This is a genomic window from Streptococcus sp. SS-4456, from assembly GCF_036680365.1.
GTDB lineage: Bacteria > Bacillota > Bacilli > Lactobacillales > Streptococcaceae > Streptococcus.
Genome location: NZ_JAVIHI010000003.1, coordinates 1 through 115,343, shown reverse-complemented (window position 1 = coordinate 115,343; position 115,343 = coordinate 1). Strand labels below are relative to the sequence as shown.

At 41.4% G+C, this 115,343-nt stretch carries 108 protein-coding genes and 4 pseudogenes; 91 read left to right on the top strand and 21 right to left on the bottom strand.

Features of this window, described 5'->3' with window-relative positions:
- Nucleotides 1-32 precede the first annotated feature (32 nt).
- A complete protein-coding gene (locus RFK25_RS01825; protein WP_443035545.1) occupies nucleotides 33-2,501 on the top strand; it encodes a bifunctional DnaQ family exonuclease/ATP-dependent helicase in 2,469 nt (822 codons plus the stop codon).
- 323 nt (nucleotides 2,502-2,824) lie between these two features.
- Here RFK25_RS01825 and RFK25_RS01820 read toward each other — a convergent pair whose 3' ends face one another.
- On the bottom strand, nucleotides 2,825-4,027 hold the full coding sequence (locus tag RFK25_RS01820) for an IS110 family transposase (RefSeq protein ID WP_332411019.1): 1,203 nt from the start codon (nucleotides 4,025-4,027) through the stop codon (nucleotides 2,825-2,827).
- Nucleotides 4,028-4,450: 423 nt separating this feature from the next.
- Here RFK25_RS01820 and proB point away from each other — a divergent pair, with 423 nt between their 5' ends.
- From proB to proC, 3 genes are all read left to right on the top strand, one after another.
- The gene (proB, locus tag RFK25_RS01815) at nucleotides 4,451-5,527 is read left to right on the top strand and encodes a glutamate 5-kinase (protein ID WP_332411017.1); all 1,077 of its coding nucleotides are present in this window, start codon (nucleotides 4,451-4,453) and stop codon (nucleotides 5,525-5,527) included.
- Nucleotides 5,528-5,591: 64 nt separating this feature from the next.
- The gene (locus tag RFK25_RS01810) at nucleotides 5,592-6,827 is read left to right on the top strand and encodes a glutamate-5-semialdehyde dehydrogenase (RefSeq protein WP_332411016.1); all 1,236 of its coding nucleotides are present in this window, start codon (nucleotides 5,592-5,594) and stop codon (nucleotides 6,825-6,827) included.
- A gap of 9 nt (nucleotides 6,828-6,836) precedes the next feature.
- On the top strand, nucleotides 6,837-7,622 hold the full coding sequence (gene proC / locus RFK25_RS01805; RefSeq protein ID WP_332411015.1) for a pyrroline-5-carboxylate reductase: 786 nt from the start codon (nucleotides 6,837-6,839) through the stop codon (nucleotides 7,620-7,622).
- Nucleotides 7,623-7,795: 173 nt separating this feature from the next.
- On the opposite strand, the gene RFK25_RS11740 is transcribed toward proC, so the two are convergent.
- The gene (locus tag RFK25_RS11740) at nucleotides 7,796-8,200 is read right to left on the bottom strand and encodes a TetR/AcrR family transcriptional regulator (protein ID WP_105113426.1); all 405 of its coding nucleotides are present in this window, start codon (nucleotides 8,198-8,200) and stop codon (nucleotides 7,796-7,798) included.
- Between the two features lie 126 nt (nucleotides 8,201-8,326).
- On the opposite strand from RFK25_RS11740, the gene RFK25_RS01795 reads away from it, so the two are divergent.
- Nucleotides 8,327-9,181, top strand: a complete 855-nt coding sequence (locus RFK25_RS01795) for a DegV family protein (protein WP_332411014.1) — start codon at nucleotides 8,327-8,329, stop codon at nucleotides 9,179-9,181.
- A 112-nt stretch (nucleotides 9,182-9,293) separates the two neighbouring features.
- Here the strand turns inward: RFK25_RS01795 and RFK25_RS01790 are convergent, their stop codons facing one another.
- On the bottom strand, nucleotides 9,294-10,553 hold the full coding sequence (locus tag RFK25_RS01790; protein ID WP_332411012.1) for an aminotransferase-like domain-containing protein: 1,260 nt from the start codon (nucleotides 10,551-10,553) through the stop codon (nucleotides 9,294-9,296).
- A gap of 119 nt (nucleotides 10,554-10,672) precedes the next feature.
- Here RFK25_RS01790 and yaaA point away from each other — a divergent pair, with 119 nt between their 5' ends.
- The 16 genes and pseudogenes from yaaA (at nucleotide 10,673) to glf (ending at nucleotide 26,840) form a co-directional block, all read left to right on the top strand.
- Nucleotides 10,673-11,401, top strand: coding sequence for a peroxide stress protein YaaA (gene yaaA / locus RFK25_RS01785; RefSeq protein WP_332411011.1), 729 nt, complete (start codon nucleotides 10,673-10,675; stop codon nucleotides 11,399-11,401).
- 120 nt (nucleotides 11,402-11,521) lie between these two features.
- Nucleotides 11,522-12,961 carry an LCP family glycopolymer transferase CpsA gene (gene cpsA, locus RFK25_RS01780; RefSeq protein WP_332411009.1) on the top strand — a complete coding sequence of 480 codons (1,440 nt, stop codon included), beginning with the start codon at nucleotides 11,522-11,524 and terminating at the stop codon, nucleotides 12,959-12,961.
- A 20-nt stretch (nucleotides 12,962-12,981) separates the two neighbouring features.
- Nucleotides 12,982-13,671 carry a YveK family protein gene (locus RFK25_RS01775; protein ID WP_332411007.1) on the top strand — a complete coding sequence of 230 codons (690 nt, stop codon included), beginning with the start codon at nucleotides 12,982-12,984 and terminating at the stop codon, nucleotides 13,669-13,671.
- 9 nt (nucleotides 13,672-13,680) lie between these two features.
- Complete coding sequence (locus RFK25_RS01770) at nucleotides 13,681-14,367, top strand: tyrosine-protein kinase (RefSeq protein ID WP_332411005.1); 687 nt, start codon at nucleotides 13,681-13,683, stop codon at nucleotides 14,365-14,367.
- Between the two features lie 38 nt (nucleotides 14,368-14,405).
- Nucleotides 14,406-15,137, top strand: coding sequence for a capsular polysaccharide biosynthesis protein Cps4B (cps4B, locus tag RFK25_RS01765; RefSeq protein ID WP_332411003.1), 732 nt, complete (start codon nucleotides 14,406-14,408; stop codon nucleotides 15,135-15,137).
- A gap of 29 nt (nucleotides 15,138-15,166) precedes the next feature.
- A complete protein-coding gene (locus RFK25_RS01760; RefSeq protein ID WP_332411002.1) occupies nucleotides 15,167-16,993 on the top strand; it encodes a polysaccharide biosynthesis protein in 1,827 nt (608 codons plus the stop codon).
- A 172-nt stretch (nucleotides 16,994-17,165) separates the two neighbouring features.
- Nucleotides 17,166-17,768, top strand: a complete 603-nt coding sequence (locus RFK25_RS01755; protein ID WP_332411000.1) for a sugar transferase — start codon at nucleotides 17,166-17,168, stop codon at nucleotides 17,766-17,768.
- A gap of 5 nt (nucleotides 17,769-17,773) precedes the next feature.
- Nucleotides 17,774-18,625: an NAD-dependent epimerase/dehydratase family protein gene (locus tag RFK25_RS01750; RefSeq protein ID WP_332410998.1), complete on the top strand. Its 852-nt coding sequence runs from the start codon at nucleotides 17,774-17,776 to the stop codon at nucleotides 18,623-18,625.
- Between the two features lie 10 nt (nucleotides 18,626-18,635).
- Complete coding sequence (locus RFK25_RS01745) at nucleotides 18,636-19,454, top strand: glycosyltransferase (protein ID WP_238708473.1); 819 nt, start codon at nucleotides 18,636-18,638, stop codon at nucleotides 19,452-19,454.
- Nucleotides 19,455-19,467: 13 nt separating this feature from the next.
- A complete protein-coding gene (locus RFK25_RS01740) occupies nucleotides 19,468-20,241 on the top strand; it encodes a glycosyltransferase family 32 protein (protein WP_332410997.1) in 774 nt (257 codons plus the stop codon).
- A gap of 29 nt (nucleotides 20,242-20,270) precedes the next feature.
- Nucleotides 20,271-21,197: a glycosyltransferase family 2 protein gene (locus RFK25_RS01735; RefSeq protein WP_238708475.1), complete on the top strand. Its 927-nt coding sequence runs from the start codon at nucleotides 20,271-20,273 to the stop codon at nucleotides 21,195-21,197.
- Nucleotides 21,194-22,432, top strand: a complete 1,239-nt coding sequence (locus RFK25_RS01730; protein WP_332410994.1) for an O-antigen polymerase — start codon at nucleotides 21,194-21,196, stop codon at nucleotides 22,430-22,432. Before RFK25_RS01735 ends, RFK25_RS01730 begins: the two co-directional genes overlap by 4 nt.
- Nucleotides 22,425-23,819, top strand: coding sequence for a lipopolysaccharide biosynthesis protein (locus RFK25_RS01725; RefSeq protein WP_238708477.1), 1,395 nt, complete (start codon nucleotides 22,425-22,427; stop codon nucleotides 23,817-23,819). The genes RFK25_RS01730 and RFK25_RS01725 overlap by 8 nt, the downstream gene beginning before the upstream one ends.
- Entirely contained in the window at nucleotides 23,816-24,979 is a 1,164-nt protein-coding gene (locus RFK25_RS01720; RefSeq protein WP_238708478.1) for a polysaccharide pyruvyl transferase family protein, read from the top strand. The genes RFK25_RS01725 and RFK25_RS01720 overlap by 4 nt, the downstream gene beginning before the upstream one ends.
- A gap of 103 nt (nucleotides 24,980-25,082) precedes the next feature.
- Nucleotides 25,083-25,430: pseudogene (locus RFK25_RS01715) on the top strand (UDP binding domain-containing protein); the annotation flags it as partial.
- 291 nt (nucleotides 25,431-25,721) lie between these two features.
- Complete coding sequence (glf, locus tag RFK25_RS01710) at nucleotides 25,722-26,840, top strand: UDP-galactopyranose mutase (RefSeq protein WP_332410993.1); 1,119 nt, start codon at nucleotides 25,722-25,724, stop codon at nucleotides 26,838-26,840.
- Nucleotides 26,841-26,972: 132 nt separating this feature from the next.
- Here the strand turns inward: glf and RFK25_RS01705 are convergent, their stop codons facing one another.
- Nucleotides 26,973-27,413, bottom strand: coding sequence for a MarR family winged helix-turn-helix transcriptional regulator (locus RFK25_RS01705; protein ID WP_332410991.1), 441 nt, complete (start codon nucleotides 27,411-27,413; stop codon nucleotides 26,973-26,975).
- A 123-nt stretch (nucleotides 27,414-27,536) separates the two neighbouring features.
- On the opposite strand from RFK25_RS01705, the gene RFK25_RS01700 reads away from it, so the two are divergent.
- The 15 genes from RFK25_RS01700 to RFK25_RS01630 all read left to right on the top strand — a co-directional run bounded on the left by RFK25_RS01700 (nucleotide 27,537) and on the right by RFK25_RS01630 (nucleotide 42,354).
- Entirely contained in the window at nucleotides 27,537-28,034 is a 498-nt protein-coding gene (locus RFK25_RS01700; protein WP_248033869.1) for a cell wall elongation regulator TseB-like domain-containing protein, read from the top strand.
- Entirely contained in the window at nucleotides 28,031-29,212 is a 1,182-nt protein-coding gene (locus tag RFK25_RS01695; protein WP_332410988.1) for a pyridoxal phosphate-dependent aminotransferase, read from the top strand. The genes RFK25_RS01700 and RFK25_RS01695 overlap by 4 nt, the downstream gene beginning before the upstream one ends.
- Before the next feature lie 14 nt (nucleotides 29,213-29,226).
- On the top strand, nucleotides 29,227-30,573 hold the full coding sequence (asnS, locus tag RFK25_RS01690) for an asparagine--tRNA ligase (RefSeq protein WP_024408445.1): 1,347 nt from the start codon (nucleotides 29,227-29,229) through the stop codon (nucleotides 30,571-30,573).
- 232 nt (nucleotides 30,574-30,805) lie between these two features.
- Complete coding sequence (relB, locus tag RFK25_RS01685) at nucleotides 30,806-31,033, top strand: type II toxin-antitoxin system RelB family antitoxin (protein WP_105145136.1); 228 nt, start codon at nucleotides 30,806-30,808, stop codon at nucleotides 31,031-31,033.
- Complete coding sequence (locus tag RFK25_RS01680) at nucleotides 31,023-31,292, top strand: type II toxin-antitoxin system RelE family toxin (RefSeq protein ID WP_332410986.1); 270 nt, start codon at nucleotides 31,023-31,025, stop codon at nucleotides 31,290-31,292. The genes relB and RFK25_RS01680 overlap by 11 nt, the downstream gene beginning before the upstream one ends.
- A 178-nt stretch (nucleotides 31,293-31,470) precedes the next feature.
- The gene (locus RFK25_RS01675; RefSeq protein ID WP_332410983.1) at nucleotides 31,471-31,848 is read left to right on the top strand and encodes a RidA family protein; all 378 of its coding nucleotides are present in this window, start codon (nucleotides 31,471-31,473) and stop codon (nucleotides 31,846-31,848) included.
- Between the two features lie 21 nt (nucleotides 31,849-31,869).
- Complete coding sequence (gene rapZ / locus RFK25_RS01670) at nucleotides 31,870-32,757, top strand: RNase adapter RapZ (RefSeq protein ID WP_332410981.1); 888 nt, start codon at nucleotides 31,870-31,872, stop codon at nucleotides 32,755-32,757.
- On the top strand, nucleotides 32,754-33,728 hold the full coding sequence (locus tag RFK25_RS01665; protein ID WP_332410979.1) for a YvcK family protein: 975 nt from the start codon (nucleotides 32,754-32,756) through the stop codon (nucleotides 33,726-33,728). Before rapZ ends, RFK25_RS01665 begins: the two co-directional genes overlap by 4 nt.
- Nucleotides 33,725-34,636 (top strand): DNA-binding protein WhiA, encoded by a 912-nt coding sequence (whiA, locus tag RFK25_RS01660; protein ID WP_256779081.1) that lies wholly within the window; start codon nucleotides 33,725-33,727, stop codon nucleotides 34,634-34,636. Before RFK25_RS01665 ends, whiA begins: the two co-directional genes overlap by 4 nt.
- 226 nt (nucleotides 34,637-34,862) lie before the next feature.
- Nucleotides 34,863-35,558, top strand: coding sequence for a Crp/Fnr family transcriptional regulator (locus tag RFK25_RS01655; protein ID WP_332411034.1), 696 nt, complete (start codon nucleotides 34,863-34,865; stop codon nucleotides 35,556-35,558).
- Between the two features lie 254 nt (nucleotides 35,559-35,812).
- Nucleotides 35,813-37,045: an arginine deiminase gene (gene arcA, locus RFK25_RS01650; RefSeq protein WP_332411031.1), complete on the top strand. Its 1,233-nt coding sequence runs from the start codon at nucleotides 35,813-35,815 to the stop codon at nucleotides 37,043-37,045.
- A 39-nt stretch (nucleotides 37,046-37,084) separates the two neighbouring features.
- On the top strand, nucleotides 37,085-38,098 hold the full coding sequence (gene argF / locus RFK25_RS01645; RefSeq protein ID WP_105125559.1) for an ornithine carbamoyltransferase: 1,014 nt from the start codon (nucleotides 37,085-37,087) through the stop codon (nucleotides 38,096-38,098).
- Nucleotides 38,099-38,201: 103 nt separating this feature from the next.
- Nucleotides 38,202-39,149, top strand: coding sequence for a carbamate kinase (arcC, locus tag RFK25_RS01640; RefSeq protein ID WP_332410975.1), 948 nt, complete (start codon nucleotides 38,202-38,204; stop codon nucleotides 39,147-39,149).
- Nucleotides 39,150-39,395: 246 nt separating this feature from the next.
- Nucleotides 39,396-40,898 carry a YfcC family protein gene (locus tag RFK25_RS01635; protein ID WP_105118364.1) on the top strand — a complete coding sequence of 501 codons (1,503 nt, stop codon included), beginning with the start codon at nucleotides 39,396-39,398 and terminating at the stop codon, nucleotides 40,896-40,898.
- Nucleotides 40,899-41,013: 115 nt separating this feature from the next.
- Nucleotides 41,014-42,354: a dipeptidase gene (locus RFK25_RS01630; protein WP_332410972.1), complete on the top strand. Its 1,341-nt coding sequence runs from the start codon at nucleotides 41,014-41,016 to the stop codon at nucleotides 42,352-42,354.
- A 59-nt stretch (nucleotides 42,355-42,413) separates the two neighbouring features.
- Here RFK25_RS01630 and RFK25_RS01625 read toward each other — a convergent pair whose 3' ends face one another.
- Nucleotides 42,414-42,887, bottom strand: a complete 474-nt coding sequence (locus RFK25_RS01625; RefSeq protein ID WP_332410970.1) for an arginine repressor — start codon at nucleotides 42,885-42,887, stop codon at nucleotides 42,414-42,416.
- A gap of 83 nt (nucleotides 42,888-42,970) precedes the next feature.
- Complete coding sequence (gene queA, locus RFK25_RS01620; RefSeq protein WP_332410968.1) at nucleotides 42,971-43,999, bottom strand: tRNA preQ1(34) S-adenosylmethionine ribosyltransferase-isomerase QueA; 1,029 nt, start codon at nucleotides 43,997-43,999, stop codon at nucleotides 42,971-42,973.
- A gap of 358 nt (nucleotides 44,000-44,357) precedes the next feature.
- Between queA and RFK25_RS01615 the strand changes: the two genes are divergently transcribed.
- Nucleotides 44,358-45,062, top strand: coding sequence for a glucosamine-6-phosphate deaminase (locus tag RFK25_RS01615; protein ID WP_332410965.1), 705 nt, complete (start codon nucleotides 44,358-44,360; stop codon nucleotides 45,060-45,062).
- Between the two features lie 38 nt (nucleotides 45,063-45,100).
- Here RFK25_RS01615 and RFK25_RS01610 read toward each other — a convergent pair whose 3' ends face one another.
- Together RFK25_RS01610 and RFK25_RS01605 are read right to left on the bottom strand one after the other, a co-directional pair.
- Nucleotides 45,101-46,207 carry a low temperature requirement protein A gene (locus RFK25_RS01610; protein WP_332410962.1) on the bottom strand — a complete coding sequence of 369 codons (1,107 nt, stop codon included), beginning with the start codon at nucleotides 46,205-46,207 and terminating at the stop codon, nucleotides 45,101-45,103.
- Between the two features lie 72 nt (nucleotides 46,208-46,279).
- On the bottom strand, nucleotides 46,280-47,236 hold the full coding sequence (locus tag RFK25_RS01605) for a glutathione S-transferase family protein (protein ID WP_332410961.1): 957 nt from the start codon (nucleotides 47,234-47,236) through the stop codon (nucleotides 46,280-46,282).
- Between the two features lie 119 nt (nucleotides 47,237-47,355).
- Between RFK25_RS01605 and RFK25_RS01600 the strand changes: the two genes are divergently transcribed.
- Together RFK25_RS01600 and RFK25_RS01595 are read left to right on the top strand one after the other, a co-directional pair.
- On the top strand, nucleotides 47,356-48,072 hold the full coding sequence (locus tag RFK25_RS01600; protein WP_332410960.1) for a pseudouridine synthase: 717 nt from the start codon (nucleotides 47,356-47,358) through the stop codon (nucleotides 48,070-48,072).
- 13 nt (nucleotides 48,073-48,085) lie between these two features.
- A complete protein-coding gene (locus tag RFK25_RS01595) occupies nucleotides 48,086-48,568 on the top strand; it encodes a glutathione peroxidase (protein ID WP_332410958.1) in 483 nt (160 codons plus the stop codon).
- Between the two features lie 15 nt (nucleotides 48,569-48,583).
- On the opposite strand, the gene RFK25_RS01590 is transcribed toward RFK25_RS01595, so the two are convergent.
- From RFK25_RS01590 to RFK25_RS01570, 5 genes are all read right to left on the bottom strand, one after another.
- Nucleotides 48,584-49,561, bottom strand: a complete 978-nt coding sequence (locus tag RFK25_RS01590) for a FecCD family ABC transporter permease (RefSeq protein WP_332410957.1) — start codon at nucleotides 49,559-49,561, stop codon at nucleotides 48,584-48,586.
- Nucleotides 49,558-50,607 carry a FecCD family ABC transporter permease gene (locus RFK25_RS01585; protein ID WP_332410955.1) on the bottom strand — a complete coding sequence of 350 codons (1,050 nt, stop codon included), beginning with the start codon at nucleotides 50,605-50,607 and terminating at the stop codon, nucleotides 49,558-49,560. The genes RFK25_RS01590 and RFK25_RS01585 overlap by 4 nt, the downstream gene beginning before the upstream one ends.
- Before the next feature lie 13 nt (nucleotides 50,608-50,620).
- Entirely contained in the window at nucleotides 50,621-51,535 is a 915-nt protein-coding gene (locus RFK25_RS01580) for an iron-hydroxamate ABC transporter substrate-binding protein (protein WP_332410954.1), read from the bottom strand.
- Between the two features lie 9 nt (nucleotides 51,536-51,544).
- Nucleotides 51,545-52,345, bottom strand: a complete 801-nt coding sequence (locus RFK25_RS01575) for an ABC transporter ATP-binding protein (RefSeq protein WP_332410952.1) — start codon at nucleotides 52,343-52,345, stop codon at nucleotides 51,545-51,547.
- A 129-nt stretch (nucleotides 52,346-52,474) separates the two neighbouring features.
- A complete protein-coding gene (locus RFK25_RS01570) occupies nucleotides 52,475-53,920 on the bottom strand; it encodes a UDP-N-acetylmuramoyl-L-alanyl-D-glutamate--L-lysine ligase (RefSeq protein ID WP_332410951.1) in 1,446 nt (481 codons plus the stop codon).
- 124 nt (nucleotides 53,921-54,044) lie between these two features.
- On the opposite strand from RFK25_RS01570, the pseudogene RFK25_RS01565 reads away from it, so the two are divergent.
- Nucleotides 54,045-55,351: pseudogene (locus RFK25_RS01565) on the top strand (hypothetical protein).
- 90 nt (nucleotides 55,352-55,441) lie between these two features.
- Here RFK25_RS01565 and RFK25_RS01560 read toward each other — a convergent pair.
- Nucleotides 55,442-55,777, bottom strand: a complete 336-nt coding sequence (locus RFK25_RS01560; protein WP_024376627.1) for a helix-turn-helix domain-containing protein — start codon at nucleotides 55,775-55,777, stop codon at nucleotides 55,442-55,444.
- A gap of 165 nt (nucleotides 55,778-55,942) precedes the next feature.
- Here RFK25_RS01560 and RFK25_RS11735 point away from each other — a divergent pair.
- From RFK25_RS11735 to RFK25_RS01515, 9 genes and pseudogenes are all read left to right on the top strand, one after another.
- Nucleotides 55,943-56,719, top strand: a pseudogene (locus RFK25_RS11735) (ADP-ribosylglycohydrolase family protein); the annotation flags it as partial.
- A 1,039-nt stretch (nucleotides 56,720-57,758) separates the two neighbouring features.
- A complete protein-coding gene (locus RFK25_RS01550; protein ID WP_332410950.1) occupies nucleotides 57,759-59,138 on the top strand; it encodes a hypothetical protein in 1,380 nt (459 codons plus the stop codon).
- 95 nt (nucleotides 59,139-59,233) lie between these two features.
- Complete coding sequence (polA, locus tag RFK25_RS01545) at nucleotides 59,234-61,870, top strand: DNA polymerase I (protein ID WP_332410948.1); 2,637 nt, start codon at nucleotides 59,234-59,236, stop codon at nucleotides 61,868-61,870.
- 11 nt (nucleotides 61,871-61,881) lie between these two features.
- Nucleotides 61,882-62,631 (top strand): glucose-6-phosphate isomerase, encoded by a 750-nt coding sequence (locus tag RFK25_RS01540; RefSeq protein WP_332410947.1) that lies wholly within the window; start codon nucleotides 61,882-61,884, stop codon nucleotides 62,629-62,631.
- Between the two features lie 301 nt (nucleotides 62,632-62,932).
- Nucleotides 62,933-63,367: a CoA-binding protein gene (locus tag RFK25_RS01535; protein WP_332410945.1), complete on the top strand. Its 435-nt coding sequence runs from the start codon at nucleotides 62,933-62,935 to the stop codon at nucleotides 63,365-63,367.
- A gap of 54 nt (nucleotides 63,368-63,421) precedes the next feature.
- The gene (locus RFK25_RS01530) at nucleotides 63,422-64,201 is read left to right on the top strand and encodes a hypothetical protein (RefSeq protein ID WP_332410944.1); all 780 of its coding nucleotides are present in this window, start codon (nucleotides 63,422-63,424) and stop codon (nucleotides 64,199-64,201) included.
- A gap of 177 nt (nucleotides 64,202-64,378) precedes the next feature.
- Entirely contained in the window at nucleotides 64,379-64,864 is a 486-nt protein-coding gene (locus RFK25_RS01525; RefSeq protein ID WP_332410943.1) for an FMN-binding protein, read from the top strand.
- Nucleotides 64,861-65,616 (top strand): FAD:protein FMN transferase, encoded by a 756-nt coding sequence (locus RFK25_RS01520; protein ID WP_332410941.1) that lies wholly within the window; start codon nucleotides 64,861-64,863, stop codon nucleotides 65,614-65,616. Before RFK25_RS01525 ends, RFK25_RS01520 begins: the two co-directional genes overlap by 4 nt.
- Complete coding sequence (locus RFK25_RS01515; protein WP_332410940.1) at nucleotides 65,613-66,899, top strand: FAD-binding oxidoreductase; 1,287 nt, start codon at nucleotides 65,613-65,615, stop codon at nucleotides 66,897-66,899. The genes RFK25_RS01520 and RFK25_RS01515 overlap by 4 nt, the downstream gene beginning before the upstream one ends.
- 467 nt (nucleotides 66,900-67,366) lie before the next feature.
- Here the strand turns inward: RFK25_RS01515 and RFK25_RS01510 are convergent, their stop codons facing one another.
- Nucleotides 67,367-68,215, bottom strand: a complete 849-nt coding sequence (locus RFK25_RS01510; protein ID WP_332410939.1) for a DUF975 family protein — start codon at nucleotides 68,213-68,215, stop codon at nucleotides 67,367-67,369.
- A 167-nt stretch (nucleotides 68,216-68,382) separates the two neighbouring features.
- Here RFK25_RS01510 and tgt point away from each other — a divergent pair, with 167 nt between their 5' ends.
- Nucleotides 68,383-69,525, top strand: a complete 1,143-nt coding sequence (gene tgt, locus RFK25_RS01505) for a tRNA guanosine(34) transglycosylase Tgt (RefSeq protein ID WP_332410937.1) — start codon at nucleotides 68,383-68,385, stop codon at nucleotides 69,523-69,525.
- Between the two features lie 39 nt (nucleotides 69,526-69,564).
- Here the strand turns inward: tgt and RFK25_RS01500 are convergent, their stop codons facing one another.
- On the bottom strand, nucleotides 69,565-70,650 hold the full coding sequence (locus RFK25_RS01500) for a M24 family metallopeptidase (protein WP_332410935.1): 1,086 nt from the start codon (nucleotides 70,648-70,650) through the stop codon (nucleotides 69,565-69,567).
- 208 nt (nucleotides 70,651-70,858) lie between these two features.
- On the opposite strand from RFK25_RS01500, the gene ccpA reads away from it, so the two are divergent.
- The 6 genes from ccpA (at nucleotide 70,859) to thrS (ending at nucleotide 77,413) form a co-directional block, all read left to right on the top strand.
- Nucleotides 70,859-71,860: a catabolite control protein A gene (ccpA, locus tag RFK25_RS01495; RefSeq protein ID WP_248051560.1), complete on the top strand. Its 1,002-nt coding sequence runs from the start codon at nucleotides 70,859-70,861 to the stop codon at nucleotides 71,858-71,860.
- Nucleotides 71,861-71,985: 125 nt separating this feature from the next.
- Complete coding sequence (locus tag RFK25_RS01490; RefSeq protein WP_332410933.1) at nucleotides 71,986-72,984, top strand: glycosyltransferase family 4 protein; 999 nt, start codon at nucleotides 71,986-71,988, stop codon at nucleotides 72,982-72,984.
- On the top strand, nucleotides 72,985-74,298 hold the full coding sequence (locus RFK25_RS01485) for a glycosyltransferase family 4 protein (protein WP_332410932.1): 1,314 nt from the start codon (nucleotides 72,985-72,987) through the stop codon (nucleotides 74,296-74,298).
- 81 nt (nucleotides 74,299-74,379) lie between these two features.
- On the top strand, nucleotides 74,380-74,733 hold the full coding sequence (locus RFK25_RS01480) for a hypothetical protein (RefSeq protein ID WP_332410931.1): 354 nt from the start codon (nucleotides 74,380-74,382) through the stop codon (nucleotides 74,731-74,733).
- 258 nt (nucleotides 74,734-74,991) lie between these two features.
- A complete protein-coding gene (locus RFK25_RS01475; protein WP_332411025.1) occupies nucleotides 74,992-75,309 on the top strand; it encodes a MazG-like protein in 318 nt (105 codons plus the stop codon).
- A gap of 154 nt (nucleotides 75,310-75,463) precedes the next feature.
- Nucleotides 75,464-77,413, top strand: coding sequence for a threonine--tRNA ligase (gene thrS / locus RFK25_RS01470; protein WP_332410930.1), 1,950 nt, complete (start codon nucleotides 75,464-75,466; stop codon nucleotides 77,411-77,413).
- Between the two features lie 73 nt (nucleotides 77,414-77,486).
- On the opposite strand, the gene RFK25_RS01465 is transcribed toward thrS, so the two are convergent.
- From RFK25_RS01465 to RFK25_RS01450, 4 genes are read right to left on the bottom strand one after another with little or no spacing between them, the layout of a single operon-like run.
- On the bottom strand, nucleotides 77,487-78,146 hold the full coding sequence (locus tag RFK25_RS01465; RefSeq protein WP_172084206.1) for an amino acid ABC transporter permease: 660 nt from the start codon (nucleotides 78,144-78,146) through the stop codon (nucleotides 77,487-77,489).
- Between the two features lie 12 nt (nucleotides 78,147-78,158).
- Nucleotides 78,159-78,857 (bottom strand): amino acid ABC transporter permease, encoded by a 699-nt coding sequence (locus tag RFK25_RS01460; protein WP_332410928.1) that lies wholly within the window; start codon nucleotides 78,855-78,857, stop codon nucleotides 78,159-78,161.
- A gap of 14 nt (nucleotides 78,858-78,871) precedes the next feature.
- Entirely contained in the window at nucleotides 78,872-79,717 is an 846-nt protein-coding gene (locus tag RFK25_RS01455; RefSeq protein WP_172028702.1) for a transporter substrate-binding domain-containing protein, read from the bottom strand.
- 10 nt (nucleotides 79,718-79,727) lie between these two features.
- Nucleotides 79,728-80,489 (bottom strand): amino acid ABC transporter ATP-binding protein, encoded by a 762-nt coding sequence (locus RFK25_RS01450; protein ID WP_105114648.1) that lies wholly within the window; start codon nucleotides 80,487-80,489, stop codon nucleotides 79,728-79,730.
- 191 nt (nucleotides 80,490-80,680) lie between these two features.
- Here RFK25_RS01450 and yycF point away from each other — a divergent pair, with 191 nt between their 5' ends.
- The 26 genes and pseudogenes from yycF to RFK25_RS01320 all read left to right on the top strand — a co-directional run bounded on the left by yycF (nucleotide 80,681) and on the right by RFK25_RS01320 (nucleotide 107,600).
- Complete coding sequence (yycF, locus tag RFK25_RS01445) at nucleotides 80,681-81,385, top strand: response regulator YycF (RefSeq protein WP_332410924.1); 705 nt, start codon at nucleotides 80,681-80,683, stop codon at nucleotides 81,383-81,385.
- Nucleotides 81,378-82,727: a cell wall metabolism sensor histidine kinase VicK gene (vicK, locus tag RFK25_RS01440; protein ID WP_332410923.1), complete on the top strand. Its 1,350-nt coding sequence runs from the start codon at nucleotides 81,378-81,380 to the stop codon at nucleotides 82,725-82,727. Before yycF ends, vicK begins: the two co-directional genes overlap by 8 nt.
- 6 nt (nucleotides 82,728-82,733) lie before the next feature.
- Entirely contained in the window at nucleotides 82,734-83,537 is an 804-nt protein-coding gene (locus RFK25_RS01435) for an MBL fold metallo-hydrolase (RefSeq protein WP_332410920.1), read from the top strand.
- Nucleotides 83,538-84,063: 526 nt separating this feature from the next.
- Complete coding sequence (gene vga(F) / locus RFK25_RS01430) at nucleotides 84,064-85,443, top strand: ABC-F type ribosomal protection protein Vga(F) (RefSeq protein WP_332410918.1); 1,380 nt, start codon at nucleotides 84,064-84,066, stop codon at nucleotides 85,441-85,443.
- An 89-nt stretch (nucleotides 85,444-85,532) separates the two neighbouring features.
- Nucleotides 85,533-87,608, top strand: a complete 2,076-nt coding sequence (gene pbp2b, locus RFK25_RS01425) for a penicillin-binding protein PBP2B (RefSeq protein WP_332410917.1) — start codon at nucleotides 85,533-85,535, stop codon at nucleotides 87,606-87,608.
- Nucleotides 87,609-87,616: 8 nt separating this feature from the next.
- Nucleotides 87,617-88,213: a recombination mediator RecR gene (gene recR / locus RFK25_RS01420; RefSeq protein WP_024408566.1), complete on the top strand. Its 597-nt coding sequence runs from the start codon at nucleotides 87,617-87,619 to the stop codon at nucleotides 88,211-88,213.
- An 82-nt stretch (nucleotides 88,214-88,295) separates the two neighbouring features.
- Nucleotides 88,296-89,342, top strand: a complete 1,047-nt coding sequence (locus tag RFK25_RS01415) for a D-alanine--D-alanine ligase (protein ID WP_332410915.1) — start codon at nucleotides 88,296-88,298, stop codon at nucleotides 89,340-89,342.
- 89 nt (nucleotides 89,343-89,431) lie between these two features.
- Nucleotides 89,432-89,809 carry an OsmC family protein gene (locus RFK25_RS01410; RefSeq protein WP_332410913.1) on the top strand — a complete coding sequence of 126 codons (378 nt, stop codon included), beginning with the start codon at nucleotides 89,432-89,434 and terminating at the stop codon, nucleotides 89,807-89,809.
- A 2-nt stretch (nucleotides 89,810-89,811) separates the two neighbouring features.
- A complete protein-coding gene (locus tag RFK25_RS01405; protein WP_332410912.1) occupies nucleotides 89,812-90,888 on the top strand; it encodes an ABC transporter permease in 1,077 nt (358 codons plus the stop codon).
- 9 nt (nucleotides 90,889-90,897) lie between these two features.
- Entirely contained in the window at nucleotides 90,898-91,566 is a 669-nt protein-coding gene (locus RFK25_RS01400; RefSeq protein ID WP_024407021.1) for an ABC transporter ATP-binding protein, read from the top strand.
- 54 nt (nucleotides 91,567-91,620) lie between these two features.
- Nucleotides 91,621-93,024, top strand: coding sequence for a UDP-N-acetylmuramoyl-tripeptide--D-alanyl-D-alanine ligase (locus RFK25_RS01395; RefSeq protein ID WP_332410909.1), 1,404 nt, complete (start codon nucleotides 91,621-91,623; stop codon nucleotides 93,022-93,024).
- Nucleotides 93,025-93,223: 199 nt separating this feature from the next.
- Nucleotides 93,224-93,910: a YwaF family protein gene (locus RFK25_RS01390; RefSeq protein WP_332410906.1), complete on the top strand. Its 687-nt coding sequence runs from the start codon at nucleotides 93,224-93,226 to the stop codon at nucleotides 93,908-93,910.
- Nucleotides 93,911-94,054: 144 nt separating this feature from the next.
- The gene (locus RFK25_RS01385) at nucleotides 94,055-95,599 is read left to right on the top strand and encodes a peptide chain release factor 3 (RefSeq protein WP_332410905.1); all 1,545 of its coding nucleotides are present in this window, start codon (nucleotides 94,055-94,057) and stop codon (nucleotides 95,597-95,599) included.
- A 311-nt stretch (nucleotides 95,600-95,910) separates the two neighbouring features.
- A complete protein-coding gene (locus tag RFK25_RS01380; RefSeq protein ID WP_332410903.1) occupies nucleotides 95,911-97,506 on the top strand; it encodes an ABC transporter ATP-binding protein in 1,596 nt (531 codons plus the stop codon).
- A gap of 71 nt (nucleotides 97,507-97,577) precedes the next feature.
- A complete protein-coding gene (locus tag RFK25_RS01375; protein WP_332410902.1) occupies nucleotides 97,578-97,961 on the top strand; it encodes a PH domain-containing protein in 384 nt (127 codons plus the stop codon).
- 93 nt (nucleotides 97,962-98,054) lie between these two features.
- Nucleotides 98,055-98,633 (top strand): YitT family protein, encoded by a 579-nt coding sequence (locus tag RFK25_RS01370; RefSeq protein WP_332410900.1) that lies wholly within the window; start codon nucleotides 98,055-98,057, stop codon nucleotides 98,631-98,633.
- Nucleotides 98,634-98,793: 160 nt separating this feature from the next.
- Nucleotides 98,794-99,672, top strand: a pseudogene (locus tag RFK25_RS01365) (ATP-binding cassette domain-containing protein).
- A 13-nt stretch (nucleotides 99,673-99,685) separates the two neighbouring features.
- On the top strand, nucleotides 99,686-100,390 hold the full coding sequence (locus RFK25_RS01360) for a hypothetical protein (RefSeq protein WP_332410898.1): 705 nt from the start codon (nucleotides 99,686-99,688) through the stop codon (nucleotides 100,388-100,390).
- Between the two features lie 203 nt (nucleotides 100,391-100,593).
- Complete coding sequence (locus RFK25_RS01355; protein WP_332410895.1) at nucleotides 100,594-102,165, top strand: DEAD/DEAH box helicase; 1,572 nt, start codon at nucleotides 100,594-100,596, stop codon at nucleotides 102,163-102,165.
- Nucleotides 102,166-102,309: 144 nt separating this feature from the next.
- Nucleotides 102,310-102,588 carry an autorepressor SdpR family transcription factor gene (locus RFK25_RS01350; protein ID WP_002936205.1) on the top strand — a complete coding sequence of 93 codons (279 nt, stop codon included), beginning with the start codon at nucleotides 102,310-102,312 and terminating at the stop codon, nucleotides 102,586-102,588.
- Nucleotides 102,575-103,177, top strand: a complete 603-nt coding sequence (locus RFK25_RS01345) for a DUF1648 domain-containing protein (protein ID WP_332410892.1) — start codon at nucleotides 102,575-102,577, stop codon at nucleotides 103,175-103,177. The genes RFK25_RS01350 and RFK25_RS01345 overlap by 14 nt, the downstream gene beginning before the upstream one ends.
- 111 nt (nucleotides 103,178-103,288) lie before the next feature.
- Nucleotides 103,289-103,696, top strand: coding sequence for a GNAT family N-acetyltransferase (locus tag RFK25_RS01340; protein ID WP_332410890.1), 408 nt, complete (start codon nucleotides 103,289-103,291; stop codon nucleotides 103,694-103,696).
- Between the two features lie 123 nt (nucleotides 103,697-103,819).
- Nucleotides 103,820-104,431, top strand: a complete 612-nt coding sequence (locus tag RFK25_RS01335; RefSeq protein ID WP_332410889.1) for an FMN-dependent NADH-azoreductase — start codon at nucleotides 103,820-103,822, stop codon at nucleotides 104,429-104,431.
- A 318-nt stretch (nucleotides 104,432-104,749) separates the two neighbouring features.
- Nucleotides 104,750-105,406, top strand: coding sequence for a CBS domain-containing protein (locus RFK25_RS01330; protein WP_222328611.1), 657 nt, complete (start codon nucleotides 104,750-104,752; stop codon nucleotides 105,404-105,406).
- Nucleotides 105,407-105,505: 99 nt separating this feature from the next.
- On the top strand, nucleotides 105,506-106,327 hold the full coding sequence (locus RFK25_RS01325; RefSeq protein ID WP_332410887.1) for a hypothetical protein: 822 nt from the start codon (nucleotides 105,506-105,508) through the stop codon (nucleotides 106,325-106,327).
- Nucleotide 106,328: 1 nt separating this feature from the next.
- Nucleotides 106,329-107,600, top strand: a complete 1,272-nt coding sequence (locus tag RFK25_RS01320) for a toxic anion resistance protein (RefSeq protein WP_332410885.1) — start codon at nucleotides 106,329-106,331, stop codon at nucleotides 107,598-107,600.
- 110 nt (nucleotides 107,601-107,710) lie between these two features.
- Here RFK25_RS01320 and RFK25_RS01315 read toward each other — a convergent pair whose 3' ends face one another.
- Nucleotides 107,711-108,577, bottom strand: a complete 867-nt coding sequence (locus RFK25_RS01315) for a YitT family protein (protein WP_332410882.1) — start codon at nucleotides 108,575-108,577, stop codon at nucleotides 107,711-107,713.
- A gap of 128 nt (nucleotides 108,578-108,705) precedes the next feature.
- On the opposite strand from RFK25_RS01315, the gene tmk reads away from it, so the two are divergent.
- The 9 genes from tmk to RFK25_RS01270 all read left to right on the top strand — a co-directional run bounded on the left by tmk (nucleotide 108,706) and on the right by RFK25_RS01270 (nucleotide 115,295).
- Nucleotides 108,706-109,344, top strand: coding sequence for a dTMP kinase (tmk, locus tag RFK25_RS01310; RefSeq protein WP_332410879.1), 639 nt, complete (start codon nucleotides 108,706-108,708; stop codon nucleotides 109,342-109,344).
- Nucleotides 109,341-110,225, top strand: a complete 885-nt coding sequence (locus RFK25_RS01305) for a DNA polymerase III subunit delta' (RefSeq protein WP_332410877.1) — start codon at nucleotides 109,341-109,343, stop codon at nucleotides 110,223-110,225. The genes tmk and RFK25_RS01305 overlap by 4 nt, the downstream gene beginning before the upstream one ends.
- A 15-nt stretch (nucleotides 110,226-110,240) precedes the next feature.
- Nucleotides 110,241-110,558: a DNA replication initiation control protein YabA gene (yabA, locus tag RFK25_RS01300; RefSeq protein ID WP_044763240.1), complete on the top strand. Its 318-nt coding sequence runs from the start codon at nucleotides 110,241-110,243 to the stop codon at nucleotides 110,556-110,558.
- A gap of 1 nt (nucleotide 110,559) precedes the next feature.
- Complete coding sequence (gene rsmI / locus RFK25_RS01295) at nucleotides 110,560-111,423, top strand: 16S rRNA (cytidine(1402)-2'-O)-methyltransferase (protein ID WP_332410874.1); 864 nt, start codon at nucleotides 110,560-110,562, stop codon at nucleotides 111,421-111,423.
- Nucleotides 111,424-111,541: 118 nt separating this feature from the next.
- Nucleotides 111,542-112,633: a 3-phosphoserine/phosphohydroxythreonine transaminase gene (serC, locus tag RFK25_RS01290; RefSeq protein WP_332410872.1), complete on the top strand. Its 1,092-nt coding sequence runs from the start codon at nucleotides 111,542-111,544 to the stop codon at nucleotides 112,631-112,633.
- Nucleotides 112,633-113,190 (top strand): GNAT family N-acetyltransferase, encoded by a 558-nt coding sequence (locus RFK25_RS01285; protein ID WP_332410870.1) that lies wholly within the window; start codon nucleotides 112,633-112,635, stop codon nucleotides 113,188-113,190. The genes serC and RFK25_RS01285 overlap by 1 nt, the downstream gene beginning before the upstream one ends.
- A gap of 52 nt (nucleotides 113,191-113,242) precedes the next feature.
- Complete coding sequence (locus RFK25_RS01280; protein WP_332410866.1) at nucleotides 113,243-114,424, top strand: phosphoglycerate dehydrogenase; 1,182 nt, start codon at nucleotides 113,243-113,245, stop codon at nucleotides 114,422-114,424.
- 2 nt (nucleotides 114,425-114,426) lie between these two features.
- Nucleotides 114,427-114,921, top strand: coding sequence for a methylated-DNA--[protein]-cysteine S-methyltransferase (locus RFK25_RS01275; protein WP_332410864.1), 495 nt, complete (start codon nucleotides 114,427-114,429; stop codon nucleotides 114,919-114,921).
- A complete protein-coding gene (locus RFK25_RS01270) occupies nucleotides 114,918-115,295 on the top strand; it encodes an arsenate reductase family protein (RefSeq protein WP_332410862.1) in 378 nt (125 codons plus the stop codon). The genes RFK25_RS01275 and RFK25_RS01270 overlap by 4 nt, the downstream gene beginning before the upstream one ends.
- Nucleotides 115,296-115,343: the final 48 nt, after the last annotated feature.

Here is a 115,343-nt window from a genome sequence, read left to right as displayed (position 1 = left end):
GAGGCTTTTTCCTGACGGTCGATTGTGCTATAATGAACAGTATGAAAGATACGCGAACAAGCAATCGGTATGCCGTTGTCGATTTGGAAGCAACAGGTACAGGTGCCGATGCAAAAATTATTCAAATCGGAATTGTTCTGGTTGAAAACGGAGAAATTATTGATAGCTATGCGACGGACATCAATCCCTACGAGCTACTTGATGACCATATTAAAAATCTGACGGGCATCACAGACCAGCAGTTGGACCAGGCTCCCGATTTTGGTCAGGTAGCTGGAACAATTTATGACAAGATTGGAGATGCTATTTTTGTAGCCCATAATGTCAAGTTTGATGCCAATCTGTTGGCAGAAGCTCTTTTCTTTGAAGGATATGAACTGCTGACACCGCGCGTGGATACGGTGGAATTGGCACAATTATTTTTCCCGACATTTGATAAATACAGTCTGGGCAATCTAGCAGAGCATTTGGACTTGGGTCTGGACCAGGCCCACACGGCTATTTCAGATGCTCTGGCAACGGCTCGACTTCTTATCAAAATTCAAGAGAAAATCAAGAGTTTACCTCGAACTGTTGTTGAAAACATTCTTGATTTGGCGGACAATCTACTCTTCGAATCCCGTCTGGTCATTGATGAATTGCAGCCTTACCTGTCCGAAACGATTTCGACCAGTTTAGAAAGTGTTCACAGCTTGGTTTTGAGAAAGCCAGTCAAAGCCCAGCCAGCCTATCATCTGTCAGAAGATTTTGCGACCAATATTGCCCTTCTAGGTTTACACGAACGCAAAAAACAAACGGCCTTTGCTCAAGTGGTTGAAAAACGATTGGCTGATGTAGAACAAGTACATTTTATTCAGGCCCAGGCAGGCTTGGGCAAGACCTACGGTTATCTGCTGCCCTTGCTTGCCAAGTCAGAAAAGCCACTCTTGGTGACGGTGCCGACCAAGCTCCTTCAAGAGCAGATTATGGAAAAAGAGGGGAGTAAGCTGAGAGAGATTTTCCATATTTCCATGGCTTCCCTCAAGTCCCCCAAGCATTTTATCAAATTGGATAGTTTTTGGAAAACCTTGCAGCGACAAGATGACAATCGCTTGGTCAATCAATTTAAGATGCAGGTCCTTGTCTGGCTGACAGAAACTCGAACAGGTGATTTGGACGAACTCAAGCAGAAAAAACGCTACCAAGCCTACTTTGATGAGATTGCTCATGACGGAAACTTGGAGACTACTAGTCTTTTCTGGGGCTGGGATTTTTGGCAGCGTTTGAATCAGCAAGCTCTATCCAGCAAGGTGCTCATTACCAATCATGCCTATTTCCTAAGTCACCTCAAGGACCAAGATCCCCTGATGGACAATCGTTTGGTGGTCATCGACGAGGCCCAGAAATTCCTCTTGGCTGCCGAAAATCTGGCGACGGATTCTCAGGAACTTACAGCTCTATTACAAATATTGCAGAGTAAAAAAGATAGGGCGGATAAGGTTCTAGACCAACGCCTCTATGAGTCCTGTCAATTTGAGCTCAACCACCTCTTGAATCGTTTTCGCCAGTATGGTCAAAGGGAAATCGCAAACGAAGACCTAGGTCAACTCAAGCAGAATTTGGCTGAATTACAGGACATTGACCTGCAGGACCTGGCTCAACTCCTAGACTATTATGACAGTTTTTGGCTGGAAGAAAAGTATCTTGATGACAAGCGAATTACTTATTTGCGGGGCTCCAAGGACAGCCTCTTGAATGTGGCTAGTTACCTGCCAGATACTAAGATTTTCTGTATCAGCGCCACCTTGACCATCAGCAAAAAGGTCAGTCTGGCCGATCTATTGGGCTTTGAGCAGGTCACCATGGACTTGCTTCCCACACAAGCAGTGACCAATCAGCAACTCCTTTTTCCGACCAATCTCCCTGACATACTCTCTTGTTATAAGGAAGAGCACGCAGCCTATTTGGCTCATTCTTTAGGGAAAATAGCAGAGCTGGACAGACCGATTTTGGTCTTGTTTACCTCGATTTCTCTACTCTTGCAGGTGTCGGATTTGCTAGATGAAAGGGATATTCCCCACCTTGCCCAACACAAGCATGGCCAGGAAATGACTCTCAAACGCAAATTTGAAAGAGGGGAAAGTCAAATTTTACTGGGAACAGGAGTATTCTGGGAGGGTGTTGACTTTGCCAGTCAGAACCAATTGATTCAGGTCATTACACGCTTGCCATTCGATAATCCCAAGGACCGTTTTGTTCAGAAAATCAATCACCATCTGCGTGAACAAGGCAAGAATCCATTTTACGATTACAGCCTACCCATGATGATGATCAAATTAAAACAGGCCATCGGACGTACCAATCGGCATGACCAACAAGATTCTGTGGTCTTAGTACTAGACCCGCGCATCCATACCAAGCGTTATGGTCAGCAAATTCTCTCCTTTTTTGAGGAAGTATATACTGTTTTGAAACCAAAAGAGATAGAAATACTAAAAACGGTAGAAGAATTTTTTGAATAAGTATCGAGGCTGGGTAAAAAGTCTAAAGCCACTTCTCAGAGTTCGTGTCAACATCTCAGCGCAGTGGTTGATTGGCAGATTTGTTCGTGTTTCACGCTCCAAATCTGACCTAATCAACTGTGCGGGGGTGGGAAGACGAACTCTTTTTCTACCATTTGTCAAGCTTATCAAGGTATTTGATGAAAAATATTTTGAGTTCAGTAGTCAAAATAAGGAAATTATTTTATTTTAGACTAAATTTTAGTGTAAAAAGTGAATACAAAAGCAACACCTTATGTTGAAATTTTTTGATAAGGTGTTACAATAATATAGCATAAACAATCTTACTGATTTTGGGTAGAACGATAATCGTAAAGTTTGTTATGCGTTATGAGGTAATACATTGTCCGAATGAGACGATGTATGGAGGCAATCGTGTGTGGCTTCGTAGAAGTCGTTTGCGATTGTCTTTTTCGTTTCTCATAAAAGTCGGCGATATGGCAAGGATTGGTGTGACTGGCTGAAGCGATATTGTGAATACATTTGAACAGAATCTTTCTAGCGTAGGGATTGCCACGCTTGGTAATGTGTTCCTTAGCGAGGAAGTTACCAGATTCATAGTGTCTCAGGTCAATACCGATAAAGGCATTGATTTGATTGGCAGACTGAAAACGGCGAATATCTCCCAGTTCACCAATAATACTTGTTGCAGTAGTCTCAGCTATTCCAGGAATAGAGAGCAGAATGTCATATTCAGGTAATGGCTGAGCTAGTTCTACCATTTGGTCTAGGACAGTTTGTCTCTGTTCAGAAAGCCGAAGTAATTCTTTTCCATAGTAACGCACCTCTTCTAGTATTGGAGAGGTTTTCTTGACGGCACAATACGATTGATTAGCTAGTGCTATCAGCTTCTCAGCTAAGTACGCCACACGCTTGTCAGAAATACGTTTTGAGGTGGACTGACGAATGCTTTCTGAGAGTTCGTCCTTGCTTAAATCAAGCACGAAGTCCTTGCAAGGAAAAGCTATGACCAGGTTCCAGTATTGTTCGCCAGATGGTGTTGATAAGATATTTTCCAATTCAGGAAAAGTGACTTGTAAGACCTTGTGCAGACGGTTTTTAGCTCGAACAATGTCCTCGGTCAGATTCTGATAGAAACGGCTGAGAGCCCGCAAGTTTTGGTAGACTTCTTCTTGGACATAAGTGGGTTTACGATTCAGCACAAATTGAGATTGAGCCAGTTTTTCGGCGTCAATTTGATCTGTTTTCCGCACACGCAAGCTATCTAGTTGCTTCTTAGCTTCTAGGGGATTAAGCCGTGTATAAGCGTAGCCATGTTCATCCAGAAAAGCTTGAAGACGACGAGAATAGACACCTGTTGCTTCAAAGATGATTTCTGGCTTATGGACGGTTCTCAAATCGCCAAGTAGCCGAGCAAAGCCAAAGGCGTCATTGGACATGGTATAGCCATGAACTTTCTCACCATTGACTAGGATGGCCACTTCTGAACTTGCCTTACTCACATCAATCCCAAAAACTGCACGCATGATATTACCTCTTTGTCTTGAATGATTCCTTGTTTTAGTGATGTCATTTTCAATACTCGACGTCAGGCGTCCCACATACTTTGATAACATTCTTTCTAAAACAGGTGTCTTGCCAGTTTTTGATGTGACGTCTAGTGTCAAAAGAGTTCTCGACTTAATAAGACACCTCTACTTTATCATAAAGAAAAAATAGTGAGTACTCTCTCCCATCGGAGATTTCTTCACTACTAATCTTAGTATGTTTTTGACTAGTTGAGTTCTTTCCCACTCCCTTTCTTTTAGTGTTTGAAAATATTACATTTTGTCATGCTCCTCATCATTAGGAATGATTTCCTTTGCTTCATACTACTACATATCATTGATTTTCTTTATGATTAAAATATGGTATAATTTTCCAAATATTAGTTTTTGTGAGAAGAGATTATGACAGAAAAAACGATTGTATTTAAGGTGGGGACTAGTTCTCTGACGCAAGAAAATGGGAGTTTAGACCGGATTAAGATTGCTCGGATTACCAATCAGTTGGCTCAATTGCACCAGAAAGGCTACCAGATTGTACTGGTGACTTCAGGCTCGATTGCTGCTGGTTTTCGGAGATTGGGATTTGACAAGCGGCCGACTAAGATTGCGGAGAAACAGGCTTCTGCGGCGGTGGGTCAGGGACTCTTGATTGAGGAATACACGCAGAACCTGATGAAAGATGGCATTGTGTCAGCTCAGATCTTGTTGACCCAGGATGATTTTGCGGATGCCAGACGTTACCAGAATGCCTCTCAAGCCTTGCAGGTCTTACTCAAACAACGTGCTATTCCCATTATCAATGAAAATGATACCATTGCCATTGAGGAGATTAAGGTAGGGGACAATGATACTTTATCTGCCCAAGTGGCTTCTCTCTTGAAAGCAGATCTCTTGGTGCTCTTGACAGATGTGGATGGACTTTACACGGCCAATCCTAATAGCGATCCCAACGCCAAACATTTGCCAAAGATTAAGGAAATTACGGAAGATTTATTTGCCATGGCAGCAGGAGCAGGAACGTCCAACGGAACGGGTGGCATGACTACCAAATTACAGGCGGCGCAGATTGCGACCAAGTCAGGCGTACCAGTCTTTATCTGCTCTTCAAAAGAGGATACGGCCCTTTTACAAGCGGTCACTCAAGCCAATCGTGGCACCCTCTTTTTAGCAGATGACCATGCCATGAATCAACGCAAGCAGTGGATGGCCTTCTATGCTCGGACAGATGCAGCAGTTGAAGTGGATGCTGGTGCGGTTGAGGCCATGTTGCACCAGGGCCGCAGTTTGTTAGCTGCTGGTGTCAAAGCCCTGGAAGGCGACTTTGAAGTAGGACAGGTCGTGGAAGTTTACAGTCAAGCAGACCACCGTTTGATTGGCAAGGGCCGCGTCAAACTGTCCTCCAAGGACTTGCAGGACCAGTTGGAAAATGGCAGAGCGGAAGGCGTATTGATTCACCGCAACGATTGGGTGAGTTTATAGTCGTTCAGTTTGTCTTGATTATATTGACGAACGAGTAAACTGAAAGACTAAATAGGAGAAAGATATGACAACACAAGCATTATTAGACAGTTTATTGGCCCATAAGGCCTCTATCAACCTGGCAACAACCGAACAAAAAAACCAAGCCCTATCAGCCATGGCAGACCAGTTGGTTGCCCAAACTGAGGCAATCCTAGCTGGCAACGCCATCGATATGGAAAATGCCCAAGGTAAAATCAGCCAAGTTATGCAGGACCGATTGCTCCTGACAGCTGAGCGGATTGAAGCCATGGCAGACGGTATTCGTGCCTTGATTGGCTTGCCAGATCCAGTTGGTTTGACCTTGGAAGAATCCACTCGGGCAGATGGGTTACATATTCGCAAGAAATCAATACCCTTTGGATTGGTAGGAATGATTTACGAAAGCCGACCAAACGTGACTTCAGATGTTGCAGGATTGGCCATCAAGAGTGGCAACGCAGTCATTATGCGCGGAGGTAAGGATGCCTTTCATTCTTCTCAGGCCATTGTTTCAGCTTTAAAAGCTGGACTAGAAGTGGTCGGCTTGTCACCCAAGGTTATCGAACTAGTCCAAGATACTAGCCGTGCCTCTGCGACCGAATTGATGACTGCCAAAGGCAAGATTGACCTCTTGGTGCCACGTGGCGGTGCAGGGCTTATTCAAGCCGTAGTAGAAAATGCGACTGTGCCAGTTATCGAAACAGGTACAGGCATCTGCCATGTCTATGTGGACAAGGATGCGGACTTGGACAAGGCTTTACAAATTGCCGTCAATGCAAAAGTTAATCGTCCCTCAGCATGTAATGCGGCTGAAGTTTTATTGGTTCATGAAGAAATAGCCAGCCAGTTCTTGCCTCGTTTAGAGGAAGCTCTTTCTGATCAGGTGGAATTACGTGCTGACAGTCAGGCACAGGCTCTTCTCAACCAATCCACACCAGCAGGCGACCAAGATTTTGATACAGAATTTCTGGACTATGTCATGGCGGTCAAGGTCGTTTCAAACGTAGAAGAGGCTATCAGTCACATCGCCCAGCATTCAACAGGACACAGCGAGGCCATTGTGACAGAAAACAGCCAGACAGCAGACCTCTTTACGCTCTACGTAGACTCGGCGGCAGTATATGTCAATGCCTCGACTCGCTTCACAGATGGCGGCGAGTTCGGTCTGGGTTGTGAGTTGGGCATTTCCACTCAGAAGATGCACGCCCGTGGTCCAATGGGACTGCGTGAAATGACCACTTACAAGTACATCATCACAGGCGACGGGCACATTCGTTAGGAGGACAGGATGAAGATTGGATTTATCGGACTTGGCAACATGGGAGCGGCCCTGGCCCAAGCGGTCAGCCAGCAACCAGACACCCAGCTCCTCCTCAGCAACCACAACCCAGCAAAAGCCCAGGCTCTTCAAGAGCAGTTAGGTGGTCAGCTTTTTTCTAATGGGGAAATAGCAGAGCAGGCTGAGGTGATTTTCCTTGGGGTCAAGCCTCACCTGATTCAGTCAGTCTTGTCAGGCTTACAGGACCAGATTAGCCAGAATCCGTCAGCTATCTGGATTTCCATGGCAGCGGGTGTGACCCTTGACAGCCTGGCAGAATATGTGTCGGCAGACAAACTCATCCGTATCATGCCCAATACACCAGTCGCTATCGGCCAAGGCATGATAACCTATAGCTTGGTCAATCAAGAGCTCGCTCCGCTATTGGAACAAATCCTAGAAAAATCAGGCAAGGTCCAGCAAGTGCCAGAGAGCCTGATCGACGCAGCGACGGCTATCGCAGGCTGCGGACCGGCCTTTGTCTATCAGATGATTGAGGCTCTGACGGATGCCGGTGTGCAAAATGGGCTGACGGCTCAGGATGCCAAGGTTTTGGCGGCTCAAGCCTTTGCTGGAACTGCTCAGATGGTCTTGAACAGCGATAAGCACCCAGCCCAGCTGAGACAGGAAGTGACCTCGCCAGGCGGCTCGACTATCGCAGGCGTGGTAGCTCTTGAAAAAGAAGGCTTCCGCTACGCCATTATCAAGGCAGTCGCTGCCGCCCTCAAAAAGACGAGGAAATTGGGTAAAAAATAGATTAGATGTAGAAAATTTTTGGTTGCAACGTATTTTTCATTCCTAAGACCGATGGAAACGGTTGGCAGTTGAGATATACTATAGTCAATCCTAAATATTTTCATAATCTCCTTAAAAACTTGGCCATTTTGGTCAAGTTTTTTTGGTGAGAAAGCACAAAAAAACAGGACTTTTTAATCCCGTTTTGTTTTTTCTTTGATCCATTGACTGACATTGGAAAAGGTTTTGCTTTGCTCTGCCTTGCGTTTTTGCTCCTGGACAAACTCTGCAAAACTCTGCTTGACGCCATCCTTTTGAACCTTGTCCTGCAAGTCTTGCCATTTCTTCTTAAGGTTGCTAGAAGTCCGCTCGTAGTAGGTTTCCAAAATCTCTTCTTTGGACTTGTAATTGCGGTAGAAGGCATTGCGTGACACACCAGCCTTTCTGACCAACTCGGATACCGAAATCTGTTTGATGTCCTTTTTTTCTAGGAGAAATAGCAGAGCTGTTTCGATGGATTCTTTGGTCAGTTGATTGGTTTCTTTATTGGATTGATAGAGATTTTTTAAAGAAGTTGGTGAAATCTTACGTTCTGCCATAGCTTTCCTTTCCTGACTGTTACATCTGAAAGAAAATGCTTTCAGAAGGACTAGTTTAATGATATAATTGTAAGGAAATAGTCTGCTATTGTCAAATAAAAAAGTAATACTAGAAATGAGTAGAACATGAAAAAATGGAAAATCGTTGCAGATTCAGGCTGTGATTATCGTCAGTTAAATAACCTTGCCCCTGATACAGAATTTGTCAGTGTGCCCTTGACCATTCAGATTGGTGCAGACACCTTTGTTGACCAGGCTGACTTGGACATTGACAAGATGATGGAGGTGATGTACGCCTCTTCTGAAGCAGCTAGTTCTGCCTGTCCAAGTCCACAGGCCTATCAGACAGCATTTGAGGGAGCGGAAAATGTTGTTGTTATAACCTTGACAGGTGGTTTGTCAGGTAGTTTCAATGCTGCTCGTGTGGCGCGTGATATGTTCGTCGAGGAACATCCTGAAGTCAATATCCATCTCATTGATAGCCTTTCAGCTGGCGGGGAAATGGATCTCATTGTTGACGAAATCAACCGTCTGATCGCAGCAGGATTAGAGTTTGAAGAGCTTGTACAAGCCATCACCACCTACCAAGAAAATAGTAAATTGCTTTTTGTCCTTGCCAAGGTTGATAACTTGGTGAAAAATGGTCGTCTCAGCAAATTGCTTGGAACAGTCGTTGGCCTTCTCAATATCCGTATGGTTGGGGAAGCTAGTAGCGAAGGGAAGCTAGAATTGCTCCAGAAAGCGCGTGGTCATAAGAAATCTGTCACAGCTGCCTTGGATGAGATGAAGAAGGCTGGCTACAATGGAGGCCGTATCGTAATGGCTCACCGTAATAACGCTAAGTTTTTCCAACAGTTTTCAGAACTTGTAAAAGCAAGTTTCCCAAATGCTGTTGTTGACCAAGTTGCAACATCTGGACTCTGTAGCTTCTACGCTGAAGAAGGTGGACTCTTGATGGGTTATGAAATAAATTCAAAATAAGAGTTCATTTTGAAAATGACTTAGATACTAGAAGGTCCTCAAGCTACAGGTTTGAGGATCTTTGTTTCGCAATACGGTATAGCTAGTAGGGAATCTATTTCAAATGTTGTCCTCACATTGTCATTTTCTCTAAGAATGTTTCCAGTCTTGTCTTAAAATCACTAGTGTACTTGATTTGTAGAAAATCATGTTCCTCTCCAGAAAAGAAGGCTGCTCCTTCAAGTTGTTTCTCTATAAATGGACTGACCTGGCCTTTTTTCAGCTGGAAGGTCACGCTTCCTTTGGAAATGCGATAGGGAATATTTAGTTTAGTTTCGTCCATGTTGGTCTCTATATCTAACCACTGGGCATGATGAACCTGATGGAGATTTTGGGTATTACGGGCAAACATTCCATTGTCGATATAGAGGGAAAGAGCCTTTTGCATGATGAGGTTGGTATCGTAGTCAATCAAGCTCTTATGTTTAATAAAAGCAGACTTCAACTGCTGGGGCAGACTGATGGCACCAATCCGCAAGGCTGGAAAGAGAGTTGGGGTAAAGGATTTGATATAGATGACCAGATTATCGGTGTCTAGATAGTGGAGGGGCAGGCTTCTGCTAGAATCAAAATCTGCCAGATAATCATCTTCGATAATATAGACCCCGTATTTCTTAGCTAGCTTCAGAATGGCAGTTTTACTTGCTGTATCGTAGGTGCTTCCCAGAGGATTGTGCAGACGAGGAATGGTGTAGAAGAATTTAATTTTTCCAGTTTGAAAGATTTTTTCCAACTTGACCAGGTCAATGCCATCAAAATCTCGTTCAATTGTCTGATAGGGGATAGCTTGATGTTGCATCAACTCAACCATCCTGGAATAAGTTGGATTTTCTAGCAATATTTCAGTTTTCTCAGGCCCGAAATCCATCTGGGTCAAGATATAGAGGGCCTGTTGACTACCAGCTGTAATAACCAGTTGGTCTTTTTTTGTGTAGACATGATAGTTCATCAAGAGATGTTGAACAGAGGAGATTAACTCTGCCAGCCCTTCTTGCTGATGGTAGTAGTTAAACAGATAGTTCTCCCGCCCGATCAGACTTTCATGTAGGCACACTCGAAAATCCTCATAAGGCAGCTCCTGAAAATCCGCAGGGTCAAGTTCAACCATTTGGTTTTTAGAATCTTTGTCTTCCAATATATAGTAGCCGCTCTTTTCTACTGCGTAAATCTTGTTTTTGTATTTTAGTTCCAACATGGCCTTCTGAACAGTATCCTTACTGCACTGGTAGTTCTGACTGAGTTGTCGAATAGAGGGCAGTTTTTCCCCACGTTTAAACTGATTGTTTTCAATCCCCTCTAAGATATCCTGAATAATGCGCTGGTACTTATCCATTGTAACTGTCCCCCTACAGAAATAATTAAGACTAGTATAAGGTAATTTTTTGGGAAAAACAAGGTCGAGCCAGCTTGTTTACTTTGAGAAGCCAAGTAGTTATATGGTATAATGAGGGAATGAAAATCATTATTCCTAACGCCAAAGAACTAAATACCAATCTGGATAATCAAGCCTTTCAAACCCTGTCTGATACTAGCATATCGGTCCTAGAGGCTATTGGTCAATATAGCCTTGAAGAGCTGGCTAGTTTATATAAATTATCCGAGGACAAGGCCCAGTTAGAACTGGATCGATGGCAGAGGATTAGGCAAGGTCAAGCCAAGTCTTACCCGGCTTGGCAACTATATGATGGTCTTATGTATCGTTACATGACTAGAAGGGACCTGACAGCAGAAGAGGAGAACTATCACAAGAAGCATGTACGGGTGGCAACAGCCTTATATGGTCTCATTTCTCCATTTGAACTCATTTCACCCCATCGTCTTGACTTTCAGGGAAATTTAAAGATTGGTAAACAATCATTAAAACAATACTGGCGTCCCTATTATGATGCAGAGGTGATTGATGAAGATGTCCTGCTCTCACTTGCTTCGTCAGAGTTTGAACAAGTCTTTTCACCAAAAGTGCAGGAAAAATTGGTCAAGATTATTTTCAAGGAAGAGAAAAATGGTCAGCTAAAAGTCCATTCAACCATCTCCAAAAAAGGCCGTGGCCGGATGCTTTCGTGGTTGGCTAAACACAATATTCAAGATCTAGAAGAAATAAAAGGATTTGATGGCGATGGTTTTCACTACTGTCCAGAACAATCTACGTCCCAGACCATCGTCTTCAAACGACCGCAATAAGATAGATGTAAAATAACGCTTTCTCCATGCAGTAGAGCGTTTTCTTGGGTAGCAACTAGGTAGATATTCTTGGAAGTATGTGTTATAATGAGAAGAATACTATTGGAAGAAAGGTTAGTTATGAAGAAGAGAAGTGGTCGAAAGAAGCCCACAATACTCCGAATGGTCAATTGGGGCTTGTGGGTTGCCTATCTAATGTTCCTGTGCCTGTTTTTATTTAGTATGTATCGATACCAAATCTTAAATTTTAGGTATTTGAACCATATCGTTACAGGTGTAAGTATTGGACTAGCACTTTTCACTATTTGGTTGATATGGCGCAAGAAATTGTCAATTTTCACAACAGTTGTTCTCCTCCTTTCGCTACTTGTCACCTCAGCTGGTGTCTATGGTATGCGAGAGGTAGTTGATTTTTCTAGCCAGCTGAATTCAAATGCTTCCTTTTCAGAATATGAAATGAGTATTGTGGTTCCAGCAAGTAGTGATATCAGTGATATTAGTCAGCTAACCAGTTTGCTGGCTCCAGCTGAATATGATCAGGACAATGTTTCGGCCCTATTGCAGGATGTGTCTACGACCAAATCGGTTCAGTTGGCAACTATGCCGACCAGTTCTTACTTGTCTGCCTATCAAGCTATGATGAATGGCGAAAGTCAGGCTATGGTCTTAAACGGAGTTTTCACAAATATTCTGGAAAGTGAAGACCCAGATTTTTCTTCCAAAGTGAAGAAAATCTACAGTTTCAAAATGTCTAAACCAGTTGAAACAGCGGTAGAACAAGCTAGTGGTGATAGCTTCAATATCTACATTAGTGGTATAGATACTTACGGTCCAATTTCATCTGTTTCGCGTTCAGATGTCAATATCATTATGACTGTCAATCGTACGACACATAAGATTTTATTGACAACTACTCCACGAGATTCATACGTTGCTATTGCAGATGGTGGGCAAAATCAATACGATAAACTAACACATGCTGGGATTTATGGTGTTAACGCCTCAGTGCACACCTTAGAAAATCTTTATGGTACTGACATTAGTAACTATATCCGACTCAACTTTACTTCCTTCTTGCAGTTGATTGATTTGGTGGGGGGGATTGATGTATATAATGACCAAGAGTTTACAAGCGGAGGACACCATTTTCCTATTGGAACTGTTCATTTGGATGCGGAGAGTGCCTTAATTTTTGTTCGAGAACGCTACTCCTTAGCCAATGGAGATAATGATCGAGGAAAAAATCAGGAGAAAGTCATTGCAGCCTTGATTAAGAAACTTAGTTCGTCGGAGAATTTAGGTAACTACCAGGCCATTCTGAAAGGTTTGGAAGGTTCTATTCAAACTGACCTATCGATTGAAACTATTATGGATTTAGTCAATCGGCAGCTAGAGTCTGGAAGTCAATTTACTGTGGAATCTCAAGCTTTGACAGGCTCAGGTCGTATGGATTTACCATCCTATGCGATGCCGGGCTCCCAACTCTACATGCTGGAAATCAGTCAAGATAGTTTAACACAAGTAAAATCAGCCATCCAAGCAGTCTTGGACGGACAATAGTAAATAAATTAGGAGAAATTATGAATAATCAAGAATCAAATACAATCGAAATTGATGTATTATCATTATTGAAAACAATCTGGAGAAAAAAAATCTTCATTCTAGTAACTGCGGTATTAGGAGCAGGGCTGGCATTTGTTTATAGCAGTTTTTTGGTAACTCCACAATATGACTCCACTACCCGTATCTATGTAGTGAGTCAAAATGTTGAAGCCGGTGCGGGCTTGACTAACCAAGAGTTACAAGCAGGTACCTATTTGGTAAAAGACTATAAGGAAATTATTCTATCACACGATGTACTGACGCAGGTAGCTACAGAGTTGAACTTGAACGAGAACTTAAAAGAAAAGGTTTCAGTTTCTATCCCTGTTGATACTCGTATCGTTTCTATCTCCGTGCGTGATGCGGATCCAAATGAAGCGGCACGTATTGCAAATAGTCTTCGTACCTTTGCGGCGCAAAAGATTGTTGAGGTCACCAAAGTAAGTGATGTGACAACACTTGAAGAAGCAGTCCCAGCGGAAGAACCAACCACTCCAAATACAAAACGAAATATAATACTTGGTTTATTAGCTGGTGGTATCTTGGCAACAGCTCTTGTACTAGTTATGGAAGTTTTGGATGACCGTGTCAAACGCCCTCAGGATATTGAAGAGGTAATGGGCTTAACCTTGCTTGGTGTAGTACCAGATTCGAAGAAATTGAAATAGGAGAACAATATGGCAACGTTAGAAATTGCACGTACGAAAAAAGAATTGGTAAATAAGACAGAAGAATATTTCAATGCCATCCGTACCAACATTCAGCTTAGCGGAGCGGATATTAAGGTTGTTGGCATTACCTCTGTTCAATCGAATGAAGGTAAGAGTACAACTGCGGCTAGTCTCGCTATTGCCTATGCCCGTTCAGGTTATAAGACCGTTTTGGTGGATGCAGATATACGAAATTCAGTCATGTCTGGTTTCTTCAAGCCAATTACAAAGATTACAGGCTTGACGGATTACCTAGCAGGGACAACAGACTTGTCTCAGGGATTATGCGATACAGATATTCCAAACTTGACCGTCATTGAGTCAGGAAAGGTTTCACCTAACCCTACTGCACTTTTACAAAGTAAGAATTTTGAAAATTTACTTGCGACTCTTCGTCGCTATTATGATTATGTTGTCGTTGACTGTCCACCATTAGGACTGGTAATTGATGCAGCTATCATTGCACAGAAATGTGATGCGATGGTGCTGGTAGCAGAAGCAGGCAATGTTAAGCGCTCATCTTTGAAAAAAGTAAAAGAGCAGTTGGATCAAACAGGCACACCGTTCTTAGGCGTTATCTTGAACAAATATGATATTACCACTGAGAAGTCTGGTGAATACGGAAACTACGGAAATTACGGCAAAAAAGCTTAATTTCTCAGATAATATAAGTTTGATAAGTAGGTGTTAGTATGATTGATATTCATTCGCATATCATATTTGGTGTGGATGACGGCCCCAAAACTATTGAAGAGAGTCTGAGTTTGATAGGTAAAGCTTGTCGTCAAGGTGTTCGCTATATCGTGGCGACATCTCATAGACGAAAAGGGATGTTTGAAACACCAGAAAAAGTTATCATGACTAACTTTCTTCAACTTAAAGAAGCAGTAGCAGAAGTTTATCCTGAAATACGATTGTGCTATGGTGCTGAATTGTATTATAGTAAAGATATCTTAAGCAAACTTGAAAAAAAGAAAGTACCAACGCTTAATGGCTCGCGCTATATTCTTTTGGAGTTCAGTATGAATACTCCCTGGAAAGAGATTCAAGAGGCAGTGAACGAAGTGACGCTACTTGGGCTAACTCCCGTACTTGCCCATATAGAACGATATGATGCACTAGCGTTTCATGCAGAGAGAGTAGAAGAGTTAATTGACAAGGGATGCTATACTCAGGTAAATAGTAATCATGTGCTGAAGCCCACTTTAATTGGTGATCGAGCAAAAGAATTAAAAAAACGCACTCAGTATTTTTTAGAGCAGGATTTAGTACATTGTGTTGCTAGTGATATGCATAATTTATCTAGTAGACCTCCGTTAATGAAGGAGGCTTATAAGTTACTAACAGAGGAATTTGGCAAAGATAAAGCGAAAGCGTTGCTGAAAAAGAATCCTCTTATGCTATTAAAAAACCAGGCGATTTAAACTGGTTACTCTAGATTGTGGAGAGAAAAATGGATTTAGGAACTGTTACCGATAAACTGTTAGAGCGCAACAGTAAACGATTGATACTAATGTGTATGGATACGTGTCTTCTTATAGTTACCATGATTTTGAGCAGGTTGTTTTTGGATGTTATTATTGATATTCCAGATGAACGCTTCATTCTTGCAGTTTTTTTCGTATCAATTTTTTATTTGATTCTATCGTATAGATTAAAAGTCTTTTCATTAATTACGCGTTACACAGGGTATCAGAGTTATGTAAAAATTGGACTTAGTTTAATATCTACTCACTCATTGTTTTTAATTATCTCAACGGTGTTGTGGCAGGCTTTTAGTTATCGTTTCATCCTGGTTTCCTTATTTTTGTCATTTGTAATGCTCATTACCCCGAGAATTGTTTGGAAAGTTTTACATGAGACGAGAAAAAATGCCATTCGTAAGAAGGATAGCCCGCTAAGAATCTTAGTTGTAGGTGCTGGAGATGGCGGTAATATTTTTATCAATACTGTCAAAGATCGAAAATTGAATTTTGAAATTGTCGGTATCGTTGATCGTGATCCAAATAAACTTGGAACATTTATCCGCACCGCCAAAGTTTTAGGAAACCGAAACGATATTCCACGATTGGTAGAGGAATTAGCTGTTGACCAAGTAACGATTGCCATCCCTTCTTTAAATGGTAAAGAGCGTGAGAAGATTGTTGAAATCTGTAAAACTACAGGAGTGACCGTCAATAATATGCCGAGCATTGAGGACATTATGGCGGGGAACATGTCTGTTAGTGCCTTTCAGGAAATTGACGTAGCAGACCTTCTTGGTCGACCAGAGGTTGTTTTGGATCAGGAGGAATTGAATCAGTTTTTCAAAGGGAAAACAATCCTTGTCACAGGAGCAGGTGGCTCTATCGGTTCAGAGTTATGTCGTCAAATTGCTAAGTTTACGCCTAAACGCTTGTTGTTGCTTGGGCATGGAGAAAATTCAATCTATCTCATTCATCGAGAGTTACTGGAAAAGTACCAAGGCAAGATTGAGTTGGTACCTCTCATTGCAGATATTCAAGATAGAGAATTGATTTTTAGCATAATGGCTGAATATCAACCCGATGTTGTTTATCATGCTGCAGCACATAAGCATGTTCCTTTGATGGAATATAATCCACATGAAGCAGTGAAGAATAATATTTTTGGAACGAAGAATGTGGCTGAGGCGGCTAAAACTGCAAAGGTTGCCAAATTTGTTATGGTTTCAACAGATAAAGCTGTTAATCCACCAAATGTCATGGGAGCGACTAAACGTGTTGCAGAAATGATTGTAACAGGTTTAAACGAGCCAGGTCAGACTCAATTTGCGGCAGTCCGTTTTGGGAATGTTCTAGGTAGTCGTGGAAGTGTTGTTCCGCTCTTCAAAGAGCAAATTAGAAAAGGTGGACCTGTTACGGTTACCGACTTTAGGATGACTCGTTATTTCATGACGATTCCTGAGGCAAGTCGTTTGGTTATCCAAGCTGGACATTTGGCAAAAGGCGGAGAAATCTTTGTCTTGGATATGGGCGAGCCAGTACAAATCCTGGAATTGGCAAGAAAAGTTATCTTGTTAAGTGGACATACAGAGGAAGAAATCGGGATTGTAGAATCTGGAATCAGACCAGGCGAGAAACTCTACGAGGAATTGTTATCAACAAAAGAACGTGTCAGCGAACAGATTCATGAAAAAATATTTGTGGGTCGCGTTACAAATAAGCAGTCGGACATAGTCAATTCATTTATCAATGGATTACTCCAAAAAGATAGAAGTGAATTAAAAGATATCTTGATTGAATTTGCAAAACAAGAATAAGAAAGTAAAAAATATTTTTACTTTCCTAGAGTTTAAACGATGTTTAAGTTCTAGGAAGGTTGGAATATCTAATTAATAACAATATTACTATTTATTAAGATTCAGATAATAGCAACTAAGTGCTACAAACTATCTTTATAATAAGTATATTTGGTAAAAAGGGAGATGTGAAATGTATCCAATTTGTAAACGTATTTTAGCAATTATTATCTCAGGGATTGCTATTATTGTTCTGAGTCCAGTTCTCTTGATCATTGCAATTATGATTAAGTTGGATTCAAAGGGACCAGTACTATTTAAGCAAAAGAGAGTTGGAAAAGATAAGACTTACTTCATGATTTATAAATTCCGTTCTATGTACGTTGACGCACCAAGTGATATGCCGACTCATCTTTTGAAGGATCCTACAGCGATGATTACAAAAGTAGGAGCTTTTCTACGAAAGACTAGTCTCGATGAATTACCTCAGCTATTCAATATTTTCAAAGGAGAAATGGCCATTGTTGGTCCACGTCCAGCCCTGTGGAATCAATACGATTTGATTGAGGAGCGAGATAAATATGGTGCAAATGATATTCGTCCAGGTCTGACTGGTTGGGCTCAAATTAATGGTCGTGATGAATTGGAAATCGATGAAAAGTCAAAATTGGATGGATATTATGTTCAAAATATGAGTCTAGGTATGGATATTAAATGTTTCTTAGGTACATTCCTCAGTGTAGCCAGAAGTGAAGGTGTTGTTGAAGGTGGAACAGGGAACATAAAAAAGGATTAAAATATATGAAAAGAGTATTGATAACTGGTGCTAATTCCTATATTGGCACTTCTTTTGAAAAATATATCATAGAAAATGATGTTGATTTTGAGATTGATACTTTGGATTTATTGAATCCAAAGTGGGTAGAATTTGATTTCTCTCCCTATGATTCTATTTTTCATGTTGCAGCTATTGTTCATAAAAATGAAAAAAACATAAATCCAGATTTATATTTTTCTGTTAACAGAGATTTACCTGTAAAACTAGCAAATATGGCAAAAACACAAGGTGTGAAACAATTTATATTTCTTAGTAGTATGAGTGTTTATGGTAATCAATATAAGGAAATTTCATTCGATACTAAAGAAATTCCGACAACCTATTACGGTAAATCTAAACTGGAGGCTGAAAAGTTATTAGAAAAACTTAATTCAGACTCATTTAAAGTTGTATTTTTGCGCCCTCCGATGGTTTATGGACCAAATGCAACAGGAAATTATTCAAGACTTTCAAAATTAGCGAAAATAACTGCAATTTTTCCGAAGATTGAAAATCAGCGAAGTATGATTTATATTGATAATTTATTGGAATTTGTAAGAAAAACTATCGAATTGGAGTTGGAAGGCCTTTATTTTCCTCAGAACAGCGAATATATCTGTACAAGTGAATTGGTTCGCACCATTCGAGAGGTTAATGGGAAAAACACAATTCTTTTGACCGTTTTTAACCCTTTTATTCGACTACTTTCAAATAGTGGTCAATTTAATAAGTTGTTTGGAAATTTAGTATATAAAAAAGAGATGTCTATTTATAATTTTGATTATCAAGTAAATGGATATTTAGACTCAATATTTTTATCTGAAAATAGGGGTTGAAACACTTAAAATGCAAGAATATTCAATTTTAATGTCAGTTTATTATAAAGAGAAACCAGATTTTTTGAGGGAATCCATGTTAAGTATGGCTAATCAAACTATTAAATCAAATGATTTTGTACTTGTTTGTGATGGTCCCTTGACAAAAGAATTAGATTCGACTATACAAGAGATGAGCATTATTTTTGGCGATTGTTTAAATGTTTATCGTTTAGATAAGAATTTAGGTTTGGGTAATGCTCTAAATTACGGTTTGAAAAAATGTAAAAATGAATTTGTTGCTAGGATGGATTCAGATGATATAAGTTTGCCTAACAGAATCGAAAAACAATTTAATTTGCTCAAAAAACATCCTGAACTTTCAATTATCTCTGGAACTGTAAATGAATTTGTGGAAAATCCTAATATAATTTCTGGAGTGAGACGTTTGCCGAATACACATGAAGAAATAATAAAGTTTTCTAAATCAAGAAATCCATTCAATCATCCAGCGATTTTGTTTAAAAAAAGTGCCGTTCATGCTGTCGGAGGTTATTCTGAAAGATTTCCGTTACTTGAAGATTATTATTTATGGATTAGAATGTTGATGGATGGACAAGTCGGAGCAAATATTCAGGATCCAATTGTATTAATGCGAGTCCCGACTGATTTATATCTCCGCCGAGGAGGATTTAAGTATGCTAAAAATTTTTTAGATATTAATCTTTGGATGTTAAAGAAAGGGTGGATTGGATTCGCGAAAATTTTTACAAGTGTAATACCACATATGATAGTTTGTATATTGCCCAATAAACTACGGGAAGTTATTTATAAGCTAATCCATAGATAAAAGGAGAAAATAGATGATACCAAAAGTTATTCATTATTGTTGGTTTGGTGGGAATCAAATTCCAGACGAATATAAAAAATATATGGAATCTTGGAGTAAATATTGTCCAGACTTCGAAATTAAAAGGTGGGATGAATCTAACTTTGATATTAATTCCAATGTGTACTGCAAAGAAGCATATGAAGCAAAACAATGGGCTTTTGTTTCAGATTATGCTAGGTTAAAAATAATTCATGATCTAGGAGGTGTATATTTAGATACTGATGTTGAACTAATTAGAAATATTGAACCTTTGATCCAGTCAGGAGTCGGTTTTATTGGGTTTCAGAATCCTGTTGAAGTCGCTACGGGGCTTGGATTTGCAGCCGCAAAAGAGAATCCTTGTATTAAATCTATGCTTTCCATTTATGAAAATAAAAAATTTATTCTAAAATCTGGCGATTTAAATAAAATTCCTTGTCCTGCTTCAAATACCGTTGGCTTACAAAAATGTGGATTAAGAATTGGAAAAAAGTATAGTAAAGAAATTCAAAAGTTACAAGGGTTGAATGTTTACCCAGTGGACTTCTTTTGCCCATTGAATGCGGATACATCAAAACTTACAGTTACAGAAAATACATATAGTATTCACCAATATACTGGAAGTTGGTTGAAAGAAGGAAATAAAAGGATTCAAAAATTGAAAAAATATATCCCTAATGTATTACTAAACTTGCGAGTTATTAGAATTAGTTATAGGGACATAGCAAAAATAAATAAAGAAATAAATAAAGAAATAAAGAAATAAAGAAATAAAGAAATAAAGAGTAAAATAAATTGAAAGAAAAAAGAGATGTAACATATATTATTGTCACATGGAATAATGAAAAAGAAATTGAAAATTGCTTGAATTCAATATATAAATTTTCACCTATGGGATCAAAAGTTATAATTGTAGATAATTGTTCTACGGATAATACGACTTATCTAATTTTAAATAAATTTCCAGATGCACAATTAATTCAAAATGAAAAAAATTTAGGTTTTGCAGGTGCTAATAATATAGCTTTAGGATTAGTAGAAACTCAGTATATTTGTTATATAAATCCGGACATAATCCTGACAGAGGATATTATTTCACCATCAATAGATGCACTAGAATCATTTCCTGAAGTAGGAATTGTTGCAAGTCAATTAAGGAATCCAGATGGAAGCCATCAACAATCTTATTATAATTTTGCTACTCCCTGGTCAATGTTTTCGGAAGTTTTACATTTAGGGAAATTATTTCCAAATTTTATGAGAAAAAGGTTTTTCTTAAATTATTATAGGGCAAATAAAGATTTTTCGCCAGATTGGGTAATTGGTGCTGAAATGGTTCTACGAACAAAGGAAGCAAAAGAAATTGATGGATTTTCAACTGATTATTTCATGTATACTGAGGATATGGACATTTGTAAAAAAATGAACAATATTCTTGGGAAAAAAATTATCTATTTAGTTAATTCGTCATTAATACATATTGGGGGTGCTAGTGAATCGCAAAATATAAATTATTCTAAACAACAAAAGTTATTTGAAAATATGAAAAAATTTGTTGAAAAATATCATGATACTTCAACTTCAATAAATACGATAAAATCTATGATTATAGCTTATCAAGTGCGCTTATTTTTATTAAAAGTATTTTACTATAAATACAATAGAAAATTACTGATTGAAAAATCAGAACAAGCTATCATTATGTTAAGGAAATTACTATGATAACACCAATATTTTTAGCGATTTTATTATTTACTTTGATGATTTTTTTAAAATCAAAAGATTCAATTGATTTCCTTCAACCATCTGTGATTTTTTCAATTATTATTTTGTCAACATATCTGATGACAACATTTCGATTATCAGATTTACAAAATTTTTATCCGATTTGGTTTACTTTATTAATTATTTTTTTAGTTATTATTTTTTTTATCGGGGAAATAATTTCAAATTATTTTTCAGTTAGTAATACGATGAGTGTAGTGAAATATTCCTCAAATATGATGAGAGTAATCTCATTTGTGATGTGGGTTACAATTATTTTTTCTTTTTTTATGATGGTGTCGATTTTAGGAGCACCCCCTGCACTTAGTAAGTCAAATAGAGCAGAATATTTTGTTTCTGGTTGGGGAAGTATAGTAATTACACAATCTTCTTTTTGGGGATTGATATTATATGATCGTTTCAATAAGAATAGTAATGGATTATTATTTTGGATTTATTTTTTAACAATTTTTGTAATTGCATTTTTATTATCAAATAAATACCAAATAATGTATATGATTGTTCTTTATTTGATTGCATATAATAGTTTCAGAAAAAAGATAAATATAAAAAATATGTTAGTAATATTCATTAGTTCTATTTTTGTATTCATTGTTTTATTTGAGTTCGTATACAAAGATATGTACGGTGTCTCATTAGATACATTATATTATTCTTATAGAATGAAATTACCTAGTAGTTTGTCTTTTTTAACACAACCATATCTATATGTGTCTTTTAATTTTGATAATTTGTTTAATTACCTTAGTAATAGTACTCAATCGTTTAATGGTTTAAAAACATTTGGAGCTATAATAGATATTTTTGGTTTAAACAGCCTTTTTGAATCAAAAATTTTCGAAATGAATTCTGAATGGAAAAATATTCTGCGAATTAAAACTATGACGACTGGAACAATGTTTCAAGATTTTGCACAAGATGGAAAGTTTTTGGGTATGATAATCTTAACTTTTATTTGTGGATTTTGGTCAGGAATAACATATAAATTATTTAAATTTAACAAAGATTTTGCTACATTCTTTTTATATTCAGCAACAATTGTTGCAATTTTCATGTCTTTTTTTTCTAATGTATTTACATCAAAAGTTACTATTATTAATTTGGCATCTGCTATAATATTAAAACAAATATTAAACGTTAATATATTTTTTGGAAGGCGTAGAAATGAATAGGCAAAAAGAATTACTAACAAATACAATTATTATAGGAATTGGTAATGTTTTTTCGAAAGCAATTTCCTTTTTGCTTGTTCCTTTTTTCACAGTTTGGTTGACAACCGAAGAATATGGAGACTTTGATTTACTTTTCAGTTATATTTCTTTAGTAGTCCCATTTATTACTATGCAGCTAGAGCAAGCTGTTTTGAGATTTACACTTGAAAAAAAAGAGTCGGCTGGTGAATATTTTAAATCAAGTTTTGTCTTGGTTCTAATTAATTTATTTTTAGCCATATCTTTCATTTGCTTTGTTTTGCGTTTTCAGTACCAATTTTCTTTCACTTTCTGTGTAATTTCATATTCAATTTATATTTTTTTAAGTGAGTATTTAAGAGGGCTTAATGAATTGACTAAATACTCTTTTGTAAATATCTTGTTAGGATTCTTGACAATTATTTCTTCATATTTTTTTACTAATGTGTTGAAATTAGCTGTTGATGGTTTATTAATTGCTTTTGGATTTTGTTATTTATTAATTAGTATCGGAATAGTTGTATCACAAAATCTGTTAAGTGAATTTTTTACAACCCCTTTTAATAAAATAACAACGAGACAGCTTCTATTGTATGCGATTCCATTATTACCGAATGCAATTTCATGGTGGATTACAAGTGTTTCGGATCGAACTCTAATTAGGATTTTTTTAGGAAGTGATCAAAATGGAATTTATGCAGTTAGTACTAAAATTCCTACCTTAATTGCTGTGTTTTATAGTATTTTTAACCTTGCTTGGCAACAAACTGCTATTATTTCTTCAAAAGATCAAGTGGATATTAGAAATAAATTCTATCAATCAACATATGAAAAACTATTTACTTTCCTCTTTACAAGTGGTATTGGGATAATTGTAATTACACCATTACTCTATAAATTTTTATTGGGAGAAGAGTACGGTAATGGGATTAATTTAGTACCAATTTTAATTTTAGGTACAGTTTTTTTAAATCTATCTCAATATCTTGGTGGTATCTTAATTGGGAAAATGAATACAAAGGTAAATGGTGTTTCGACTTTAATTGCTGCTGGAATAAATATATTGTTAAATCTTTTGTTTATTAATTTATTTGGACTTATTGCGGCGGCGATGTCTACTTTAATTTGCTATATTGTTCTATTTATTTTAAGAATAGTTAATTTAAAAGAAATTTTTAATTTGAAAAAAGTGATTACTGAATCTACAGTTGGGGCAATTATATTTTTATTTTTATCTCATGTGATATTAAGCCAAGATAATATTTTTGTACAGATTACTTATGTTGTTATTTACCTATTTTTTTATATTTTTATTAATAAAAAAATGATATTTGGAATTGTTAATTTAATGAAAAGGAAAGCGAAATGAAAATTGTTGTAATTAATCAATATACCGAAAATAGAGGTGACGAGGCGGCAGGTACGGCCTTAATTCAAAATTTATTAAAAAATAAGTTTATTCAAAAAATTGATGTTATATATAATTCGGCTTATAAATTGGATTTTGAAGATAGTCGAGTTTCTCATAGACATGTAGATTTAAGATTAAAAAACATAGGAAAAATGGGAATTATAAAATACTTGCTCTTTAGAAATACTTTATTCGATTCAATTTGTTTTGCAAATGAAACAATGAAAGAAATGTCGAATGTAATAAAAGAAGCTGATCATATTTACGTTACACCATGTGGAGCAAGTATAGGTATTTATAAAGATTGGGCGTTTTTAATAAGGCTCTTGTTTGTAATAAAGGAGAAAAAAACTCCAATATTTTGCTTAAATACAATTGGTTCTAGCGGAAATAAATTGTTTGACTTTTTAGCTTATAAAGTATTAAAAAAATCAAAATTATATGTTAGAGAGCTGAGGAGTAAGGACTATTTGGAAAAGATTGGACTTTCCTCAGAGCTTGGTGTAGACACAGCATTTTCACTAATGCCAATACACGACAAGAGAGATATGAATAAAATTGGCCTGGTTATCACATTGCTGGGGTGGCATCCTGAATTTCAAGGAAGAAATATGTCAGAAGAAGTATTAAAATATTTAGTACCAGCCATTGCATATTTTTGCAAGGTAAGAGGTTATAGTATTGATATAATTCCCCATATTGGTAGTCGAGAGGAATTTGAATATATATTTAAAGTAAAAGATACACTAATTAATAATGGTTTGGATGTGAATAATATTGTAGTTAGAGATGATGTAAAGACAGCTGAGGAATACGATAGAGCAATCTCACAACTACGTTTAATGGTAGGGATGAGATATCATAGTATAGTTTTAGCAGCAAAAAATTCAATACCATTTGTAGCCTTAGCATATGAGAATAAAATGAAAGAGGTTTGCCGTTATACAAAATGTGAAGATAGTTATATAAATCTTCAAGACGATTTATCTAAGGTTGAATTATTTAATTACTTAAAATTTGTTGATGATAATGAAGAACATATAAAAAATAAGTTAATGAAAGTATATGAGGAAGAGTTAGTTCATTTATCTCGTTTACCATTAAAAGAGTTGATTTAAATAATTTGTAATGTTAGCGTCCCATAACAAGGTACCTATCTAATCACTAACTCCTCCAGTATACCGTAATAAAAATAGGCTCTTTGTCAACTGTAGTGGGTAGATGAAAAGCGACTCTTATTATGATTACTCTGAACATGATAGCTACTCTCACCAGCAAGAAAAAGAAATTACTGTTGGTGTTTACCGTTTAACGATGAAGAGCAACTCGGATAACTTTAGACAGAGTTCCATTCAAGGTGTCATGAAACGATTGAAAGCCAAAGGTGCAAAAGTTATTATTTTTGAACCAACTCTAGAGGACGACTCAACCTTCTTTGGTTCTAAAATTGTCAATGATTTGAAGAAGTTCAAGTCTCAATGTCAAGCCATTGTTGCTAATCGTTATGATAGTTCTTTGGACGATGTGCGGGATAAGGTATATACACGAGATATTTTTAGAAGAGACTAGGTTTTCAATATTTTAAGAAATCTATATTCAAGAAATTTATAGTTATTTGATTTATTTTTAATATTCTGAGAGAACGAGATATGTTCTCTCTTTCTTTTCCTTCTTTTCAGAAAATGCTATAATGTAACGAGAATCTTTTCTGATTTAATTGACAGAAAGTATTTCCTAAATTTAGTGTTTTGAAAGTTAATATGATCGTAGTGGAAGTTTTGATAGGAATTTTGTGTTAACTTCTAAACAATTTGCTTTGCTTTCGCAAAATTAAGAAGAGTCAAAGGAAAAATTTTTTATATGCAGTTTTACAATTATTTAGTTGTTGGTGCGGGTTTGTTTGGTGCAGTTTTTGCCCACGAAGCAGCAAAAAAAGGAAAGAAAGTTAAAGTTATTGAAAAGCGTGACCATATTGCCGGAAATATCTACACCAAAGAAGTAGAAGGTATCCAGGTTCATGAATATGGGGCACATATTTTCCATACTTCTGAAAAGGAAATTTGGGATTATGTTAACCAATTTGCTGAGTTCAACCGCTACACAAATACACCAGTTGCCAACTACAAGGGTGAGATTTACAATCTTCCATTCAACATGAATACCTTTAACAAGCTCTGGGGAGTGGTGACTCCTGCTGAAGCTGAAGCAAAGATTGCAGAGCAACGTGCTGTATTGGGAGGAAAAACACCTGAGAACTTGGAAGAGCAAGCTATTTCACTTGTTGGTACAGACATCTATGAAAAATTGATCAAGTCTTACACAGAGAAGCAGTGGGAAAAGCCATGTACGGAGCTTCCAGCCTTTATCATCCGTCGCTTGCCAGTGCGTTTGACTTATGACAACAACTATTTCAACGATACTTACCAAGGTATTCCAATCGGTGGTTACACGCAGATTGTTGAAAAAATGTTGGATCATGAAAATATCGATGTTGAGACAAATGTTGATTTCTTTGCCAGTAAAGAAGAATACTTGGCAAACTTTCCAAAGGTTGTCTTCACAGGTATGATTGATGAGTTCTTTGATTACGAACTGGGTGAGTTGGAGTATCGCAGCCTTCGTTTTGAAACGGAAGTCTTGGATATGGAAAATTACCAAGGTAACGCAGTTGTCAACTACACAGATAGTGAAACACCTTTTACTCGTATCATCGAACACAAACATTTCGAGTTTGGTACACAAGAAAAAACCATTATTACACGCGAGTATTCGAAGACTTGGAAACGTGGGGACGAGCCTTACTATCCAGTCAATAATGACCGTAATAACAAACTCTATACTGCCTATAAGCGTCTTGCGGAGCAACAAGAGAATGTTATTTTTGGTGGACGTCTAGGTCACTACCGTTACTACGATATGCACCAGGTAATTGGAGCAGCCTTGCAGTGTGTTAGAAATGAAGTAGGACCTTTGGGATAGTTAGAATGGTGTCATAGGTAGGTCAAATTTCTTGTATAGCAGGCCATATATTGTCTATTTTCAAGTTCTGATCAAGTTTTGTATCAAGCAAAATATATCAAAATCCCAAAGTGTAGGCTTTGGGATTTGTCATTATTTCTTAAATTTTTTCAAAATGTTTGCCAGCTGTTCTTGTTCTTCTGAGCTTAATACAGAGAAAATATGTCCGACATGATCGTAGTGTTCTGGCAGGATAGATTCGATGGTTTGTCGTCCTTTGTCTGTCAAGGCAATCAGGGAGGCGCGACGGTCGCTTGTGTCACTGGTTTTATAGACATAGCCATCTCGTATCATATTTTTGATGACGACGGTCATATTTCCAGATGTGCTGAGTAGCTTATCAATCAAGTCTTGAATACGGAGGTTGCCCTTGTTGTAGAGTGCTTCCATGACTCCGAATTGACAGACGGTCAGTCCGTATTTTTTGATGGTTTCTAATTCTGATTTTAAGATGGTATTGGCAGCTCTGCGAAAGACGACAAGGCTATGGAGTGCATTCTTGTTTTCATTTAAAGATTGTTCAACAGTTTTCATGAGAATATTTTAGCAATAATTAGTCCTATATGCAAGTCAAATGGCAAATTATGTCTGTAAAATTCTTATTCACTTGCTGAAAGAATGGAAATCTCTTGTGACTTGTAGTATAATAGGACTACTATGGAAAAAAAGATATTTCAACTTTTGGAGTGGATGGCTTCTAAGACTGGGCAGTTGGTATTGGGCTCTTTTATCCTCCTCAGTGTTGTAACTTTTTCAATTTTTACTATTTGGGACATGGCTGCAGCACCCTTCAACAAGGCGCGTAGTCACGCAGTTGCAGTAGCTACAGAATATGCAGACTTGCAAACTGTCAAGGATTTTTCTATCTACAATGGTACGGAAACCTATTTTAGTGTATTTGGTACTACCAGTCAGGGAGAAGATGTTGCAGTATTGATTCCAGAGGCTTCTAGCACTGTGTATGTCTATCCTTTAGCGCAGGGAATTTCGCAAGAAGAAGCGCAAGCTATTGCTAAGGAAAATGGTGCAGGTCAGGTAGAGCGTGTTCTTCTTGGTATCCGAGATGATAAACCAATTTGGGAAGTCAAATCAGGAACAGCCTATTATTTAGTAGAGTTTGAAACAGGAAGTTTTGTCAAGAAGGAGGGCTTATGAGTAAGCTATCAAAACGTGTCTTAGAAATGGAAGAAAGTGTCACTCTGGCAGCAGGTGCACGGGCCAAGGCCTTGAAGGCTGAGGGCCGTGATATTTTAGAACTGACCTTGGGTGAGCCAGACTTCGTCACACCTAAGAATATTCAAGAAGCAGCGATTCAGTCTATCGAAAATGGTAAGGCTAGTTTTTACACGGTGGCTTCAGGTCTTCCTGAGTTGAAGGACGCGGTCAATACCTACTTTGAGAATTTCTATGGCTACTCTATCGAACGCAATCAAGTCATTCTTGCCACAGGTGCCAAGTTTGTTCTCTATGCCTTCTTTGCGGCGGTCATCAATCCTGGTGATGAGGTTCTGATTCCAACACCTTATTGGGTTTCCTATGCTGACCAGATTAAGATGAACGAAGGCGTGCCAATCTTTGTCACTGCCACAGAAGAACACAATTTCAAGGTGACAGTTGACCAGCTGGAAGCGGCTCGGACTGACAAGACCAAGGTCCTCTTGCTCAACAGCCCGTCCAATCCGACAGGTATGATTTACAGTCGTGAGGAATTGGAAGCTATTGGAAACTGGGCTGTGGAACACGACATTCTCATCTTGGCAGACGATATTTATGGCCGTTTGGTCTATAACGGTAATAGTTTCACGCCGATTTCAAGTATCTCAGAGAGCATTCGCCAGCAGACTATTGTGGTCAATGGTGTTGCAAAAGCCTATGCCATGACAGGTTGGCGGGTTGGCTTTGCGGTTGGCAATCCTGAGATTATTGCGGCTATGAGCAAGATTGTCGGTCAGACGACGTCCAACTTAACAACTGCTGCTCAGTATGCGGCCATTGAAGCATTTACAGGTCCGCAAGATACGGTAGAAACCATGCGTCAGGCTTTTGAAGAGCGGCTCAATACCATTTATCCCTTGCTAGCCGAAGTGCCTGGTTTTGAAGTGATTAAGCCAGAAGGAGCCTTCTATCTCTTCCCTAATGTCAAAAAAGCTATGGAAATGAAAGGCTACACAGATGTAACTGAATTTACCACAGCCATTTTGGAAGAAGTAGGAGTAGCCTTGGTGACAGGTGCTGGTTTTGGAGCTCCTGAAAATATCCGCCTCAGCTATGCGACAGATATGGACACGCTCAAAGAAGCAGTGGCTCGACTACACACATTTATGAAAAAATAAAAAGAGGAAAAATAATGTCTAGAAAATTGATTACCATCAACCAAGTAAAAGATTATGTCGGTCAAGAAGTGACCATTGGTGCCTGGGTTGCCAACAAATCAGGCAAGGGCAAGTTAGCCTTCCTGCAATTGCGTGACGGAACAGCCTTCTTCCAAGCCGTTGCCTTCAAACCAAACTTCATCGAAAAATTCGGTGAAGAAGCTGGTGCGGAGAAGTTTGATGTTGCAAAACGCCTCAGCCAAGAAACGTCTGTCTATGTGACAGGGATTGTCAAGGAAGATGAGCGCTCTAAGTTTGGTTATGAGTTGGATGTGACAGACCTTGAAGTGATCGGTGAGTCACAAGATTATCCAATCACACCAAAAGAACACGGGACGGACTTCCTTATGGACAACCGTCACCTCTGGTTGCGTTCGCGTAAGCAGGTTGCTATCCAGCAAATCCGTAACGCCATTATCTATGCGACTTATGAGTTTTTTGAGAAAAATGGCTTTATCAAGTTTGATAGCCCAATCTTGTCTGGAAATGCGGCAGAGGATTCAACAGAGTTGTTCGAAACTGACTACTTTGGTCAACCAGCTTATCTCAGTCAATCAGGTCAGCTCTATCTTGAAGCTGGTGCCATGGCACTTGGTCGTGTCTTTGACTTCGGTCCAGTTTTCCGTGCGGAAAAATCAAAAACTCGCCGTCACTTGACTGAGTTCTGGATGATGGATGCAGAGTATTCATTCCTCAGCCATGACGAGTCACTTGATTTGCAAGAAGCTTATGTCAAAGCCTTGATTCAAGGTGTTATCGATCGTGCTCCTCAGGCCTTGGAAACTCTGGAGCGTGATGTGGATGCCCTTAAACGCTACATTGCAGAGCCATTCAAACGTGTGGCTTATGATGATGCCATTACCCTTCTGCAAGAACATGAGGCTGATGAAGATACAGACTATGAACACATCGAACATGGGGATGACTTTGGTTCACCACATGAAACTTGGATTTCAAACTACTTTGGTGTACCGACTTTCGTTGTTAACTATCCAGCAAGCTTCAAGGCCTTCTACATGAAACCAGTTCCTGGCAATCCAGAGCGAGTGCTTTGTGCGGACCTCTTGGCTCCAGAAGGCTACGGTGAAATCATCGGTGGTTCTATGCGTGAAGATAACTATGATGCCTTGGTAGCTAAGATGGACGAGCTCGGCATGGATAAGTCAGAATACGAATTTTACCTTGACCTTCGTAAATACGGTTCAGTGCCACACGGTGGTTTCGGTATCGGTATTGAGCGTATGGTAACCTTTGTAGCTGGTACAAAACACATCCGTGAAGCCATTCCATTCCCACGTATGTTGCACCGCTTGCACCCGTAATACAGTCATTTGACTGAACAAGCAGTCTGCAGTTTTGGGTACGAACTTCGTTCGCTCTATTTCCGACCTGTAACAGTCTATTCCTAGACTGTTAGAGCTAGTACTAAAAGTAAACTGAAAGACTGCGAAATAGATATTTACAAACAGACTACAAACGTGGTCTGTTTTCTTTTAGTTGACATTTCTGAATAATTGTTTTACAATGTATTACAATAAGAAAGTAGGTGGAATAATGGGAATTGTATCCTTGCGATTAAATGAAGCAGAAGAGGAAATTTTTAGAAGCTATGCTATTCATACGGGAAAAAGTTTGTCTGAGTTATTCAAATCTGCACTAGCGGAACAGATTGAAGACCAGCTGGATTATGAGATTGGTATCAAAGCTTTGAAGAAATTCCAAGAAAATCCAGTAACTCATTCGATAGATGATGTGCTTGCGGAGTTAGAAGATGGCCTATAAACTTGTGCTCAGCGATGATGCATTGAAGCAGTTGAAAAAAATGGACAGGCATGTGGGACTGATGCTTGCTAAGGATTTGAAAAAACGTTTGGATGGTTTGGAACATCCAAGGCAGTTTGGCAAGGCCTTGGTCGGAGAGTACAAGGGTCTGTGGCGGTATCGAGTAGGAAATTACCGTGTGATTTGTGATATCATTGACAATAAAATGGTCATTTTAGCTCTTGAAGTTGGGCATCGTAAAGAAATTTATAATAAGTAAGGTCCTAGGAAACTAGGATAGAGATACATAAGCAGACTACAGATGTGGTCTGTTTTCTTATGAAATGTGCTTGTTTGATAAGTTGTGTAGATTTTGCTTTGCTAGGAGGTGATGACAAGCTCATTTTCACCCTCTAGTATGCTATAATAGACTTAGAAATAATAAAGGAGATGAACAGATGAAAACGATACACACAGATAAGGCACCGGCAGCTATTGGACCATACGTACAAGGTAAGATTGTAGGAAATTTCCTCTTTGCCTCTGGTCAGGTTCCCTTGTCACCTGAAACGGGTGAAGTTGTGGGAGAAACCATTCAGGAGCAGACTGAGCAGGTCTTGAAAAATATCGCTGCTATCTTGGAAGCGGCTGGTACAGATTTTGACCATGTGGTAAAAACCACCTGCTTCCTTAAGGATATGAATGACTTTGTGGCTTTTAACGAAGTTTATAAAACAGCCTTTTCAGCAGATTTTCCAGCTCGTTCAGCAGTGGAAGTGGCGCGCTTGCCACGCGATGTCAAGGTTGAAATTGAAGTCATTGCGGTAATTGATTAAGAAAGAAAAGGAGGGAATGTCATGTCAGACAAACTCCACTTAGTAATTGTGACAGGGATGTCGGGAGCTGGTAAAACGGTAGCTATTCAGTCTTTTGAAGATTTGGGCTATTTTACCATTGACAATATGCCGCCGACCCTCTTACCAAAATTTTTAGAATTGATTCGCTACAGTCAAGATAACAATAAGATTGCCTTGGTGGTGGATATGCGGAGTCGGTCATTCTTTGCGGAAATTCGTGACATTTTGGACGATTTGGAATCGGCAGAAGATCTGGACTTTAAGATATTATTCCTTGATGCGACAGACGGTGAGCTGGTAGCACGTTATAAGGAAACCCGTCGGTCACATCCTCTTGCGGCAGATGGACGGGTCTTGGACGGGATTCAGCTTGAACGTGAGCTATTAGCACCCTTGAAAAACATGAGCCAGAATGTCATTGACACAACTGAGTTGACACCTCGTAACTTGCGGATGGCTATTTCAGAGCAGTTTGCTAGTCAAGAAAACCAACCTTCTTTCCGTGTGGAGGTCATGTCCTTTGGTTTCAAATATGGTCTGCCTCTGGATGCGGACTTGGTCTTTGATGTGCGTTTCTTGCCAAATCCTTATTATCAGAAAGAATTACGCAATCTGACTGGTCTGGATGCTCCTGTCTTTGATTATGTCATGGCCCACCAGGAATCTGAAGAATTTTACAGCCACCTTATCGGCTTGATTGAGCCAATTCTGCCAGGTTATCAGAAGGAAGGCAAGTCTGTTCTGACCATTGCTGTTGGTTGCACGGGCGGTCAACATAGAAGCGTTGCTTTTGCCAAACGCTTGGCAGATGATTTGGAGAAAAACTGGATTGTCAACCGTAGCCATCGCGACAAGGACAGAAGGAAGGAAACGGTCAACCGCTCATGAGAAAACCAAAGATTACAGTGATTGGGGGCGGTACGGGAATTCCAGTCATTTTGAAGAGTTTGCGGGATAAGGATGTCGATATTACGGCGATTGTGACGGTAGCAGATGACGGGGGTTCCTCAGGTGAAATTCGTCAAGCTCTGCAGGTGACACCTCCAGGAGATTTGCGCAATGTTCTTCTGGCCATGTCGGATATGCCGAAATTGTATGAGCAGATTTTCCAGTACCGCTTTGCGGATTCGGACGGTCCTCTGGCCGGACATCCTCTAGGCAATCTCATCATCGCTGGAATTTCGGAGATGCAGGGCTCAACCTATAATGCTATGCGGTTGCTAACTCGATTTTTCCATACGACTGGTCGGATTTACCCTTCTAGTGAACAAGCCTTGACCCTCCATGCTGTATTTACAGATGGCACTGAGGTTTCTGGCGAGAGTAAAATTGCCAAACATGCGGGAATGATTGGTCATGTCTATGTGACCAATTCCTACAATGATGACGAGCCTAAGGCCAGTCGTCAGGTAGTTGAGGCCATTATGGAGAGTGACATGGTGGTCTTGGGACCTGGTTCGCTCTTTACTTCCATTCTGCCCAATCTCATGATTTCGGATATTGGCAAGGCTCTGAAAGAAACCAAGGCTGAGGTGACCTATGTTTGCAATATCATGACCCAGCGTGGTGAGACGGAGTTTTTCTCGGATGCCGACCATGTGATTGTCTTGAATGGTCATTTGGGAGAGAAGTTTATCGACACGGTTTTGGTCAACAGCGAACCCGTTCCACAAGACTACATGAATACCCACCAGTTTGATGAATATCTGGTCCAGGTCAAGCATGATTTTGCTGGTTTGCAAGAACAAGCTCGCCGTGTGATTTCATCCAATTTCCTTCGTTTGGAAAATGGCGGAGCTTTCCACGATGGTGATTTGGTGGTAGAAGAGTTACTCAAGATTTTGCAGGTGCGGTCATGAGTTTTACCATAAAAGTCAAAGAAGAGCTTTTGATACAAGCCAGTCAAAATAAGAGTGAGCTGTCAGCTATTATCAAACTGTCTGGCAGTCTGGGGCTGGCTTCAACAGGTCTGACCCTATCCATCTCGACGGAGAATGCCAAGATTGCCAGACATATTTATGAGTTGTTCCTGCATTTTTATCAGGTAAAAGCAGAAATCCGTCACCATCAAAAACCTAATCTCAAAAAGAACCGTGTTTATGCAGTAGTCATTGAGGAGGGGGTCAATGATATCTTAAATGATTTACATTTGGCAGATAGTTTTTTTGGACTCGAAACTGGTATATCGCCCCTTGTCCTTGAAAATGATAGCTGGTGCCAAGCCTATCTGCGTGGGGCTTTCTTGGCAGCAGGTTCCGTCAAGGATCCTGAAAAAGGACGGTATCAGTTAGAAATTGCCTCTGTTTATAGTGACCATGCCCATGACTTAGCTAATCTGTTACAGAAATTTCTCCTGGATGCCAAGGTTATTGAGCGAAGCAAGGGAACCATTACCTATCTGCAACGGGCAGAAGATATTATGGACTTTCTCTTAGTCATAGGGGCAGAGGAAGCAAAGACAGCCTTTGAAGATATTAAGCTCCTGCGTGAGGCACGTAATGACCTCAACCGTGCCAACAATGCAGAAACGGCTAATATAGCTAAAACCGTCAACGCCAGCATGAAGACTATCAACAATATCATCAAGATTATGGATAGCATAGGCTTAGACCAGCTAACTGGTGACCTGCAAGAGATTGCCCAACTCCGTATCCAACATCCTGATTATTCGATTCAGCAGTTGGCAGATAGTTTGACAGTTCCCATCACTAAGAGTGGGGTTAATCATCGACTGCGGAAAATCAATAAGATTGCGGATGATTTATAGAGTTTAAATAAACCAGTTCTTTTGATACTCTTCGAAAATCAAAAGCAGACGTTGTTGACTTGATTTGATGAACGTCAGTTCTATCTGCATCTGCATCGCCTAGTCTGATTTTGATTTTCATTGAGTATGAGCTGGTTTTTCTGTTGTAGATTTGCTTATAATCATTCGTCTTATAAGTTAATATATGTTATAATCGTAGGAGAATGATTGATAAAGGAGCTTGAAAATGATCAGCCGTGAGCAGTATAGCTATCTGAGGAAACATCCAACCTTTGAAAACCTTACCCGAGATAGCTTTGACCAGCTGGCCAAGCATATCCGCTTTCGAAAGGTTCCCAAAGGGCAGATATTTTTCTATGCCCAAGATCCCAGGGATTATTTATTTGTCTTGCAGAAGGGCTATGCCAGAATTGAGCAGTATGATAAAACAGATAGTTTTACCTATCTGGACTATATCCGACAGGGTGGAGCATTTCCTTTTGGGGATATGTTTCAAGATAAGCCCTATCACTATACGGCTATTGCCATGACAGACTTGGAGTGTTTGATCATCCCTATGGCTTTATTTGAGAGTATGTCCAAGACAAATCCTTGTCAGCTGGTCTATATTTGTCAAAAATTATCGAAAATTCTAGCCTTTCAGGAACTGCGCCTGCGTAATAGTATGCGGTCCAAGGCTTCGGAGCGAGTTGTGCAGGCTCTGGCCCTTCTTTATTGGGATATGTGTCAACGGGAACAGTTGGTAAGTCTGCCCTTTGATATACATATCCAAGAAATTGCCCGCCTGGCCGCAACGACAAGGGAAACAGTCAGCCATGTTCTCAAGCAATTAAAGCAGGATAAAAAGATTATCTATAGGCGAAAAATTCTGACCTATCTAGACATTGAATATTTTCTAGCCAATTTAACGGAAACTTATTGAAGTTTTCGTTCTTTTTTTACAAAAAAATAAAAATTCACATAATGATATGCAGAGAGATAATATGTATATGATAGGCAATATTATAAATATTTATCTAAAAATCCTTTAAAAAATGTGATGAATTTCTCAAAAAAATGTGAACCTTTTCAAGTTTTGGCTTTGTTTCTTTGATAGACTGTGGGTGTCAAGGAAAGGGTGGAAAGCGTACGGTCCACTAACCTTTCCAATCAAAGAAAAAAATATTAGGAGGACAGATCATGTCACATCATCCAATCCATGTGTTTTCAGAAATTGGTAAACTGAAAAAAGTTATGCTACATAGGCCGGGTAAAGAAATTGAAAACTTGATGCCTGACCACTTGGAGCGTTTATTATTTGATGATATTCCCTTCCTAGAAGATGCTCAGAGGGAACACGATGCCTTTGCTCAAGCCCTTCGTGATGAGGGTGTAGAAGTTCTCTATCTGGAACAACTGGCTGCGGAATCATTGGTAACACCTGAAATTCGTGAGCAATTTATCGATGAGTATCTTGAAGAAGCCAATATTCGTGGTCGTGCTACTAAGAAAGCCATTCGCAAACTCTTGCTAGCTATTGAGGATAACAAGGAGTTAGTAGAAAAAACCATGGCTGGTGTCCAAAAGGCAGAACTGCCACCGGTTCCAGCTGATGAAAAAGGTTTAACAGACTTAGTCGAATCATCTTACCCATTTGCAATTGACCCAATGCCAAACCTTTATTTCACACGGGACCCATTTGCAACCATTGGTAATGCGGTATCGCTCAACCATATGTATGCTGAAACCCGTAACCGTGAAACCCTCTACGGTAAGTATATCTTCACCTATCACCCAGACTATGCTGGAAAGGTTCCACTTGTCTATAACCGTGATGAAACCACCCGTATAGAAGGTGGAGATGAGTTAATTCTTTCCAAAGATTTGTTGGCGGTGGGTATTTCTCAACGGACAGATGCTGCCTCTATCGAAAAACTATTAGTTAATATTTTTGAACGGGGCGTTGGCTTCAAGAAAGTCTTGGCTTTTGAATTTGCAAACAGTCGCAAGTTTATGCACTTGGATACTGTCTTTACCATGGTGGATTATGACAAGTTTACTATTCACCCTGAAATAGAAGGAACCCTCCGTGTCTTCTCTGTGACTTATGAAAATGAAACCCTCCATATCGAAGAAGAACATGGGGATTTGGCAGAGGTTCTGGCAAGTAATTTGGGTCTTGAAAAAGTAGAACTCATCCGTTGTGGTGGTGATAATATCGTTGCAGCAGGTCGTGAGCAATGGAATGATGGTTCCAATACCTTGACTATTGCACCAGGTGTCGTTGTGGTATACAAACGCAATACCATTACCAATGCAATTCTTGAATCCAAGGGTCTTCGTTTAATCAAGGTCAGCGGTAGTGAGTTGGTTCGCGGTCGTGGTGGACCACGTTGTATGTCTATGCCATTTGAACGGGAAGACCTATAAAACTGAATGAAATAGAATAAACTGATAGGAGAAGAAACAATGACAAACATTTTTAAAGGCAGACATTTCCTTGCAGAGAAAGATTTCACACGCGCAGAATTGGAATGGTTGATTGATTTCTCAGCTCATTTGAAAGATTTGAAAAAACGCAATATTCCACACCGTTATTTAGAAGGTAAAAATATTGCCCTCTTGTTTGAAAAAACATCCACTCGTACCCGTGCTGCCTTCACAGTAGCCTCCATTGACCTTGGTGCACATCCAGAATATCTCGGTGCTAACGATATCCAGCTTGGCAAGAAGGAATCTACAGAAGATACTGCTAAAGTTTTGGGACGTATGTTCGACGGTATTGAATTCCGTGGTTTCAGCCAAAAGATGGTGGAAGAATTGGCAGAATTCTCAGGTGTGCCAGTATGGAATGGTTTGACAGATGCATGGCACCCAACTCAAATGTTGGCTGACTACTTGACTGTTAAAGAAAACTTTGGCAAGTTGGAAGGACTGACTTTGGTTTACTGTGGTGATGGTCGTAACAACGTTGCCAACTCTCTCTTGGTGACAGGTGCCATCCTTGGTGTTAATGTCCATATCTTCTCACCAAAAGAACTCTTCCCAGATGAAACTGTTGTGGCATTGGCAGAAGGCTTTGCCAAAGAAAGCGGCGCGCGTGTTCTTATCACTGACAATGCTGATGAGGCAGTTAAAGGCGCAGATGTTCTTTATACAGACGTTTGGGTATCCATGGGTGAAGAAGCTAAATTTGCAGAACGCGTCGCCCTTTTAAAACCTTATCAAGTGAATATGGAATTGGTGAAAAAAGCAGAAAACGACAATCTTATCTTCCTACACTGCTTACCTGCCTTCCATGATACAAATACTGTTTATGGTAAAGATGTTGCTGAAAAATTCGGCGTAGAAGAAATGGAAGTAACTGATGAAGTCTTCCGTAGCAAATATGCACGTCACTTCGACCAGGCTGAAAACCGTATGCACACTATTAAGGCAGTGATGGCGGCGACTTTAGGGGATCCATTTGTTCCACGTGTGTAAAATCTAGTCATCGCACCTCCTGGGGGCTGAACCCAGCCCCCTTTTCTTAGATAAAAAATGAAAGCGATTTCTAGAATATGAAAGAGAGGCGAAAACACAAGATATGGTAAATCGTAAAATTGTAGTAGCCTTGGGTGGAAATGCCATTCTATCATCGGACCCATCGGCTAAAGCTCAAAAGGAAGCCTTGGTACAAACTGCCAAGCATCTTGTTAAACTAATCAAAAATGGTGACGACTTGATTATTACCCATGGTAATGGTCCTCAAGTCGGAAACCTGTTGCTCCAAAACCTGGCAGCTGATTCAGAAAAGAACCCAGCTTTTCCACTGGATAGCTTGGTAGCTATGACAGAAGGTTCCATCGGTTTCTGGCTCCAAAATGCCTTGGAAAATGAATTGGCTAAGGAAGGCATTGAAAAGGATGTAGCTTCCGTCGTTACCCAGGTTATTGTTGATAAATATGACCCAGCCTTTGAAAATTTGACCAAGCCAATTGGACCATTCTACACAGAAGAAGAAGCCAAGGCGGAAGCTGAAAAGACAGGTGCGACCTTCAAAGAAGATGCGGGTCGTGGCTGGCGCAAGGTTGTTGCTTCGCCAAAACCAGTAGGCATTAAGGAAATCGGCACCATTCGTACCCTTCTCAATGCTGGTGAGGTAGTCGTAGCTGCTGGTGGTGGAGGTATTCCAGTAGTCCAAGAAGCAGACGGTACTCTTACCGGTGTGGAAGCGGTAATTGATAAGGACTTTGCTTCGCAATGCCTGGCGGAATTAGTTGATGCAGATCTATTTATCGTTTTGACCGGTGTAGACTATGTCTTTGTCAACTACAATAAACCAGACCAAGAAAAATTAGAAACTGTTACCGTGGCTGAATTGGAAGAATACATCAAGCAAAACCAATTCGCACCAGGTTCCATGCTTCCGAAAGTAGAAGCAGCGATTGCTTTTGTAAACAACAAACCGCAATCAAAAGCAGTCATTACATCGCTCGAAAACTTGGGGGCCTTGATTGAATCAGACAGCGGTACGATTATTGTGAACGAGTAAGAGTTCTTTTGAGATGGACTGGGGGGAAGAAATGGATAGGCTGGAGAAAATGTCTGACCAATAAGTGTCTTCCTTTAGATTTTCAAGGTCCTCCCCCTTCCATCCATTCTATCAAGTATCTATCTATAAGCAATGTTTTCAGACGATACTCTGAAAGAGATGGCAATCTCTTGAAGATAGGTGGATATTTGATACGGTCATTGTGGATATAATTTCACTTTAAAAATATTATAGGAGGTTTTTGCGATGAGCGAAAAAGTGAAAAAAGGCTTTAAAATGCCTTCATCGTATTCTATTTTGATGCTCATTATTGCCTTTATGGCAGTTATGACATGGGTTATTCCAGCTGGTCAGTATGAAAAAGACGAAGCTGGAAAATATATTACAGGCACTTACCAAGCAGTAGCTCAAAATCCGCAGGGAATTTGGGATATTGTGATGGCGCCAGTTCGGGCTATGTTGGGGCATGGTGACACTAGCAAGGCTATTGACGTTGCCTTTTTCATCCTGATGGTTGGTTCCTTCTTGGGCGTGGTCAATGAAACCGGTGCTCTTGATGTGGGGATTGCTTCCATCGTGAAACGCTTCAAGGGTCGTGAGAAAATGTTGATTTACATCCTTATGCCTTTGTTTGCCTTGGGTGGTTCTACCTACGGTATGGGTGAGGAAACCATGGCTTTCTTCCCACTCTTAGTTCCTGTTATGATGGCAGTTGGTTTTGATAGTATAACTGGTGTTGCCATTATCTTGTTGGGTTCTCAAATCGGCTGTTTGGCTTCGACTGTAAACCCATTTGCGACAGGTGTGGCTTCAGATGCAGCAGGTGTATCTTTGGCAGATGGTATGATTTGGCGGATTATCTTCTTTATCGTCATTTTGGGCCTGGGTGTGTGGTTCGTTGCCAACTATGCTGAAAAAGTGAAAAACGACCCAACTAAATCACTTGTCTACAAACAACGTGAAGCAGATATGGCTCATTTCAATGTCAACACATCTGAAGAAGTAAATGCTGTCTTAACGCCTGCTCAAAAACGTGTTCTTTGGGTATTTGTCTTGACCTTCGTTGTCATGATTTGTAGCTTTATTCCTTGGGAAGACTTGGGAGTTTCAGTCTTTGCTGATTTCAATACTTGGTTGCTTGGTCTGCCAGGAATCGGTCAAGTGATTGGTAGTTCAGCCTATCCATTTGGCTGGTGGTATTTCCCTGAAGGAGCAATGCTCTTTGCAGTAGCAGGTGTCTTGGTCGGTATCGTCTATGGCATGGACGAAGCGCGTTTGGTGAAGGCCTTTATGAATGGTGCGGCTGATTTGCTCAGCGTTGCACTTATCTGTGCGGTGGCGCGTGGTATTCAAGTTATCATGAATGACGGTATGATTACAGCGACTATTCTGCATTGGGGTGAAGTTGGCTTGCAAGGTCTATCTTCACAAGTCTTCATCATCTTGACCTATCTCTTCTACCTGCCAATGTCCTTCTTGATTCCATCCACTTCTGGTCTTGCAGGGGCGTCCATGGGTATCATGGCACCTCTCGGTGAGTTTGTCAATGTACCAGCTCACTTGATTATCACAGCCTTCCAAGCAGCTTCAGGTGTACTGAACTTGGTGGCTCCAACCTCAGGTATTGTAATGGGTGCCTTGGCTTTAGGTCGTGTTGAAATCGGTACTTGGTATAAATTTGTAGGTAAATTGATTGCAGCTATTGTCCTTGCATCAATTGCTATACTTGTCATTGCGACATTCTTCTAATTGAAATTCTGGGTCGGATTTTGTCCAAATACAGATGAAATCTGGCTCAGTTTTTCCATTTGTGATAGAATGAAAACAGAAAGAACTATATTTTAATCTGTTGAAAGGAGAAACAATGGAAACAAGTTTTATTCAAGCACAGCATCAAGAGGCTTGTGTCCAGGCGATTAAGGAACTGGTAGCTTTTCCGTCTGTCCTACATGAAGGTCAAAACCAAACACCATTTGGTCAGGCTATTCAGGATGTTTTGGAACACACCCTAGCTATGACTGAGAAGATGGGCTTTACGACCTATCTGGATCCAGAAGGCTATTATGGCTATGCGGAAATTGGTCAGGGAGATGACTTACTAGCTGTTCTTTGTCATTTGGATGTTGTGCCTGCAGGTGATCTCAAGCAATGGAAAACACCGCCCTTTGAAGCGATGATTAAAGATGGATTCCTGATTGGTCGTGGTGTTCAAGACGATAAGGGACCATCTATGGCAGCCCTCTTTGCGGTCAAGGCTTTGATGGATGCAGGTGTCACTTTTACCAAACGTATTCGCTTTATTTTTGGTACCGATGAAGAAACACTTTGGCGCTGCATGAATCGCTACAATCAATTAGAAGAAGTAGCGACCATGGGCTTTGCACCAGATTCCTCCTTCCCCTTGACCTATGCTGAAAAAGGCTTGTTACAAGCCAAATTGCATGGACCAGGCCACCCTTGTCTAAGTATCGAGGCGGGAACGGCTTATAATGTAGTACCTGCTAAGGCTAGCTATTCAGGCCACTTATTAGCTGGGGTTATGGCAGAGTTGGACCAGCTCGGTTTTGACTACGAAGCAAAAGATGATCAAGTGACCGTTCTGGGTATTTCTCGTCATGCTAAGGATGCGGCAGAGGGTGTCAATGCCATCGTACGTTTGGCCAAGGCCTTGGACAAATTTGAAGACCATCCGACTTTAAACTTTATTGTCAATGCTATTGGAGAAGATGCCACAGGCTTCAAGTTGTTTGGCGATGTAACCGATGAACCGTCAGGCACCTTGAGTTTCAATATTGCCGGTCTGACCATAAGCGCTAAGAAATCAGAAATACGTTTGGATATCCGCATACCAGTCACAGCGGACAAGGAAAAATTGGTGGCGACCCTGCAAGCCAAGGCTCAGGAATGTGGTCTGACCTATGAAGAATATGATTACTTAGCAGCTCTCTATGTACCACTGGATAGCCAGCTTGTATCGACCCTCATGTCCGTCTATCAGGATAAGACTGGAGATATGGATAGCCAGCCAATCTCATCTGGCGGAGCGACCTTTGCTCGAACCATGCCAAACTGCGTGGCCTTTGGAGCTTGTTTCCCTGCGACTGAGCAGACTGAGCACCAAGAAAATGAACGCATGCCATTGGAAGATTTGTACAAAACAATGGACATCTATGCTGAAGCCATTTACCGGTTGGCAGCGGAATAAAAGAAATGTTCTCAGATTGGTTGGTCTGAGAACATTTCTTTTATTCGACAGCTTTCTAATCAAGCCTTGCTAAAGAAGAAAGGAGGAGCATACTGTTTGAGGTACTCAAAACAAGACTGGGCACTTTCATTATCCTCACAGATAATCAAGCAGACATCATCGCCACAAACTGTCGCAATGATTTCAGGGATTTCCATGGCATCCAAAATAGAGCCAAAGGAATTGGCCAGACCAGGCAGGGCTTTCAAGATGACCTGGTGCTGAACAGGCTTAAGCATGACCAAGGCATCTTCCATATAGAGCCGAAGGCGTTTTTCCCAGCGACTTGGAGCAATGGGATTGATGACATAATGAGAAGAATCATCTTCATTTACCTTGACCAAATTGAGCATCTTGATGTCGCGGGATAGGGTGGACTGGGTGACAGTTACACCGTTCAAATTGAGGAGTTCTTGTAGTTCTTGTTGGGTATGGATTTTTTTCTCCATAATCAAGGATAAAATCAATTGGTGACGACTTTCAATCTTGTTCATAGGAACCTCCTACAAATGTGGTTGTACACGGAAAATTCAGCAGAAAGTCTTGACTGGATTGGCCATGGACAAGGAAAGTGTCGCTATTGAAGAAACATAGCATCTCCGAAACTGAAGAAGCGGTAGCCTTTTTCAACAGCGTGTTTATAGGCTTCTAATACAAATTCTCGGCCAGCAAAGGCAGATACCAGCATGACCAGAGTTGATTTGGGTAGGTGGAAATTGGTTGAAAAGGCATCAACGATGCGGAATTCATAGCCTGGCTTGATGAAAATATTTGTCCAGCCAGCATCAGCTTCTAAGCGACCATCGAACTTATTGCCAATCGTTTCTAAGGTACGAATAGATGTTGTACCAACTGCCACAATCCGACCGCCTGCAGCCTTGACTTGATTGAGGGTCTGGGCTGCTTCAGCAGATAGGGTGTAAAATTCAGAATGCATTTCATGTTCATCAAGATTGTCAACGGAAACGGGTCGGAAGGTGCCAAGACCGACATGAAGGGTTAGATAAACTAATTTCACTCCCTTTGCCTCAATCTTCTCAAGTAATTCTTGGGTGAAATGCAGTCCAGCAGTTGGGGCTGCGGCAGAGCCGTTTTCTTTGGCATAGACAGTTTGATAGCGCTCGCGGTCTTCCAATTTCTCATGGATATAAGGCGGAAGGGGCATTTCACCTAGGCTTTCCAAAACTTCAAGGAAAATACCATCATAGGTGAATTCAACAATTCGTCCACCGTGTTCTAATTCTTCTACGATAGTGGCTGTTAATCTTCCATCACCAAAGGCAACTGTGGTGCCGACTTTCAGGCGTTTGGCTGGCTTAGCAAGCACTTCCCACTGATCACCTTGGGTATTTTTTAAAAGCAAAAGTTCCACATGGCCATTGGTTTCTGGCTTGTATCCGTAGAGGCGAGCAGGGAGCACGCGCGTGTTGTTCATGACCAGAGCATCACCAGGGTTTAGCTGGTCAATGATGTGGTCGAAGTGGCTGTCGACCATGGTCTTTTGCTGGTGGTCGAGGATGAGTAGTCGGGAGCTGTCGCGCTGTTTCAAGGGAACCTGGGCAATCAGTTCTTCAGGTAATTCAAAATCAAAATCTGCGGTATTCATGTGTTCTCCTGTTTAAATTAGTATTAAAAAATAGATGAGCAGGCCAAATGGAAGCAATAACAAGGGAAGACCAATCGAGAAAAAGATTATTTTTAGTGTTCTCGAATTGGTGATGAGATAGCCTGCCAGGCAATTCAGAATACCGAGAAAGAATAGGTATATAAGTACATTTGTCATACTTTCATTATACCATAGTTGTATTCCTAAGTCTTGGTGGACGAGAAAGAGTTAGCAATAATTTTCTAATTTATTATACTAATATTAGTCGAAAAATATAATGTGAAAGGCTTGACAAAAATTGGTCTATACCATATAATAGATTTACAAAATCGGTCTATACCAAAAAGGAGAAATAAGAATGAAAGTTCATATCGTTAAAAATCAAGTGGAAGGGGCAGGCATTGCCCTGGATATTCTCAAGCAGAAAATGGCAGCTGGAGCGCGAGTTCTGGGTTTGGCAACAGGTTCCAGCCCAATCGAATTTTATAAGCAGGTTCGGGAGAGCGACTTGGATTTTTCTGAGGTGACATCAGTTAACTTAGATGAGTATGTCGGCTTGGGTGAAGATAGTGACCAATCCTATGTTTATTTTATGAAAGAACATCTCTTCAATGCAAAACCATTCAAGGAAAACCATTTGCCAAATGGTCTGGCTGCTGATCTAGATGCAGAGTTGGTGCGCTACAATGCCATTCTGGAAGAACATCCAGTCGATTTCCAAATCCTTGGAATTGGTCGGAATGGTCATATCGGCTTTAACGAACCAGGTGCTTCTTTTGACGGAATTGCTCGTGTTGTCGATTTGGCGCCATCAACCATCGAAGCCAACGCTCGATTCTTTGACAATTCAGAAGATGTGCCAAAACAAGCCATTTCGATGGGCATTGCCAACATCCTATCTGCCAAGACCATTGTTCTTATGGCTTATGGTCCTGAAAAAGCTGACGCCATTAAGGCGACAGTGGAAGGACCAGTGACGGATCAAGTCCCAGCTAGCGTCCTTCAAAATCATGATGATGTGGTCCTCATCATTGATGAAGCGGCAGCAAGCAAATTAGTATAATAGACAAAACCGACTACCATTTTTGGCAGTCGGTTTTCTTATTTTTCGAGGTCAACTTGTACACGATTGCGGTGGCGGAAAGAGATTATCAGCATCATAAATGAACTAGCAACGAGAATAGCAGCAATCAAAGATAGATGGTGGTGGAAGGCTATCAGAAGAATGATAGTGCTGAATACCAGAATGGCATATTGAAGCCAAACCATTTTACTCAGTCGATAAAGGTCCTGGTTGTAGCGACTGGTCATCAGGATTCCTATAAAGTAGAGGAAGTAACCAATGAGGAGGAAAGGCAAGCCCAAACTAGCATGCTCACTAGGTAAGACCTCCACAGAAACTGTGAAGAAGTTGAGACCCAAAACCAGTACCATATGGGCATAGAGTAAGGTGGCTACATTTGTCTTTTGATGGTGATTGATATTGAGATAGGTTTGCGAAATGTAAAACATAAAGGAGAAAGCCATTGCCAAGAAGAAGAGAATACCAGTGAGCAGATGCGTTTGAATCGGATAATTCTTCAAAATCGCAATGACCGTTTCACCAAAGGTAATAATAGTAATCAACTGACACCGTTCAACAATGTGAGGAAAATTCATGGCACTGTGATTGAGTTTATCCTTGAAGAAATAGGAAATAATATACGGGAGATATAAAAGCAAGAGGCTCTTTTCATCATAGGTCCAGAAATTGAAGTAAATAGTTACCGAAGCCAAGAAAAATACCAGCACATAGATCCCAAACATAGAGAGACTAATTTTTATATCTGCCGTAAAACCGATTTTTCGCCCACGAAGGTAGTACTGTAAGCAAAGTATCAAATATGACAGGGTCAAAAAGATGGTAAAAGGCAGGGCTGTTGCTTCAAAATCATGACTAAAGGTTAGAGACAGTTGTCCCACTACAAACATGGAAGAAACAATAGTGAAAATATCCAGCAAATCTCGCTCACCATATTTGTTGAGATAGATCGTTTCGTTGATCCACAGGGTCATAATAATTAGGTTGGCGGTGATAAAAGTTAGAATTTCCCTGAGACCGATATGGTCACCGTGCAAAAGTCCAGTCAGTGAAGAAGTGGCCAGGACAAAGACCAAATCATAAAATAATTCATAGTTGGATACACGTTTTGCGATAATTTCAGACATGTCAATCTCCTTTTCAAAAAATCTGACCTATTATACCATACGAAAAGGGAGGCTGTCATCTCCCTTTGTTTCTTATAGCGTCCAGTCCAAGTCGGGTCCGACAGGAACAATGCCTGTTGGGTTGATGGTCTTGTGGCTACCGTAGTAGTGCTGTTTGATATGGTCAAAGTCAACCGTTTCTGCAATGCCAGCATGGTTGTAAATCCGCTTGGTGTAATTCCACAAGTTTGGATAGTCAACCAAGGCCTTGATATTGCACTTGAAATGTCCAAAGTATACAGGGTCAAAACGTACCAAGGTGGTAAAGAGTCGAATATCAGCCTCTGTCAGCTGGTTGCCAACCAGATAGTCCTTATCTGCCAAATGCTCTTCTAGTTTGTCCAAGGCAGCAAAGAGGTTTTTGACTTCTTTTTCATAGACTTTCTGATTGGTTGAAAATCCAGCCTTGTAGACTCCGTTGTTGATGTTTGGATAGACAAAGTCGTTCATAGCATCAATCTCAGCCTGCAAGTCTGCTGGATAATAATCATCCTGATTGCCCGTGATGTCATTGAAGGCGGTATTGAATATGCGCATAATCTCTGCGGATTCGTTGCTGACGATGGTATTGGTTTTCTTATCCCACAGGACAGGAACGGTCACCCGACCAGAATAGTGTGGATCAGCCTTCAAATATACCTGATAGAGATAGTCGCTGTTAAAGAGGGTATCCTTGATAACACCAGGACCATCTTCAAAGGTCCAGCCATTTTCTAGCATAAGGGGATGAACGACAGACAGGGAAATATGGTCTTCCAAGCCCTTCAATTTTCGCATAATCAAGGTCCGACTAGCCCAAGGACAAGCCAGAGAAATATAGAGATGATAGCGACCAGATTCAGCCTTGAAACCGCCCTCTCCTGTTGGACCTGCCTGTCCGTCTGGCGTAATCCAGTTGCGAAATTGTGTGACAGTCCGAACAAACTTGCCACCTGTAGACTTGGTATCATACCACTGATCGACCCATTTTCCATCTTGTAAAAGTCCCATGATATCCTCCTTTGTAAAAATTGGAAATCCAAGGAAACAGATTTCTATATATCACTAATTAGTATTATAAAGCATTTCCCAATAAAGTCAAGCCAAATGATTTATGCTAGAATAGATGTATGAGATTGGATAAATGTTTAGAAAAGGCCCAAATTGGCTCGCGCAAGCAAGTCAAAAAATTATTTAAGGCCCAGCAAATCAGCATAGATGGCCAACCGGCTCGTAGTCTTAGCCAGATCGTTGATCCTGACTTACAAGATATTCAGGTTTCTGGAAGAAAGGTCGAGCTAGAAGGCTCGGTCTATTATCTTCTCCATAAACCAGCAGGAGTTGTTTCTGCCGTGACAGACCAGGAGCATCAGACAGTCATCGACTTGATTTCTCCGCAAGACAGTAGGGAAGGTCTCTACCCAGTCGGTCGCCTGGACAGGGATACCGAAGGCCTAGTCCTCATTACCAACAATGGTCCGCTCGGTTATCGCATGCTCCATCCCAGCCACCATGTGGACAAGGTCTACTATGTGGAGGTAAATGGATGCTTGGCTGAGGATGCTTCAAAATTTTTTGCCTCAGGTGTTACTTTCTTGGATGGAACACGGTGTCAGCCAGCGGAGCTGACCATTTTAGAGGTTTCTTTGGGATATAGCAGAGCGACCATCCAGTTAGCAGAAGGCAAATTTCATCAAGTCAAGAAGATGTTTTTAGCCTATGGTGTCAAGGTCACCTATCTCAAACGCATGGCCTTTGGCGGATTTGAATTGGGGGATTTGGAATGTGGAGCTTACCGTGAGCTTACTTCAGATGAAATCCAGCATGTATTAACCTATTTTGATTAAGGAGGCTTTTATTATGAGCATATACAAGTTTAGGGTGGAAAAACAAGATGGGACAGACCAGGCCATGAGTGATTTTCAAGGACAGGTTTTATTGATTGTCAATACGGCAACCGGTTGTGGTTTGGCTCCTCAATACAAGGAATTACAGGACCTATATGACACCTATAAAGACCAGGGGTTTGTCGTATTGGATTTTCCCTGTAATCAATTTTTAGAGCAGGCACCAGGCTCTGCGGAGGAAATCAATCAGACCTGCAGGTTGAATTATGGGACAAATTTTCCACGTTTTGCAAAGATTGCTGTAAACGGTCCAGATGCTAGTCCGCTCTATCGTTATCTGAAAAAAGAGAAAAGGACCTTATTAGGAGGTCGCATAGAATGGAATTTTACTAAGTTTTTGGTGGATAGACAGGGGCGCGTGGTCAAACGCTATTTACCAACGACTAGCCCGCTAAGATTGACAGCGGATATTGAACATTATTTGGCAAAAGAATAAGAAGGCTGGAGAAATCTAGCCTTCTTTTTTAAGCAATAAGAGAAAATAAGGAGCGCCAACAAGAGTGACGACCAAGCCAGTTGGAATACCGGTGCCAACCAGTAGGGACCGTGCGATAATGTCGGCTATGATGAGCAAGATGCTACCGATTAGAAAGGCCAGGGGCAGACTATACTGGTGCTGTTTGCCGACCAATTGTTTGGCCAAATGACTGGCCAAGAGGCCGACAAAGGCAGTATTGCCTACCAAGAGCGAGCTGAGGCTGGCTAGGCTTGTGGCTAAGATTAAGACGAGGATGCTTTCTTTTTGTCGATTTAGGCCCAGGCCAATTCCCAGATCGGCTTCTAGTTGCAGAATATTTAGTCTGGAGAAGTGGATAAAACTAAATAGACAGAGGACAAGTAAGCCAGGACCGACAAGGCTGATGGTCTGCCAATCATCTCCAACATATCTTCCCGACAACCAGCCTATAATACTATCTAACTTGTAGCGATCAAACCGAACCATGAGGCTAACCATGCTACTTGAAAACAAGCTAGCCAGACCAACACCTGTTAGGACCAAACGAGTTGGATTTAATGCCTGTCCATTTTTGTAGGCCAATAGATAAACCAAACCAGATGCTAGGAAACCTCCAATTAACGCCAGAAGAGGCTGTGAAAGTGGGAAAGTTATGTTCCAAGTAAGGGCAAGAGTAAGCAAGAGTCCTGCCCCCGCATTGACGCCCAGAATGCCAGAATCTGCCAAGGGATTTCGAGTGAGGGTTTGAAAAAGATGGCCGCTGATTGCCAGAGCACCGCCAGCAAGAATGGAAACCATCAGGCGTGGCAGACGAATTTTCCAAAAAATCAACTGGGTAGCGGAGCTAGCTTGTCCACTCATGGTAGTCAAAAGGTCGGTCAGTCCTAATTTACTGTAGCCAATAATGAGGGACAAACAGGACAAACTGATGAGTAAGAGTGAGAGGAAGAGAAAGATAGCTTTTTTCTTCATGCTTGCCATTCCCCCTTTCGAATGAGCCAGAGAAAGATTGGTAGGCCAACAAAGCTAATTAGACTGGACAGGGGAGTTTCATAAGGCGGATGGAGAGTTCGACTAATCAAATCCAACCAAACGAGAAAACCAGCACCAGCCAAGGATGAAAAAGGTAGGATATAACGGTAATCTTTGGGAAGTAGAGAGGTCAAGAGATTGGGGATAATCAAGCCGATAAAGGAGAGGGAACCGACCAGGGCAACGGAAGAAGCAGACAAGAGGACAACCATGGCCAGGAAGAAGAGGGTCATTTTCTGCGTGTTTTGTCCCAAGGCCCTGGCTACTGTATCGTCCAAACTGAGAATGGTCAAGGAATGGGCAAAGACTTGTGCCAGAAGGAGCGCCAGTAGAATAAGCGGTGCAACCCACAATAGACTGTGCCAACTAATCGAGGTCAGGCTCCCTGCCTCTAGTCCGATGATGTGATTGGATAAGTCAAATAATAAGGCCATTACTTGTCCCAAGGCTTGTGTGAGGGCAGTGACCATGATTCCCGCTAAAACCAGATGGAGCGGACTTTTGTTTCCTTTATTTTGCTGGCTTAGAAAGATGACCAAACTAGCCGCTATGCCAGAACCTAACAAGCAGGCGAGGATGCTGAAGAGTTCAGAAGAATGTGGCAGGAAGACCATTTTCAAAATCAGAAATAGCCCCGCACCAGCAGGAATTCCCAGTAGTCCAGGGTCCGCCAAGCGATTGCGTGTCACAGCCTGCATAATGCTTCCAGAAGTTGCTAGACTAGCTCCAACCAAGCCAGCCGCCAGTATGCGGGGTAGGCGCAAATCAATCAAAACATCTTGAAGTTCAGACTGCTTCAAGGGTGCTTTTAAGACGGAGAGAATTTGGTCATGCGAATAAGAAATGGCGCCCAAGCGAAAGCCCAAGTAGGAACCCAATAAGAGTATAAAGAGAAGAAGGAAAAAAAGAGGGATAGGTGACAGACTAGCCTTGAAGCTAGCCGTAACCTCTTCCCCATTTTTTCTCCCCAATTGTTTTAAAAACATAGAGAATCAATCCTTATTTTGTGATAGCATCTTTGAGAAGGTTCAGTTGGTACTCAAGTGAAATCGGGTCATTGAAGTAGAAGGTCTTGTTGTCTACTTTAATAACGCGGTTGTTTTGAACAGCAGAAAGGTTTTTCCAAACATCACTATTTAATAGACCAGCTGCGATACTTTCGTCTTCCACAGCCAAGATGATGTAGTCGCCTGCATAGTCAGGCAATACTTCTTGGGAAACAGCTAGAAAACCAGGTCCAAATACCTCATCTTTGACTTTTTGTGGAGCTGTAAAGCCGAGTTCTTGGTAGATAATCTCCCCACCACGTCCCCAGTTATTGCCGAAGAGGTAGAGGTCTTGGCCAAGGTAGCCCATGATAGTAAAGCTTGCTGTATCCCCAGTTGTTGCTTTGACTTCCTTTGCAGCGCTTGCTACACTTTCTTTCCAGGCAGTCTGCCATTTTTCAACAGCAGTTTCTTGACCAAAGATTTGACCAAAAACTGACAAGGTTTCAGCATAGGAGTGCTTGCCGTATTCGAGGGAAATGGTTGGAGCAATCTCAGCCAGTTGTTCGATTTTTTCATCGGTTGAACCAGTTACGATAAGGTCTGGTTCCAGCGCAGCGATGGCTTCCAAATCCTCGCTGGTAACAGCAGTAGCTACTTTGAGTTTTTCAGAGAAGGCTGGATTTTCCAAGTCGTAGGAGGTAGCACCGACTACATCGAAGCCCAACTGCAAGAGATAACCAGTATTGGCAAAGTTGAGGCTGACAATCTTTTTAGGCTGGGCTGGCACATCACCATAGTAGGAAACACCCTCGATAGTTGGCATAGCTGATAGGCTAGTCTGGTTTTCCTTTTGGGAAATAGCAGAGCAGGCAGTCAAGACTAGAACTGACAAAACAAGACTAAGAGACAGTGAAAACTTTTTCATGATAACTCCTTATTTTTTTGTAGAAGGTTTTGTGTGAGTATAGGTAGTTAATATTGGATAACCATAGTGGCTGGCTGGCAAAATATCTGCTTCAATGTCAAAAATTTGTCGTAGGTGTTCAACCGTGATGACTTCTTCTGGACTTCCTTCTTGCAGAATGGATCCGTCTTTCAGGGCAATGATATGGTCTGAAAAACGGGCGGCATGGTTGAGGTCATGGAGTACCATAACAATGGTTTTGCCATTATCCCGATTGAGCCTTTGTAGCAACTCAAGAACTTCTAACTGGTGGTGCATATCCAGATAGGTTGTTGGTTCATCTAGTAGAATGATATCTGTATCCTGGGCTAGCGCCATAGCAATCCAAACTCGTTGCCGTTGACCTCCAGAAAGTGATTGCACAGGCAATTCAGCAAATTCAGTGGTTTGAGTTTCATCCAAAGCCCATGTTATTTTCTCCCTATCTAAGTTCGTCAATCTACCGAAGGCGTTTTGATGAGGAAAGCGACCATAAGATACCAAATCATAGACTCGAATCCCATCCAAACTTTCCTGTACCTGAGGGAGTAGGGCCAACTGCTTTGCAATTTCCTTTGTTGAAATTTGCTGCATGTCTTTCCCATCTAAATAGACGGTTCCCTTATCCGCAGGTAAAATACGGCTGAGAGCCCTTAATAGTGTGGATTTCCCACACCCATTGGCACCGATAATGCTGGTGATTTTTCCGGTTGGGAAGTCAATAGATAGGTCAGACAGTATTGATTTTTTCCCATAAGAAACGGCCAAATCCTTGGCTGAAATGGTTGCCATACGCCCTCCTTTACTCACATAGATATCCATTATATCATAGTTTTTGATAGAAACAAAGAGTTTTCTGACAATTTTAATTTGATGAGAATGGTTATAAAAAATCCCTGTCACATGGACAAGGATTCTTCGTTATAGATAGCGTTTTGCTACTTCGATGTCACCGTCATAGGCGACATTTTCACCATTGACAATCTGGTAGGCATCAGCCCCCTTACCGGCGATGATGACGGCATCTTTCGGAGAGTTTGTCTGGCTCATAGCTGTGCGTATGGCTTCTTCCCGGTCCAAGATAAAGTCGCTTGGTCGGGTCATGTGGGTACGGATTTGTTCAGCAATAGCAGCTGGGTCCTCACGGTTGGGGTCATCAGCGGTCAGAATCACCTCAACCTGAGGATAGTCATTGAGCAACAGACCGAAGTCCTTGCGGCGGCTTTCTCCCTTGTTACCAGGAGCGCCTAAAATCAAGATGACATTACCTGTCTGGTGTTCCAAGACGACATCAATCAGCTTCTTGACACTATCACCGTTGTGGGCATAATCCACGAAGACCTTGGCTCCGTTTTGCTGGGTCAGGACTTCCATACGGCCAGGGACATTGGTTTGGGCAATCCCTGTGTGAATATCTTCCAGACTTGCTCCCAAGCGGAGACAGGCGAGGCCGGCTGCGATGGCATTTTCTTGGTTGAAACCACCGATCAGCTGGATGTCGTAATGGCCAGCCAATTTGCCGGTCGCTGTGAAGTCAAAACCTGCTGACTGGGTGATTTCATTTTCAGAAGCTGGACCGTAAAAGTCATGGTCTTTGGAGCTGACTTGGTCTCTCACCACTTCGAAATGGTCCATCCCAGCATTGACAATGACTGCTCTGCTATTATCCATCAACAGACGCTTGTGATAGAAATAGTCCTCAAAAGTCGGGTGCTCAATGGGGCCGATGTGGTCGGGGCTGATGTTGAGAAAAACGCCGACATCAAAGGTCAGCCCGTAAACCCGCTTGACCAGATAGGCCTGGCTGGACACCTCCATAATCAGGTGGGTCATGCCGTTTTGGACCGCCTCCGCCATCATGGCAAAGAGGTCCAGACTTTCGGGCGTGGTCAGGGTGGACTTGAAGAAGGTATTGCCGTCCAGTGTGGTGTTCATGGTCGAAAGCATGGCAGGCTTGTGGCTCTGTTTGAGAATGTTAAAAGCAAAATAAGCCGCCGTTGTCTTACCCTTGGTGCCGGTGAAAGCTAGGAATTTGAGCTGTTTCTGGGGATGACCATGAAAATCCATAGCAATCAGGCTCATAGCCTGCTTGATGTCATGGACGATGATAGCAGGAATGCCGACCTCATAGTCGATTTCAGACACGTAAAAAGCAAGACCAGCCTCGATAGCCTTTTCCAGAAATTCTTTCTTAAAGGCCAAGCCCTTGGCAAAAAAGAGGGTCGTCGGGCTAACCGTGCGACTGTCGTAGCTGAGAGCGTCAAACTGGACATCCGTCCATGTGCTGTCAGTCTGGTCATTCTGTTTGATATGGCGGAAGTTAGCATCCGCCTTCAAGATTTCTAATACACGTTCAATTGTAATCATGTTTCTATTGTAAACCTATCGAGGATATTTGACAAGTCTGGGCTATTCAAGTCTAGCTATTTTATATCTATTTTTGACTTCTTATATTCTAGGAGAAATATCGAAGTCATGCTATAATAGAGGCATGAAAAAAATTAGTGAATTGGGATTGACAGGTCGCAAACTAGTTGGTCAAGGTTTGATTTTGATTATTCTTGGACTTGGATTTTTAATTGCTGGCTGGCAATTTCCAGGTTTGATTCTTCGGTTCATTCATGCAGGTCTATTCTTTTTAGCTTTATATGAATTAAGCATGACATTTTTCAGAAAGAAGAAATCGAGTGAAAGTGTCATTGCATAGTTGGGAAAGCTGTTCTTTTCGGGATCCTAGCCAGTCTCGATTTAGCTGTTCAAATTCCCCTCTATTTCGCGGCTATTTTTGTTGGGATTTACCAACTTTTTACAGCTCTTATCAATTTCATTACTTTTTACCTATATCGAAAAGATGGGGTAGAGCCACGGATTCGCTATTTAATAGATGGAATTTGGTTATCCTTACTAGGTTCGGCTTCCCTATTTGTGTCAGGCACACAGCTGGTTGTTCAAACCATTGTCATCGGAGGTATCTGATCTTGTATGGACTCACCAATTTACGTGATGGATTCCTATTTGAAGAAGCAATCGAGCAACAGAGTCTAAAGCGTCATGTCCGCCTAACCTTACCCTTGTTCCTTGCAGCTCTCGTACCACGGATGACCCTAGAAAAAGTCAATAATTATTTAGCTGACAATAAGGATCAGACGGCTCAATCAGTTTACAATAGTCAAAAAGATATTACAGAAACGCCTATTTTAGAAATATTTGTGCATGTAGGTGAAGAGGTTTTTGGGGCTGTTGGACATGTTGATTTGAGTTACAAAGGACAGGTTTATGGTTACGGCTCATACGATGTCCTGTCTGAGCGTTTGGGTGGTGCGATTGGTGATGGAGTCTTGTTCAAAGCAGAGCGCCAAGCCTATGTTGACTTCTGTAATCAAGAAGGAATGACCATGTTAGGTTACCAGCTGAGCTTAAGACCAGAGCAAGAAGAGGCTATAGAAACTCGATTAGCTGAAATTGATAATCTGCTTCTTCTTTGTAATCCAAGTCCTGAAAAAGTATCGAAAACGGCAGATGGACAGCCGCTTGAAATGTATGCCTATCGAATGAAAGAAGCAATACATGCGGAATTATTCAAATTTAGAAAGTCTAAATTTAAAACCTATTTCGTCCTATCTACTAATTGCGTTCTTCTGGCTGATTCTGTGATTGGACAAGCTGGAACCGACATACTTGGTATGCGTGGATTTATCGCACCCGGAACCTACCAATCTTACCTGGATCAGGAATATGAAAAGCCACATAGCCTAGTGGTGGCGAAAAAACATTTATTATCGAAAAGAGAAATCCTAGTCTCGGCTAGGATTTTTACTATCTTTCGTTCAATAAAATGGGATACTTATTGGCATCTTTGTTTCCAATGGAACAAAGATAATATATTTATCAATCATTGATTGTTTCAAGTAATAGTCGGATAGCTTGTAATACTTTAGTTTGTTTTTCTTGAGGAAGCTGAGTAATCGCTTCAAAGACTTCACGAGCTTCTGGACTGGCTTCGGAAATCTGAAAATTAAAGAATTGATCGGGAGTGACGGACAAGGCTTCCATTATTTTTTCTAAGGTTTCAACTTTAATATTGGAAGACTTTTTCTCAACGTTATGGATATAGTTGGTTCCGAGTTCTGCTTTTTCGCTGAGTTGTTCTTGACTTAGCTTTTTTTCTTGGCGAAGATATCGAATACGATTTGTAATATGTTCTTGTAATGGGTACTGTTTCATGAAATTCCTCCGAAAACTACCAATTGAAAACAAACCACTGTTTTTGGTGGCAAATAATAAAAAATCACTTTACAGAGTGATGTGGATATGTTAGTATAATGGATATAGTATATAAAAATTATAGAGAAAAAATTCTCTTTTGTCCATAAAAAGAAAGGATTGGCTATGTTTGGTGCAATAGTTGGAGATGTCATTGGGTCACGATTTGAGGGGAGAGATATTAAGTCAAAAGATTTTGATTTATTTCATCCAAATTGTCGATTTACAGATGATAGTGTTATGACAGCTGCAGTTGCGGCTAGTTTCTTAGGTTTGAATGAACCATTTGATGATTTAGAAGAAGCTTTAGTCTTGAATATGAAAGATTTTGGTAAGCTGTATCCTAGAGCTGGTTACGGTCCTCAGTTTAAAAAATGGATTGAGAGCAAGGATTCAGAACCTTACAATAGTTTTGGGAATGGATCTGCCATGCGTGTCTCAGCCTGTGGTCATGTCGGTAAATCACTCGAAGAGACACTAACCTTAGCTGAACGTGTTGCTTCTGTAACTCACAATCATCCAGAAGGAATCAAGGGAGCCCAGGCAGTAGCCGGTGCAATCTTTTTGGCTCGAACTGGAAAAAATAAAGAAGAAATCCGCCAGTTTGTAACTGACAATTTCTACAATCTTGATTTTACGCTGGATGCTATTCGTCCCTCATATCAATTTGATAGTAGTTGTCAAGGAAGTGTTCCTCAAGCCATCGTAGCATTTTTAGAATCAGAAGATTTTGAAGATGCGATTCGTAATGCAGTGTCTCTTGGTGGAGACAGTGACACCCTGGCTGCTATAGCTGGCAGTATCGCTGAACCATTTTTTGGTATTCCAGAAGAAATTGTCTATCGAACTACTGATTACCTACCTAGTTTAATTATGGAAGTTTCGTATTATTTCGAGCAAGATTATCCAAGTAAAGGTCTTAGATGTTCTCACATGAACGAAGGACAATTTGAAATGGTTAGCCTTTTCCAGTTAATAGATGATTGTGTTGGTAGAATCATTCCTAAAGGTGCACCGGTTGAAATATTAGAAGAATATCCGAATGGTGCAATCAAAGTACAACCTGATGAGCAATTTATTCAGTTAGATTTTGCGTCCTTTGATAAAAATTTAGTGGACAAAGCAAGGAAGAATAAGGAGCATGCCCCATTTGATGTTGTAGTAGAGGGTGTGCAGTACGTTGTTGACAACTCTTTGGATATTTTAGGTCAGCTCGGCAATGAGCTAGGAAAAGGACTAGGTGTCGTAGGAAATGAGGCTGGTAAAGTTGTTCAAGGCTCAGCAGATTTTGTAGGTCAAATTGGCGCTGATTTAGGAAAAGGTTGGAACCATTTATGGAAATCGGCAAATAAGACAACTCAAACCAAGGACAAAACAAATCAAAAATCTGCTGAAATGTCTGGTGTAAAAAAAGAACCAGCTAAGAAAATGCATTTTGATTCTATGGAATCATTACAAAGTGTAGTTCATATCGTAAATGAAGCAAATTTATCAATTCTGGATCCAAATCGTATCATTGCTGATAGTCCTCTAAAAGATGTGTTGGCTATGGGGTTAGGAGCAGGCTTAGGCGGTGTTGTTTCTTACGGTGCCTTATATGGACTAGGAACAGTGGGGCTTTCGGCTGCAGGAATTACCTCAGGTTTAGCTGCTGCTGGTGCCCTTGTTGGTGGTGGCATGGTAGCAGGTTTGTTTGTACTTGCAGCTCCAGTTGCAATTTTAGCTGGTGGTGGTTTAGCAATTGCCAATATTCTTAACCAACAACATCTCCAACAGGAGAAAAAACGCCTCTATAAAGTTGCATTACAAAAACATCAAGCTATCATCGAGGCTCTAAAATCTGAAAATCAAGAGAATAAAGAACGGATTGATTATTTGACCAGTTTAAATATTCTATTGCAAAAAGCTATTGAAGAATTGAAAGAGGATATAGGGACGCAAGATGAATCAGAACAAGAAGAGTCGATATAAATATAGCGATGGTGAAAAGGAAGTATTGAAAGTTCTAAAATACCAGCAACAGGAATTGGTGGGATTGGAAAAACAAAGACAGGAGGATACCAAACGACTTGATCAGCGAATCTCGACAAGTGAGGAACTTCTGATTTCTTTGGGTTATCAACTTCCAAATAAAGTTACGACTGTAGAAACAAAAACAGTTCAATATATTCCCAAGAAAGAGATTTCCCTGCTTTCTTGGGAGCAATTAACAAAAAAGGCTTATCAACATACAAAAGAGAATGTTATTTTTGAAGATATATTATCTGCGGATGAGATAATTGAAAATCGTGAAGTCCTGACAGCACTTAGAGCTGAATACCAAGCAATTTATAGCCTGGATAAATTTGATATCTTGCTTGGTGTGGGCAGTGGCATTCTAGCTTCTTTAGTTGATATTCTTTTAATTGGTATGCCAGCAAAGTCAGTTAATGCAGGACCGCTTGCCAACTATGTCAGAGATCGATTTAAAGCAGTATTTCCACCAGGAGAAATGGAAAATTTGGAATTTGCTAAAGTTCCATTTGATGCTCAGGATAATCGAAATACTGAACGTATTGTAAATGGACTATCTCCACAATATCATCGTCTCTATTCCTTGGGGCATGATCCATTAGTGGGATTCATCATTGGAGTCTTGGATATCATGAATGGGCAGATGACTACAATTGATAAATTTGGCAAAATTGTAGTCCAAGACATGCCAAACTACCTAGATCGCAAAGAAGAAAATATCTTTTTTGCAATAGCTAAGCTATTAGTCCATTTTAAATCAGATATCACAACCTCAATGGGTTTACCTGCTCCTCTGATGGGTCTATTTAATCTCTTACAGTTTGGAGAAATTGGCAAAGAGGAAGAAACCATTGCTCAAATCGTTCAGGGAATGTATCAAGATGGATATGATTTTATTCACTTTGCTACTATGTCCATTCCAGTGATGCTGATCGAAGTTTTGGTTAGATTAGGCTATGCTTGTCGCCGCTTGTCACAGGGAGCCAGCCTTTCAGATGCTGTTGCTTTTTCTACTAATAGGAAAAAATATCCAAAGTTGGGAACCATACTCTTTACTGCTCATTCAGTGAGTACAGCTGTTAATCTCGGCAAAATCATTATTACTGAAAATCCCCTTGCCATTAACTATCCACAATGGTTAGCATTTTTCAAATACTCCTATCAAGAAGTCCATTATCGACTGTTTTTGGAATCAGAGCAAAAGAGGAAGTTCTTTGAGGAGAATGATAATTTACAATACGATCAAATTTATGCCAATATAGATAAGTTCTTTGAAGAGGTCAAAGAAGATTATCAACTGACAATATGAAAACACATTTTAAATCCTAGTCTCGGCTAGGATTTTCTTTGTATTCCAGCCCTCTACTACCCACAAATCTTCCCCATCCATGCTATAATAGAAACATGAAAAAAAATAAGTTATTACTCATTGATGGCTCTTCGGTAGCCTTCCGTGCTTTCTTTGCACTTTATAACCAAATTGACCGTTTCAAGAATGCCAACGGTCTGCATACCAACGCCATTTACGGCTTCAACCTCATGCTGGACCACATGATGAAGCGGATTGAGCCGACCCACATCTTGGTGGCTTTTGATGCCGGCAAAACCACCTTCCGTACGGAGATGTACGCCGATTACAAGGCGGGCCGGGCCAAGACACCTGACGAATTCCGCGAGCAGTTCCCTTTTATCCGTCAGATGTTGGATGCCATGGGGGTCAAACACTATGAGCTGGCTCAGTACGAGGCGGACGATATTATCGGTACCTTGGACAAAATGGCAGAGCGGACAGACATTCCCTTCGATGTGACCATTGTCAGCGGTGACAAGGACTTGATCCAGCTGACAGACGAAAACACCGTAGTTGAGATTTCCAAGAAAGGCGTAGCCGAATTCGAAGAATTTACCCCAGCCTACCTCATGGAAAAAATGGGTATCACCCCCACTCAGTTTATTGATCTCAAAGCACTCATGGGTGATAAGTCCGATAACATCCCTGGCGTGACCAAAATCGGTGAAAAGACAGGTCTCAAACTCCTGATTGAACACGGGTCACTGGACGGTATTTACGAAAACATCAACAGCATGAAGGCTTCAAAGATGAAGGAAAACCTGATTGCTGACAAGGAACAAGCCTTCCTATCGCGTACCCTTGCCACCATTGACACCAATGCTCCTATTGAAATCGGACTGGATGACCTGATTTATGAAGGTCCCAAGGTAGAAGAACTAGGACAATTCTATGATGACATGGGCTTCAAACAGTTGCGGGCTCAGTTGGGAACTAGCGCTGAGGAAGAACTTCCTGCAGTAGAGTTCCAAACAGTCACCGAATTGACAGAGGACATGCTGCAGGCAGACCAATTTTTCTATTTTGAAATCTTGGGTGAAAACTACCACCGAGAAGACTTGGTAGGGCTTGCATGGGGTGACAAGGAGCAGATTTATGTTGGAGGACCAGAACTCCTCGACAGCCCAATCTTGCGTGACTTCTTAGAAAAACAGCCTGTTAAAACCTATGACTTCAAGCGTGGAAAAGTCCTCCTAGCCCGTCAGGGCATTGACTTGCCATTAGCTAGCTTTGACAGCCGTTTGGCCAAATACCTCCTGTCAACAGTAGAGGACAACGCTATTACTACCATTGCCAACCTCTATGGTCAGACCCGTGTGGTGCCAGACGAGGTGATCTATGGCAAGGGAGCTAAACTGGCTCTTCCAGAGCGAGCAGATTTCTTCCCGCATCTTGCCAACAAACTTCAAGTTCTTATTGAAACAGAAGCAGTCATGCTAGAAAAACTGGAAGAAAACCAGCAGGTTTCATTGCTCTTTGATATGGAATTGCCTTTGGCCAATGTCCTAGCTAAAATGGAAATCACAGGGATTAAGGTTCAAAAAGAAACTTTACAAACCATGCAGGCTGAAAATGAAGTTTTGATTGAACAACTGACCAAGGAAATCTATGAGTTAGCAGGTCAGGAATTTAATATCAACTCGCCAAAACAACTTGGGACCATCCTCTTTGAAGATATGGGCTTGCCTTTGGAATATACTAAGAAAACCAAGACAGGCTATTCCACAGCAGTAGATGTCTTAGAGCGTCTTGCCCCAATTGCACCAGTGGTTTCCAAGATTTTGGACTACCGTCAGATTACCAAGCTCCAGTCAACCTACGTTATCGGCTTGCAGGATGCTATCTTAGAAGACGGCAAGATTCATACCCGCTATGTGCAGGACTTGACTCAGACTGGTCGCCTGTCTTCGACAGATCCTAATCTGCAAAACATCCCAGTCCGATTGGAACAAGGTCGCCTCATTCGCAAGGCTTTTGTCCCATCGCTTGAAGATAGTGTCCTCTTGGCATCGGATTATTCACAGATTGAACTGCGGGTCTTGGCACATATCTCAAAGGATGAGCATTTGATTGAAGCCTTCCAGAAAGGTGTAGACATCCATACCTCGACAGCTATGCGGGTCTTTGGCATTGAAAAAGCTGAAGATGTGACGGCGAATGACCGTCGCAACGCCAAGGCAGTCAACTTTGGTGTGGTTTACGGTATTTCCGACTTCGGCTTGTCCAACAATCTGGGCATTACTCGTAAGGAAGCCAAGGACTACATTGAAACCTACTTTGAGCGTTTCCCTGGCATCAAGAACTATATGGAAACCATTGTTCGTGAGGCGCGTGATAAGGGTTATGTAGAAACTATTTACAAGCGTCGTCGTGAATTGCCAGAAATCAATTCCCGTAATTTCAATGTGCGTAATTTTGCGGAACGGACAGCCATCAACTCTCCAATCCAAGGCTCTGCTGCCGATATTCTCAAGGTAGCCATGATAAACTTGGACAAGGCGATTGTAGAAACAGGTCTGTCAACACGCATGCTCCTTCAGGTACACGATGAGATTGTACTTGAAGTACCAAAAACTGAATTGGAAACAGTAAAAAAACTTGTGAAAGAAACCATGGAATCAGCTATTGCCTTGTCTGTTCCACTGATTGCCGATGAAAATGATGGACAGACCTGGTACGAAGCCAAATAGAAAGGAATGACATGAAGAAAACACTAGTATGTATTGGATTATGTAGCTTGCTTTTGGCAGGCTGTGGAGAAAAAAAGGAAAACAAGGGTACCAACCCTTCTGGAGCTGATTTTTCAACACAATTACCTATTTTAAAAGAGAAACAAGACACAAGCAACGAAACCATGAACGTTCTTGCTAATGCTCCTGTCGTAGTTGTTAATGCTAATCCACCAGCAGATCCAGCTCAAAAAGGTCATAAGATCCATGCTGCCAACAATGGTGTTGCAGAAAAGGATGAGGCTGGCAATATTAAGGAATATTTCCGTTACTATGATGTTCCAGCAACTTGGACTATTAACGCTGAGAACACGGAAGATGAAACGATTGCAGCCGTCTATGATGTAAAGACCAATTCTAGTAACTTTATGGTTCAGCTGTATAATATCAATGCATTTAATACATCACCTCTTGAAGAAGGCCGTAATATGACACCAGAAGAGCTGGAGGCTCGTATGGCTGAAACCAACCATTCTTTTATTGAAAAGACAATTGTCACCATAAACAACCAAGAATGGCAGGTCGGTCGTCAAATTATGAAGGATCAAAAAATGGCTCGTATTACCTTCTACCGTATGGAATCGACAGGTGCCTATGATGATTCAGTTGTCGTTGGTTCCATCTATTACTCCTTAGATCCAGGTATGGACAAGGACCGTACCAACCTTAAGAAAACGATTGGTGAACTCAAGGACGTTCTGTACAATATTTCTAAGAAGTAAAGTTAGCTAGAAAGAGGCAGCAGATGACGGACTGGTAGAAGACTAGAACCTATGGTCAGCAATTTTGGGTTGGATTTGTTTTTTGTCTACTAGGCATAATTCAAACCTGGGGCACTAAAAATCTATTACCTGGACAATCTCGGTTGTGCCTCCTATGCTGTCTTGATGTTTGTATTTCCAAAAATACCCAATCGGAAAGGCTGACGGAGAAAGAAGAGAAGACCGTTCGATTGGTGGCTATCCTTGCACTTGTTTTATTTCTATTTATCTTTCGATTTGATGTATCCTAAAGGAGAAAGCTATGACCTATTCATTTCAAAACCCTAGTCAAGCTGTCATTTTTGACTACTTGAAGCATTCTAAAACCATTGCAGTCGTTGGTTTATCTAGCCGTGAAGAAACTGCAGCTTACCGTGTTTCTAAACTTATGCAAGAGGCTGGCTACAAGATTATTCCTGTCAATCCTAAGGCCGCAGGCAGTACAATTTTAGGTGAAACTGTCTATGCCGGTCTAGCAGAAATTGACCAGCCAGTAGATATTGTCAATGTTTTTCGTCGGAGTGAGTTTTTGCCAGATGTGGCGCGTGAATTTGTTCAGACAGATGCGAAAATCTTTTGGGCTCAACTCGGTTTAGAAAGCCAAGAAGCAGAAGACATTCTCCGTCAAGCAGGTCGCAATGACATTGTCATGAATAAGTGTATCAAGATTGAATATTTGGAGATGCAGGAAGTGTAAGAGAAGAAAGTTGGAGGTTCTGTGATGAAATTGACTATGAAATATATAAGATGTTTGGGATTATCGGTAGTCATGTTAGTCAGCTTACTAGCCTGTTCTAGCCAGACTAGGACTGTAGATACTACCTCTTCAACTACTAGCAGTTCTACTAAAATCAGTTCCTCAACCAGCACTTCAACGAACTCGACCAGCTCGTCAACCACAAGTTCAACTATGAGTTCAGCGACAAGCACCAGTCCTAGTAGCAGCTTAGTTACTGAAAGCTCTAGTCAAACCCAAACCAGTCAATCTGAGGAAAGTAGTCAAGCAGTTCCTCCTAGCCAATCCACTCTTTACCCCAATTATCAAGCAATCTTAAATACCTATAGCAAGTGGATAAGAGTGTTGAGAAGTGGTGGGACCTTTGATGATCCGACGGTGGAAGAGGGCTACCTAAAAAATATCGACCCCTCTGCTGCATTTTATTATGCCTTACATGATATTGACGGAAATGGTCAGTTAGAACTCCTGCTTGCAACTGGTGGAAATCACAAGTTTATTTTCTCCATTTGGGGAAATGAATCCTACCCAACTCGCTTGGTTTCTTCAGAAAATGTTCGAGTATATGTAGATATTTTTGATAATGGTCTAATCAGTAGCTTCTTTTTAGACGGCTATCGGCCAGAAAGTCATGGAACCATCTATCGCTTGGCTACTGATGGCAGTCAGGTCTATACTGTTGGCACTTTTCGCTTAGATGCTCAAACAGGTCAAGTTACTTCTGATGGACCAGAAGTCCTGCCAGATAGGAATACGGCTATTCAAGATGTTTTGAATTGGCAATTATTACAATAATAAAATTAGGCTCCAGAATTTTCTGGGCCTTTTCTTAAAGCTTTCTTAAAACATTTTTAAAATAGCTATAATTGGAGATTTTTTTCTTGCCTTTCCAACTTTTAGCATGCTATAATTGGAAATCACTATTTGAAAATTTATTGAAAATAGTATTCTTACATTAGAATTGAGGAAATCATGAAGAAAAAATTAACAGCAGCTCTTATCGCCCTTCTAGCCTTGGCCGCAGCAGCCTATAACGCTTTCTTGCTCTTTTTCCAGACGGATACAGCAACAGAAACCACTACCAGCAGCTCCAGTCAGCTTGCAAGTAGCTCTAGTCAAGTCAGCTCAAGCAGTCAAGCAGCAGGGACAAGTGAAGCAAGCTCTAGCCAATCCACAGGCTTGACAGATGGTACCTATACAGGTGCAGTAACATCAACCAACCGCGGTGACTACCAGGTGCAATTAACTGTTTCAGGCGGAAATATCAGCGACGTAACTATCTTGCAGTATCCAAATGATAATCCCACATCTCAAGAAATCAATGACGGTGCCCTACCGACCTATATTGCAGAAGCTATTTCCAATCAATCAGCTCAAGTCAACCAGATTTCAGGAGCAACGGAAGCCTATAAAGGCTTTACAGGTTCCTTGCAAGATGCTATCAACCAAGCCTCATGATAAAAATCATCAGCAGGACAGTTGAGGCGATGACCCTGCCCTTTACCATTAGTCTGGCAACAGCACAAGCAAGCCAATTGGAAGAGGAGTTGGACAGCCTAAGTTTGGAAATACTGACTGAGCTAGAACGCTTGGAAGAAAAATTTTCAGCCTTTCGTCCAAGTTCCTTGGTCTGTCGCTTTCAAGACGGAGATAGGTCAGTTTTGTTAGACCAGGAATTTCAAGAAGTCTTTTCCCTAGCAGAAATGGCTCATCAAGAAACAGACGGTGCCTTTGACCCCTACTACAAGGGGATTTATGATCCAACTGGACTGGTCAAGGGCTGGGTGATTGAAAAAATCTTTCAAAATAAACTCCACCCCTACCTCCAACACCCCGATGTTGAAGCGGTTTGTTTAAATGGGGGAGGAGATATGCAGTTTGCAACCAAGGATACAAGTGATTTTGTCTGGAAAATTGGTATCGAAAATCCTGAAAATCTACAAGAAATCCTTGCCGTATTTACAGCCAAGAATGGGGCCATTGCTACATCTGGCTACAGCAAACGAGGTCAGCATATCCAAGCCAAGAATGACCTTCATCAGATTACATTTATGGATAGTAGTCTGACAAGGGCAGATGTCTGGGCTACGGCTGGACTGACCATGCCAGAGACCAAATTAGCTCAAGCTATCGCCCACCACCAACTCAGTGGCTTAGCCATCAAACCCCAACTATTACAATTTTTTCAAAAAGGAGAATTCATTTCGTGATAAAGAAAAATAATTATGCCCTAGGATTAGCTTGGATGGTTGCTTTATTCATCCTGCCATTTCCATTTATTTATACCTTTGTAACAGGCTTACCTACAGGATACGGAGAAATGAAAATCAGTATTGCCTTAGGGATTGTTGCCTATGTCTGGATGCTTTTGGCGATTTACATTGGAACCAAACCTAAGTGGTTAGACCGCTTGATTGGCTTGCCAGCAGCCTATATGATTCACGGTATTCTCAGTCTGGTGGCTATTTACTTTTCATTTATGCATAAGAATCTCTTGCCATCTTACGGCTTGATTCAACAAACTGGTAATATCGCCTTTCTCATCTTCCTATCCTTAGCTATTTATTCAATAGTCTTCATGGCAGGCTGGTTAACATCAAGAATTCGTTTCCTCGCTAACCTAAAACGCAAATTGAAAACGACTTTCAAACACGAAGTATCTGTATGGCTCCATCGCTTGAACTTGTTGGCAACCTTCTTGATTTTTGTCCATGTTCAGTTGATTGATTATATTCGGGCAAATACTAGCTTTATGGCGGTCTTCTACTTAGCTTCTGGCTTTGTATTCCTGTCATATCTCTGGGCCAAATTCAAGCCAAATGCAAAAGGGTATATGGCCAAATTGGTTGCAAATCAAGAGATTGCTGACAATATTCACGAATTACAGATTCAGCTACCAAAAGGCAAGGCTTCTAAAATGAGAGCAGGAGACTTCGTCTTTATCTCTTTCCCAGGTGTAAAAGGTTTAGCTGAGCCCCATCCTTTCTCTATTGTCAATGCCCCAGATGACAAGGATCAGATTACATTAGCTATTCGTGGTGATGGTGACTTTACTCGTACCTTACAAACTGTTGCAGCTCCAGCTCGTGTCCGAGTTGATGGAGGCTACGGCATGTTCCAAACAGTCGTTGAGGATCAAGCACCTAAGCATATTATCATGATTTCAGGTGGTATTGGAATTACACCATTACTATCTGTTATTGATCAATTCCCAGAAATTGACATGACTGTTTTTCATGGTGCAACTACTGAAGCGGCCCTGATTTACGAAGAAAAATTCAAATCTTGGGAAGCCGAAAGAGAGAATTTTAGATCTGTCCGAAAAATCGGTGCCTTTGAAGAAGCAGAAGTTTTGTCTGCTCTGCCTCATGACTTTGATGACTTGACAGTCTTAGTGTCAGGCCCACCAGTCATGGCTCGTTATTGGATTAAGACCTTGGCCAAAAATGGGGTTCCAAAAACACAAATTTTCTATGAGGAATTTGGTTGGTAAGTTTATCTTGACTTCTCATTAGAAAGTCTTATATATTGTAAAGTCGGTTTCTCAAGGGAACTGACTTTTTTCTGCAAAAAAATCCAACCTGAAAGGCTGGACCTAGGAATTCTATGAAAGAGGAATGTTAGAATTGGAATAAGCTACTACACATGGCGTAAAAAATAGAAAGGAAGAAACCTATTTCAATTCTAAAGATGTAAGAATATACACTTATCATTCCTCAGTTGATAGTATAACATAAAACTATATAGAATTCCAATGTTTTACCTCTTTTTTTTCTTAATTATCGACACAAATTCATGAAAAGCCTATTTTATGCATATTTTGAATAATAGAAAAGAAGTTGATGGTGGTCAACTTCTTTTCTATCCCTGTTTATAAACTATTTCTTTAGAGAACTTCGTACTTGTGTCCCTCCAAAAGAAATGCATATTTTATAAAAAATAGGTCGTGTCATCGTTAGATTATTCATAAAGGTAGTTCATTTTGGGGGCCTGATCATCTAAAATTCCTTCGTGGAAATAAGATTGGGCTAAATAGTGGTAGGGCCAGACATAGAGGCCTGCTAGGCCAAAGGTGATGATGATAAGCGCAAACCAACCGATAAAGGACAAATCCAATACAAAATGTTTGAACTTGTATCCTTTCATCAATTTTCTACTGGCCTTGATAATGGAAAAGGCTCCAGTGTATTCCTCCCGCTCCAACTGTTCGAATAGGATAAATTCAACTTGAGAGTAGGCATAGATTTGCGGAATATAAATAGCAAGTCCAATGATGGTCAGGAACATACCGCTAATAAGTAAAATCCCCAGTAAGGCTAGAAGATCTTGAGGAAGGAGATTTGGATCGGTCGAACCTGTTGATAGAATGATTGTAGCGGTGACGGTGGTGCTACCAATAATTAAACCAAGCCCAAGATAGAAGACCAAGCCCCATAGGAAGAGAAGGAAACTCTTCAAAATATAGGTCTTGAACACCTTTCCAAAATCCTTATGTGAAAAAATGCTGATGCAGTCCTTAAATGACGTGGCCTGTTTGATATTCTTTGTGACTTGAAATAAGGTCCAAAGGACAGATAGCTGAAGCAAGCCTAGTAATAAACCATAGAATAAAGGAAACAAGGAGGTAGAAAAAAGGTAGCCCGGACTAACAATGTCTTCGGGTGTCAGGCCAACAAGACTATTGCGAGAAGCAGAGAATAATTGAACGATAACAGATAGAATAACGGGAACAGCTGCTACTTGATAGATACCATCTGTATGATGAATGGTCTGGCGAGCTTTTTCCCTAATCTCAAAAATTGTAAACATCTACATAACCTCCTTGCTGAATATTGTAACATAATTCTAAGTGACAAGAAAGTATTTTTTTGATAGACTGGAAGATGCTGTGGAAAATAGCGAACTTTAAGCGAGTTCGACTGCTTGACCATACAAGAAAAAATTCCTAGGACTGTTTTTCCTAGTTGGAGGTAACCATGACAGATGTTCCAATCAAGTACCGCTTGATTAAGAAAGAAAAGCACACAGGTGCTCGTTTAGGGGAGATTATCACACCCCACGGGACCTTCCCGACCCCTATGTTTATGCCCGTAGGGACACAGGCAACAGTTAAGACCATGTCGCCTGAAGAGTTGAAGGAAATGGGCTCAGGCATTATCCTATCAAATACCTATCATCTATGGCTCCGACCAGGCGATGAGCTAATTGCTCGAGCAGGTGGCTTGCACAAGTTTATGAACTGGGACCAGCCCATTTTGACAGACTCAGGTGGTTTCCAGGTCTATTCCTTGGCGGATAGCCGCAATATCTCAGAAGAAGGAGTGACCTTCAAGAACCACCTCAATGGCAGCAAGATGTTCCTGTCACCTGAGAAGGCTATTTCCATTCAAAACAATCTGGGCTCGGATATTATGATGAGTTTTGATGAGTGTCCACAGTTCTATCAGCCTTATGATTATGTAAAAAAATCCATTGAAAGAACCAGCCGTTGGGCAGAACGTGGCCTCAAGGCACACCGACGTCCGCATGACCAGGGATTATTTGGAATCGTGCAAGGGGCTGGATTTGAAGACCTCCGTCGTCAGTCTGCTCAAGACCTAGTCAGCATGGATTTTCCAGGTTATTCAATCGGCGGTCTGGCTGTTGGAGAAACCCATGATGAAATGAATGCCGTACTGGACTTCACGACCCCTCTTTTACCTGAGAACAAGCCACGCTACCTCATGGGAGTGGGGGCGCCAGACAGTTTGATTGATGCCGTCATCCGTGGTGTCGATATGTTTGACTGCGTGTTGCCAACCCGCATCGCACGTAACGGCACCTGTATGACCAGCCATGGTCGCTTGGTGGTAAAAAATGCCCAGTTTGCTGAAGACTTTACGCCACTTGATCCAGAATGTGATTGCTACACATGTAAAAACTATACCCGTGCCTACCTTCGTCACTTGCTCAAGGCAGACGAAACCTTTGGTATCCGCTTGACCAGCTACCACAACCTCTTCTTCCTAATCAACCTGATGAAAAATGTCCGTCAGGCCATCATGGACGATAACCTGCTCGAATTCCGTCAGGACTTTATGGAAAAATACGGCTACGGCAAAAACGGTCGAAATTTCTAGACAAAATAACCTCCTACAGATTTGTAGGAGGCTTGTTTTTTATCCTTCAAAATACAAAAGTTCTTTCGGAGTTTTTGTAAAGACTTCAAAGCCGTTTTTAGTGACATAGCCACAGTCTTCAATGCGGACACCAACTTTTCCTGGAATGTAGATACCAGGCTCAACAGAGAAGCACATGCCTTCCTCAATAACCAAGTCATTTCCTTCCATAATGGACGGAAACTCATGCACACTCATGCCCAAACCATGCCCAAGCCGGTGGTTGAAATAGTCACCATAACCAGCCTTTTCAATGACTGAACGAGCAGCGTAGTCAATCTCACCTGCCGTCACCCCAGGCTTGATCATATTGACCGCTGCCATGTGAGCTTCCAGAGTCAGGTTGTAAATATCCTTTTTAAATTGGTCAGGTTGACCGACAGCTACTGTCCGTGTCATATCAGAGGTATAGCCCAGGGTTTCGACGCCTAGGTCGAACAAAAGCAGAGCGTTATTGTCGATTTTATTTGTCGATGGAATACCGTGTGGGTTTGCAGCATTGTTACCTGTCAAGACCATGGTATCAAAACTCATTTTTGAAATGCCCTGTTTTTTCATCTCAAATTCAATCTGAGCAATGATGTCTGTTTCCGTCACATCGAGGGAGATATTGTCAAAACCAACCTGCATGGCCTTGTCCGCAAATTCACCTGCCACCAACATTTTTTCAATCTCGTCACGTGACTTGATCAATTTCATGGTGTTGATTAGTGGTGTCAAATCAGAGAAAGGCTGGTCAAAAATAGACTGCAAACCGTGGTAACGGGTCAGGTTGAGATTGTCAAACTCAGCACCGATGGCAGAGAATGTTTTCTGCGGTAGCTTGCTCTTGATAACCTTCCAAGGATTTTCAGAATCCATATAGCCAGCCACAGGGAAGTCAACGGTCGCTACTGCACGCTCCACATCCAAGGCTGGAAGGAAGAGGAGGGGGTCGTGGTCGGGCATGACAAAGAGCATCATGTGGCGTTCGTGTGGATCACTGTGGTAGCCAGTCAGGTAGTAGATACTGACTGGATCTGAGAAGATAGCCAGGTCCAATTTGTTGGTTTCAAGGTAGGATGTTACATGATTGAGTTTTGACATGTGGGCACCTTTCTATTTTTGGGAAATTGTGTTGAAATTTTCGTTTATTATATAGACTATTGTTTCAAAAAATGAAAAAAATTGCAAGTATTATCAAAAAAATCCCCTTTTTCTCTTGAAAGTGGTTTCAAAAAGTGATACACTAGAATTGGGTGAAAGCGTAATTTTCATAAAATAGAAAAGAAAAAGAAAGGAAGTAACGTCGATGATGAATACTGATGATACGGTAACGATTTATGACGTGGCCCGTGAAGCAGGCGTATCCATGGCAACAGTATCACGTGTTGTGAATGGGAATAAAAATGTCAAGGAAAATACTCGTAAGAAAGTATTGGAAGTGATTGACCGCTTGGACTATCGTCCAAATGCGGTAGCTAGGGGATTAGCAAGTAAGAAAACGACAACAGTGGGGGTTGTCATTCCAAATATTGCTAATGCTTATTTTGCGACCTTGGCTAAAGGGATTGATGATATTGCGGATATGTATAAGTACAATATTGTCCTTGCCAATAGCGATGAAAATGATGAGAAGGAGATTAACGTAGTCAATACCCTCTTCTCTAAACAGGTGGATGGTATCATTTTCATGGGCTATCATTTAACAGACAAGATTCGGGCTGAGTTTTCACGTTCTCGGACACCGATTGTTTTAGCAGGTACAGTGGATTTAGAACACCAATTGCCAAGTGTCAACATTGACTATGCAGCGGCGAGTGCGGATGCTGTCCATCTTCTTGCTAAAAACAACAAGAAAATAGCCTTTGTGTCAGGTCCACTTGTGGACGACATCAATGGCAAGGTCCGTCTTGCAGGCTACAAGCAAGGATTGAAGGACAATGGTATTGACTTCAACGAGGGTCTTGTCTTTGAATCTAAGTACAAGTACGAAGAAGGCTACGCCCTGGCAGAACGTATTCTAAATGCAGGAGCAACAGCAGCCTATGTTGCTGAAGATGAGATTGCAGCAGGTTTGTTAAATGGTATTAGCGATAAGGGAATTAAGGTACCAGAGGAATTTGAAATTGTGACTAGTGATGATTCTTTGGTTACAAAATTCACCAGTCCAAATCTAACCTCTATCAACCAACCACTCTATGATATTGGTGCCATTGCTATGCGGATGTTGACCAAAATCATGCATAAGGAAGACTTGGATAACCGCGAAGTTATTCTTAACCACGGTCTTAAAATCCGTAAATCTACCAAATAATAGCTACAAAGAAAGACCATCATGCTTGATGTTGAGGCCAAGTCCAAGCATCTACGCTGATGGTCTTTTTATAAATCCTTGGTTTTGGATAGGAAAAATGGTCAAAAAGGGATATAATATAGAGTATGAAGGTTTTATTGTATCTTGAAGGAAAAACAGTTTTAGAAAAATCGGGTATCGGTCGGGCCCTTCATCATCAGATGGAGGCCTTGGATATGGCTGGTATTCCCTATACGACCGATTTATTGGGGGACTATGATGTGGTTCATATCAATACCTACGGTCCTCGCTCTTGGTTCTTGCTTCATGCAGCCAAGCGTCATGGGAAAAAGGTGATTTTACATGGGCATTCGACCAAGGAAGATTTTCAGAATTCCTTTATTGGCTCTAATTTTCTAGCTCCCTTGGTTGGGAAATACTTGGCTAGTATGTACCAGAAGGCTGACTTTATTATTACTCCCTCCACCTATTCAAAAAAGCTCATCCAGTCTTATGGAGTGACTACTCCGATTGTTGCAGTATCAAATGGAATTGACTTGGATAAGTATAAGAAAGATCCCCATAAGGAAGCTGTGTTTAGGGAGCATTTTGGCATTGAGGAAGGTCAGCCAGTTGTTGTCTGCGCAGGTCTTTACTTCCGACGTAAAGGGATTGAGGACTTTGTCAAGGTTGCAGAGAAGATGCCCCATGTCCGCTTTATTTGGCTGGGTTCTATCAATAAATGGATGATTCCGTCCTATATTCGCAAGATTGTAGAAGGTGACCATCCGGCTAATGTTGAGTTTCCTGGTTATTTTAAGGGAGCAGTTTTTCAGGGTGCAATGAGCGGAGCGGATGCCTTTTTCTTTCCTTCTCACGAAGAAACGGAAGGGATTGTAGTTCTGGAAGCTCTTGCCAGCCGTCAGCATGTCGTACTGCGAGATATTCCTGTCTATGAGGGATGGATTGATGAAACCAGTGCAGAGTTGGGGCAAACGGTGGATGATTTCGTTGCCTCTATTCAAAAGATTTTAGATATGCAAGTAGATAAACGAGAAGCGGGCTATCAAGTCGCCGTTAGTCGATCAATTGATCAAGTTGGTCATCAATTGGTAGAGGCCTATCGTCAAGTATTGGAGATGTAGATGAGGATTGGACTGTTTACGGATACCTATTTTCCACAGGTTTCAGGGGTTGCGACCTCTATTCGTACCTTAAAAACAGAGTTGGAGAAGCTAGGTCATACAGTATTTATTTTTACAACAACAGATGAGGATGTCAATCGCTATGAAGATTGGGATATTATTCGTATTCCCAGTGTTCCATTTTTTGCCTTTAAAGATAGGCGAGTGGCCTATGCAGGCTTTACAGACGCCTTGAAGATTGCTAGCCGCTACAAGCTAGATATTATTCATACCCATACCGAGTTTGCCTTGGGGATTTTGGGTAAGATGGTGGCTAGAGAACTTGGTATTCCAGTTGTCCATACCTACCATACCCAGTATGAAGATTATGTGCATTATATTGCTAAGGGGCGGATTATTCGTCCAGGCATGATTAAGTATTTTGTTCGGGCCTATTTGCGTGATTTAGATGGGGTTATCTGTCCTAGCGAAATTGTGGAAGATTTGTTGACCGGCTACGATATTCCGATTTCCAAACGGGTCATTCCTACTGGCATTGATTTGGCTAAGTTTGACCGTCCAGAAATCTCGGGAGAGGATACGGCTGAATTGCGGTCACAACTGGGAATTGAAACCGATGAAACTATGTTGCTCAGTCTGTCACGGATTTCCCATGAAAAAAATATTCAGGCCATTATTAAGGCTATGCCGAAAATTCTTTCGGAAAATCCCAAGGTCAAATTGGTCATTGTTGGTGGTGGGCCCTATGCAGCTGCTTTGGAGGACTTGATTGCTGAACTGGCTTTGGAAGAACATGTTCAGTTAACAGGTATGATTGCGCCAAGCGATACGGCTCTTTACTACAAGGCTGCAGATTTCTTTATCTCCGCCTCGACTAGTGAAACACAGGGCTTGACCTTCTTAGAAAGCCTGGCTTCAGGAACTCCGATTTTAGCCCATGTCAATCCCTATTTGAAGAATGTGGTAACGGATAAGATGTTTGGAACCCTCTTTATTCGTGAGCAGGAATTGGCTGATGCAGTAGTAGAAGCCATTGTTGCAACACCGCCAATGAATGCGCATGTTTTGAATAAGAAGTTATATGAAATTTCTTCAACAAATTTTGGTCGTCGTGTCTACGAATATTATTTAGATTTGAAAATTTCCTATGATTTCCGTAGGGAACACACCAATCAGGATACGGTAGCAGAAGCAATTTTGAAGGAAACTATATATTTACCCCAAAAAATTGTTGTTAAGTCAACGGATACGACTGTGAAGATTTTGAAAAAATCTGTTGAGCAGGTCAAATCCATTCGGAATTTCTTTGACTGATTGGATGCTTGGGATAGTTTATTCTAAAGAGATTACCTGGGTAGTTCCATCCTTCATTTGCTAGTCAAAAAGAGGTTTCTTATGAATAAAAAGATGAAAATAGGCTTGCTTTATACGTTGATTATTTTATTCTTTTATGTTGGTATCTATGGTCTTGCTTCTTTTTTGGATACTTATCTTGCCAAGGCCTTGATTGTTAACAATATTCTGCTCTATACTCCACTAGGCTTATTCATCTTAGGGCTGATTGATGGTCGTTGTCATGGTCATGGTTTTTCCATAAGGGTTCCTGTCTTAGCCTTTCTCCTCTTTCCTCTTACTATTTTTAGTTTTGGAGAGTGGATCTGGCTCTATCAGATCATCTATAGTCTGAGTGCAGTGGTAGGATGGTTGTTAGGCGCTCTGCTATGCCACATAAAAAATAAAAGTCTTTGAAAAAATGGAAAAAGGTGGTATAATACCACTTAGAGATTTATCAATTCTAGGAAATCTTTGAGAGAGTGTGCGGTGGGTGCAAGCACATAGAGGATAGGATTGACACTACTCGGTAGGATTTTATGCAAACATAAAAGGGTGGTTCCCTTATCGCCAATCTGAGGTAGTCAGGCTTTTCGGTGTGACTGCGAATGAAGGTGGAACCACGTTACGACGTCCTTTTGTGAGGGCGTCGTATTTTCTGTTGGAGGAGGAATGATGCTACCTGATGATTTATTAAGACGGTGTCAAGATGTGCGTCGTGCTTACAGAGAGTTGGAACTCAAGCACCATGACAAAGAGTGGTCTATTGAGGAAGACCTATTGGCTCTGACCAATGATATTGGCAACATGAACCGCCTGATTATGACCAAGCAGGGTCGTTACTATGACGAAACACCCTATACCTTGGAGCATAAACTGGCTGAAAATATCTGGTGGTTGATTGAATTAGCTGACCGCCTAGATATTGATATTCAAAAAGAAATGGAAACCTTTTTAACTCAGAAAGAAGAGTTATTGGGGATTAAAAAATAAATAAAAAATAGAAAGGACTAGGGTCTCCGTATTTGGTTGAACTGAATACGGGCTACGGACTGGGCCAAAAAGATAAACGAGAACTAGACGCTTGCGTCGTCGTTCTGTTTCCTATTTTGTCTGTGTCCGCTTAACGCCCTTTATATCTTATATTATGATTAAAATTACTTTCCCAGATGGTGCTGTTCGTGAGTACCAAGCTGGTGTGACAACTTTTGAAATTGCGGAGAGCATCAGCAAGTCTTTGGCGAAAAAGGCACTTGCTGGTAAGTTCAATGGTAAATTGATTGATACCACTCGTGCCATTAAAGAGGACGGCACGCTTGAAATCGTAACGCCTGACCACGTGGATGCCTTGGACATCTTGCGTCACTCAGCAGCTCACTTGTTTGCCCAAGCGGCTCGTCGTCTTTTCCCAGACATCAAGTTGGGGGTTGGTCCTGCTATTCAGGATGGTTTCTACTATGACACGGACAATGCGGCTGGTCAGATTTCAAATGAAGATCTGCCGCGCATTCAGGAAGAAATGATGAAGATTGTCAAGGAAAACTTCCCTTCTGAACGTCGTGAAGTGACTAAGGAAGAGGCTCTTGAAATCTTCAAAAACGATCCGTACAAGTTGGAATTGATTCAAGAACACTCGGATGATGAGGGTGGTTTGACCATCTATACCCAAGGCGAATACGTTGACCTCTGCCGTGGCCCACACGTTCCGTCAACAGGTCGTATCCAGATTTTTGAACTGCTCAATGTAGCTGGTGCTTACTGGCGTGGTAAGAGCGAAAATCCAATGATGCAACGGGTTTATGGTACAGCTTGGTTTGACAAGAAAGACCTCAAGGCTTACCTTCAAATGCGTGAGGAGGCCAAAGAGCGTGACCACCGTAAACTTGGTAAGGAATTGGATCTCTTCATGATCAGCCAAGAAGTTGGTCAAGGCTTGCCATTCTGGTTGCCAAATGGTGCAACTATCCGTCGTACCTTGGAGCGTTACATCACAGACAAGGAATTGGCTTCTGGTTACCAGCACGTTTACACACCACCATTGGCTTCTGTTGAGCTCTACAAGACTTCAGGTCACTGGGAGCACTACTCAGAAGATATGTTTCCAACCATGGACATGGGCGACGGTGAGGAGTTCGTGCTTCGTCCGATGAACTGTCCGCACCACATTCAAGTTTATAAAAACCATGTGCGTTCTTACCGTGAATTGCCAGTACGTATCGCCGAGCTTGGTATGATGCACCGCTATGAAAAATCTGGTGCTCTTACTGGTTTGCAGCGTGTGCGTGAGATGACCCTCAACGACGGTCATATCTTTGTCACACCTGAGCAAATCCAAGAAGAGTTCAAAAAAGCTCTCCAGTTGATTATTGATGTGTATGCAGATTTTAACCTAAACGACTACCGTTTCCGCCTGTCTTATCGTGACCCAGAGGACAAAGAGAAATACTATGATAACGATGAGATGTGGGAAAATGCCCAACGTATGTTGAAGGGAGCCATGGATGAAATGGGCGTGGATTACTTTGAAGCAGAGGGTGAAGCAGCCTTCTACGGTCCAAAATTGGATATTCAGGTCAAAACTGCCCTTGGTAACGAAGAAACCCTGTCAACCATTCAGTTGGACTTCCTCTTGCCAGAACGCTTTGGTTTGACCTATATCGGTGCTGACGGTGAGGAGCACCGCCCAGTCATGATTCACCGTGGTGTCATCTCAACCATGGAACGTTTCACAGCCATCTTGATTGAAACCTACAAGGGTGCCTTCCCGACTTGGTTGGCTCCAACCCAAGTGACCATGATTCCAATCTCTGTGGAAGCCCATTTGGACTACGCTTGGAAGGTTGCTAAGGAATTGCAAGACCGTGGCGTTCGTGTACACGTAGATGAGCGAAACGAGAAGATGCAATACAAGATCCGTCAGAGCCAGACCAGCAAGATTCCATACCAGCTCATCGTCGGTGACAAGGAAATGGAAGACAATGCTGTCAACGTCCGTCGCTACGGAAGTAAGGCAACACAAACTCAGTCGGTCGCAGAATTTGTGGACCATATCCTAGCAGATATTGCCCGTAAGTCACGACCTGCTGATGCTGAATAAATAAAGTAAGAAGTCCGAAAGGGCTTCTTTTTGCATGTAAAAAAACTCCCAACCAATTGGCTGGGAGAAAAGTTTATTCAATCGAACTCGCCCAAGACTTGGCCACATAACGTGACAGGCTTGAAATAGCAAAGTTGATACTGAAGTAAATCAGGGCAACCATGAGATAGAGTGCAAAGACTTGTTCAGCTTCAAAATGGCGCCCCATTAGGATTTGGCTGGCACCGAAAAGCTCTTGCAAAGCGATAACGGAGTAGAGGAAACTGGTATCCTTGATAACCGTCACAATCTGTGAGATAATGGCCGGCAACATCTTACGGATGGCCTGAGGCATGATGATATAGACCATGATTTGTACTGGGGTAAAACCCTGTGACAAACCAGCTTCAGTCTGGCCCGGTCCGATGGCGTTTAGACCACCACGGATAATCTCGGCCATGGCTGCCGTGGTAAAAATAGTAAAAGCAGTAATACCAGCAGGCGTAGACTTCATTTGGAAAACTAAGAAAACGGTGAAAATCCAAAGCAAGTTTGGCACATTACGAACAAACTCGATATAGATAGTCGCAATCCACTTGAAAATTGGATTTTTTCCATTGCGCATAATGGCTAAAATCATGCCAAAGAGAACTGATAGAACCACCGAAATACTAGAGATATAAAGGGTTAACTTCAAACCACTCCACAAGAGTTGGAAGGTTGAAGGCTTGAGTAATTCTAAAACATAATTCATTGTTCAACCTCCTTAGTGTGAAAAGGTAGCCTTATTTTTCTCTTCGATACGGCGGCCCAAGCTTGCAACAGGGAAACACATACAGAAGTAGAGGAAGGCAGCGCCAGCAAAGGCTGGAATATAGTTAGCGTTCATAGCAGACCATGATTTTGTCATAAACATGATGTCGGCACCAGAGATAATAGCAACTGTAGCCGTGTTTTTAATCAAGTTTACTACTTGGTTGGTCAAAGGCGGCAAGATCGTCGGAATAGCCTGTGGCAAGATAATCATCCGCATGGTTTCAGACTGGGTAAAGCCTTGTGAAAGTGCGGCTTCAGTCTGACCAGTTGGCACCGCCTCAATCCCTGCACGGATGACTTCTGCGATATAGGCACCATGGTAAAGTCCTACACAGATAACAGCTGTCCAGTAGATGGATGGCATAAGGACATAGTTGGAAATCAAGGGCAAGCCATAATAAACAATCATGAATTGGACCAAGAGCGGAGTGTTTTGGAAGTATTCCACATAGACACGAGCTAGCACCTTTAAAAGCTTGTTCTTGCTAGAAGATAGGCTGCCAAAAAGTATGCCTAGTAACATGGCTGTGATAAAAGCCCCAATAGCAATGGCTAGGGTGAAGAGGAAGCCTTGGAAGAAGAGAGGGAAGTCACTGAAATAACTAACCCAGTTTTCCCAAGCATAGGGACTTGTAGTCAAGATAGTCATAAAATTTTCCCTTTCTATTCGTCGGTTTCTGTTACAGGCTTCAAGCCATTGGCATCATAGATAGCCTGTAAACTGCCATCATTATGCCAAGTTTCAATAAGAGAATTTAGATAGGCATTTAAATCTTTGTTTGACAGTTTAGTGGCGATACCATAGTCAGATGCAGAGAAGCTGAAGTCCAGTAATTTAGACTTAGAACCAATGTAGCCTGATAGGATGGATTGGTCTACGGAGAAGCTATCAATACGATGGGCACGAAGCGATACAGAAAGCTCTGGATAGGAGCCCAATTCCGCAAATGAAACAGAGATACCATATTTATCAGCTAAGTCAGTAATCAATTTACGCGTGATAGAGCCTTGTGCAACCCCAACAGTCTTTCCATCTAAGTCGGTGAAGGTTTCAATACCGCTATCCTTGTTGACTAATAAACCTACAGCATCTGTGTAGTAAGGGCTTGTAAAGTTGTAAAGCAACTTCCGCTCATCGGTAATAGTGAAGGTGGCAATGACCATGTCTACTTGACCATTATCCAAGAGTGGTCCTCGAGTTTGGGCTGTTACAGGGGTGAATTCAATATCCACTCCCAACTCATCAGCAATTTTACGAGCGATGTCGATTTCCATACCTTCAAATTCATAAGTATCCGGATTTTTAAAGCCAAAGTTAGGGACGTCCTGTTTCACTCCGACGCGGAGCACGCCCCTATCAATGATGGCTTGAACCTGATCGCTATTAGTAATAGGTGCAGGTGTTTCTGTTTGGACAACGGTTTGATTGATATGGATAAAGAACAGCGTTAAGATGCTGATGATGGCAAGCCTGACGGCTAAAAATAGATTGACTTTTTTATCTGTCATAAGCAACCTCCTAGAGTTTGACCTTGTCTGATTCATGGTTGATAATCTTGCTGAGGAACTGTTTAGCACGAGGTTCAGTAGGATTGTCAAAGAAGCCATTGACATCGGTTGTATCAACCAATACTTCCCCCTCAGCCATGAAGATGATTCGGTCAGCAACTTCACGGGCAAAGCCCATTTCGTGGGTTACGACAATCATATTCATTCCATCGCGAGCCAATTTTTGCATAACTGCAAGAACATCGCCGATGGTTTCTGGGTCAAGGGCAGAAGTTGGTTCGTCAAATAGGAGCAATTCTGGGTGCATAGCTAGTCCGCGGGCGATGGCAACACGTTGCTTTTGGCCACCCGATAGCATGGCAGGGTAGGAATCTTTACGGTCCCAGAGGTTTACGAATTCAAGGTATTTCTTGGCGGTCTTCTCAGCAGTAGCCTTATCAATGCCTAAAACCTTAATCGGCGCCAAGGTAACATTTTCTAACACAGTTTTATGTGGATAGAGATTGAAGTGTTGGAAAACCATGCCGACTTCCTTGCGAAGAGCTACCAATTCTTTGACAGATGATCCGGATACGGTATGCCCATTGACAACAAGGCTACCTTGATCGACAGTTTCTAGTCCATTGATGGTACGAATAAGAGTTGATTTACCAGAACCGGATGGTCCAAGGAGAACAACAACCTGTCCAGGTTCGAATTCCAAGTTAATATTGCGAAGAGCATGGTAGTCACCATAGTATTTGTTTACATCTTTAAATTCTACTAAAGCCATAGTAATCTCCTTTTTTATGTAAGATAATAGCATGATATCACTCCGTATATTAAAAGTCAAGTAAATTCAGACAATTTAATATAGAATATGTAAGAAGATGTAACATAACTATGTTAGTTAACTCTGGTTATGAATTTTTTAAGTAAGTTTGATATAATGGAAGAAATAAAGATAATTAAGGTAAAGAAATTATGAGAAAAATTTTGATTGTAGATGATGAGAAACCCATCTCAGACATTATTAAATTTAATATGACCCGTGAGGGTTATGAAGTCGTGACTGCTTTTGATGGTCGGGAGGCCTTGACGGTTTTTGAAGCTGAATTTCCAGATATTGTGATTTTGGATTTGATGCTGCCAGAGTTGGATGGTTTAGAAGTTGCTCGGACCATCCGTAAGACTAGCAATGTTCCCATTATTATGCTGTCTGCCAAGGATAGTGAGTTTGACAAGGTGATTGGACTTGAGATTGGGGCAGATGACTATGTGACCAAGCCTTTCTCTAATCGTGAATTGCAGGCGCGTGTCAAGGCTCTCTTGCGTAGAAGCGAATTGTCAGAAACACAGATGTCTGTTGAGAATACTGGCAGTCCTGAATTGGTCATCGGGGACTTGGTCATTTTGCCAGATGCCTTTGTTGCTAAGAAGCATGGCAAAGAATTGGAATTAACCCACCGTGAGTTTGAATTGTTGCATCATTTAGCTAAGCATTTGGGGCAAGTCATGACCCGGGAGCATTTGCTAGAAACGGTTTGGGGCTATGACTATTTTGGAGATGTGCGTACGGTGGACGTAACTATTCGCCGTTTGCGTGAAAAGATTGAAGATACACCGAGCCGACCGGAATATATTTTGACCCGTCGTGGTGTAGGATACTTTATCAAGGGAAATGATTAATCAATTACGTTATTTAATGACAACAGCAGAGTTTTGGTTTGTTGTTATTCTCATTGGTTTTTTGATTGCATTGACGATCTTGTTGATTGAAAACCATAGGGATAATAAGCAAATCAAACAGCTCAATCAGCGTGTAAAAGCCTTGATGGATGGTGATTATACTGAGGTCTTGGATATGAGAGGCAGTCCAGAAATTACGGACATGGCGAACTCGCTCAATGATTTGTCGGAAGTCATCCGTCTAACTCATGATAGCTTAGAGCAGGAGAAAACCCGTCTGAGTTCCATCCTTTCTTATATGAGTGATGGAGTAATTGCGACGGACCGAGTTGGTCGGATTATCATGATCAATGATATGGCACAAAAGCAACTGGGGCTAGCTGGAAAGAAACAAGAAACCTTGCAGATTTTAGATGTGTTGGGTATAAAGGACCACTACAGTTTGCGTGATTTATTGGCACAGACACCTGAGATTGTTTTGGACCATACCAATGAGAATCAGGAGTTTCTAACCCTTCGGGCTAATTTTGCGACTATTCGGAGTGAGAGTGGTTTGATTTCCGGTCTTGTTGTTGTCTTGCATGATATGACCGAACAAGCCAAAGAAGAGCGGGAACGTCGTCTATTTGTATCTAATGTCAGTCACGAACTCCGTACACCTTTGACATCCGTCAAATCCTACCTAGAGGCCTTGGATGAGGGAGCCTTGACAGAATCGGTCGCTCCAAGTTTTGTCAAGGTATCTCTGGATGAAACCAACCGTATGATGAGGATGATTACGGACTTGCTCAGTCTATCAAGGATTGATAACCAGGTTGGTCAAATAGATGTCGAACTAATCAACTTTACAGCCTTTGTGACCTTTATTCTTAACCGTTTTGACCAGATGAAAAATGCCGAGTCAGATAAGGTTTATACCATTGTGCGTGACTATCAAATCAGTCCTATTTGGGTGGAGATTGATACGGATAAGATGACCCAGGTGTTAGATAATATCTTAAACAATGCAATTAAGTATTCGCCTGACGGTGGAACTATTACCTTTAGTATGAAAACGACGGATAGTCAGTTGATTGTATCCATTTCAGATGAAGGGTTAGGCATTCCAAAGGCTGACTTACCTAAGATCTTTGACCGATTTTATCGTGTGGATAAGGCTCGTTCGCGTGCCCAGGGTGGTACCGGTCTAGGTTTGGCCATTGCCAAGGAAATCGTCAAGCAACACAAGGGCTTCATTTGGGCCAAGAGTGAATATGGACATGGCTCAACCTTTACCATCGTCTTGCCATACAGTAAGGACATTACAATGGATGAATGGGATGATTCAGATGGAGAAGAATAGGGGAATATGATCGGAAAAGGATTTAATTACAGTATTTTGGCATCGGGATCCAGTGGGAACTGTTTCTATTTGGAAACGGATAGGAAGAAGATCTTGGTAGATGCTGGTTTATCAGGAAAAAAGATTACCAGCCTTTTGGCAGAAATTGACCGCAAGCCAGAAGATATCGATGCTATCTTAGTAACGCATGAACATAGTGACCATATCCATGGTATCGGTGTTCTGGCACGTAAATATGGTATGGATATTTATGCCAATGAGTTGACCTGGCAGGCTATGGAAAGCAAATTGGGGAAGATTGACCATGCTCAGAAACATATCTTTGAATTGGGGGCTATGAAGACCTTTGGTGACCTAGATATTGAGTCATTTGGGGTCAGTCATGATGCGGCTTGTCCTCAATTTTATCGCTTTATGAAGGATGATAAGTCCTTTGTTATGTTAACGGATACAGGCTATGTCAGTGATCGAATGGCTGGGATTGTGGCTAACGCGGATGCCTATCTGATTGAATCCAATCATGATGTTGAAATCTTGCGTGCGGGTTCTTACTCTTGGAACCTCAAGCAGCGGATTTTGTCTGATAAGGGCCACCTTTGTAACGAGGATGGTGCAGATGCCATGATTCGCTCACTAGGAAATCGGACTAAAAAGATTTACCTAGGGCATTTGTCAAAGGAAAACAATATCAAGGAATTGGCCCACATGACCATGGTTAATCAGTTGGCGCAGGCTGATTTAGGAGTTGGAGTGGATTTCCAGGTCTATGATACCTCGCCAGATACAGCGACGCCCTTGACCAAGATTTGACAAATTCATTGAACTTGTTTAGAATAAATATATAAAATACGTGAGGTGAAGTTGCATGAATAATTAAGCTACTTATTAGTCGTTCTTAAAACTTGTTGAAAATCAATTATTTGATAATTTAGTCTTTTAGTTTGCTTTTAGTACTTGCTCCAACAGTCTATTCCTAGACTGTTGGAGGTCGTAAATAGAGCGAATGATGTTCGCACCAAAAGCTGCAGGCTGCTTGTACAGTCGGGTGACTGTACAAGGTTGGAGATTGAACTTGCGAAGCAAGTTACTTCTACATAGTACGGCAAAGCGAGTTCAAACAATCCAGTGGAATGTTTGAAGTTGGAAATAAGGAAACGATGTTTCCTCTTACGTCGAAGTAATAAAAGATAAACTAAATGACTACACAGGGATAAGACTGCTCATAAGGGCTTAGTATTCATGTGACTTTTTCCATTGGAAAAGGTCATGTTTTGCATGGCTTTTTTGTATGCACTTTTTGAAGATATAAGTCCTTTTACGAAGAAAAGAGGTCTATATGGAAGTGATAAAATGTATTCGATTAGAGAAGGAATTTGCGGGACGTAGTTTGTTTACAATCCAGCAGTTGAGCCTTCAAGCTGGTCAAAAGGTTGGTTTGGTTGGAAATAATGGTGTTGGCAAGTCTACTTTTTTGAAAATTTTACTAGGACTGGATAGGGATTTTACTGGTCAGATTGAGGTAAAAGCAGACTGGGCCTATGTACCCCAGTTACAGGAAAGGAGCTCGCTTTCAGGTGGGGAACAGGTTTGGAAGTCTATTCAAGAGGCTTTTGCCCAAAGACCACAGATGTTAATCATGGATGAACCGACTGCCAATCTGGATCAAGAACACCAGGAAAAGCTGATCAAGCAAATCAAACGTTTTCGTGGCAGTTTACTGCTTGTCAGTCATGATCGGTATTTTCTCAATCAAGTAGCCAGTCATATTTGGTATTTAGAAGAAGGAAAGGTTCAGGTTTATCCTGGGAATTACGAGGCATTTGTAGAAAGTCGCCGGGCTAGTCGAGAAGGGCAGCAGGAGGCCTATGAAGCCTATCAGAAAAAAGTTGCCCAACTGAAAAACGCCCAACATGAACGTCAAGCTAAGGCTCAGAAGATGGGGAAGAAAAAGAAAGGTGTCTCATCGTCTGAGTGGAAGGTTAATGCTATGATGGGTTCCTATGATAGTCAAGCCAAGTCTATGGCCAAGACTGCCAAGCATTTGGAAAAACGGATAGAGCGTTTGGACAAGGTTGAACAACCTAGAAAGGAAAGGTGGGTAAAGATGGAAGCCAAAGGTGCCTTGGATACAGGTCTTCACAGTCTCTTTCGCTTGCAGGCTGGTCAGCTCGGGATTGAGGAAACCTATTTATTTGATTTTCCTCAACTTGGCATGACTTTTGGGGATAAACTAGCTTTGGTTGGGTCAAATGGTACTGGGAAAACCAGTTTTGTTCGGAAATTGATTTCAAAAGAATTAGAAGGCTATTACAATCCAAAATTAAAAATTGCCTATTTCTCCCAGGATTTGACCAGTCTCAATGAAGAGGAAACAGCCTTTGTGAATGCTAGCTCGACGTCGCTTCAAGATAGGGTAACGGTTCTCAATTTATTAGGCATGTTGGGACTTTCTTATGATAAGACCCAGCAGAAGGTGGCAAATTTATCTGGTGGGGAACGTGTTCGGCTTTCCTTGGCCAAAGTATTATTGACTGATGCTAATCTCTTGATTTTAGATGAGCCGACTAATTTTTTAGATTTGACAGCTATTGAAGCCCTGGAAAGATTTTTGAAGGAATACCAGGGAAGTATCTTGGTGATCTCTCATGACCAAGACTTTGTGGACAAGGTCGCAACAAGTAAATGGTGGATAAAGGATGGTAGCTTAATAGACTAGAAAAAATTTCTCAAAAGGAAGCTAGGTCTAAAAAATATTTTTTTCCTGTGGTATAATAAGAAGGATATTTCTAGAATGAGGTCGGTGAATTGAAAAAAAGGCAGGAACATTTGGTGGATAATAATGGGAGTTTTATTGCCATCCGTCTAAATATTTTATTTTCTATCGTTATTTTCTTATTTTTGGTCTTGATTTTGCGTTTGGCAGACATGCAGATTGTCAACCATGATTTTTATAGCAATAAGTTATCAACTGCTAGCCAAAAGATTATCAGCAATGGATCGGTTCGTGGGCAGATTTATGATGCGCAAGGTAAGCCACTTGTGGAAAATCAGATTCAACAGGTCGTTTCCTTTACCCGTTCCAATAAGATGTCAGCCCAGGAGATGAAGGAAGTAGCAAATAAGCTCTTGCAATGGGTCAAGGTGTCTGATGTTTCGGTGACGCAACGGGACAAGGCAGATTATTATTTGGCGGATACAGAGGTCTATAAGCAGGTTGTAGAGAATCTGCCAAAAGATAAACTCTATGATTCGGCTGGCAACTATCTGGAAGAAGCAACAATCTATGCCAATGCTGTTGAAAGTCTTTCAGCAGATTTGCTGAATTATTCTGAGCAGGAAATCATGGCTGTGGATCTCTTTAAGCAGATGAATGGGGCGACCTATTTTTCAACTGTAAACCTTGTGACAGATGCCTTGTCAGCAGAACAGGTAGCTCATATTGTAGCCAATGAAAGTCAACTTCCAGGTATTTCTACGACCAATAACTGGCAGCGGAATATCCTACCGACCTCCTTGAGTTCGGTTATTGGAACGGTAACAAGTGAACAGGCAGGTTTGCCAGCCGAAGATGCAGAGTATTATCTGTCTAAAGGCTATTCGCCAAATGACCGAGTGGGAACTGCCTACCTCGAAAAGCAGTATGAAGAAGTCCTACAAGGACAACGTGAGAAAAAGGAAATCAATCTGGACCGAAATGGTAATGTGGAGAGTATTAAGACGATCCAAGAGGGTCAGCAAGGAAATAATATCAAGCTGACTATTGATCTAGCCTTTCAAGATGGGGTCAATGCTATCCTAAGTAGACATTTTCAAAATGAGTTAGCAACGGGGTCTGCTTTGTACTCGGAAGGTGTCTATGCGGTTGCCTTGGAACCATCAACAGGAGCTGTCTTAGCCATGTCTGGTTACAGTCATGAAAAAGGGTCGGGTGAAATTACGGAAGATGCTCTGGGAACTATTACCAGTGTCTTTACACCTGGTTCCATCGTCAAAGGAGCTACCATTAGTGCAGGTTGGGAAAATGGGGTTATTTCGGGCAACCAAGTCCAACTGGATGAGCCTATTTATTTTGCTGGCTCTGCGCCGATTACTTCCTGGTATGGAGCTTATGGTTCCTTTAACATTGATGCGACAGAAGCCTTGGAATATTCTTCCAACATCTATATGGTTAAAATCGCCTTGGGCTTGTTGGGTCAGACCTATGAACCAAATATGTACCTCAATGATGGTGACACCTTGACCAATGCCATGAACAAACTCCGTACCACTTTTGGTGAATTTGGCTTGGGGTCTTCTACGGGTATTGACTTGCCTTTAGAGTCCACAGGTTTCTTGCCGGAGGAATACACAACTGCAAACTTTATTACCAATGCTTTCGGTCAGTTTGATAACTACACACCTATGCAGATGGCCCAGTATGCTGCTACCATCGCCAATAATGGAACTCGTATTTCGCCTCATCTGGTAGAGGGAATTTATGGAAATAATGAGCAAGGTGGTTTGGGTGATTTGATTGAAACAGTTTCAGGGAAAGAAATGAATCAGGTCAATATTTCAGCTGATGATATGGCTACCCTACGTCAAGGCTTCTATCAGGTTGTCAATGGCGGTGGTCGCTTTATCACTGGTGCAGCTATTGGGCGTGGAGCAGCGGTTACTGTAAGTGCCAAGACAGGTACAGCCGAAACCTATACGACCACCCCATCTGGTGATGTTGTAACAGCTGTTAACACAAACGTTGTGGCCTATGCCCCTAGTGACGCCCCAAAGATTGCCGTAGCAGTTGTTCTGCCAAACTTGACCAATGAAAATTCGACAACAACCAAGACCATTATTCAAGAGATTATTAACCTCTATTATTCACTTTATCCAACCTATTAAGGAGGCTTATGCTTTACCCTACCCCTATTGCCAAGCTAATTGACAGTTATTCGAAACTGCCTGGAATTGGTATCAAGACAGCCACACGTTTGGCCTTCTATACCATTGGTATGGAAGATGATGTGGTCAACGAATTTGCTAAAAATCTCTTGGCTGCCAAGAGGGATTTGACCTATTGTTCGGTTTGTGGCAATTTGACAGACCAGGACCCTTGTGGCATTTGTCAAGACACCAGTCGTGATCAGTCCACCATCTTAATAGTCGAGGATAGTCGAGATGTGACAGCCTTGGAAAATATCCAAGAATATCACGGTCTTTACCATGTCTTGCACGGCTTGATTTCCCCAATGAATGGCATTGGACCAGACGATATTAACTTAAAGACCTTGCTAACTCGTCTAATGGAAAATGAAGTGACAGAAGTCATTGTAGCGACAAATGCAACAGCAGATGGTGAAGCGACATCCATGTACATCTCACGTGTCCTAAAGCCAGCGGGAATTAAGGTTACTCGCTTGGCGCGAGGATTGGCAGTCGGAAGTGACATCGAATACGCAGACGAGGTTACGCTATTGCGGGCTATCGAGAACAGAACAGAACTATAGACTTGAAAACCAAATTCAGATGACAATTTGAAAATTTATGCTATACTAACCATAGTAATTTTGAATTAGAAAAGGAAAAGATATGTCAAAAGAAACCTTGATTTTACTATACGGTGGCCGATCAGCAGAGCGAGAAGTATCAGTATTATCAGCTGAAAGCGTCATGCGTGCCATCAATTATGATAAATTTTTTGTAAAAACCTATTTCATTAGCCAGACAGGGGACTTTATTAAGACGCAAGAGTTTTCTCAAACACCGTCTGCCGATGAAAAACTCATGACAAACGCGACAATTGTTGAAGAGCAAAAAATCCGTCCGAGTGATATTTATGAAGAAAATGCAGTCGTTTTCCCTGTCCTTCACGGACCAATGGGGGAAGATGGATCGATCCAAGGCTTCTTGGAAGTGCTTCGTATGCCGTATGTTGGTACCAATATCTTGTCTTCCAGCGTTGCCATGGACAAGATTACAACTAAGCGTGTTTTGGAATCAGCTGGCATTGCCCAGGTACCTTATGTAGCCGTTATCGAGGGTGAAAATATCGCCGATAAGATTGCTGAAATTGAAAACAAATTGATCTACCCAGTCTTTGTTAAGCCGGCCAATATGGGCTCAAGTGTTGGTATCTCTAAGGCGGAGGACCTAGCAGGTTTGCAAGCGGCGCTTGACTTGGCCTTCAAGTATGACAGCCGTGTTCTTGTTGAGCAGGGTGTCAATGCGCGTGAGATTGAGGTTGGTCTTTTGGGAAATGCTGACGTGAAAACAACGCTTCCGGGTGAAGTAGTGAAGGACGTTGCTTTCTATGACTACGATGCCAAATACATCGACAATAAGATAACCATGGAAATCCCAGCTAAGATTGATGAGTCTATCATGGACACCATGCGGGACAATGCTGCCAAGGCCTTCCGTGCTATCGGTGGCTGTGGTCTATCTCGCTGTGATTTCTTCCTGACAGAGGAGGGGGATATCTTCCTCAACGAACTGAATACCATGCCAGGATTTACCCAGTGGTCCATGTATCCACTCCTTTGGGATAACATGGGACTTGCTTACTCAGACTTGATTGAAGAGCTTGTTCGTTTGGCTAAGGAAATGTTTGAAAAACGGGAAAGTCACCTCATTTAATTATTATCAAGATTGGAATCATTCCAATCTTTTTTCTTGCAAAGGTTTGCTAAAAGGATTAGAATTGTTTTTATTATGTGGAGGTGTTTATGTATCAAACGACAGTAAAAGGAGAAGGTCTATTTCAGGCAATTTCTCAGGGCTACGGAGACCCGATTCGTACCTTTGGGGTGACGGAAAAGGGCGAAACTCCAGTTAGTCTAGTTAATATTGCTTTGGCTGCCTGCGTGACTATGTGCGTGCAGGGCTACTATGCCAGCCAAGAAGGTAATAAAACAATGCCTGTTCAAGTTACTTCTCAGCTGGAAGATAGACAATTCGAAGTATCTGTCCGACTTGCTGAAAAAGTTTCGGAAGAAAAGCGAGCTGCCATCGCAGCTTATGTGGAGCAGAAATGCAAGGTAAAAGCACTTTTGAGTGACGATATTAGTTTCGCCATTCATTTTGGACTTTTGGAAGAGGTGTAGGCATGTTTTTAGCAATTGAAGAAATGCGACAAAATAAGTTGCGTTATGGCTTGATTTTAGGATTATTAATCCTGATTTCTTACTTGGTCTTTTTCCTGACAGGTTTGGCTTATGGCCTCATGCAGGAAAATAGAGCAGCAGTCGATAAGTGGCAGGCAGATTATGTTCTGCTCAATTCAGAAAGTAATCGACTGATTACGGCCTCAAAAATTGATACAACCTTATTCAATCAGGTGGATGCTAGTGACAAGGCCTTGATTCGCCAACAGGCTGGAGTTGCCTATGTGGATGAAAATGCCAGTTCAGACGAAAAAGAAAAGGTAAACATCTTTGCCGTTGAATCTGATAGTTTTATCGTCCCAAATATTGTAGAAGGTCGTTTGTATGAAAAAACGGGAGAAGTCCTTGTAGACAAAAGCTTGTCAGAGGTAGAAGGTTTTGGGCTTGGAGATCAAATCTATCTGTCAGGTTCTGATGAAAAAGTGACCATTGTAGGTTATACAGATAATGCCTACTTTGGAGTGGCGCCTGTTGTATATATGGATTTTACGGCATTTGCAGAATTGATGCAGGCTGATAAACAACAAGCTGCAACGAGTAATCTTGCCAGTGCCATTGTCGTTCGTGGAGATGTCGCTTCTCAAACAGATGAGCTGGAAAAAGTTGCCATTGCAGACTTTATTGAAAATCTGCCAGGATATAAGGCACAAAATATGACCTTTGGCTTTATGATAGGATTCTTGATTGTCATCTCAGCTATTGTTGTTGGAATTTTTATCTTTGTGTTGACAACACAGAAATCACCGATTTTTGGCTTGATGAAAATTCAAGGTCTTTCAAATGGCTATATTTCAGGTTCTGTATTGGCTCAAACCTTCCTACTTGCTGGTTTGGGAACCGTCCTTGGATTGGCTGGAACGTATTTGTCATCCCTTATCTTGCCGAGCGCTGTTCCGTTTGAAAACAACTGGACCTTCTATATTGCAATCGGTTTGGCTCTGGTTGTATTTGCCCTATTGGGTGCTATTTTCTCTGTAGGTTCTATCTTTAAGGTAGATCCATTACGAAATCTATCTTAGGAGGTTGTTATGAAAACACTTATTTTTGAAAATATTAGTAAGACCTTCCAAGATGGCAGTCAAACCATTACGGCTCTTAAACCAACAAATTTTAGCATTGAAGAAGGCGAATTTGTTGCCATCATTGGACCATCAGGGTCTGGGAAGTCAACATTTTTGACCTTGGCAGGTGGTTTACAAACACCGACTACGGGCCGTGTTTTAATCAATCAATCGGACTATTCTGATTTACCTGAGAAAAAACGTGCCAAATTGCGCTATAAGGACATTGGTTTTGTCTTGCAGGCTTCCAATTTGATTCCATTTTTAACAGTCGAAAAACAATTAACCTTGGTTGATAAGGTCAATAAGAAAGCTGATCCGAGCAAGCGAAACGAACTCCTATCTGAATTGGGTGTGGACCATCTCAAAAACAAGTTCCCTAAGGATTTGTCAGGCGGAGAACGTCAGCGTGTAGCTATTGCCCGTGCACTTTATAACGATCCAGCTTTGATTCTAGCTGATGAACCAACAGCCAGTCTAGACAGTAATCGCGCTTTTGAAGTGGTTGAGTTATTAGCTAAGGAAGCCAAAGAGCGGAACAAATCCATTATCATGGTAACGCATGACCAGCGCATGATTGAAAAATGCGACAAGGTTTATGAGATGAAAGATGGTGTCCTGACTCAAGTTCGGTAAAAAGTGGTATAATAGAAAGAGCGAAAGCTCTTTTTTAGTTTATTGGAGAAATACATGAAATTAACCCTACATGAAATTGCTCAGGTCTTGGGCGCAAAAAACGATATTAGTCTTTATCCCGATACAGCACTCAACAAGGTCGAGTTTGATAGCCGACTCGTCACAACTGGTGACCTCTTTGTTCCCCTCAAGGGAGCGCGTGACGGTCATGACTTTATTCCTGTGGCCTTTGAAAATGGCTGTGCGGTAACCCTATCTGAAGTCAGCCTTGATGTTCCCCACATCTTAGTAGATGACTGCCTGGCTGCGCTTCAACAATTAGCGGCCTACTACCTAGAGAAAACAGGGGTAGAAGTCATTGCTGTGACAGGCTCAAACGGTAAAACGACCACCAAGGACATGATTCATGATGTTCTGGCGACGACTTACAAGACTTACAAGACACAAGGCAACTACAACAACGAAATCGGTCTGCCATACACCGTCCTCCACATGCCTGATGATACAGAAAAACTGGTCTTGGAAATGGGGCAGGACCACTTGGGAGACATTCATCTTCTATCCGAAATTGCTAAACCAAGTCTATCAGTTATTACCCTCTTTGGCGAAGCCCATTTGGAATTTTTCGGCTCACGAGAAGAGATTGCCAAAGGAAAATTACAGATTGCGGACGGCATGGTAGCGGGAAGTAAATTGCTGATTCCAGCAGATCCGATTGCGGATAAGCTCTTGCCGAGCCATGTAGAACTCATTCGCTTCGGTGAACAGGCTGATTTGCAGGTGTCCAGTCTTGTCGAGTCCAAGGATAGCCTGACCTTCACCGTCAACTTTATGGACGGCGACATTTTCCTCCCAGTAACGGGCAAGTACAATGCCACCAATGCCATGGTAGCAAGCTACGTAGGTAAGACTTTGGGTGTGCCAGATAAGGCAATCAAGTCAGCCCTAGCTGGTCTGAACTTGACCCGCAATCGTACCGAGTGGAAGAAGGCGGCAAATGGAGCAGATATTCTCAGCGATGTCTACAATGCCAATCCAACGGCTATGCGCTTGATTTTAGAAACCTTCTCTAGTATTCCAGCCAATGAAGGCGGTAAGAAAATTGCTGTGTTAGCAGACATGAAAGAACTTGGCAGTCAGTCGGTTGACCTTCATAATCAGATGATTTTGAGCCTGTCACCAGATGTACTAGATACGGTCATTTTCTACGGTCAGGACATTGAAGGCTTGTCCCAGCTAGCTAGTCAGATCTTCCCGATTGGCAAGGTTTATTTCTTTAGGAAAAATGCAGAGCAGGATCAGTTTGAAGACTTGGTTAAACAGGTTCAGTCAGTTTTAGGGGCCAATGATCAAATTCTGCTCAAAGGCTCAAACTCAATGCAGTTAGCTAAAGTCGTTGATATTTTAGAATGTGAGAAGAGGCTGGGAAAAAAGCCCAGCACCGCTTCTCAACGTTAGTGTCAACATCTCAGCGCAGTGGTTGATTGGCAGATTTGTTCGTGTTTTACACTCCAAATCTGACCTAATCAACTGTGCGGGGGTGGGAAGACGAACTCTTATATGGATGGTCGAGTTCTTTCCCACTCCCTTTTTAGTTATCCTTGTCAATTTTTGACTAATTTGATATACTAATTAAATAGTAGCTAGGAGGGACAATATGACAGAATTCTTTACCAATCATATTTCACAAGGTCCTGATTTATCGAGTTTTGAGCAAATGGGCTTCATTCTACTTTTATTATGTTTTCTATTTCTAAGTTTGAAATTCTATCAGAAAAGATGGTTTAGAGGCTTGTTTTACATTCTTCTAGCCACTCAAGTTATTAGTCTATATACCTGGCATATTGTACAGTCTATTCCCTTATTTGAAAGTCTTCCCTTTTATCATTGTCGTCTGGCTATTTTGGTTCTTTTGTTTGGAAAACCGGGAGCAATCAAGCGTTATTTTGCTTATTTAGGGCTATTTGGCTCAGTAATAGCATTTTTACATCCAGTCTTTGACCCATACCCTTTTCCTCATCTTACTTTTTTCACTTATGTGGTTGGACATTATGCTTTGGCTGTCAATGCCTTGGTATATTTGCTGGGGGAGCAGTCCTTTGAAAAACTTTCTCTGAAACAAATCCTTTCTTGGACATTGCTGATGAATAGTGTGATTTTTATGGTCAATGTATTCACAGGAGGAAACTATGGTTTTCTAAGTCACCTGCCCCTAGTCAATAGCCGGATAGCTAGTCTGAACTTTTTTGTTGTAAACTTGGGTTTGGTGCTAGCTATTGAAATGACCCAAGTGGCTTTTCTATCTTATTGGAAGAAACATGAAGGTTTTATCTTACAAGAATGATTTTCCAAGTGTTTGAAAAATTCCATTATTTCCGATATAATAAGAGAGTTGCAGTAGTTGCTCTCTTTTTTTGTACTCTTTTGATTTGGTGGGCAAAAGAAGAAGTTAGCTCTGCTATGGACCAAAGAAAAAGGAATAACGATCATGTCACTACAAGAAGAAATCAAGAAACGCCGCACTTTTGCGATTATCTCTCACCCGGACGCGGGTAAGACCACTATTACTGAGCAGTTGCTCTACTTTGGTGGTGAAATTCGTGAGGCAGGGACGGTCAAGGGGAAAAAGACTGGTAACTTTGCCAAGTCTGACTGGATGGATATCGAGAAACAGCGTGGTATCTCTGTTACCTCATCTGTCATGCAGTTTGACTATGCAGGCAAGCGGGTCAATATCCTAGATACACCAGGGCACGAGGACTTCTCAGAAGACACTTATCGGACCTTGATGGCGGTGGATGCGGCTGTCATGGTGGTGGACTCTGCCAAGGGTATCGAGGCTCAGACCAAAAAGCTCTTTGAGGTTGTGAAACACCGCAACATTCCAGTCTTTACCTTCATCAACAAGTTGGACCGTGACGGCCGTGAGCCACTTGATTTGCTGCAAGAGCTGGAAGAAGTCTTGGGCATTGCCAGCTATCCAATGAACTGGCCGATTGGTATGGGGAAATCCTTCGAGGGACTCTATGACCTCCATAACAAACGTTTAGAACTCTACCGTGGTGACGAGCGTTTTGCAAGCTTGGATGAAGGCGACAAACTCTTTGGCTCTAACCCATTTTATGCACAAGTTCTGGATGATATTGAACTTCTGGCGGAAGCTGGAAATGAATTTTCAGAGCAGGCGATTTTGGACGGCGATTTGACACCTGTTTTCTTCGGATCCGCCCTGACAAACTTTGGTGTGCAGACCTTCCTTGATACCTTCTTGGAGTTTGCTCCAGAGCCACATGGTCACAAGACAACGACAGGGGATGTCATTGACCCGCTCAATAAAGATTTTTCAGGCTTTGTTTTCAAAATCCAAGCCAACATGGACCCTCGTCACCGTGACCGTATCGCCTTTGTCCGTGTGGTTTCGGGCGAATTTGAACGCGGCATGGCGGTCAACCTGCCTCGTACAGGCAAGGGAGCTAAGTTGTCCAACGTGACCCAGTTCATGGCCGAGTCACGTGAGAATGTGGAAAATGCAGTAGCGGGGGACATTATCGGGGTTTACGATACGGGGACCTATCAGGTAGGAGATACCTTGACCGTAGGCAAGAACAAGTTTGAATTCGAACCGCTGCCAACCTTTACCCCTGAAATTTTCATGAAAGTTTCTGCTAAAAACGTCATGAAACAAAAATCCTTTCACAAGGGAATCGAGCAACTGGTCCAAGAAGGGGCTATCCAGCTCTACAAGAACTACCAGACTGGCGAGTATATGCTTGGTGCCGTTGGTCAGCTCCAGTTTGAAGTTTTCAAACACCGCATGGAAGGCGAATACAATGCAGAAGTAGTCATGTCCCCAATGGGTAAAAAGACAGTTCGCTGGATCAAGCCAGAAGACCTGGATGAACGCATGTCATCAAGCCGCAACATCCTAGCCAAAGACCGCTTTGACCAACCAGTCTTCCTCTTTGAAAACGACTTCGCCCTCCGCTGGTTTGCGGACAAATATCCGGATGTGGAGTTGGAAGAGAAGATGTAATACGCTTTGAAAATCAAGTTAAAACTTCGTTAAGTCGCTTCGATGAACCTTAAGTTCAATCTTCAGCTCCTTGCCTAGTTTTATTCTTGATTTTCTTTGCGTATTAAAGTCAGTATTCAGCTTTGAAAATCAAGCTAAAACTTCGTTAAGTTGCTTCGATGAACCTCTAGTTCAATCTTCATCTAACCCAATTAACTCTATAATAAGTCAGGCAAGTCCTGGCTTTTTTTAATTTTGTTATCATTGCAAAAAAAGTATTATTATAATATACTGTAGTTATATAAACGGAAATGGATTGGAGGTCTTATCCCATGTTTTACTACCTTAGAAAGTGTAAGTCGGAGGTGCTGGCTTATGTCTTGGTAGCTCTTGTCTATGCTCTGATTTTGGCAGCAACAGGTTTTGTCTATGCTAGGGTTTCAGAGGCGGCTCTGTCCGGTGACCAAAAGGCATTTGTGGCCAGTTCACTCATAGCGGTGGGCTTTTTCATCTGCGATATCTACTTTGACTACCTGCCTCGTTATCTCAAGGCCAAGTTAGTCAATCGTATCATGGAAAGGACTCGCAATCAGCTGGTGGCTGTCTACGCAGCTGGCGATGATTCAGGAAATGATGACAAAAAGAGTGCTGACAAGATTCACATTTTGGTCAACCACATGGATGTCTTGGAAAATGGTTATCTAACACCGCTCTTGTCTATGTTGACCAGTCTTCTTGTCTTTACCTTTTCACTAATTGGTGCCCTTTATTTGCAAGGGACCATGACGCTGATTATGCTGGCTTTGTGCTTCATTCCTTTCCTAGCACCCCTGATCAATAATCGTATCCTTGCTCATGCCACTCAAGATACTCAGTCGGAGAAGAATGCCTACCTCAAGCTCTTTAGTGAGTTTGTTCATTCTCTGACCTTTATCCGAATCAGCACCATTACGCCGATTTTTGAAGAGAAACTCCAAGCATCCAGTCAGGAATATGCTAGGCGAGCCAACCATTTTTCCAAAAAACAATCTCAGACCTACGCCGTGTCCTATGGTTTGAGTAGTGTGGTTTATTCGGGAGCCTGGATTATTGGCGGCATCTTTGTCTTTCAAGGCCTGTTGAAGATTTCAGACCTGATTGCCATGACCACCCTCATGGGAACGGTGGCTGGCCCTATCCAAACCATGTCTGGACTGGTAACGGATTACCTGGCTAGTCGGACTGTTGTGGCAGATTTGACGACGATTTTGCAGGGGCAATTCCAGGAAAATGAAGCCAAGGAAGAACTGACTGAAACCATTGACAGCATCAGCTTGGAAACGATTACCTATGAGCAGAATAATCACCGCCTCTTTGATAGGTTTTCCTATCGTTTTCTTGCTAATAGAAAATATGCCATTCTAGGCAAAAGCGGCAGTGGGAAGACGACCTTACTCCGTCTGCTGCTGGGTGTTCAGAAAGCAGATGAGGGACGGGTCTTGGTCAACCAGATCAATCTTGCGAACTTGGAACAAACTTCGGTTTTTGGAAAAATTTATTATCTTCCTCAAAAAACGGCTATTTTCTCAGCTAGTATTGGGGAAAATCTGAGCCTGTTTGGTCCCTTGGATAAGGGTAAAGCCCTAGCTTGTTTGAGCAGGGTTGGTCTGCTAGACTGGTTTGAACGACAGGAAAATGGTTTCGCCACCCTGCTATCCTCTGCCCAGCAATTATCGGGAGGTGAGGAGCGGCGGTTTGATATAGCTAGAGCTCTCTATCGCGATGCGGAAGTCTTGTTATTTGATGAGCCAACGACGGGCTTAGATACTAGAAATGAAAGTTTAATTGCGGAAACCTTGTCCAAGATTGAGGATAAATTGGTCATCGTCGTCACCCATTCGCAGAATGAAGAATTTCTAGGCTTGTTTGACGAGAGGCTTGTATTATAGGCTGGTTTTTACTTTGTTTCCTGTAAGTTTTTCGGTACAAATAGTAGAAAATTAGAAAAAGGAGTTATCACATGGGTTTATTTTCAGGTTTAATGGGCAATGCTTCCCAAAAGGACAATAACAAGGTGGAACAAGATCTGGCGGACATTTTGCTAGACACCGAACGAGTAGAAATGGCTTTCAGCCTGGTACGCGATTTGATTGTTTTCACAGAGCACCGCTTAATTTTAGTGGACAAACAGGGCATGTCGGGTAAGAAGGTTTCTTACAAGTCTATTCCTTATCGGTCGATTTCACGCTTTACGGTCGAAACCTCCGGTCATTTTGATATGGACGCTGAACTGAAGATTTGGATTTCTTCTGCGGCAGAGCCTGCAGAAACTCTTCAGTTCAAGAGTGACAAGAGTGTTATTGCTATTCAAAAAGCCTTAGCATCCGCTGTTTTGGGGAAATAATCCTAACAATCTCGGTGTAGAATGAGTAGAAAGTGTATCCGCTTTCTACTTTTTTTGATATACTAAATATAGACAAATCCAGTAGGTGTTTTTATGTCAAAGATAGGTTTAAAAGATTGTTTACTGATTGTTATTGGTGGGATCTTGTATGCCCTAGTTTTGAATATGTTGGTTATTCCCCATGAGTTTGGAGAAGGTGGGGTCACAGGGCTTGCCTTACTTTTTTACTACACTATGGGCATGGAAGCAGGGGTAACAAGTTTTATATTCAATGGTGTTCTCCTGGTTTTGGCCTACCGTTTTTTGAGTAGAGTAAGGGTCTTCTATACTTTTTTGGCAGTGGGTTCTATGTCGGTGACCATGTATGTGACAAGATTTCTACAAGCGCAATGGCTTCCTCTTATTCCCTCTGCTATTTTAGCTGGTCTAGCGACTGGTTTGTCCATGGCCTTGGTTCTTAAAGGAAACGGCTCAACAGCAGGCAGTGACATTGTTGCCCTATTATGTAACAAATATTTCAATTGGAAGATTACAAGGGTTATTTTGATTTTTGATATTTTGGTGGTGACACCCTTGGCTTTTAAAATTGGTTGGTTCAAAACGTTTTGGACCCTGGTTATGGTCTTTCTTATCAGTAAAGCCTTAGACTTGTGTTTGACCAAATGGAAATAGGATAGAACCTGTATTCACCAGTCAGTACTGGACGGTGAGTATGGGTTTTATTTTTTGAATTGGCTTCTTTCCAAACTTTTTTAATTTTTTGGCTTGAAACTGTATTGTTTGTGCGATACAATTAACGCATTAAAACAAAGATACAAAAAAGGAGACTTGTATGAATACAGAGAATGTCTTGTTGCGGATTGAGGGAATGAGTAAAAATTATGGTCAGCAGGCTGCGGTAGATCAGGTATCCTTTGCCATCCAGCGTGGAGAGATTTGTGGTTTGGTTGGACAAAATGGTGCGGGGAAAACAACTCTTATTCGAATCTTGTCAGGGCTGATTTTTCCAACGACGGGTCAGATGGTCTTTCCAAAACCAGTTAAGATGGGAGCTATTATTGAGTCGCCTACTCTGTATCCCAATATGTCTGCTTGGGACAATCTTATGTATGCAGCTCTGCAATTATCCCTAGAAAATCCAACGGAGCGTATCTAGCAGGTGCTGGACTTGGTGGGTCTGGGGGATGTGGATCGGAAGAAGAAGGTCAAGAATTTTTCCCTTGGGATGCGGCAGCGAATGTCCATTGCCTTGGCGATTATTGATTTTCCAGAGTTTTTGATTTTGGATGAGCCGATCAATGGTTTGGATCCGTCTGGGATCAAGGAAGTGCGTGACATCATCTTACGTTTGCGTGACGAGTATGGGATGACGGTCTTGATTTCTAGTCATATATTGTCGGAGTTGGAGTTGTTGGCAGATCGCTTTGTCATCATGCACAAGGGCAAGGTCATTCATGATCTGACCAGGTCTGATTTGGCAGCGGTCGTGGCGAGAAAGCTCTATCTGGATACGGTGGACAATGCTCGTGTGAAGGCTTATTTGGAAGAAAAGGGGCTGGAAGTTAGTTTGGAAGAGGCTGGTTTGGTCTTGGATGCGGATGAACATGTTCAATCTCTTATTGATTTGGTGGGTCAATCAGGGATTGAAATTCTGGAGATTTACCGTCAGGGCCAGCATTTGGAAGAGTATTATTTGAGCTTGTTGAACTAGGAGGAAGTGGAAAATGAATTTGGTGAAAGCAGATTGGTATCGTATTCGTAAGGAAAGATTATCCTTGGTTAGTCTGGCAATATTGATTGTCCTCAGTCTGATTTTGGCTTATAGCAGTAGTCAGGAACTGACTGCTGTTGGGGCGGAGGATATTCTGTCTAACTGGACAAACTTGTTGCCTCTCTTTTTTGTGGCACCAGCCAAGATTTTCTTTGGGGAGGATTTCCAGTTTCGGACAGTCAATAATAGTCTGGTACGTACCCAGAACCGTTTGAAGATTTTTACTCACAAGTGGTTGTCTAGTGTGGGACTTTGTGTCTTCTATGTCTTATTTGCCTATATGCTGACTGGTTTTGCTCGTCAAATGATGAATGGAGCAACAGATTACGGGGTTCTTTTAGAAGGTTTTGTTTATCAGTTGCCCTTGTATATTGTGATTGCTAGTTTTTGTACAATCTTGTTTGTCATTTTCCCAAAAATCTATCAGGCTTACATGGTCTATATTTTGATTGCCTTCTTGTTTGATCAGTTGTTCATGATGGCGACAGGTATTCTTCTTAAAACGGATTTTTTTGCGGACTTTATGATGTTTTCACAATTATCTGTAGCGGCTGACTTGGAGAATTTGCTCTCTTGGCCGTCAATCTTGGCACGGGTCTTTAGTTTGGGCTACTTCATCTGCGGTGCTCTGCTATTTTCAAAAAAGGAATTGAAGTAAGAATAGGCAATCTCGAGAGAGGTTGCTTTTTGTGAAAACGTATTATTTTGATTTTCAAGGCAAATCCTCACCTTAATGCTGAGAATGTGTTATACTAGGTAAGTTGCAAGTCTGATACTGGTTAGTTCGCTGCCAGTGGAAATAGTTGTTACAAAAAAGTGAGATAAGGTAGCTTCGTACTGCCTTTTAGAAAAGAGAATACATTGAAATTTACTGAATTAAATCTATCAGAAGATATTTTGCTTGCCGTTGAGAAGGCTGGTTTTGAAACGCCGTCACCAATCCAGGAGCAGACCATTCCGCTTGCTCTGGAAGGAAAAGATGTGATTGGTCAGGCCCAGACGGGGACAGGGAAAACTGCAGCCTTTGGTTTGCCAACCCTTAACAAAATTGACAAAAACAATCAAGCAATTCAAGCCTTGATTATTGCTCCAACACGTGAGTTGGCGGTGCAGAGTCAGGAAGAACTCTTCAAATTTGGTCGTGAAAAGGGTGTAAAAGTTCGCTCTGTTTACGGTGGTTCTAGCATTGAAAAACAAATTAAGGCCCTTCGTTCAGGTGCTCACATCGTTGTTGGTACACCTGGTCGTCTCTTGGACTTGATCAAACGTAAAGCTCTCAAGCTTGACGGCGTTGAAACCCTTATTCTTGATGAGGCTGATGAGATGCTCAATATGGGCTTCTTGGACGATATTGAAGCCATCATCGAACGTGTGCCAGAAAGTCGTCAGACTCTACTATTTTCTGCGACCATGCCTGAGCCAATCAAACGTATTGGTGTCAAATTCATGAAAGAGCCTGAGCACGTTAAGATTGCGGCTAAGGAATTGACCAATGTGAACGTGGAACAATACTTTGTCCGTGTCAAAGAACATGAAAAATTTGATACTATGACTCGCCTTATGGACGTTGACCAGCCTGAATTGTCTATCGTCTTCGGTCGTACTAAGCGCCGTGTTGATGAATTGACTCGTGGTTTGAAACTGCGTGGCTTCCGTGCAGAAGGTATCCACGGAGATTTGGACCAGAACAAGCGCCTTCGTGTCATCCGTGATTTTAAAAATGACCAGATTGATGTCCTTGTTGCGACGGACGTTGCGGCGCGTGGATTGGATATTTCTGGTGTAACTCATGTCTATAATTACGATATTCCTCAGGATCCAGAAAGCTATGTTCACCGTATCGGTCGTACAGGTCGTGCGGGTCAATCAGGTCAGTCTATTACCTTTGTTTCGCCAAACGAGATGGGCTACTTGGCAATCATCGAAGATTTGACCAAGAAACGTATGAAAGGTCTCAAGCCAGCAACTGCTCAGGAAGCATTTGAAGCCAAGAAAAAAGTTGCTCTGAAAAAGATTGAGCGTGACTTCGCAGACGAGACCATTCGTGGAAACTTTGATAAATTTAAAAAAGACGCAGTCAAATTGGCGGCCGAATTTACCCCTGAAGAGCTTGCTCTTTACGTACTCAGCCTGACCGTACAAGATCCAGATAGCTTGCCAGAAGTGGAAATTGCGCGTGAAAAACCATTGCCATTCAAGTTTGCTCCTGGTCAAGCCAAGGGGAAAGGTGGACGTGGAGGTCGCGACCGTGATCGTGGTGGCCGTCGTGACGGTGACCGAAATCGTGATCGCGGAGGACGCCGTGGAGACCGCAACCGTCGCGATGACAAGTTCAAACGTGACAACCGCCGTCAAGACAACAAAAAACCACACCAACGCACTTCAAGCGAAAAGCAAACAGGCTTTGTAATTCGCAATAAGGGTGAGAGATAAGCCGGATTTGACAGACCATAAAGAGTGGTCTGTTTTTTTTGAAATCTATTTAGAAAATAATCGAAATAGTTCTTGACAAACAATAAAAACAGAGTATAATTCTATTTAGAAATATTTCTAAATAGATGGACAAGGAGGCTTATTATGGGATTGTCTGAAACCTTGAAGGCAATTTCTGCTCCTATTCGTAGGCAAATTCTAGATAGTCTTAAGTCGGGGCCGAAGTCTGCTGGGGAAATTGTAGAACAATTTCAATTAACAGGAGCAACAGTTTCTCATCATTTATCCACTTTGAAAAAAGCTGGATTAATTTTGGAGGAAAAGCAGAAAAATTTTATTTATTATCGTCTAAACTATACGGTCTTTGAAGAAGTCTTGGTTTGGATTGCAAGTTTTGGAGGGCAACAAGATGAAGAAAATTGACATAAAAACCTTATTTGCAACTTCTAGTATATTCCTACTGATTGCTTTATTGACGATTTATTACTATGGAGCATTGCCGGATACCATGGTAACGCATTTTTGGGTAAATGGTGAGCCAAATGGCACTATGGCCAAGTATATGGTGACAATTTTGACACCGCTACTATTCTTTTGTGTTCACCTATTCATTTGTGTACTTTATGATGTGAAAGGGATAGGGAAAACACCAGTCATTCGAGTGGTCAAATGGCTTTTTCCGCTACTGGCTCTCATCATTCAAGTTTCTTTACTCTGGTATAATTTAGGAGGAGAATTAGATTACCGTAGGCTTGTCATTGGACTGCTGGCTATCGTCTATATGCTAATAGGGAATTATTTACCCAAGGAGGAATTGGATAGCAAGACCAATGAAATAGAACGAAAGGGAAGAAAGCAGGCAGGCTATCTCTTCATTATTGGTGGATTATTGTTGCTAGTTAGTCTAATAGGCTCACCATCCCTATCTATCCTTGTGCTGATTTTGTTTGGTATATCTGTCATAACCTTGAGTCTCTATTATTTTTATCGTCGTTACAAAACTGCTTCATAATTGGAGCAGTTTTTGTTATACTAGAAGTAGTAAAACAGGAGGGTTGACTATGGGCATTTTGACAATGGATAAAGCTTTTGTATTCTAAAAAACAATACAAAGGAGAAAGACATGATTACTTACAAACAAAATCCTCAACTTGATTTTCAAGCAGTCCTTGAAATCTATGATTCAGTTGGTTGGACAAATTATACTGACCGGCCTACCATGTTACAGAAGGCCTTGAAACATAGCCTGTTTGTTCTTGCTGCCTTTGACGGTGACCGTCTAGCGGGTCTCTTGCGAGCAGTTGGTGACGGGCATTCAATCGTTTTCATTCAGGATATTTTAGTCCTGCCCGCTTATCAGCGACAAGGGATTGGACGCCAACTCCTGGAACAAGCTATTGCATACTTTCAAGGTATTTATCAGCTTCATCTTTTGACGGATAATACTGAGAAAACAAGGTCATTCTATGAAGCACTCGGTTTTACGGCTGTTGATAGTTTAGGCTGCGTTGCTTATACTTATTTAAAATAAGAAACAAACAAGAAAAGCAGAGGCTGGTTGACCAGCCTCTTGCTGTGAGCAGGTGATTTGAAATTCAAATCAAAAAGAGTAGAATAGAACTACCGATAATTAGTGATAATAAGGAGAAATATTATGGCAACTCTACTGATTGTAAAAGCCCATCCCCTCGATGCACAAAAATCCTACGCCTTACGAGCCTTGGAAGAGTTTCAAACTCGGTACGCCAGTTTGCACCCAGAGGATAAGATAGAAGTAGTGGATGTCTTTGAGGACCAGATTCCAGCCTTGGACAAGCCCCTATTTGAAGCAATGGAAGCAGCTAAGAAGGGAGTAGAAATCAATCCAGAACAAGCCGAACGTCTAGAACGCTATAATGAGTTAACTAAGCAATTTTTAGCCGCAGATGCTATTGTCGTCATCAACCCTCTATGGAACCTCAATGTACCCAGTCAGCTGGTGTCCTGGGTCAATACCATCAATGTAGCAGGCCAGACCTTCAAGTATGGACCGGAAGGATCTATCGGATTGGTCAAAGGAAAAAAACTCCTGCACATCCAGTCCAATGGTGGTGTTTATGCAGGTCAGGATCCAGCCGCCCAGTATATTAAATCTATCTTTGAATTTTTAGGCTTTGAAGACATTCATCAGGTCTTTATCGAAGGGCAATCTGCTAATCCAAGTCAGGCTCAGGCTATCTATGATAAAGCGATGGTTAAGATTGATAAAATTTTAGAAAGTTTTTAGATAGTTAAAAGATTTTGGAGATTATCTAAGTCTTCTTGCTTTCGCCTACATTTTTACTATTTGCCAATCGAAATTTAGTCAAGCTACATCAGATGTTATTGAAAAGGCAGAACACCTGCTGGATAGAAAGACATGGACAGAGGAGGAAGTCAAAATGGAGAACAGTAGCTGTCTAGTCTCCCTTCAATAAAAGAGGTCTTGGCTTAGCAAATCTTTCTGCTGATTATCCGCCCTAATTTTCATTTCTTTTCACAAAATATTGAAATCGTTTTCTCATTGTGCTATAATTGAAGTAGGAAAATACGAGGAGGAAATCCTATGTCAGTTAAAGATTTTATGACCCGCAAAGTTGTTTACATTTCACCAGATACAACCATTGCCCATGCGGCTGATTTGATGCGTGAGCAAGGCCTGCACCGTTTGCCTGTAATTGAAAATGACAAATTAGTCGGCTTGGTGACGGAAGGAACCATTGCTGAAGCCAGTCCATCTAAGGCAACCAGTTTATCTATCTACGAGATGAACTATCTTCTGAACAAGACTAAGGTCAAGGATGTCATGATAAAAAATGTCATCACTGTTTCAGGCTATGCTAGTTTGGAAGATGCTGTCTATCTTATGTACAAAAACAAGGTCGGTATCTTGCCTGTAGTGGATAATGGACAACTCTATGGCGTCATTACTGACCGAGATGTATTTGCAGCCTTTCTCCATGTGTCAGGTTATGGCGAAGAAGGTGTTCGTGCACGTTTCCTTGTGGAAAATAAGGCAGGGGAGTTAGAAAAAATCATCCGTCTGGTAGCTGATAAAGAATATAATATTGTTTCTACTGTCCAACTAGCGACTAAGTCAGGCAAGGTTGTGATTGAAGTCCAAATTGATGGTAAGGTAGATGTAGAAGAAGTTCGTAGCCTATTCGAGGGTGCGGGTTTGCAAATTGATAGTCTAGTACCAACTGTTGCAAAAAATATCTAAAAGTCGAGATTTCTCGGCTTTTTCTTCTTTTTGTAAAGAAGTTTTGACTAGACAAATTAGTTATATGGTATAATAAAAGGGATTACGAGAGGAGGAAGTATGGGATATAAGAAATACAAAAAGTATAGAGATGACGATATAGAGAGTATCCTGCTTGTTCTAGTCTTCGGTTTGTTCAAAATTCTAGGGAAAGTTGTCTTACCAATGCTTGGTAAGCTTTTCCAGCGTGATAATATCAACCGTTTTTTGCATGGGGATAAAATCAACCGCTTGCAGACCCTCCAACTCAGTATTCGGTCTGGTTTTGAAAAACACCAGCAATTGTTGGCGGAAAATGGTGAGGATAAAGCAGTTTTAAGCTTGCGTAGTCGCATCTTGGGAGAATTATTTGAATTAGACCAATTGTATCAAAAGAATGGCAAATACCTGGATGCCTTTCAAAGCAAGGAAATTGTCGATACCTTGCAACTAAAATATCAATTAAAAATACCTGAGCAGACTTCCTCCTTTACTGAAAGTCATGATAATCTGAAAAGTGAGCGTCCTCCTAGGCAAGCTAAACCTGGGGACGAGCAAGCCTATATTGCAGAATTGGCTCCTGAAATTCTTGAAACTTATTGCAATATTCAAAGGGACAACCAAGTTATACTGGAAAAACTTGAAAATATGCCAGATAAGCGGGAAGAGTTGACAGCTATTCATGAAGCCAATATGAGCCGCTTTAGGGATATTTTACAAGGTTATTTGAAAATCAAGGAATCTCCAAAAGATTTTTTCAATGCAGAGGAGCGACTGGCCCAGGCCAAGCTGGCTCTGGAAACCTTTGACAGGGATTTGGACGATACCATTAAACAATTTAACGAAGCAGATATGCAGGATTTTGAAATCAGCCTGCGCATGATGAAGAAGAAAGAGGGATAAGATGTCAGGATTTAATTTCGATATTGATCAGATTGCCAACAACAGTTTGTCAACCAAGGACAAGACCACGGAAATCATTCAAGCAACACCAGCTGGGGATACTACCAAGGTCTCTTTCTTGGCTCAATTGACCCCAGAACAACAGACAGGCATCCGTGCCAAAGCACCACAATTGGTGGATAATTTCTTGGCCAACCAGAATGCACTCTTGGACTTCGGCAAGGAAGCTGTGGAGGAAGTCAATGCGACGGTCAACCACATTCTGTCTGAACAGAAAAAGATTGAAATTCCACAGGTGGATGAGCTCTTGGCCAACACCAACCGTGAATTGAATGGCTTTGTGGCTAAGTACAAGGACATTGCGACAACTGCTGAGTTGGAAAAGAAACCAGGTTTTTTCCAACGCTTGTTTAAGCAGACAAAAAATGATTTGCAGGAATTTTACTTTGATTCGCAGACCATTGAAAAGAAAATGGACAGCATGGCAGCCAGCGTGGTCAAGCAAGAAGAAGTCTTGTCCCGCAACATCGTATCTGCGGAGCTCTTGATTGAGAACAATACCAAGTCTATTGAAAATCTAGTCGGAGTGATTGCCTTTATCGAAGCGACTGGTCAAGAGGCTGCCCAGCGGGCAAAAGCTGAGCAGGAACGCTTGGCAGGTCTGCAACCAACTACGGTAGATTATCAAGTAGCTTCTGAAAAGCTGGCGCGTGTGACGGAAGTTGCAAATATTCTGGAACAACAACACTCAGAATACATGAGTCGCCTTTATGTTGCCTGGACAACAACACCACAAATGCGCAACCTTGTCAAAGTTTCGTCGGATATGAAGCAACGTCTAGGTATGTTGCGCCGCAATACCATTCCGACAATGAAGCTGTCTATTGCCCAGTTGGGTATCCTCCAACAGTCTATCAAGTCTAGTCAGACAGCAGATGCCATCGTCAATGCCAACAATGCAGCTCTTCAAATGCTAGCGGATACATCAAAAGAAGCCATTCCGATGATGGAGCGCACCGCTCAAAATCCAACCCTTTCAGTAGCTTCTGTTACTAAGTTGGCAGAGAGTTTGGTCGCCCAGAACAATGGTATTATTGCGGCTATTGACGAAGGTCGTCAAAAACGTCGTGAGCTGGAAGCAGCCATTATCCGCTCTGCAGAAACCATCAATGATTCTGTTAAATTACGTGATCAAAAGATTATCGCTGCCTTATTGGATCAAGGTAAGGCGGCTCAGTCAGAGGCAGAACAGCCAATTGAACCAGCTGAATAAAAAAACGTATTTGCTGGAATTTTGACAACTGCGGTCAATCTGCGGAACAACCACTTGAAACAACTCAATAATACAAAAACTGCAGATTTTTTGAGTCTGCAGTTTTCATGTTAGTTACGTTCCAGAGGTTTTTTATCACGGTCCAGTGTAAATCCCTCACCTAAAACTTCATGTGCATCTGTTATGGTGATAAAGGCGTGGGGATCGATGCGATGAATGAGTTCCTTCATTTCTTGTAATTGACTTTTATAGACGACAGAGTAGATCATATTGATATCGGTCTTGCTGTAGAAGCCTTGGGCTTTGATAAAGGTAACACCGCGTTCAATTTCACTATCAATGGCTTGAGCAAGTTGTTCGGATTTTTGTGAAACAATCATCACTCCCTTGCTACCATATCCACCCTCAGTGACAAAGTCAATGACACGGGAAGCGATGGCTACCATCATCAAGGTATATAGGACAGTTCGTAGATCCTTAAAGACAATGACAATTAAAGTTAGAATTAGGATATCAATGGCTAGGATAATTTGTCCAATAGAATATGGAGTGTATTTATGACCGATGCGGGCGATAATATCACTTCCGCCAGTTGTTCCCCCTGAACGAAAGATGGTTCCCAGCCCCAACCCCATCAGTATACCTCCTAAGATACTGACCAAAATCAAGTCTTGCTGGAGATTGATGGAGAAAGGGATTTTTTCAAAAATGGCCAGCCAAACAGTAACAGCCAAGGTCCCTAAAATACTGAGATAGAGAGTTTTTTTACCTAATATTTTCCAACCAAGAATAAACAAGGGAATGTTAATCACAATATTCATTACCCATGGTTGAATATGGAATAGGTAATAAATAATGAGTGCTAGTCCAGTCGCTCCTCCCTCAAACAAGCGATTGGGCATGATGAGGTAATTTAGTCCAAAGGCAAATAGACCAGCACCAAGCAAAATCAAGACTATATTCTTTATACGAATCATAAGGCCCTCCCAAGAAATCTATATATCAATTGTAAAAGATTTTCATATAAAAAACAAGTCCATTTTTCAAGTGATTTTTTGCCTATTTTTTGGTAAAATGGAATGAATATCTAATAAGTGAGGGAAAGATGAGTAAGGGTTTTTTTGTTACATTTGAAGGTCCAGATGGGGCTGGAAAGACAACGGTTTTGCAGGAATTGTTACCAGCCTTGCAGGAGTTAGTACCAGAAGTGGTGACAACAAGAGAACCAGGTGGAGTGGCCATTGCTGAGGAGATTCGCAATATTATTCTCAATCCTGCCAATACTGCAATGGATGATAAGACAGAGCTTTTACTCTTTATCGCAGCCCGTCGTCAGCATTTGAAAGAAAAAATCTTACCTCCCTTGGCTGAGGGCAAGTTACTTTTAATTGATCGCTTTATCGATTCTTCCATTGCTTATCAAGGCTTTGGAAGGGGCTTGGATGTGGCTGATATTGATTGGCTCAACCAGTTTGCGACTGATGGTCTGAAACCTGATTTGACCCTCTATTTTGACATTGACGCAGAAGAGGGCCTAGCTCGAATTGCTCGCAATGCGGATCGAGATGTGGATCGTCTGGACATGGAAAAGGCAGATATGCATAAGCGGGTTCGGCAGGGCTATCTCAGTATTTTAGAAAAAGAGCCAGAGCGTTTGGTCAAGATTGATGCTAGTCAGCCCTTAGAAGCAGTTGTTGCAGATGCATTGGCAGTCATTAAGAAACGGTTTGCAGAGAGAACATGAAGATTGAGGAACTAAAAGCTTTACAGCCTATCGTATTTCAACGATTTTTTACCATTTTAGAGCAAAATCGTCTTGCCCATGCCTATCTGTTTTCTGGTGATTTTGCCAGTTATGAGATGGCTATTATTCTCAGCCAGTCCTTATTTTGTGGGGAAAAAGTAGGTGTGTTACCTTGTCAGAATTGTCGAACTTGTCGTTTGATTGAAGCGGGTGAGTTTTCAGATGCGACCTTGCTAGCTCCACAGGGCAATATCATCAAGACTGAAACTGTTCGTGAATTGGTCAAGAATTTTTCCCAATCTGGTTTTGAATCTAGTAAGCAAGTTTTCATCATTAGGGATGCAGATAAAATGCATGCAAATGCAGCCAATTCTCTCCTTAAAGTGATTGAAGAGCCTCAATCGGACATTCATATTTTTCTCCTGACCAATCAGGAAGAAGCAGTGCTTCCAACCATCAAGAGCCGGACTCAGATAATTGGTTTCCCTAAAAATCTGCCAGCCTTGGAACGCATGTTGGAAGAAGAGGGCTTGTTGAAATCTGAAGCATCTCTATTGGCTCGATTGGTCTCCAGTCAAGAAGAGGCAAGAAAGTTAGCAGAAAATAAGAATTTCCTAGACTTAATTGGCCAGTCCAAAAAGTTTATTGATTTGCTCCTTGGCAACCCTAATCAAGCTTATTTGCAGGTAGGGACTTTAGTTGCATTGGCTTTGGAAAAAGCAGAGCAGGGGCGCTTGTTTGACTTGCTCAGTTTATTGTTGGCTGAGAAGATGATGGAGGAAAGTGCACGAGAACAAATGGATGCAGTCTTGAAAGCCAAACACATGTGGCAGGCCAATGTTAGTCTACAAAATAGTTTAGAATTTTTGACTCTAAAATAAACAGAAAGGAAGACCATGGATAAGAAAGAAATTTTTGATGCCCTTGATGATTTTTCACAGAATCTATTGACTACCTTGGCAGAAGTTGATGCCATAAAAAAACATTTACAGGGTGTCATTGACGAAAATACGACTCTCCGTTTAGAAAATTCTAAACTAAGAGAGCGTCTTGAAAAAGAAGATAAGACAGGCCATAAGTCTTCCAATTTTGGTAAGGAAAATTTGGAAAATATTTACGAAGATGGCTTCCATATCTGTACCTTTTCTTATGGACAACGTAGGGACAATGATGAGCCATGCATGTTTTGTATTGAATTATTGAATCGAGATTAAGATGAAAGTACAAAAATCATTTAAGGGGCAGACAAGTTTTGGGAGTCTTTATTTGGTTCCAACTCCAATAGGTAATTTGCAGGACATGACCTTTAGAGCTGTTCAAACCTTGAAAGAAGTCGATGTGATCGCAGCAGAGGATACCCGTAACACAGGACTTCTGCTCAAACATTTTGAGATAAATACTCGGCAAACTTCCTTTCATGAACACAATGCCCATGAAAAAATTCCTGTCTTGATTGATTGGCTCAAGTCAGGTCAATCCATTGCGCAGGTTTCTGATGCAGGTTTACCTTCTATCTCTGATCCTGGTCATGACTTAGTAAAGGCAGCTATTGCAGAAAATATTCCTGTTGTGGCATTGCCCGGTGCATCTGCAGGGATTACAGCCTTGATTGCCTCAGGTTTGGCACCACAACCCCATATTTTCTACGGATTTTTACCGAGAAAAGCAGGGCAGCAAAAGGATTTTTACCAAGAAAAGCGTGCCTATCCTGAAACGCAGATTTTCTATGAGTCTCCTTATCGTGTTGCAGATACCTTGGAGAACATGCTTTCTGTCTATGGAGATCGCCAGGTAACGGTTGTTCGCGAATTGACCAAGTTATACGAAGAATACCAGAGAGGAAGCATTTCCGAATTACTAGAGTATCTGGAAGAAAATCCTCTTAAGGGAGAGTGTTTAATTATTGTGGCAGGTGCTGGAGAAGTAGTATTGCCATCAGCAGATGATGTGGATTTGAAAGCTGAGGTTGAAAAAGAAATCGCAGCTGGACGCAAACCTAATCAGGCTATAAAGGAAGTAGCCAAACGTTACCAACTCAAAAAACAAGAAGTATATGATGTATATCATGGACTAGGCTGAGCCTGGTCTTTTTAGTTTTTCGGAATTTTCCGTACCTTTTCTGAGAATTCAGTATATTTTATGGAATTTTCTGAATTCTTGTGATATAATGAACACATTACATTTTTGGAGGGATTTTATGACAATCTACAACTTCTCTGCAGGTCCTGCAGTATTGCCAAAACCAGTGCTTGAACGCGCCCAAGCTGAATTCTTGGATTACAATGGTTCGGGAATGAGTGTTTTGGAGATGTCCCATCGCTCCAAAGACTTCGATGATATTATCAAAGGCGCTGAAGCAACACTGCGAGAACTCATGGCTATTCCGGATAACTATAAAGTTATTTTCTTGCAAGGTGGAGCATCTTTGGAATTTACAATGATTCCTCTCAATTTTGCCCAAGGTAAAAAAGCCTACTATTTAGCAGGTGGTTCATGGGGCAAAAAAGCCTATACTGAGGCTGTAAAATTGTCTAAGACTATTGACTTTGAACCAATTTTGTTGGGCTCTACTGAAGATATTACCTATGCAGAATTGCCAACCTTTGATAAGAACGATATCGATTCAAACGCAGCTTATGTGCACTTGACAACCAACAATACCATCGAAGGTACGGCTGTTTACAATATACCTGATACCAACGGTGTTCCAGTTATCGGTGACATGTCTTCAAACATCTTGGCGGCTCGCTACAATGTAGAAGATTTTGCCATGATTTATGCAGGGGCTCAGAAGAACATTGGTCCTGCTGGTGTGACTGTTGTCATTGTGCGTGAGGATTTCCTCAACGACCAACCAATGCTTTCAAGTATGTTGGACTACCGTATTCAAGCAGAAAATGAGTCACTATATAACACGCCGCCTGCATACTCTATCTACATTTCTAAGCTAGTCTTTGAATGGGTCAAAGAAATCGGTGGTGTGGATGAAATGGAAAAAATCAACCGCGAAAAGTCTGGCTTGCTTTATGACTACATTGATCAGTCTAATTTCTACCAAAATCCTGTTCGTAAAAAAGAAGAGCGTTCAGTAGCCAATATTCCATTCGTTTCACCAAGCGAGGAATTGGATGCCAAGTTCGTTAAAGAAGCATCAGCAGCAGGCTTCAAGAACATCAAGGGACACCGTTCTGTTGGCGGTATGCGGGCTTCGCTTTACAATGCCTTCCCACGCCAAGGTGTGGTCGACTTGATTGACTTCATGAAGAAATTTGCAGCGGAGAATGCCTAATGGAAATCCGTCTTGCACATCCCAATGAAGTAGGATCAATTTGTCAGATTATGGATCAGGCCAAGGCTTTCTTGGCAGCTTCTGGCAGTAGCCAATGGCAAGGAGTCTATCCTGACCAAGAAATAATTATTGATGATATTTTAAGTGGCAAGGGCTATGTTGGTCTGGTGGACGGTAAAGTTGCGGTTTATGCGGCTGTCTTTCGTGGGACCGAGGCTGCCTATGAAGCCATCTATGATGGCAAGTGGCAGCACAATAATCCCCTTTATACAACCATTCATCGAGTGGCAGTAGCTAAGGACTATCAGGGGAAAGGTGTGGTTCAGACCTTCCTGCAAGGGATTATTGAAGGGCAAAAGGGACCGGATTTCCGCTGTGACACCCATGAGAAAAATCTGCCCATGCAACATATTCTGGAAAAACTAGGTTTTGTCTATTGTGGCAAGGTGCCCTTGGACGGTGAACGACTAGCCTACCAAAAAATCAAGCATAAGAGCGAACGCAGTCTGTATCAGGAGATTAGTGAAGACGATCGTTGGTTGCTTGGAAATAATTAAAAATATGAAAGAAAGTCAGGCGGAGGCTCTTCCGCCTTTTTAGGTAAGAATAATGGTATTTAGCGTACGAACATTTAACAATATTAACCAAGTTGGTCTCAAGGAATTGGGCAATCGTTTCCAGATTGACGGAGATCATGCAGCAAATCCAGATGCCTTTATCATCCGTTCTGAAAACTTGCATGGCTTTGATTTTCCTGAAAATCTCAAGGCCATTGCACGTGCTGGCGCAGGAACAAATAATATTCCTATCGAAGAAGCAACTGAGAAAGGGATTGTGGTCTTCAATACTCCTGGAGCCAATGCCAACGCCGTAAAAGAAGCAGTCATTGCCTCTATCCTCTTGTCTGCGCGTGACTATATCGGAGCGACAGCTTGGACCAATACCTTGTCAGGTGATGATGTGCCAAAACAAGTTGAGGCAGGTAAGAAGCAGTTTGCAGGGACTGAAATTTCAGGCAAAACCCTTGGTGTTATCGGACTCGGTGCTATCGGTGCTCGTATTGCCAACGATGCTCGCCGTCTAGGCATGAATGTTCTTGGCTACGACCCTTATGTATCGATTGAAACGGCATGGAGTATCTCAAGTCACGTCAAACGAGTAGATGATTTGAAGGAAATCTTTACCAATGCCGACTATATCACTGTCCATGTTCCGTTGACGGATAAGACCCGTGATTTGTTCAATGCGGACAGTTTTGGTCAAATGAAAAAAGGGACAACCTTGATTAACTTTGCCCGTGGTGAATTGGTCAACAATGCCGACTTGTTTGAAGCTATTGAAGCAGGGGTTATCAAGAAGTACATTACTGACTTTGGTACCGAAGAGGTGCTTAATAAGGACAATATTATCGTCTTCCCACACGTTGGAGGCTCAACAGAAGAAGCAGAACTTAACTGTGCCATTGCAGCTGGTCAGACCATTCGTCGCTTTATGGAGACAGGTGAAATCATTAACTCAGTCAATTTCCCAAATGTCAAACAATTTTTGGATGCTCCCTATCGTATCACCTTGATTAACAAGAATATTCCAAATATGGTAGCAAAAATTACTACAGCCGTGTCTGAATTGGGCATTAACATTGACAATATCATCAACAAGTCAAAAGGTGACTATGCCTATACCTTGCTAGACTTGGATGAGGCAGATAAGAGTAAAATTGACGCTTTGGTTGCTAATTTTGAAGCAACGGATGCTATTGTCAAGGTTCGTGTTATTAAAAATAAAAATTAGGTATGTATGTAAAAACAATCTACCAGAGTCCGCTAGGGGCAATATCCCTAGTCGCCGGTGATAAAGGCTTGCGCGGTGCCTGGTTTGAGGACCAGAAGTTTTTTGAACGGGGGCTAACAGAACAGGCAGTTATAGGTTCACATCCTATATTAGACCAGACAAAGCAACTATTGGATGCTTATTTTTCAGGTCAAGAAGTGGATTTTTCTTACCTTCAACTTGATGCTATTGGAACGGAATTTCAGGAAAAAGTCTGGCAGCTATTAAAAGAGATACCGCATGGCCAGACTACTAGCTACGGGCAGCTTGCCCAGCAACTTGGTCAGGGTTCTGGTCAGGCTGTGGGGGGAGCGATTGGGCGTAATCCCTACTCTATCATTGTTCCCTGTCATCGTGTTCTCAATCAAAAGGGACAGTTGACAGGTTATGCAGGTGGCTTGGACAAGAAGATCTGGCTCTTGCAACATGAAAATCCACACTTTGAGGTGAAAAAATGATTTTATATTATGAGTATCCTAAATGTTCGACCTGTCGAGCAGCAAAAGCAGAGCTGAAAAGTTTGGGCTTGGAATTTGAAGCTATTGATATCAAGACAACTCCTCCCAGTGCAGATCAGCTCAAATCCTGGATGGAAGCAACGGGTTTTGATTTGAAGAAGTATTTCAATACCTCCGGCAATAGCTACCGTGAACTTGGTCTGAAAGATAAATTTGATAGTCTGACAGTGGACCAAGCATTAGACTTATTAGCTAATGATGGTATGTTGATTAAACGTCCTCTCTTGATTCAAGATGGAAAAATTTTACAAATTGGCTATCGTACAAAATACGCACGTTGTCAAGTCAAGTGCAACAAGTTCATTGATAACTAGAGTTCCAGAGGTTAAGTTGTTTGGGCTAGCCCAAACAGGAATTTTGAG

Bases quoted from the DNA above. Each gene is read 5' to 3' on its own strand.
- RFK25_RS01340 (WP_332410890.1), top strand. From the start codon at position 103,289: ATGATTACTTACAAACAAAATCCTCAACTTGATTTTCAAGCAGTCCTT.
- RFK25_RS01335 (WP_332410889.1), top strand. From the start codon at position 103,820: ATGGCAACTCTACTGATTGTAAAAGCCCATCCCCTCGATGCACAAAAA.
- RFK25_RS01795 (WP_332411014.1), top strand. From the start codon at position 8,327: ATGAAAAAATGGAAAATCGTTGCAGATTCAGGCTGTGATTATCGTCAG.
- RFK25_RS01705 (WP_332410991.1), bottom strand. From the start codon at position 27,413: ATGAAAACTGTTGAACAATCTTTAAATGAAAACAAGAATGCACTCCAT.
- RFK25_RS01775 (WP_332411007.1), top strand. From the start codon at position 12,982: ATGAATAATCAAGAATCAAATACAATCGAAATTGATGTATTATCATTA.
- RFK25_RS01270 (WP_332410862.1), top strand. From the start codon at position 114,918: ATGATTTTATATTATGAGTATCCTAAATGTTCGACCTGTCGAGCAGCA.
- RFK25_RS01305 (WP_332410877.1), top strand. From the start codon at position 109,341: ATGAAGATTGAGGAACTAAAAGCTTTACAGCCTATCGTATTTCAACGA.
- RFK25_RS01330 (WP_222328611.1), top strand. From the start codon at position 104,750: ATGTCAGTTAAAGATTTTATGACCCGCAAAGTTGTTTACATTTCACCA.
- RFK25_RS01625 (WP_332410970.1), bottom strand. From the start codon at position 42,887: ATGAACAAGATTGAAAGTCGTCACCAATTGATTTTATCCTTGATTATG.
- RFK25_RS01745 (WP_238708473.1), top strand. From the start codon at position 18,636: ATGCAAGAATATTCAATTTTAATGTCAGTTTATTATAAAGAGAAACCA.
- RFK25_RS01770 (WP_332411005.1), top strand. From the start codon at position 13,681: ATGGCAACGTTAGAAATTGCACGTACGAAAAAAGAATTGGTAAATAAG.
- RFK25_RS01535 (WP_332410945.1), top strand. From the start codon at position 62,933: ATGACCTATTCATTTCAAAACCCTAGTCAAGCTGTCATTTTTGACTAC.
- RFK25_RS01680 (WP_332410986.1), top strand. From the start codon at position 31,023: ATGGCCTATAAACTTGTGCTCAGCGATGATGCATTGAAGCAGTTGAAA.
- recR (WP_024408566.1), top strand. From the start codon at position 87,617: ATGCTTTACCCTACCCCTATTGCCAAGCTAATTGACAGTTATTCGAAA.
- RFK25_RS01390 (WP_332410906.1), top strand. From the start codon at position 93,224: ATGACAGAATTCTTTACCAATCATATTTCACAAGGTCCTGATTTATCG.
- RFK25_RS01375 (WP_332410902.1), top strand. From the start codon at position 97,578: ATGGGTTTATTTTCAGGTTTAATGGGCAATGCTTCCCAAAAGGACAAT.
- RFK25_RS01480 (WP_332410931.1), top strand. From the start codon at position 74,380: ATGAATAAAAAGATGAAAATAGGCTTGCTTTATACGTTGATTATTTTA.
- RFK25_RS01485 (WP_332410932.1), top strand. From the start codon at position 72,985: ATGAGGATTGGACTGTTTACGGATACCTATTTTCCACAGGTTTCAGGG.
- RFK25_RS01740 (WP_332410997.1), top strand. From the start codon at position 19,468: ATGATACCAAAAGTTATTCATTATTGTTGGTTTGGTGGGAATCAAATT.
- RFK25_RS01285 (WP_332410870.1), top strand. From the start codon at position 112,633: ATGGAAATCCGTCTTGCACATCCCAATGAAGTAGGATCAATTTGTCAG.
- RFK25_RS01595 (WP_332410958.1), top strand. From the start codon at position 48,086: ATGAGCATATACAAGTTTAGGGTGGAAAAACAAGATGGGACAGACCAG.
- tmk (WP_332410879.1), top strand. From the start codon at position 108,706: ATGAGTAAGGGTTTTTTTGTTACATTTGAAGGTCCAGATGGGGCTGGA.
- RFK25_RS01460 (WP_332410928.1), bottom strand. From the start codon at position 78,857: ATGACTATCTTGACTACAAGTCCCTATGCTTGGGAAAACTGGGTTAGT.
- RFK25_RS01320 (WP_332410885.1), top strand. From the start codon at position 106,329: ATGTCAGGATTTAATTTCGATATTGATCAGATTGCCAACAACAGTTTG.
- RFK25_RS01585 (WP_332410955.1), bottom strand. From the start codon at position 50,607: ATGTTTTTAAAACAATTGGGGAGAAAAAATGGGGAAGAGGTTACGGCT.
- RFK25_RS01600 (WP_332410960.1), top strand. From the start codon at position 47,356: ATGAGATTGGATAAATGTTTAGAAAAGGCCCAAATTGGCTCGCGCAAG.
- asnS (WP_024408445.1), top strand. From the start codon at position 29,227: ATGTCTAGAAAATTGATTACCATCAACCAAGTAAAAGATTATGTCGGT.
- RFK25_RS01410 (WP_332410913.1), top strand. From the start codon at position 89,432: ATGTATCAAACGACAGTAAAAGGAGAAGGTCTATTTCAGGCAATTTCT.
- RFK25_RS01350 (WP_002936205.1), top strand. From the start codon at position 102,310: ATGGGATTGTCTGAAACCTTGAAGGCAATTTCTGCTCCTATTCGTAGG.
- RFK25_RS01675 (WP_332410983.1), top strand. From the start codon at position 31,471: ATGAAAACGATACACACAGATAAGGCACCGGCAGCTATTGGACCATAC.
- rapZ (WP_332410981.1), top strand. From the start codon at position 31,870: ATGTCAGACAAACTCCACTTAGTAATTGTGACAGGGATGTCGGGAGCT.
- RFK25_RS01560 (WP_024376627.1), bottom strand. From the start codon at position 55,777: ATGAAACAGTACCCATTACAAGAACATATTACAAATCGTATTCGATAT.
- RFK25_RS01380 (WP_332410903.1), top strand. From the start codon at position 95,911: ATGTTTTACTACCTTAGAAAGTGTAAGTCGGAGGTGCTGGCTTATGTC.
- RFK25_RS01760 (WP_332411002.1), top strand. From the start codon at position 15,167: ATGGATTTAGGAACTGTTACCGATAAACTGTTAGAGCGCAACAGTAAA.
- proC (WP_332411015.1), top strand. From the start codon at position 6,837: ATGAAGATTGGATTTATCGGACTTGGCAACATGGGAGCGGCCCTGGCC.
- RFK25_RS01605 (WP_332410961.1), bottom strand. From the start codon at position 47,236: ATGGGACTTTTACAAGATGGAAAATGGGTCGATCAGTGGTATGATACC.
- RFK25_RS01415 (WP_332410915.1), top strand. From the start codon at position 88,296: ATGTCAAAAGAAACCTTGATTTTACTATACGGTGGCCGATCAGCAGAG.
- RFK25_RS01490 (WP_332410933.1), top strand. From the start codon at position 71,986: ATGAAGGTTTTATTGTATCTTGAAGGAAAAACAGTTTTAGAAAAATCG.
- RFK25_RS01790 (WP_332411012.1), bottom strand. From the start codon at position 10,553: ATGGATAAGTACCAGCGCATTATTCAGGATATCTTAGAGGGGATTGAA.
- RFK25_RS01820 (WP_332411019.1), bottom strand. From the start codon at position 4,027: ATGCGTGCAGTTTTTGGGATTGATGTGAGTAAGGCAAGTTCAGAAGTG.
- RFK25_RS01635 (WP_105118364.1), top strand. From the start codon at position 39,396: ATGAGCGAAAAAGTGAAAAAAGGCTTTAAAATGCCTTCATCGTATTCT.
- RFK25_RS01810 (WP_332411016.1), top strand. From the start codon at position 5,592: ATGACAACACAAGCATTATTAGACAGTTTATTGGCCCATAAGGCCTCT.
- RFK25_RS01455 (WP_172028702.1), bottom strand. From the start codon at position 79,717: ATGACAGATAAAAAAGTCAATCTATTTTTAGCCGTCAGGCTTGCCATC.
- RFK25_RS01570 (WP_332410951.1), bottom strand. From the start codon at position 53,920: ATGATTACAATTGAACGTGTATTAGAAATCTTGAAGGCGGATGCTAAC.
- RFK25_RS01825 (WP_443035545.1), top strand. From the start codon at position 33: ATGAACAGTATGAAAGATACGCGAACAAGCAATCGGTATGCCGTTGTC.
- relB (WP_105145136.1), top strand. From the start codon at position 30,806: ATGGGAATTGTATCCTTGCGATTAAATGAAGCAGAAGAGGAAATTTTT.
- RFK25_RS01510 (WP_332410939.1), bottom strand. From the start codon at position 68,215: ATGTTTACAATTTTTGAGATTAGGGAAAAAGCTCGCCAGACCATTCAT.
- RFK25_RS01280 (WP_332410866.1), top strand. From the start codon at position 113,243: ATGGTATTTAGCGTACGAACATTTAACAATATTAACCAAGTTGGTCTC.
- RFK25_RS01695 (WP_332410988.1), top strand. From the start codon at position 28,031: ATGAGTAAGCTATCAAAACGTGTCTTAGAAATGGAAGAAAGTGTCACT.
- RFK25_RS01520 (WP_332410941.1), top strand. From the start codon at position 64,861: ATGATAAAAATCATCAGCAGGACAGTTGAGGCGATGACCCTGCCCTTT.
- cpsA (WP_332411009.1), top strand. From the start codon at position 11,522: ATGAAGAAGAGAAGTGGTCGAAAGAAGCCCACAATACTCCGAATGGTC.
- RFK25_RS01435 (WP_332410920.1), top strand. From the start codon at position 82,734: ATGATCGGAAAAGGATTTAATTACAGTATTTTGGCATCGGGATCCAGT.
- RFK25_RS01325 (WP_332410887.1), top strand. From the start codon at position 105,506: ATGGGATATAAGAAATACAAAAAGTATAGAGATGACGATATAGAGAGT.
- RFK25_RS01450 (WP_105114648.1), bottom strand. From the start codon at position 80,489: ATGGCTTTAGTAGAATTTAAAGATGTAAACAAATACTATGGTGACTAC.
- RFK25_RS01575 (WP_332410952.1), bottom strand. From the start codon at position 52,345: ATGGCAACCATTTCAGCCAAGGATTTGGCCGTTTCTTATGGGAAAAAA.
- RFK25_RS01700 (WP_248033869.1), top strand. From the start codon at position 27,537: ATGGAAAAAAAGATATTTCAACTTTTGGAGTGGATGGCTTCTAAGACT.
- RFK25_RS01755 (WP_332411000.1), top strand. From the start codon at position 17,166: ATGTATCCAATTTGTAAACGTATTTTAGCAATTATTATCTCAGGGATT.
- polA (WP_332410948.1), top strand. From the start codon at position 59,234: ATGAAAAAAAATAAGTTATTACTCATTGATGGCTCTTCGGTAGCCTTC.
- thrS (WP_332410930.1), top strand. From the start codon at position 75,464: ATGATTAAAATTACTTTCCCAGATGGTGCTGTTCGTGAGTACCAAGCT.
- RFK25_RS01465 (WP_172084206.1), bottom strand. From the start codon at position 78,146: ATGAATTATGTTTTAGAATTACTCAAGCCTTCAACCTTCCAACTCTTG.
- RFK25_RS01630 (WP_332410972.1), top strand. From the start codon at position 41,014: ATGGAAACAAGTTTTATTCAAGCACAGCATCAAGAGGCTTGTGTCCAG.
- RFK25_RS01590 (WP_332410957.1), bottom strand. From the start codon at position 49,561: ATGAAGAAAAAAGCTATCTTTCTCTTCCTCTCACTCTTACTCATCAGT.
- RFK25_RS01525 (WP_332410943.1), top strand. From the start codon at position 64,379: ATGAAGAAAAAATTAACAGCAGCTCTTATCGCCCTTCTAGCCTTGGCC.
- RFK25_RS01730 (WP_332410994.1), top strand. From the start codon at position 21,194: ATGATAACACCAATATTTTTAGCGATTTTATTATTTACTTTGATGATT.
- RFK25_RS01400 (WP_024407021.1), top strand. From the start codon at position 90,898: ATGAAAACACTTATTTTTGAAAATATTAGTAAGACCTTCCAAGATGGC.
- argF (WP_105125559.1), top strand. From the start codon at position 37,085: ATGACAAACATTTTTAAAGGCAGACATTTCCTTGCAGAGAAAGATTTC.
- vicK (WP_332410923.1), top strand. From the start codon at position 81,378: ATGATTAATCAATTACGTTATTTAATGACAACAGCAGAGTTTTGGTTT.
- arcC (WP_332410975.1), top strand. From the start codon at position 38,202: ATGGTAAATCGTAAAATTGTAGTAGCCTTGGGTGGAAATGCCATTCTA.
- RFK25_RS01580 (WP_332410954.1), bottom strand. From the start codon at position 51,535: ATGAAAAAGTTTTCACTGTCTCTTAGTCTTGTTTTGTCAGTTCTAGTC.
- whiA (WP_256779081.1), top strand. From the start codon at position 33,725: ATGAGTTTTACCATAAAAGTCAAAGAAGAGCTTTTGATACAAGCCAGT.
- serC (WP_332410872.1), top strand. From the start codon at position 111,542: ATGACAATCTACAACTTCTCTGCAGGTCCTGCAGTATTGCCAAAACCA.
- yabA (WP_044763240.1), top strand. From the start codon at position 110,241: ATGGATAAGAAAGAAATTTTTGATGCCCTTGATGATTTTTCACAGAAT.
- RFK25_RS01610 (WP_332410962.1), bottom strand. From the start codon at position 46,207: ATGTCTGAAATTATCGCAAAACGTGTATCCAACTATGAATTATTTTAT.
- RFK25_RS01345 (WP_332410892.1), top strand. From the start codon at position 102,575: ATGAAGAAAATTGACATAAAAACCTTATTTGCAACTTCTAGTATATTC.
- RFK25_RS01500 (WP_332410935.1), bottom strand. From the start codon at position 70,650: ATGTCAAAACTCAATCATGTAACATCCTACCTTGAAACCAACAAATTG.
- cps4B (WP_332411003.1), top strand. From the start codon at position 14,406: ATGATTGATATTCATTCGCATATCATATTTGGTGTGGATGACGGCCCC.
- RFK25_RS01550 (WP_332410950.1), top strand. From the start codon at position 57,759: ATGAATCAGAACAAGAAGAGTCGATATAAATATAGCGATGGTGAAAAG.
- proB (WP_332411017.1), top strand. From the start codon at position 4,451: ATGACAGAAAAAACGATTGTATTTAAGGTGGGGACTAGTTCTCTGACG.
- RFK25_RS01405 (WP_332410912.1), top strand. From the start codon at position 89,812: ATGTTTTTAGCAATTGAAGAAATGCGACAAAATAAGTTGCGTTATGGC.
- queA (WP_332410968.1), bottom strand. From the start codon at position 43,999: ATGAATACCGCAGATTTTGATTTTGAATTACCTGAAGAACTGATTGCC.
- ccpA (WP_248051560.1), top strand. From the start codon at position 70,859: ATGAATACTGATGATACGGTAACGATTTATGACGTGGCCCGTGAAGCA.
- yaaA (WP_332411011.1), top strand. From the start codon at position 10,673: ATGAAAATCATTATTCCTAACGCCAAAGAACTAAATACCAATCTGGAT.
- RFK25_RS01315 (WP_332410882.1), bottom strand. From the start codon at position 108,577: ATGATTCGTATAAAGAATATAGTCTTGATTTTGCTTGGTGCTGGTCTA.
- RFK25_RS01655 (WP_332411034.1), top strand. From the start codon at position 34,863: ATGATCAGCCGTGAGCAGTATAGCTATCTGAGGAAACATCCAACCTTT.
- RFK25_RS01370 (WP_332410900.1), top strand. From the start codon at position 98,055: ATGTCAAAGATAGGTTTAAAAGATTGTTTACTGATTGTTATTGGTGGG.
- RFK25_RS01750 (WP_332410998.1), top strand. From the start codon at position 17,774: ATGAAAAGAGTATTGATAACTGGTGCTAATTCCTATATTGGCACTTCT.
- RFK25_RS01475 (WP_332411025.1), top strand. From the start codon at position 74,992: ATGCTACCTGATGATTTATTAAGACGGTGTCAAGATGTGCGTCGTGCT.
- rsmI (WP_332410874.1), top strand. From the start codon at position 110,560: ATGAAAGTACAAAAATCATTTAAGGGGCAGACAAGTTTTGGGAGTCTT.
- RFK25_RS11740 (WP_105113426.1), bottom strand. From the start codon at position 8,200: ATGGCAGAACGTAAGATTTCACCAACTTCTTTAAAAAATCTCTATCAA.
- RFK25_RS01360 (WP_332410898.1), top strand. From the start codon at position 99,686: ATGAATTTGGTGAAAGCAGATTGGTATCGTATTCGTAAGGAAAGATTA.
- RFK25_RS01385 (WP_332410905.1), top strand. From the start codon at position 94,055: ATGTCACTACAAGAAGAAATCAAGAAACGCCGCACTTTTGCGATTATC.
- RFK25_RS01725 (WP_238708477.1), top strand. From the start codon at position 22,425: ATGAATAGGCAAAAAGAATTACTAACAAATACAATTATTATAGGAATT.
- RFK25_RS01275 (WP_332410864.1), top strand. From the start codon at position 114,427: ATGTATGTAAAAACAATCTACCAGAGTCCGCTAGGGGCAATATCCCTA.
- RFK25_RS01720 (WP_238708478.1), top strand. From the start codon at position 23,816: ATGAAAATTGTTGTAATTAATCAATATACCGAAAATAGAGGTGACGAG.
- RFK25_RS01395 (WP_332410909.1), top strand. From the start codon at position 91,621: ATGAAATTAACCCTACATGAAATTGCTCAGGTCTTGGGCGCAAAAAAC.
- RFK25_RS01540 (WP_332410947.1), top strand. From the start codon at position 61,882: ATGAAGAAAACACTAGTATGTATTGGATTATGTAGCTTGCTTTTGGCA.
- glf (WP_332410993.1), top strand. From the start codon at position 25,722: ATGCAGTTTTACAATTATTTAGTTGTTGGTGCGGGTTTGTTTGGTGCA.
- tgt (WP_332410937.1), top strand. From the start codon at position 68,383: ATGACAGATGTTCCAATCAAGTACCGCTTGATTAAGAAAGAAAAGCAC.
- RFK25_RS01615 (WP_332410965.1), top strand. From the start codon at position 44,358: ATGAAAGTTCATATCGTTAAAAATCAAGTGGAAGGGGCAGGCATTGCC.
- RFK25_RS01665 (WP_332410979.1), top strand. From the start codon at position 32,754: ATGAGAAAACCAAAGATTACAGTGATTGGGGGCGGTACGGGAATTCCA.
- yycF (WP_332410924.1), top strand. From the start codon at position 80,681: ATGAGAAAAATTTTGATTGTAGATGATGAGAAACCCATCTCAGACATT.